The following is an 84,435-nucleotide window of genomic DNA, read 5'->3' on the forward strand; positions in this document are numbered from 1 at the left end:
GTGCGCCAGCCCGCAGCCGCAGTGCGCCAGCCCGCAGCCGCAGTGCGCCAGCCCGCAGCCGCAGTGCGCCAGCCCGCAGCCGCACTGCGCCAGCCCGACGGCGGCAGCTCCGGACAGCCCGCCGGCGGGAGCGCCCCGCCCCGGACCGGAACCGACCGCGAGCGGCCGGTCGACGGGGCGAGCGATCGTCCGGTCACGGTCCAGCCCGAGCGGCCGGGCGCAGCGGGCGGCGAGCACCTGCGACAGCGCAGCCGGGTCGAGGTGACCGGGTCGGGCGGCGGAACCGATGCCTGGCGGATCGTCCGCTCGGCCCGGCATGCCGGGCGGCCGACCACGCTGGACTATCTGGCCACCGCCTTCGACGGTTTCGTCGAACTGCACGGCGACCGTCTGGGCCTCGACTGCGCGGCGATAGTCGCCGGCCTGGCCCGGCTCGGCGACCGGTACGTGGCCGTGATCGGACACCAGAAGGGCCACCTGCCCCGGGAACTGCGAGCCCGCAACTTCGGCATGGCCAGCCCGGCCGGCTACCGCAAAGCACTGCGGGTCATGCGGCTGGCCGCCGGGCTGGGCCTCCCGGTGGTCACCCTGATCGACACACCGGGCGCGTACCCGGGAGTCGAGGCCGAGCAGCAGGGCCAGGCCGGTGCCATCGCCGAGAGCATCCTGGCGATGACCGGTCTGCGTACTCCGGTTGTGGCGGTGATCATCGGTGAGGGCGGCAGCGGTGGCGCACTCGCGCTGGCCGTGGCCGACCGGGTACTGATGCTGCGGAACGCCGTCTACTCGGTGATCAGCCCCGAGGGCTGCGCCGCGATCCTCTGGCAGGACCGGGCCGCCGTGCCCCGGGCCGCCGACGCGCTCCGGCTCACCGCACCGGATCTGCTCCGGCTCGGTGTCGCGGACGCGGTGATCGCCGAGCCGCCCGGCGGTGCGCACCGGGACCCGGCCGCGGCGGCCGTGCTGCTCCGCCGAGCCCTGGTGGACAACCTGACACCGCTGCTCGACGTGCCCACCGAGGAACTGATCCGGCGACGGCGCCAACGCTTCCGCCGGTACGGGGCGGCGGCCAGCGTCAGCCCGGTCGGAACGGGGTCCCGATGACCAGGGCGTCGGTCGCCGGGAATCCGGAGTTGGTGGTGCCGGTCGGTGGGCCGGCGGACCTTGCGGGGGAGCCGGAGTTGGTGGTGCCGGTCGGTGGGCCGGCGGACCTTGCGGGAAACTCGGAGCCGAAGCCGGCGGGGGTTCCGGCGTCGGATTCGGACCCGGATTCGAGCCCGGATTCGGAGTCGGAACCGGAGCCGGCGCCGGTCGGCGGGACGGCGGAACTCGCCGAACTGTGCCGGCAGGCGGGCCGGCTGGTGACGGAGACCGCCGGGCCACTGCGCCGGATCCGCCTGCGCAGCGGCGAAGCCGTGCTGGAGATCGAGTGGCATGGCGGCGAGGCCGTTGTGGGCCCGGGTACCGGTGCCGCCGCGCTGGCGGGCAGCGCGGCCAATTCCGCTCCGTCCGCCGTACCGGCGGTCACCGGAGCGGCCATCGGCAGCGACGGCCGCCGGACCGTCCTCGCGCCGATGGTCGGCACCTACTACCAGGCGGCCGAGCCCGGTGGCCCACCGTTCGTCGAGGTCGGCGACAAGGTGGAGCCCGGCCAGGTGGTCTGCATCGTCGAGGCGATGAAGCTGATGAACGAGGTGGTCGCCGACCAGGTCGGCAGGGTCGTCGAGGTACTCGTGCACGACGGCGAACCGGTCGAGTTCGGACAACCGCTGATCGCTCTGGTGTCCGCATGAGCGCAAGGACGGTGCGGCCGTGTTCGAGAAGATCCTGATCGCGAATCGAGGCGAGATAGCGCTCAGGGTGGCGCGGGCCTGCCGCGAACTGGGCGTACGCTCCGTCGCGGTGTACTCGGTCGCGGACCGGGATTCCGCCGTCGTACGCCTGGCCGACGAGGCGGTCTGCATCGGGCCGGCGGACGCCCGGCAGAGCTACCTGAACGCCGCCGCCATCATCGAGGCGGCCCGGAAGACCGGGGCCGAGGCCATCCATCCGGGCTACGGCTTCCTGTCCGAGGACGCCGACTTCGCCGAGATCTGCGCAGACAACGGGTTTGTCTTCATCGGGCCCCGGCCCGAGGTGATGGCGGCGCTGGGCGACAAGTCGAAGGCGCGGGCGTTGATGGGCGACGCCGGTCTTCCGCTTCCGCCGGGCAGCCTGGCAACCCTCGACACGGTGGCCCAGGCCAGAGCGGTGGCCGAGGAGATCGGCTACCCGGTGATCATCAAATGCGCCGCCGGTGGTGGCGGCCGGGGCATGTCGGTCGTGCACTCCGCCGAAGACCTCGCCTCGGCGTACGACCGGACCCGGGTCGTCGCGCAGGCCGCGTTCGGCGACGACCGGGTCTACGTCGAGCGCTATCTCAACCCGGCCCGGCACGTCGAGGTGCAGGTGCTCTGTGACGGGTACGGCAACGGCGTGCACCTCGGGACCCGGGACTGTTCGGTGCAGCGGCGGCATCAGAAGCTGATCGAGGAGGGTCCGGCGCCGGCGTTGTCGGGAGTAACCCTCGACGCGATCGCCGAGACCGCCCTGCGTGGCGCGCTCCGGGCCGGCTACACCGGGGCCGGGACCTTCGAGTTCCTGGTCGACGAGGCGGAGCGCTTCCAGTTCATCGAGATCAACTGTCGGATCCAGGTCGAGCATCCGGTGACGGAGATGATCACCGGTGTCGACCTGGTGCACGAGCAGTTGCACATCGCCGGGGGCGTACCGCTGCGGCTGCGCCAGGAGGACGTACGACTCCAGGGTGTCGCCATCGAGTGCCGGGTCAACACCGAGGACCCGGACCGCAACTTCCTCCCCACTCCCGGCCGGCTCACCAGGTTCACCCCGCCGAGCGGGCCCGGCACGCGGACCGACACCCACGGCTATCCGGGCTACCTGGTCGGCCCGTACTACGACTCGCTGCTCGCCAAGGTTGTGGTCTGGGCGCCGGACCGGGACCTGGCGCTCGGCCGGATGGAACGGGCGCTGCACGAGTTCGAGGTCGACGGCCCCGGCGTACACACCACCATCCCGTTCATCCGACGGGTCCTCGACGACGCGGGATTCCGCAAGGGGCGGTACTCGACCGGACTGGTCGACCGACTGCTCGGCGCGCCCGATTCGGCGAAGGAATCCGTTCCGGCCAGTTCGGCGCATCTTTCGAGGAGGACCAGATGACCGTGAGACACGAGGACCCGGCGTTGGCCGAGCCGTTCCGACCCGGAGGGGAGCCGGTCCGCAGTGTGGCGGAGCCCGGCGGGCCGGCGCAGGCGACCGAGGCGGAGATTATCGCGATCCTGGTCCGGCACTGCGGCCTGGACGCCGGGGCCGCGACGGCGGCGCCGACGGCCTCGCTGGAGCAGCTCGGCATGGACTCGTTGGCGCTGCTCGAACTGCAGGCGGTGGTCGCGGACCGTTACCGGGTCCAGCTTCCGGAGGAGGCCGGGCAGTTCAGCATCGAGGAGATCTCCGACCTCGTCGTGCGGCAGTCCGCTGCGGAGGCGGGAGCGGCCGGCCCGCAGGACGGACGACCCGCCGGGGGCGACGGTCGACCCGCCGGTGGCGACGGTCGGCCCGGTCACACCGAGAACAGCGTGGTGATCGCGGCCCCGCCGCAACTGGTCTGGGAACGGACCAACGACGTCGCGAGCTGGACGGGGCTGTTCACCGAGTACCAGTCGGTGCAGATTCTCGAACAACAGGGCGACACCGTCCGATTCCGGTTGACCATGTATCCGGACGAGAACGGTGTGACCTGGAGCTGGGTCAGTGAGCGCACCGCCGATCCGGCCCGGCGCGAGGTGCACGCGCACCGGGTGGAGACCGGGCCCTTCGAGCACATGCGGATCCACTGGCGGTACGACGAGGTGCCGGGCGGTACCCGGATGACCTGGACCCAGGACTTCGAGATGCGCCCGACCGCCCCGGTGACCACCGCCCAGATGACCGACCGGATCAATACCAACAGTCGGGTGCAACTGGACCTCATCCGGGACAAGCTCGAGCGGATCGCCGCCGAACTCGCGGCCGGCGCCCTGCCGGAGCAGTCGGTCGGCATGTCCGCCGGATCGCCGGCCGCCGGACCCGTCGGCACGGCGGCCGTGACGGTCGGGAGCGGCGATGAGTGAGCACGATCGCCGGCTGATGGCCGCCCGGGACGTCGCGCCGGACCGCCGCCGGGGCGGCGAGATCCGCGTGCTGCTCGGCCCGCGCACGGTCGGCAGCACCTCCGGCTTCATGGGCGTGGCGAACCTCGCCCCGGGCGAGCGCATCGCCGAGCACTACCACCCCTACAGCGAGGAGTTCCTGTACGTCGCCCGTGGTGAACTGATCGTCGATCTCGACGACGAGCCGGTGCCGGTACGTACCGGAGAGGCCCTCTACATACCGGTCAATGTCCGGCACCGGCTGCGCAACGTGGCGGACGGGCCCGCCGAGGTGGTATTCCAGCTCGGGCCGCTCGCGCCTCGGCCGGAACTCGGGCACGTCGACACCGAGTCGGCTGCCTCTGCGGCGGAGGCTGCGTCTGCGGCGGAGGCTGCGTCTGGGGCGGAGGCTGCGTCTGGGGTAGCGGCAGCGTCTGGGGCAGAGGCAGTGAATGCGGCGGGGGCGGAGGCGGCGACCCTTGGCGGCCGGCGGGAGGCCGGGGTTCTCAGCGGCCGGTCCGAGGCCGCGCCGTGACCGGGCGGCGGGCCGTGGTGACCGGAATCGGAGTGGTCGCCCCGGGTGGAGTCACCCGGGGCAGCTTCTGGGACACCATCACCGCCGGCCGGACGGCCACCCGGCGGATCACTTTCTTCGACCCGTCGCCGTTCCGCTCCCAGATCGCCGCCGAGTGCGACTTCGACCCGGTCCGGGCCGGCCTCACTGACGCGGAACAACAGCGGTCCGACCGGTACGTCCAGTTTGCCCTGGCGGCCTCGATCGAGGCACTGTCGGACAGCGGTCTGGAGTTGTCCGACCCGCTGCGGGAGCGCGCCGGGGTGGTGCTCGGCTCGGCGGTCGGCGGCACCACGCTGCTGGAACGGGAGTACGTGGCGGTCAGCGACTCCGGCGCGGACTGGCTGGTCGACCCGGACCGGGCCGGACCGTTCCTGTACCAGGCTCTGATGCCGAGCAGCCTCGCCGCCGACGTCGCCTGCCGGCACGGGCTGCACGGCCCGGCCCAGGTGATCTCCACCGGTTGCACCTCCGGAATCGACGCGATCGGGTACGGCCAGCAGTTGATCGAGGACGGCGAGGCCGACGTGATGCTGGCCGGCGCCTCGGACAGTCCGATCTCACCGGTCACCGTCGCCTCGTTCGACGCGATCAGGGCGACCACCCCGGACAACGACGATCCGGCGCACGCCTCCCGCCCGTTCGACCGGGACCGGCACGGGTTCGTGCTCGCCGAGGGTGCCGCCGTGCTCGTCCTGGAGGAGGCGGAACACGCCCGGCGGCGCGGCGCCCGGGTCTACTGCGAGGCCGCCGGGTACGCCAACCGGAGCAACGGTTACCACATGACCGGTCTCCGTCCGGACGGCGTCGAGATGGCGCTGGCGATCGACGACGCGATGGCGCAGGCCCGGTGTGATCCGGAGGACGTCTCGTACATCAGCGCACACGGCTCGGGCACCCGGCAGAACGACCGGCACGAGACGGCGGCATTCAAGCGGGCGCTGGGCGGCGCGGCGTACCAGGTCCCGATCAGTTCGATCAAGTCGATGGTCGGGCACTCGCTCGGTGCGATCGGCGCGATCGAGATGGCGGCCTGCGCGCTCGCCATCGAGTTCGGCGTGGTGCCGCCGACCGCGAACTGGGTCAACCGGGACGCGGAATGCGACCTGGACTACATCCCGAACGTGGCCCGGGAACTTCCGGTGCGGGTGGCGTTGTCGGTGGGCAGCGGGTTCGGCGGCTTCCAGTCGGCGATGGTCTTCACCCGGTTCGACGGGGCGGAACGGTGACCGCCCGGGCGGTGATCACCGGGATCGGCGTGGTCGCGCCGAGCGGAATCGGTGCGGACGCGCACTGGAAGTGCGTCCTCGCCGGTCAGAACCGGATCGGTCGGATCACGCTGTTCGATCCGGACCGGTACCCCGGCCAGTTGGCGGGGGAGGTGGCGGACTTCGACGCGCTGCACTACGCCGACAACCGGCAGGTGGTGCAGACGGACCGGTGGACGCATCTCGGGTTCGCCGCCACCCGGCTCGCGCTCGCCGACGCGGCCCTGCCGGAGGTGGCCGACGATCCGTACGGCTACGCGGTGACCCTGGCCAGTTCGTCCGGCGGCAACCTGTTCGGTCAGCGCGAACTCCAGCGGCTCTGGCGCGGCCCGGCCCGGACGGTGGGGGCGTACCAGTCGATCGCCTGGTTCTACGCGGCGAGCGTCGGTCAGATCTCCATCCGGCACCAGTTCAAGGGCCCGTGCGGGGTGCTCGCCGCAGAGGCCGCCGGTGGGCTGGACAGCCTGGCGCACGCCGCCCGCATGATCCGTCGGGGTACTCCGGTGGTGCTCGCGGGCGGCACCGAGTGTCCACTGAGCCCGTACGCGCTGACCTGCCAGCTCCGCAGTGGGCTGCTGAGCGCGTGCCCCGAACCGGACCGGGCGTACCGGCCGTTCGACGTGGCGGCCAGCGGGTACGTTCCGGGCGAGGGCGGTGCGGTCTTCGTGGTCGAGGATCTGGACCACGCCCTGGCCCGGGGCGCGGACACCATCTACGCCGAGGTCGCCGGTTGGGGCGCGAGCCACGACGCCCGGCACACCGACCAGCCCGCCGGCGCCGGCCCGCTCGACGGTGGCGATGTCGACGGTACCCAGTACGCGCGGGCGATCCGACTCGCCCTGACCCGTGCCCAGATCGACCCGGCCGAGGTGGACGTCGTCTTCCCGGACGCGCTCGGCGTGCCCCGGTACGACCGGAGCGAGGCGGCGGCGCTGCGCACGGTGTTCGGGCAGCAGCCGCCGCCGGTGACCACGCAGAAGCCGTTGACGGGCCGTGCCCACCAGGGCGGGTCAGCGCTGGACGTCGCCACCGCCCTGTTGGCGATGCGGCACGGCACACTGCCGCCGACCGCTGGCCCGGACCGCCCGGCGCCCGGCTGCGAGCTGGACTTCGTCCGGGAGTCCGGGCCACGGCGGGTGGACGTCGCGCTGGTCTGTGCCCGTGGATTCGATGGTTTCAACAGTGCCGTGGCGCTGCGGCGCGGCCCGGTGGAGGTGTCCAGATGGCGGAGAGTATGACCGAGACGGCCAAGGGACGGGTGGTGTTCCTGATCCGGGTGCCGCAGGATCGCACCGCGGCGTTCCTGGATGCCTACCAGCGGATTCGTTACCAGGTCGCCGAGGGGGTGGACGGACACCTGGTGGACCAGGTGTGCGCGTCCCCGACCGATCCGGAACAGTGGCTGATCACCAGCGAGTGGGTCTCGCTGGGCCACTTCGAGGCGTGGGAGCGCAGTCCCGAGCACCGGAAGCTGGTCGGTCCGATGCGGGCCTGCATGACCGAGGCGAAGTCGATCCGGTTCGAGGTCCGGGAGCAGACCTCGGCCCGCCGTTCCTGACCCCGGCCGGGGCCGCTACGCCGCCGCGGTGCCGAACGGGTTGTCGATGACGTACCGCCAGCGGCCGTCGGGGCCACGTCGTGCCACGTCGGTCGCGGTGCCCTCCAGGTGCACCCGCTGGCCGTCGGTGCCTGTGCCGTCGATCTTCCAGTCGACGAGAAGCAGGGCGACGTCGTCGGCCACGTAGACGTGTCGTGGGCGGACCTCGATCGGCAGGCCCAGGGCCAGGAAACGTTGGTTGGCCGCCGCCCGGGCCGGCCCTGTCACGGGTCGACCCGGCGTGGGGACCAGGACCGCACCCGGTTCATAGACCCGCTCGACGGCGGCGGCGTCCCCGGTGTTGAAGGCACGAGCGAAGATCCGGGGATGTTCGCCTGGGTCGTCGGTCAGGCCGACACTGTCCGGGTGGATGTTGAACTCGAACGTCATGCGCTCAGCCAAGCCGACGCTGTCGCAGGTAACCAAGCGGTTAGTAGCGGCTGGGATCGGGATCTGGTCCCGGACGGTCGAGGCGAGACACGGCGTCCGGAGCCGACGTGCCCGGTGGAGGTCGCGCTCGCCGCCGTGAGCGGTCGGTGGACGACGCTCATCCTGCGCGAACTGATGCACGGGCCCCGCTCGTTCGGTCAGCTACGGGTCGCGTTGCCGACGCTGAGCGCCAAGGTCCTGAGCGAGAGACTGACCAAACTGGTGCGGCACGACCTGGTCGAGTGCCGCCGCCAGAAGGGTTTCCCGTCGCAGGTCGTCTACCGCCTCACCACCGCCGGCCAGCTGCTCAGGCCGTTGCTCATCGAGCTCTACCGGACCGGGGACGCACTGCTGCGTCAGTCCCGGCGACTTCCAGATTGACGGATGTGGATGTAAATTGAATCCGTTCATCTGGCGGCGCCCGTACCACCGGGGGCGCCACGCGCGAGGGAGAACCTCATGTCCGCCCCGTCGTCCCGCCGGACCGCGCTGACCGCATCCGTCGTGCTCGGTCTCGTCGCCGGAATCCTGGTCCTGCCCGACCGGGCGGTGGCGGCGGCGCCGGTGATCACCCGGCTCGGCGACACCCAGCTCGACGCGACGGCGCTCTACTTCGTCTCCTACGACGGACTGGTGAACAACAACTCGTTCGCCGACGGCATCGTCAGTCACGCCGGATACCAGTACGCGGCCTGGTACACCTCGACCCGGCACGCCGTCCTCGCCCGTCGCCAACTGCCCTCCGGAGCCTGGCAGACCCTCCGGCTGCCGCACCAGTTGACGGCGAACGACTCGCACAACTCCATCTCCCTGGGCATCTCCCCGGGCGACGGACGGCTGCACATCGCGATGGACACCCACGACACCGACATCCACTACCTCAGGTCCGAGGCCGGGCTCGTCTCCGCGCCGGGCTCCCGAAGCTGGGAGGCCGGCCGGTTCGGCGCGGTGCAGCGTAGCCTCGACGGCCTCGGACTCGGCGCCATGACGTACCCGCAGTTCCGCCTCGCCCCCGGCAACCGGCTACAGCTCAGCTACCGCACCGGCCGATCCGGCAACGGCACCAACGAACTGGCCGAGTACGACGGCTCCACCTGGCGCCGGTTCGGCCGTTGGCAGTCGGCGTCCGGGTCGTACTCCGCCAACGGGGCGACCAGCACCACCCGGAACATGTATCTGCACGGGCTCAGCTACGGCCCCGGTGGCCGGCTGCACGCCGCGTTCACCTGGCGGGAGGGCAACTCGGCGGTCACCTGCAACAGCGGTGGCCTCACCAACCACGACACCGGATACGTCTACAGCGACGACCAGGGGCGGACCTGGCGCAACAATGCCGGGACCCTCGTCGGCACCACCGGCGGAAGCGGTCTGGTGTCGATCTCCAGCCCGGGACTCGTGGTCGATCCGCTGCCGCCGAACTACGGGCTGATCAACCAGGAGAGCCAGGACGTCGACTCGGCCGGCAACCCGCACGTCATCATCAGCTACGTGCCAGGCCGGTTCACCTCGTGCGTCACCTCGTACGCGTCCGCGCGCCGCGCCAACGGCCGGGCCTTCCACCTGCTCCGCAACTCCTCAGGGGGCTGGCGCAAGGTCGAGATCCCGGTCGCGCTGAACGCCACGGGCCGGTCCCAGCTCGTGCTCGACGCCGCCGACAACGCGTACGTCGTGCTGCCGTACGGCCGGATCGTCACCGCCAGCAAGGCCAGTGGCTACACCGACTGGACCGTACGCTTCGACGGCGCCGGCCTGAGCGCCTTCGGCGAGATCGTGGTGGACCGGACCCGGGTGAAGAGCGACGGCATCCTGTCGATCATGTACCAGCGGACGTCCAGCGGTAGCACCCCGTCCCCGATCCGGGTCGTCGACTTCCGGCTCGGCTGATTTCCCCTGGGGTATGACCGGAGGTCAGGGCCCGACGTCGGGCGGCCTCAGAGTTCCCTCAGGTGATACTCCCCGTCCGGATTCACGACCTCGTAGAGCAGGTCGAACCCGTCGGCCCGGCGGGGTCGCCGGGTCAGCTGGCTGTACTCCGGTTGGAGTTCGAGGATCCAGGGCATGCCGATCTTCGGCGGCCGGGCCCAGTACCCGACCACCCGGGCGCCACGATCCGCCGCGACGAGCAGAACGGCGCGTCGGCTGCTCTGCGACGGGGCGTCGACGATCGCGTCCCGACCGGTCCCGAGAATCCGTTCGACCTGTTCGGCCAGTTGCCGGTCACGGTGCCGTTTCACTGTCGGATCGGGGCTGACGCGTACCGCCCCGGCGGGCAGTTCGCGTTCCAGGAAGGCGTCTCCCAGCGACAGTGCCATGAGGACGACGACGGTCTGCACCCCTTCTTTGTAACCACCGATGGCAACGGTCAATCGGATCGACCAGGGTCCGTACGGTGTCGACGTTCCCCGTCAGAGCATGTGGATAGGTTCGTGCTGCCGGTCCCGTCGGCCCCGCCGGCCCTACGGTCTCGGTGTCATCCCAGCGAGAAGGACCTTGAGTACGCGCTCGACGTACTCGTGTGTCAGTGGCTCCTGAGTGATCAGCAGCCTGAAGTACAGCGGGCCGGACAGGATGGCCATGGCCACGTCCAGGTCGAACTCGGATGAGAGCTGCCCCTGCTCCTGGGCTCTCCGCAGCCGGGCGACGGTCCGGTCGGCCTGGGGGCGGATGAAGCGTTCGTTGAGCGCGGCGGCGACCATGGGATTGTGCTGGGCCTCGCCCACCAGGGCCCGGTAGAGGGGGCCCAGTGGCGGTTGGCCCAGGAGGTCAACGGCCGCGTGGATCTGTTGGCGCAGGTCGGCCACGATGTCGCCGGTGTCGGCGTAGTGGAGTCCGGGCTCGTTGGGTGTGAGCACCGCGTCGAGGAACAGGGCGCCCTTGGATGGCCAGCGACGGTAGATCGTGTGCTTGCCGACGCCGGTGCGGGCCGCTACCGCCTCGATGCTGAGTTTGGCGTAGCCGACTTCCTGTGCCAGTTCCAGCGTGGTGCGCATGATCGCCTGGGTCCGGTCGGCGGCTCTGGTGAGGCGGTCGTCACTCATCCCGCCACTCTAACGGCACGGCACGTGCCGTTGACAATCCTCGGCCGCTTGTCCAGACTGAGCCCGATTCATAACGGCACGGCACGTGCCGTGCCGCACTGAATGTCGTTCGCAAGGAGCCTCGATGACGATGAAACGCGCGCACCGCTGGTTGATCCTCATCGTGCTGTGTCTGAGCACCGTGGTGCTGGTCATCGACAACATGGCGCTCACAGTCGCGGTGCCGTCGCTGGCCGCGGAGCTGGGCGCGAGTCCGCAGGACACGCAATGGATCCTGGACTCCTACATCCTGGTCTTCGCCGGTCTGCTGCTGACCGCGGGCAGTCTGTCGGACCGGTACGGCCGCCGCCGTGTCATGGTCATCGGCCTGACACTGTTCGGGGCGGCCTCCCTCGCGGCCGCCATCGCCGCCGATCCGGTCCAACTGATCGCCGCCCGCAGCGTGATGGGCGCCGGAGGCGCGCTGATCATGCCCAGCACACTGTCGATCCTGATCACCGTCTTCGACGCCGCCGAACGGCGCCGGGCCATGGCATGTTGGAGCGCGGTCGCCATGCTCGGCCTGGTCGGCGGGCCGGTGCTGGGCGGTGCGCTGATCGCCCACTTCCACTGGGGCGCGGTCTTCCTGATCAACGTCCCCATCGCCGCCCTGGCCATCGTCGCCGCGTTCGTCCTGATGCCCGAGTCCAAGGGCCCGGCAAGCAGGCTGGACCCGCTGGGCGCGGTGCTGTCGACGGTCGGCATGACCGCGCTGATCTGGACGGTCATCGAGCTGGTGCACGGCGTCTCCCGGCCGGCGCTGACGACGGCGGTTCTCGCACTGGGCGCCTTCGTGGCGTGGGAGTTGCGCACACCGCATCCGATGGTGCCGCTCGGCCTTTTCCGCCACCGCGCGTTCAGCGGGGGCAGTCTCTCGCTGGCCCTGGTGCAGATCGGCAACGGCGGGTTGCTGCTCATCCTCACCCAGTACCTGCAGTACGTCCTCGGCTTCACGCCCACCCAGGCCGGCCTGGCCTTCATCCCGATGGCGGTCGCCTCGCTCGCCTTCAACACCCTCGGCGCCACGGTCGCCTCCGGGATCGGCCAACGGACGCTGATCGCCTCCGGACTGACCTCCATGGCCGCGGGGTTCGGCGTGCTGGCCACCCTGTCGCCCGGCACGGGGTTCGTCCAGCCGGCCGTCGGCCTGTTCCTGCTCGGCGCGGGCGGCGGACTCGCCATGCCGGCGGCCGTCTCCGCCCTCATGAGCACCATCCCTGCCGAGCACGCCGGCGTCGGTTCGGCCCTGAACGACACCGTCCAGCAGGCGGGCGCCGCGCTCGGCGTGGCCGTCCTGGGCAGCATCGTGTCCGGCGCCTTCACCCACACCATGTCCACGTCGGCGCCCGCCCATGCCGCCCGGTCCATCGGTGACGCACTGGCGGTGGCCGAACGTACCGGCGACACCGTCCTCGCGGACGCCGCACGCCACGCCTTCACCGCAGCCATGTCGTCCGCCTTCGTGATCAGCGCCGCGGGGGTGCTGACCGCTGCCGCCGTGGCCCTGATCGTCCTGCGCGAGCGGAACGGCGCGCCCCGCCCGGCACCCCGGCCAGCGGCGGCGCGGGAGCTCACGACGGCCGCCCGCCCCCGCTGACCTGTCCATCTCTCCATATCTCCGATCACCTGATCGATCGAAAGGAAGTGCGATGTCCGAGACAACGAGCGGGAACGCCGACGGCGACTGCAAGACCCAGGGCGCCCGGGGTGTACGGGACTCGGCCGGCCGGCGATTCGACGTCGACCGCTGGCAGCGGCGGCTCGACGAGCTGCGTGCCGCCCATCATGTCCCCGGTGCGAGCCTGGCCGTGGTGGTCGACGCGCAGGTCCACGAGTTGGCCAGCGGGGTGCTGCACCGCGGCACCGGCGTGGCGGTGACCCCGGACTCGGTGTTCCTGTCCGGCTCGATCGCCAAGGTCTACACCGCCACCCTCATCCTGCGGCTGGCCGACGAGGGGAGGCTCGACCTGCACGCGCCGGTCGTGGACGTGTTGCCCGAGTTCGCCACCCCCGACCCCGAGGCCACCAGGACGATCACCATCCGGCAGCTGTTGTCGCACACCGGTGGCGTGACCAACGACTTCAACTTCGACGGCGGCCGGGGCGACGACTGCCTCGCCCGGTACGTCGAGGCCGCCCGTCGGGTCGCGCTGGACTGCCCGCCCGGCACGGCCATCTCGTACGGCGGCCTCGGCTACGTCGTACTGGGCCGGATCATCGAGAGGCTCACCGGCCTGACCTGGGACCAGGCCCTGAAGAACCTCTTGTTCGAGCCGCTCGGCCTGGAACGCTCGATGACGCTGCCGGAGGAGGCTCTGCGCTTCCGCGTCGCCATGAGCCACCTGGGTGAGGCTGGTGCCTGTCCCGACCCGGCGCCGTTCTGGGACCCGATGCCCCGCTCCGTCGGCCCGGCGGGCAGGGTCATCGTCTCCGCCGGCGACATGGCCCGCTTCGCCCGGATGCACCTCGACGGCGGCCTCGCGCCCGACGGCACCCGCGTCCTCTCCGCCGGCGCCGTCGCCGCCATGCGACACCGCGAGGTCGACGTGCCCGACAAGTGGACGGTCAGCGCCGACGGGTGGGGTCTGGGCTGGACGCTCTACGACTGGGACGGCATCACCGGTTACGGCCACGACGGCGCCGCCATCGGCCAGTACGCCTACCTGCGCGTCGTCCCGCACGCGGGCGTCGCCCTGGTACTGATGACCAACGGTGGCGCGGCCCGCCTGCTGTACGCCGACCTGTTCCGCGAACTGCTCGCCGAACTCGCCGGCGTCACCATGCCGGCACCGTTCGCCCCGGCGTCCGTACCGCCCGTGATCGACCTCGCGCCGCTGCTCGGCACGTACCGGCGCGAGGGCGTCGTTCTCACCGTCTCCCGCAAGGACGACGGCTCGCCCCACCTGCGGTACGAGTTCGTCGACGACATGAAGGACCTGTCACCGCCCCTGGAGATGGACCTGGAGCCGGTCACCGACACGGTCTTCGCCGCCTCCGGCGCGGGCCCGTCGTTCAGCGAGGACTACATGCCGGTGGTCTTCTCGACCCTCACCAACGGCACTCAGGTCTGCTACGTGGGGATGCGCGCCGCCCCCAGGACCGCCTGACGGGACGGCCGGTGAGGTGGGGGTGCGTCGTACCCCCGGAAGGACCGACCGCGGTCCGGCCCGGCCGCTCGTGGCGGCCGGGCCGGTGGCGGGCACCTGGATCAGGCGGGTAGCCGCCAGACCTGGTTGGCGCCGCCGAAGCAGTCCCAGATCTGCAGCCGGGTGCCGTCGGCAGAACTGTTGTCGGTGGCGTCCAGGCACTTGTTCGAGGCCGGGTTTCGCAGCGTGCCATTGCCCTGGGCCTGCCACACCTGTGCTCCGGTGCCGTTGCAGTCGTAGAGCTGCACCTTCGCGCCGTTGGTCGTCGCGGCCGCGGTGATGTCGGCGCACTTGCCGAGCGCCCGCAGCGTGCTGTCGGTACCGACCGTCCAGCGCTGGGCGTTGCTGCCGTTGCAGGCGAAGAGCTGGACCGCGGCGCCGTTGGCGGTGGACGCTCCGGCCACGTCGACGCACTTGCCGCCGATGCCGGTGATCTGTCCGGTCGGGCCGCCGGTGGGCGGCGTCGTGCCGCCCATCACCGTGTCGTAGATGGCGCTGACCAGCGAGGTGGCGTTGTTGGTGTCCTGGGAGAGTTCCCAGTTCATCATGCCGCCGGCATTGGCCAGGGCCCACTGTGTCTTACGCTTCACGGTCGGGATGCCGTTGTAGCACTGCTGCGCCCCACCGGCGGTGGTGCAGTCCCGGTTGGCGTTCGCCGGGTCCATCGCGACCAGGGCGGAGTAGGTGTGGTACCCGGGTCGGCTGTAGAACGGCACGCCCAGTACGGCCTTGCTGGCCGGCAGGCCACGGGACTTCCAGATGTTGACGCTGTTGATCGACCAGTCGTAGTTGGCGTGCGGGCTGCCGCCGTCGTACGCCATGATGTTGAGCCAGTCGACGTAGCCGAAGACGGCCGGCTGCACCCCGTTCACGCTGCCGCCCTCGGAGACGACGGCTGCGGTCAGCAGCTTGCCGCGACTGCGCAACTGGTCGCTCAACTGCTGCATCAGCGCGGTGTAGTTGTTGGCCGAGGTACCCGGGTCCGGATACTCCCAGTCCATGTCGACGCCGTCCAGGTTGTACTGGGTGACGAAGCTGATCACGCTGTTCACGAACGTGGTCCGGCTGGACGCGTTGCCGGCCAGTGCCTCGAAGGCCGAGTCGTCACCGTCGTTCCAGCCGCCGATCGCGATCGACACCTTGACGTTGCTGCCATGGGCCCGTGACACCAGCGTGGAGAGCTTGCTCGGGTTCTCCACCGCCCGCAGCGTCCCGTTCGCGTTCGGTAGGACGAAGGCGTAGTTGATGTGGGTCAGCTTGCCGTACTGGATGGTGTTGACGTCGCCGGCCCAGCTCGGCATGTAGCCGACGCTCTTGAAGCTGTTGGGCAGGACGACGGCCTCGGCGGGGGAGTCCGGGGCGATGGCGAGGGTGGTTCCGGCCGCTGCGGTGGCGAGCGCGAGCGCCCCGGTGGACAGGATGGAGCGGGCGGCGTGGCGACGTCCCGGCCGGTGGGCCCGCTCGGCGCTCATGGTGGATGACATCAACGATCCCTTCTGTCGCTGGCGCCTCAGTGGATCGGTCCGACCCGTGCGCCGCCGCCCGCCCTCGGCGCGGGCGCACGGACCGGTGGTGGAGGGTGCTGCAGAGGCCGCCGGTGCTGGGGGTGAGCAGGTTCCGGCGCCTCTGCCGGGGGCGGGTCGGGATCGATGTGGCTGAGTGGCTGAAACATTAGGAAAGTTAACTAATAATGTCAATGCATCGTTGTCCTGCAGTTTCGCCCGCCTCCGGCGGCGGGTTTCCGAGGCGGTTCGGCGTGGGCGGGGCCGTCGGGCACCGCCGGGCGGACCGGCGCCGAACCCGCCCGATTAGCCCTGGCCATGCGGGGTAGGAGAAATTCGGACCGGAGGAACCGGATCGGAAGCGACGAGCGAGGAGGGACCGGGATGAAGACCACCTGGAAGCCCATCGACCAGCACGGCGCGATCTCCAGCAAGCAGTCCCGGGAGCTGCCGGACAGTGCGTTCGCCTTCCCCGACAAACGCAAGGAACCGCTCACCGACGCCTCGCACGTGCGGAACGCCCTGGCTCGGTTCGACCAGACGCACGGCGTCAGCGACACCGAGCGCGACCAGGCGTTCGCGAACATCCTCGCGGCGGCGAAGCACTACGACATCCAGGTCGCCGAGTCCGACTGGCGGCAACTGGGCAAGCGGCCGCACACGCCGAACCCGGCGCACTGAGACCCGCCGGCGTGGTTCGCCGTCTTCTCCACACCATCGCTCCGGCCGCGCTGTAGACAGGTACGCGGCCCGCTCGGCGGACAGGTGCTCGGCCTGCTCGGCCCGCCACTCCCCGGCGTTGCCCGAGCACGTCGGTGTGATCGAATCCAGCAGTGGATACCGAGCGGTGCTGGGCGATCATCGAGGCGGCGCGGGCCGAGGCCGGCACGGAGTGGGACGAGCTGGACGAGCGGCTCGAGCAGGCGTTGGTCGGCCGGTTGGTGCGGTTGCCGTTGAGCGACATCGTCGCGTTCGAGGTCCGCTTCGAACAGTTGCGGTCGCGTGTCGACCGCGAGGACCTGTTCATGGCGGCCTTCCTGATTCACCACGGCTGTGGCGACGACTCGTTCACCGACTTCTGCGCCGGAGTCGTCGGGCTCGGCCGTGACTGGTACGGCCGGGCGCTGGCCGATCCCGACAACCTCGCCGGACATCCAGCCGTCCAGGGCGTCGCCGCCGGCACGGTAAACACCAGCGTCCTGCTGACCACGGGCTTTCAGTTCGCGCCGCTGCACGCGTACGAGCAACTCTCCGAGGGAGATGACGGCGCGTACTACCAGGCCCTGGACGCTGCCGAGAAGTCGGCGTCCGGCGACGACGTCCCGCCCAGCCCGTTTCCTCCGCTGCCGCGGCGGCTGGAACGGCTCGCGGCGATGTTCCCGCAGCAGCAGGTTCTACTCGAGCAGTTCTACCCGGACCTCACCGGGGCTCCCGATCGCCCGACGGGATCTGGGAGGCCCGACGGGGAAGACGCAGCCGACTGGCTGTGAACATGGTGGGTTCGGCACGGAGGAAACCGGCTGGCGCGGCTCGTGTGGTGAGGACGCCGACGGAAGCGAGGGGGACGACGTGAGCTCGCCGAGATCGTGGTGATCGCGGCCGTCGGGTTCGCCGCAGGCACGATCAACGCCGTCGCCGGTGGTGGCTCGCTGCTCTCCTTCCCCGCCTTGCTGTGGCTGGGCCTGCCACCGCTGGCCGCCAACGTCACCAACACGGTCGGGCTGCTACCCGGCTACCTCGGCACCGCGCTGGCGTACCGCCGGGAGTTGGCGGGTCAGCGTCGGCTCGCCGTGGTCAGCGGCCTGATCGCGCTGGCGGGGGCCGGGCTTGGGGCGGCGCTGCTGCTTCTGTTGCCGCCCGACGTGTTCACCCGGGCCGTCCCGTTCCTACTGGTCGGGGGCTGCGTTCTGATCATCGTCCAGCCGAGGCTGTCCCGACTGCTGCGGGCGCGTACCGGCGCCGGAGACATCGGCACCGGCCGACAGGGCGCCGTCACCGGTGCGCATCCGATCTGGGCGTACGGCGGCATCCTCGTCGCCGGGGTGTACGGCGCCTACTTCGGCGCGGGCCTCGGCGTCATGCTGTTCGCGGTTCTCGCCACCGTGCTCAACCTGGCCCTGCAGGAGGTCAACGCGATCAAGGGCTGGCTTTCCCTGTTGATCAACGCGTTGGCGGGCATCGCGTTCACGGTCTTCGGACCGGTGCACTGGGTGGCGGTGCTGGTGCTCGCCACCACCAGCCTTGCCGGCGGGCATCTCGGCGGTCGGCTGGCCCGGCGCCTCTCCGACCGGATGCTCCGGCTCTGTGTCCTGGCGGTCGGCATCGCCGCCGCCGGCTGGCTCGTCGCCACGAGCTGAACCGCGACGTGGCCCAATGGAGTCGGTGGCCCGGCGGAGTCGGGCAACCCGCTGGGAGTCGGGCAACTCGGTGGGAGTCAGGCGGCCCGGCGGTGACTGCGGGCCTGCGCGGTCCGTGGCCCGCTGCGGACCAGCCGCAGCCGTGGCGGCGCTGCGACCTGGTCCTCTTCGAAGGTGGCCCGCCACGCCGACCCACGCCGCCGTTCGTGCCGGGTGGGCGGCCCGTCCGACTCGAAGGTCGGTCGGGACAGCCCGAGGATGATGAGATAGCCGGCCACGATGAGCCCGTGGCTCAGGATCCGGCCGAGGTCGACCCGCCCGGCTATCGCGTCGTTGACGGAGAGCAGAGTGAGGACCGCGACGAACGCCGTGAGCGTCGGCACCAGGCCCAGTGGCCGGGTCCGGCGGATCGCGATCCAGGCGAATCCGGCACCGAGCGCGACGTTCCAGGCTGCCGACTCGTGCCACAGATGGTTGGGGCCGCCGCCGAGGACGACATCGAGACCGTGCGGATGGCCGGCATCGCCGATTCCGGCGATCTGTGCCGCGCCGAGCAGGAACTGGGCGACGCCGACGACGCCGAGTGCGATCCGGAGCGTACCGGCGAGGCGGGCCCGGCCCGGACCCGGCGCGGCCGCGAGGAGGTCCTCGTCGACCGCCATCGGCGGCCGGACGACACTGGTCCGGGCGAGCCGGTTGAGTGCCGTCGCGCGGTCCAGCCAGATCCGGCACTCCGCGCAGCCGGCGAGATGGCGATCTGCCGCAGCCCGCTCCGCCGGCTGGTCCTCGCCGTCCAGCCGGGCCGACAAGGCTTCCCGGTATTGTTCGCAGCCCACACTGACATAGTCGGCTCCCGGCCGGCCCTGGTTCCCGGCGGGGTACCGGTTCCTTCGACATTTTTGCATGCCCACCGGGGGTATCCGAGGCAGCGGCTGGTCCGGGTAGCTTTGGGACATGTCTTCCCCCGCCGTCGACAACGACGAGATCACCAGATGGGCGCTGGCCGCCAAGGCCGGCGACCGCTCGGCGGCGGCGGCCTTCATCCGGGCGACCCAGCACGACGTGCACCGGTTCGTCTCGCACCTCGTCGGAGCGGGGGAGGCCGAGGATCTGACCCAGGAGACATACCTGCGTGCGATGCGTGGCCTGCCCGGCTTCGCCGCCAGGTCGGCCGCGAAGACCTGGCTGCTGGCGATCGCCCGGCGGGCCTGCGCGGATCACATCCGGATGTCCATGCGGCGACCACGCGTGGCGTCGTTGCCGGACTGGCAACTGGCCGCCGACGCCGAACTCGCCAGGGAGAGCACCGGGTTCGAGGGCGCGGTCGAGCTGGCCCGACTGCTGGCGGACCTGCCACGGGATCGCCGGGAGGCGTTCGTCGCGACCCAGGTGGCGGGCCTCAGCTACGCCGAGGCGGCCGAGGTCTGCGACTGCCCGGTCGGCACCATCCGGTCCAGGGTGGCCCGCGCCCGCGAGGATCTTGTCGCGGCGATGAGCTCGGACGGCACCGGCCGGCGACTCCGCTCGACCAGCTGACCGCCCAGCGTCGCCCGGACTCCGGACCCCCGGATCCCGGAAGCCGGCAACGGAATCCCGTAACCGGAACCCCGCGACCGGAACCCCGCAACCGGAACTCAGGCCTCCGTACCGTCCGGGGTTCCGGGCTGAGGCCCGGCGATCGGCAGGCTGACCCGGAAGCTGGTACGTCCCGGTTCGGAGTCGACCCGGATGTCCCCGTGATGCTTGTTGACCACGATCCGGTACGAGATGTCCAGCCCGAGCCCCGTGCCGTCGCCGATCGGCTTCGTCGTGAAGAACGGCTCGAAGATCCGGGAGCGGACGTCGGCAGGAATCCCGGGGCCGGTGTCGGCGACCTCCACCACGACCCGATCGTCCTTCCGCCCGGTGCGTACGGTCAGCACGCCGCTCTCGCCGATCGCGTAGAGCGCGTTGTCGACCAGGTTGGTCCACACCTGGTTGAGTTCGGCGGCGTAGACCGGGATCGCCGGCAGGCTGCGGTCGTACTCCCGGACCACCCGGACCCCGGGCTTGATCTTCGAGTTGAACATCGCCAGCGTGGCATCCAGCAGGTCGTGCACGTCGACCGTCTGGTTCGGGGCCCGGTCGAGCTGGGAGTACTGCTTCGCCGCCCCGACCAGGCCGGTGATCCGGCCCAGGGCGTCGTCGATCTCGCCCAGCAGCAGCTCGGTCTCGACGGTGTACGTCAGCCACCGGATCGCCGGCTCCAGGTCGTCCGGCCGGACCGCCGCCGTCACCTGCTCCAACCACGGTACGTCGATCCCACCGGCGGTCAGCGTGGGCGCCAGGTCCCAGCCGGACGTGACGTCGTGCTCGTCCAACCAGTCGGTCAGGGTGTCCTCGGCGTCGCTGGTCTCCAGGGGCGAGAGGGTGGGTGCCGAGGCGGCCTTCTTGACGGCCGTCTCCTGGAGTTCCACCAGGCGTTGCAGGCGTGCGCCGTCGAGCCGGCCGTCGGCGATCATCGCGAGCTTGTGCCGCATCCCGGCCACCCGGTCCCGGAGCACCGACGTGGCCCGGACGGCGGCCGCCGCCGGATTGTTCAGTTCGTGGGTCAGTCCGGCCGACAGCGAGCCGAGCGCCTGCAGGCGTTCCCGCTCGCCGACCACGGTCTGCGTGGTCCGCATGCCGAGGAACAGTCCGTCCAGCAGGTGCATCGCCATCGGGAACCAGCGCCGCATCGCGGTGCTGATCACCTCCGCCGGCAGGGTGAAGAGCGTGACGTCGGTGATCGCCCGCATGCCCTGCAGGTAGGTCTGCACCCGCTCGTCGTTCAGGTACGGCTGGGTCGCCCCACCGTAGGCGCCGCGTTGGCTGCTCCGGCTGATCTCGACCCGGTCCCCGCGCACCAGCCGGGTCAGTGACACCGTGCCGTCGAGCAGCACGTAGAAACACTGTGCCGGCTCACCCTCGACGAAGATGTCGGTGGCGGCCGGCAGCCGCTTGACCCGCCCGTGTTCGTGGATGTACGCCAGCTTCTCGTCGTCCAACGACTCGAACAGGAACAGCGTCCGTAGCTCGTCGGCCGCCAGCCGTTCGCCCGCCTCGGTCATCCCGGTCATCCCGTCATCCGATCCGGAACCCGTGGCCGCATCCTCGGGCAGCTTCCTGCTACTGGGGGTGGTCACTGCGCCGCCAGGTACTGGTGAGCCAGTGAGACGACCATCGCACCCTCGCCCACGGCCGAGGCGACCCGTTTGATGGAGTCGGCCCGTACGTCGCCGGCCGCGAAAACCCCGGGCAGACTCGACTCCAGCAGGTACGGCTCGCGGGGCAGCGCCCAGCCAGCCGGTCGACGACCGTCGCTGGCCAGGTCCGGGCCGGTGAGCACGTACCCCCGGGCGTCCCGGGCCACCACGTCGGCGAGCCAGTCCGTTCGGGGCTCCGCGCCGATGAAGACGAACAACCAGGATGCCTTGACGCTGCGCTGCTCACCGACCCGGTTGTCACAGACGGTGATCTGCTCCAGGTGGTCCGTGCCCTCGCCACCGACCACCTCCGAGTGCGGATGCACCTCGATGTTGTCGATCCGCTCGATCTGCTCGATCAGGTAGTGGGACATCGAGCGGCGCAGGTCGGGGCCGCGTACCAGTAGGTGTACCCGGCGGGCATGCCGGGCGAAGTAGACCGCCGCCTGCCCCGCCGAGTTCGCCCCGCCGACGATGTAGACGTCCTGCCCCGCGCAGCTCGGCGCCTCGGTCGAGGCGGAGCCGTAGAAGACCCCGCGCCCGGTCAGTTCCGCCAGACCGGGAGCGGTCAACTGGCGGTAGGAGACGCCGGTGGCGAGCACCACCGTGTGGGCGGCGATCGACGTGCCGTCGCTGAACCGGAGCAGCCGGGTGGCGCCGGCCGCCTCCAGCCCGACGACGTCCCGGGCGGTCAGCAGTTCGGCGCCGAACCTCAGCGCCTGCCGACGCGCCCGGTCCGCGAGTTGCGCGCCGGACACCCCGTCGGGAAAGCCCAGGTAGTTCTCGATCCGGCTGCTCTGACCGGCCTGCCCACCGGTCGCCTGCCGCTCGACCAGCACCGTGCGGAGCCCCTCGGAGGCGCCGTAGACCGCCGCACCCAGCCCGGCCGGGCCGGCGCCGACGACCACCAGGTCGTAGAACTCGGCGGCCGGCGTGGTGGAGAAGCCGACGTGCCTGGCCAGCTCGGCCTCGGTCGGCTTGACCAGCGTGGTGCCGTCGGGAGTGACCACCACCGGCACGTCCTCGGCACTGGCCTCGGCGGCGGCCAGCAGGCGTCCGCCCTCGGGCTCGTCGGCCAGCAACCACCGGTACGAGACGAGGTTGCGGGCCAGGAAGTCGCGGACGGCGAACGACGGCGCGGACCACCGGTGCCCGATGACCCGGACCTCGTTCGTCGTGGTCTCCGGGGTCGCCACCCAGGCGTCGAGCAGGGCGTCGAGCACCGGATAGAGCTTCTCCTCCGGCGGGTGCCACGGCTTGAGCAGGTAGTGGTCGAGGTCCACGACGTTGATCGCGTCGATCGCCGCGTCGGTGTCGGCGTAGGCGGTGAGCAGCACGCGACGGGCCATCGGAAAGAGGTCCATCGCCGCTTCCAGGAACTGGATGCCGTTCATCTGCGGCATCCGGTAGTCGGCCAGCAGCACCGCGACCTGGTCGCCGCGAAGTTTGATCTCCCGCAGCGCGGTCAGCGCCTCCTCGCCGGAGGAGGCCCGGACCACCCGGTACCGGTCGCCGTACCGCCGCCGCACGTCACGCGCCACCGCACGCGACACCGCGGGGTCGTCGTCGACGGTCAAGATCACCGGGTTTGCCATGTCCTCAATAAAAGCACCTCGCCCCGCCCACGACGAACCCCAGGGGAGGAAGGAAGGGCCCCTTCTTATCGTTTTCTGTAGAAGAAGGGCCCCTTCCTAACTCGGATGGTCCGGCTCAACCCGGGTGGCCCGGCTGGATGAGACGGATTCCGGCGACCGGCGGCTGATCCAGCCCGATCAGCGCCATCGGTGCCTGGGCAAGCCCGATCGTCTGGGTGATCAGGTCCGCCGGGCGGAGGACGCCGGTGCCGACCAGCGCCAGCATCTCCGGGTACGCGTGTGCGGCCATCCCGTGGCTGCCGCGCAGCTCCAACTCGTACGCGATGATCCGGTCCATCGGCAGAGCGGTCCGGCCGCCTGCGGCGGGCAGCAGGCCGACCTGGACGTGCCGGCCCCGGCGCCGAAGGCTCTCGATCGACCCGACACAGGTCGGCTCGCTGCCCAGGGCGTCGATGGACAGGTGGGCACCCCCGCTGGTGACCTCCCGCACGGCGGCCGCCACCGCGCCGGGGCCGGGACGCGCGGTGCCGTCCAGGGCGACCGTGGCGCCGAAGCGGCGGGCCAGGTCCAGCGCGGCCGGTGTGACGTCCACCGCCACCACCCGGGCGCCGCAGGCGACCGCGATCATCACGGCGGAGAGCCCGACGCCGCCGCAGCCGTGCACCGCCACCCACTCGCCGGGGGACAGCCGACCCTGGGTGACGACGGCCCGGAACGCGGTGGCGAAGCGGCAGCCGAGGGCGGCTGCGCCGGCGAAGCTCAGTTCCTCCCGCAGCCGGACCAGGTTGACGTCCGCGTGATCGACGGCGACGAGATCGGCGTACGAGCCCCAGTGGGTGAAGCCCGGCTGGGTCTGCCGTTCGCAGACCTGCTGCGCTCCGGCGAGGCAGGACGGACAGCTGCCGCAGGCGCAGACGAAGGGCGCGGTCACCCGGTCACCGGCCCGCCAGCCCCGTACCGCGGATCCGACCGCCGCCACCTCACCGGCGAACTCGTGGCCGGGCACGTGCGGCAGCCGGATGTCGGGATCGTGGCCCTGCCAGCCGTGCCAGTCGCTGCGGCACAGCCCGGTCGACGCCACCTGGACGACCACCCCGGTCGGTGTGGGGACCGGATCCGGCACCTCACGTACCTCCGGCTGGCCGCCGAACTCCTCGAACACCACCGCCCGCACGCGAGACATCCTCACACGCGCCGCCGGGGTGTTAGGAAGGGCCCCTTGTTATACAAAAAGCGATAACAAGGGGCCCTTCCTTACACCTCAAGCCTTACACCTCAGCCTTACGCCTCAGCTGGCGTTGGCGTGGTCCCTGGCGACGCGGAGCAGTTCGACCAGGCCGGCGGCGTACTCCTGGGACTCGGCGTGCGCCTCGTCGAACGGCGGCTGGAAGCCGACGCCCTCCCACTCGCCGGTGGCGTCGTTCCACCGGTCGTTGCCGACCTCGAAGTCCCAGGCGAGGATGCCCAGCTCGTAGTAGAGCTGGTCGGCGGAGTTCCCGGCGGCCGAGTAGAGCACGTCGGCGACCGGGCCGGTCTGGGACGGCCAGGTCACCGTGCCCCGCTCGGTGGCGATCGCCCCGACGATCCGGCGGGCACTGTCGAGGAACATCTTCGACTCGTCGATCGTCGGCCGGGGCAGGGTGATCCGTCCGTCCGCCTGGTACGCACCCGGAGGCCACATGAAGTAACCGCCGTAGCTGTGCACGTTCATCGCGAACTTCACGTTTGTGTGCGCCTTCGCCAGCGCGACGACGTTGCGGCTCTCCGCCTCCGACAGCTCCGCCGTGCCGGCGTAGGTGCCGGAGAGGCAGTTGGTGCTCGCTCCGGTGTAGCCGTCGAAGAGCGATCCGACGGTGTAGTTGCGGTTGACGTCGACGCCCCACGAGTCCCGGTTGGCCGGGTCGCGCTGCGCTCCCGTGCAGTGGTTGACCAGGTTCTTGCGTTGGAAGTTGGCGTCGTGGAACGAGTAGTTCGCCCCGTCCGGGTTGACGGTCGGGATGACGAAGACGTCGACGGAGTCGAGCAGGTCCCGGGTCGCCGGATCGGTGTCGGCGTTGGCCAGCAGCCGCTCCGCGAACTCCAGGGTGACCAGCGGGGTGGCCCACTCCCGGGCATGCTCCTGCGAATAGGCGAGTACGCCGATCCGGGAGCCGTCCCGGTGGGTGCCGATCCGCAGCGCCTGCACCGTCCAGGGCCGCTTCGGCACCTCGCTGCCCTGCAATCCGTCGTCGAGGCGTACCGGTCCGGCGATCGGCATCGGCAGCCCGGCGGAGCCGTTCTCCACGAACGCCTGGAACTGTTGCGGGTAGCGGGCGGAGATGAACGCGGCCACCTGGTCGGTGGTGCTGATGGTCTTCCCGGCGCCGTCGGTGGCGAGCAAGACGGTGAGTACCCGGTCCCGGTAGGTGGCGGACAGCGGCCGGTCCGTCCGGCCCGGGTCGACGGTCCGGACCTGTACGCCGTTCATGTTCTGTGCGCCGAACTTCACCGACTCGACCACGACGGCGGCGGCCGCCGGGTCGCCGAGGTAGCCGGCGGCGGTGCGCCGGTAGCCCTGCGTCTGGTGCGGCAGGTCGATCACGTCGACCAGGTCCGGGTACTGCCGCGCCAGCCGGCGGATCCGGGACTGTACGTCGACCGGCGTCAGGTACGCGTCGATGAAGTCCTTCTGGTAGCCCGCCGGCAGTGCCGGCGGTGTGGCGTTCGGCCACTTCGCCGGGGTGCTCGGCCGGGCGGTGCCGCCGAGGCTGGAGGTCGCGGTGACCTGCGTCGGCCGGGCAGGGACCGCCTGCGGCACGGCGAAGTGGTACTGGTACTCGCCGGCGTCGGAGAACCGGGCCAGTGCGTAGGAGCCGGTCGTACCGTCGGCGGTCCGCCAGGTCACCGTGATCTCGACGTCCGGGTCCTCGGCGGCGGTGGTAGCCACCTGGGTCTGCAGGAAGGTCTTTCCGTTGGAGGTCCACCAGTAGGCCTGGAGGAAGTGCAGCGTGTCGACGGCGGCCACGCCGACGCCGCGACCCTCCGCCGGAGCGCGCAGCCCGGTCCTGGTCCGCGCCTGAGCGGCGCGCACGCTGTCGGCGTACCTCCGGGCGGCGTCGCCCTCCCGCTGTACGACCTGACGGGCCACCGCGCCCCGAGCGGTGAGGGCGGCCAGTTGCCGGCCGGTCAGCACCAGGTCGGCGAGGACCCGGCCGTTCTGCTGCCGTGGCCGGTTCGCGATGTCGGCTCCCTCGGCGAGGAGCTCCCGGAAGTGCGCCTCGTCGCGGAGTTCGACGCGGATCAGCGCGGTCTCGTCGGCGGCGAGCGTCACCGGGGCGGTCGCCCGGGCGGGTACGGTGTCGGGCGCGGCCGTCGCGGTACCGGGGTGTACGAGCGCCGCCGCGGTCAGTACCAGCGTGGCGGCGGTGGCCGTCCAGCTTCGTCTGGTCAACGTGGACCTCCTGGGTCGTCGAGGTGCGTGGGTACCAGAGCAGTCTCTTGATCGACATATGTCAAGGCGTCGGCGATCCGTACGTCGTGGCTCGTCCCCGGTCCGGGGGATGACCACTATGGATCGATTGCGTTTCCGTGGAACGTCGGATCGGTGCCTCCGGAGTCCGATTCGCATTGTCGTTGATCTACGAATCGCCCTGCCGGAGCGGTGCGAGTTACCTGGGCTTATCCGTTTCCGTCAGCGGGGACGCCGACGGGCGGAGTGCCGGCCGACGCCCGGGCGGCGACCAGTCCGCAGTGTACGGTGTGCGGGGCCGCTCGGCGGCGCTGGCAGCGGTGTGACCAGGAAGCAAATGCATGAGGCAACTTGCAGCGGGGCCCGGGAGGCGCGGCCGGCCGCACCGTACCGAACGCTCACCAGGCGTCCAATACAATGGCACAATCCAATGGCTTGACTTACCGTCGGGCGCAGCGCATCGTGGGATTCCCAGATGTCGTGGAAGTTGCGGGGCGACACATTCTCGATGGGGTGAAGTATTGCCCGCATCTTCTGCGACACCGCGCCATAGCGTGGGCCAGGAGGCGGCCATGGAACTCAGCCCGTTCGCTGGTACCTATCTCACCGATCCGGCCGCCGTCTGGCGGGACCTCCTGCACCGCCCCGAGGAGGTGCACTACGCCGATGACCTCGGGATGTGGCTGATCACCCGGCACGAGCACGTCCGGCAGGCGTTCGGCGACCCGGAAAGCTTCGGCAACGCGTTGACCCTGGCCCCGGTGTACGAGATGTGTCCGGAGGCGCTGGCGGTGGTGATGCGGCTCGACGTACCGGCCACCACGGCCGCGGCGGACTCGCCGGTGCACACCCGGACCCGTCAGGCGTTGCGGGCCACCTTCGCCAACACCGCGCCCCGGGTCTCGGCCCAGTACGGCCCGATCGTGCGTCGCCGGGTCGACGAACTGGTCGCCGGGCTGGTCGACCGCCGGGGCGAGGTGGTCGACCTGATCCCCGAGTTCGCGGCGTTGCTGCCGCTGCTGGTGGTGGTCGACATCCTCGGCGTGCCGGACCGGGACGTGGCCCGGATCAGGGGCTGGGCGGATGGTCAGATCGCGCTGATCTGGGGCCGGCCCGAGCCGGCGGAGCAGGTACGGCTGGCCCAGGGTCTGCTGGAGTTCTGGCACTACTGCCAGGACCTGGTGGCGCGGCGGATGAACGGCGACCTGACCGGTGACGACTTCGTCAGCCGGGCGTTGCGCTATCGCGACGGTGACGACAGCGTGCTGACCGCCGCGGAGGTGGCCAGCATGGCGTTCAACCTGCTGGTGGCCGGGCACGAGACCACGGCCGGCTTGCTGGCCCACGGTCTGGAGCAGGCGCTCTCGGTGCCCGGCCGGTGGCGCCGGATGGCCGAGGAGCCGGAGAGTGTGCCGGCGTTCCTGGAGGAGGCGTTGCGGTTCGGTCCGGCCATCGACGGTTGGCTGCGGGTGACGCTGCGGCCGGTGACGATCGGGGGAGTGACCATTCCGGCGGGCGCGCGTTGCCTGCTGGTCATCGGCGCCGCCAATCGTGATCCGGCGATGTTCGCCCACCCCGACCGCTTCGATCCGGACCGGGCGGACGCCAAGGATCATCTGTCCTTTGGTTACGGTCCGCATTTTTGCATCGGAGCGGCATTGGCCCGGCTGGAGGCGCGGATCGCGCTCGCCCGGCTCGCGGAGACAATTCCCGGGCTCCGTCTGGTGCCTGGCCACGCGAGCATCTACAAGCCCAATGTCGCGTTCCGGGCGCATCAGGCGCTGCCTGCCGTCGTCGATGTCGCGACCGTCCACAAAGAACGGCGTGACGATCCGCCGGAGACGGTACGAGCCCGCGCCGCGTAACCAATCCCGTGTCGGGTAACCAATTCGGATGCCGGTGCGCCGGGTGAGTGTCCCGGCGACATCCCGAGCGGGTGTCCGAGCGCTCCGAGTGGTCGTCGGCCGTCCACTCCGGTTCTGATCTCCGCAGGTGGGGCCGGCGCGTCGCGCTGACGTTCCGGTGTCCGGTCCTGTCGATGGGTCACCGGGGGGCCGGACGGCGTCGGCCGGTCGCCGGCCGGCCCAGGTTCTCGATCTTCGTCGACCATTGCGGAGTGTCGCCATTCGCCGGTCGCGGCGGAAGGGACGAATCCGGGTGCCACGTGGCGATGTCGGGCTCCGCCCCGAGATCATTTTCGTGCGTCAAGTGGATCGGCATGTGAGGTTTTTCAGTTGCCGGCAACGATAGGTCGCGCGTATGTCTTCACACCCGTGCTCCAGGCGGTAAGAATTGGCCCCGGCAAATGCCGGCTCATGATCTATGCCGCACCCGTCATGATCTGGCTCGACTGTTCGAATCGCTGACCAACGAAGGTGAGCAAATGGACGCTGCGTCCCCGTCAGGTATCGCGGACTCGATGGCCACCCGACAGTTTCAACGGGAACTGCGCCGCTGGCGTACCCGCAAGGGACTGACCCAGCGCGCCCTTGCCGACCGGGTCCGGTTCAGCCGGGAGACGGTGGCGGCCGTGGAGGCGGGCCGCCGGTACGGCAGTCAGGAACTGGCAGTCCGCTGTGACGAGGCGCTCGGTACCGGAGGTCTGCTCACCGCGCTCTGGCCCCGGGTGGCGTTGGAGCAGCTCGCCGCCGACGGGCGCCGCGGACCGCGCGGCACCGACGCCGGGAGGCCGGCGGCGGAGCGTGGCCCTGACCCTCGCCACGATCCACAGTCGGTGGTGGAGGCGATCGACGAACTGCGGGAGCTGATCGACCACATGCTGCGGATCCATGCCCCTGCCGAGCAGCATCGGCATCCGGAGGCGGATCACGACCAGCCGTCGCCGGCCGGCGATCCGGCCGTCGAGTCCCGGCCGCAGCCGGCGGAGCCGCGCCGGCCGGCCGGAGAGTCGCATCGGCCGTTCACCGAGTCTCATCGGCGTGGCCGGGTCGGTGCGCTGGGTCGTCGCCCCTGAGTTCGCGAGGGCGGCACGACAGTCGATGGGAGCCGGTGCGACCGACGGTCCGGGGACCGGGTGGGCCCCGCTGGCTGCGAATGTAACTGCCTGTTCACCCGGGGGTACAGATAGTGGTACGACCTGTTTGTACCACGCCTAACCCTGTTATCCGTCGTTCCTGTCCGGCGCAATGGGATTTGCTAACTGCAAGATGCAGATCCCCTCGATGACGAGCCGTGGGAGTCAGCCTTGGCCTCGACCACCAGATCCCACGCGGCCCGGCCCCAGCCCGTTCGTCGACGGGGTTGGAAGATCGCCTCTCGGATGCGCATCATCGTGGCCGCGCCACTGGTGGCGGTCGTCGGCTTCGCCGGACTGGCCCTCGCGGACAGTGTCCGGCAGGCCGGGCAGGCCAGCGATCTCGGCGTGCTCGCCCAGTTGGGCGCGGAGGCGGGCCGGCTCGCCTACCAGCTGCAACGGGAACGGGCCGCCGCCGCCGACCTGCTGACCTCGGCCAGCCCGCGACAGCAGGACACCTATGCCCGGCAGTCCGGCGACACGGACGAGATAGTCGCGCGCTACCACCGGCAGCGGGCGCTCACCCCCGACGCGTCGTCCGGCCCGGCGGTGGTGCTCGGCCGGATCGACAACGCGCTCGCCGCGCTGCCGCCACTGCGTACCCAGGTACGCACCGCGGCCCACGCCGCCGTCTCCGCCACCACCTTCAGCTACCGCATCATCATCGCGGATCTGCTCGCATACCGGGAGTCCATCGCCCAGGGCGTCGTCTCGGCCGAGGTGGCCGACGGGATCCGGGCCGCCGCCGCGTTGTCGAAGACCGCGGAGGCGCTCGGCCAGCAGCAGGTCGCGGTGCTCCGGGCAATTGCCGCCGGGCAGCTGACCCCGGCGATGCAGCAGGACATCACCGCCGCCCGGACCGGGTTCACCGAGTCCAGCCTCTCCTTCCTCAGCCTCGCACCCCTGAACTGGAAGGTGTGGTGGGAGCAGGCGGGCAGCGGCAAGGAGGCCCTGGCCCTGCAACGCCTCCAGGACCAGGTCTCCCGTGCGGAGATCGGTGCCCCGCTCGACGTCACCACCAACGCCTGGATCGGTGCCACCCAGGGCTGGTCCACCCGCCTCTTCGAGGTCCAGCAGCGGGTCGACTCCGCCGTGCTGACCGACGTCGACGCGGCCCGGGTCGAACAGCGCTGGCGGGCGTTCGCCGAGGGCGCGGCGATGGCTGTGGCACTCGGGTTGACCGTACTGGTGACCTGGGCGGTCGCCCGGCAGATCACCCGCCGGCTGCGGCGGCTGCGGGACGCGGCGCACGTCGTCGCCTTCACCGAACTGCCGGCGATGGTCGCGGACCTGCGCAACATCGACAGCGCCGGGATCCAACCCGAGGCGCTCGCCCGGCAGTCGTCCTCGGCGCTGGAGGCGTCCAGCGGAGACGAGATCGGCGAAGTCGGACAGGCGTTCAGCGCCGTGCACCAGGCGGCCGTACGCACCGCCGCCGAGCAGGCGGTCATGCGGGCCAACACGGCCGACATCTTCGTTCACCTCAGCCGCCGGGAGCAGCGGCTCGTGGACGCCGTGCTCGCCCAGGTGGACCGGGTCGAGCGGGACGAGACCGACCCGGAGCGGCTGCAACAGCTCTACACCCTCGACAGCCTGGCGACCCGGATGGGACGGATCAACGCCAGCCTTCTGGTGCTCGGCGGGGTGGGCGTCGGGCGGGTACGGCACGAGGACGTGCCGATGCAGAAGGTCGTGCAGGCGGCGCTGTCCCAGATCGAGCACTACACCCGGGTCCGGATCGGGGTCGTCGACCCGGACGTGGCGGTGGCCGCCGACAAGGTGGACGAGGTGGTGCACCTGCTCGCCGAGCTGATGGACAACTCGACCGCCTACTCGCCGCCGGAGACCGAGGCCTGGGTGACCGCCCGCAGCCTGGGCGACCGGGTGATCGTCCAGGTGAGCGACGAAGGCGTCGGACTGTCGTTGCAGCGGCTGGCCCAGCTCAACGACCTGCTGGCCAGGCCACCGGCGACCGACGTCGCGGCGGTCCGGGCGATGGGCCTGGTCGTGGTCGGCCAGCTCGCCGGCCGCCTCGGGGTCGCGGTCGAACTCCGTCCCGGCCCCAAACTCGGGACGATCGCCGAGGTGGCGCTGCCCGCGTCGCTGATCCGGCCCATACCACCCGAGACCCAACTGCTGGCACCCGGACGCCTGGCCACCAATCCGGAGAGCCGGGCCCGGGGCACCGCCACGCTCGCCCCACCCGCTCCGGCCGCGAACGGTCCGGCGCGGAAGCCGGCGACCGACCGCGCCCTGCCGGTCGGATCGGTCTTCCGGCCGACCCCCACCCATCCGGGCAGGGGAGACGACCCGACCCAGGAACTCGTCATCTTCGAGCAGGTCAACAACTGGTTCCGGACCGACCGGCCAGGGGCCCCCGCCACCCCGGGCCCTCTCAACGGGGCAGGCACCCCGGTCGGGGCGGGCACCCCGGGCGGAGCGGGCACGCCGACCCCGGCGGCCGGTGGCGGTGGTCCCAACGGGACGGGCACCTCCAACGGGGCCGGCGGATACGCCGCGACGGGTTGGCAGACCCGCGCCGACGAGGGCTGGCGGGCCGCCACCGAACTGGTCAACCCCGACATCGTCGGGACCACCTCGTCAGGTCTCCCGATCCGTCAACCGCAGCGCCATCTCGTGCCCGGCGGTGTCGCTCCGCCGCCGCGGGAGCAGCAGCCGGTCTCGGAGCACCGCGACCCGGCCGAGGTGGCCAACGCGATGGCCGCCTACGCCCGTGGCGTGGCCGCCCGCCGTCCCAAGCTGGTGAACGCCTCGGCGACAAGCGACGCGACAGGGAGTGCTACGTGACCAACCAACGAGATCTCGGCTGGATGCTGGACAGCTTCGTCGAGCGGGCTCCGGAGGTCAGCCATGCCATCGCGATCTCCAGCGACGGTCTGATGGTGGCGTCCACCCGGAACCTGCCACCGGATCGGGCCGACCAGCTCGCGGCGACCGGCAGCGGCCTGGTCAGCCTGCTCCGTGGCGCGGCCGGCTTCTTCGAGGCGGGTGCGGTGATTTCCAACGTCACCCAGCTCGAGGGCGGCTTCATGTTCTCGATGGCGTTCAACGACGGAGCCTCGCTGCTGGTTCTCGCGGCCCCCTCCTGTGACGTCGGCAAAGTCTCCTACGAGATGACGGAACTGGCGAATCGGATTGGAGACGTACTGACCCCCGCGGCCCGAGCCGTGGTGGCGCAGCGGCGCTGACCCTCGGTGCCGGGTCCGCTGCCGTGGGCCCGACCGAGCTTCCCCCACTTCCCTTCCTCACCCCCCTCTACTGGAGAAGTCATGCCTTTCCCCACCGGTACCAGCCGGCGTCGTGTCCTGACCGCCGCGCTGCTCGCCCTCGGGTTGACCGTGGCCGGCAGCGGCTGCAACAGCGGCAGTGACCCGGGCGGCACACCGGGCACGATAAAGATCGGCCTGCTCGCCTCACTGTCCGGCACCTACGAGGCCGTCGGCACCGAGATCCGCGACGGCTTCGAGTTGTACCTGCGGACCCACGACAACAAACTCGGCGGCCACAAGATCGACCTGGTCGTCGCCGACGAGGGCAACGGTGCTCCCACCGCCGTACCCGCCGCGACCAAGCTGCTCAAGCAGGACCGGGTGCACGCCCTGACCGGCATTGTCGGCGGCGGTTCGGTGGCGGCGGTCGCGCCGGTGCTCGCCGAGGCGAAGATTCCGTTCGTCGGCTCGAACGGTCGCCCCGAACTCAAGGACGTGGCCCGGATCTGGACCACCTCCTACCTCTCCGACGAGACCGGCGCGGCGATCGCCGAGTACGTCCGGGACAACGTCAAGGGCGAGGTCTTCACCATCGGCCCGAACTACCAGGGCGGCTACGACCAGTTGCGCGGGTTCACCGACACCTTCAAGGAGATCGGCGGCAAGCTCGCCAACGAGGACGGCAAGACGCTCTGGACCCCGTTCCCGCAGACCACCAACTTCCTGCCGTACTTCGCGCAGATCAAGGCCTCCGGGGCCGAGGCGGTCTACACGTTCTACGCCGGCGGTGCCGCGGTCGACTTCGTCAAGCAATACGCCCAGTCCGAGATCAAGGACCTGCCGTTGTATGCGGCCGGCTTCCTGACCGAGGGCGGGGTGCTGAACGCCCAGGGCGAGGCGGCCCGGAACATCTACTCCGTACTCAACTACTCGCCCGACCTCGACAACGCGGAGAACCGGTCGTTCGTCGCAGCCTGGAAGGAGGACCACGACGGTTCACCGACCACCTACGCGATGGCCTCGTACGACGCCGCGGCGGTGCTGGACAAGGCGATCGGCGCGGCCGGGAACAACCCGACGCCGGAGCAGATCAACAAGGCGATCTCGGAACTCGGGCAGATCAACAGCCCGCGTGGTACCTGGCAGTTCTCGAAGGACACGCACTCGCCGGTGCAGAAGTGGTACCTGCGACAGGTCCGGCAGGACGGTCGGGCGCTCTCCAACACCGTTGTCGGTGACCTGGCGACCGTGGGCGGATGATGGCCAGTGCGGCGCCGGTGCTCGGTCCGGTCGACCCGTACCTGATCCCGGCTCTGGACGGAGTCGCCTACGGGCTGCTGCTCTTCGTGGCGGCCTCCGGGTTGGTGTTCTGCTTCGGCGTGGCGAACATCCTCAACCTGGCACACGGCACGTTGTACGCGATCGGCGCGTACACGGCGGCGGCGCTGCTGGACGGTGGCTGGGCGATGCTGCTGGTCGCGCTCGGCGTCGGAGTGGTCGCGTCGGCCGGTGCGGGAGGCCTGCTCGCGGGACTGCTCGCACCGGTCGCCCGGCGGGACCATCTCACCCAGGCGCTGCTGACCTTCGGGGTCGCGCTGGCCGGCGGGAGCCTGCTGGTCACCGCGTTCGGCCCGGACAGCCTTCCGGTGCGGATTCCCGCCGCGCTGGACGGCACGGTGGTGCTGGCCGGGCACCGGTACGCCGCGTACCGGCTGGTGTTCATCGGCGTGGCGGCCCTGCTCGCGCTGCTGCTCTACCTGGCGGTGGCCCGGACCCGGGCCGGCATGCTGGTCCGGGCCGCCGTCGACGACGCCGACATGGTGGCCTGCCTCGGGGTGAATCCGGCCCGGATCCGACTCGGCGTGCTCACCGTGGCCGGCGCGCTCGCCGGTGCCGCCGGGGTACTCGGTGCACCGATCATCGGACCCGCGCCCAGCACCGCCGACAACGTCCTGCTGCTCTCCCTCGTGGTGGTGGTGCTCGGCGGTCTCGGCTCGGTCCGGGGAACCCTGCTGGCCGCCCTCGCCGTCGGCGAGATCCAGAGCCTCGGCGTCGCGCTCGCCCCGACCGCCGCGCCGTTCCTGCTGTTCGCGGCCATGGCCGTGGTGCTCGCCGTTCGGGCCCGGGGTCTGTCCGGCCGATGGCTCCGGCTCCGGCCCCGGCTCGGAGGCACGGCGTGACCCCGGCCGGCCGGCGCTGGCTGTTCCGGGCCGGGGGCGCCGGGCTGCTCGGCTACGCGGTGGCGGTGCCCTGGCTGGTGGACACCTACACCACCTCGGTCTTCGCCCGCACCCTGGTGCTCGCGCTGGTAGGGGTGAGCGTGGCGCTGCTCACCGGGCTCGCCGGGCTGCCCACCCTCGGCCAGACCGGCCCGTTCGCGGCCGGTGCCTACGGCAGCGCGCTCGTCGCCATGCACGTGTCGTCGGTCGGGGTGGTGCAGGTGCTGACCGGGGCGCTGGTCGGCGGACTGTTCGCCCTCCTCACGGTGCCGCTGGTGGTGTACGCCCGAGGCGTCGTCGTCCTGATGATTACCCTGGCCATCGGCGAACTGACGGTGACCGCCGCCAGTCGGTGGAGCTCCGTCACCGGAGGGACCGACGGCCTCGCCGGGATTCCGCCGATCCAGCCCGTCTGGGGCATGGCCGCACTCGACGGCGACCGGGCACGCTATCTGTACACGCTGGTCGTGGTCGGGGTGGTGATAGCGGCCGTGGTGATGGTGTTGCGTACGCCCGCGGGTCTGCTGCTGCGGGCCAGTCGGGACGACGAGGGGCGGATGCGCGCCTCCGGGCACCGGGTCACCGGTTACCTGGCGGTGGCGTTCACCGCCGCCGGAGCGGTGGCGGGGGTCGCCGGATCGTTGCTGGTCACCGCCCAGCAGTACGTCTCGCCGGCCGACTTCGGGTTCGACGTCTCCGCCCTGCTGCTCCTCGGCGTGGTGATCGGCGGCGCGACGTCGATCGGCGGCGCGGTTGCCGGCACCGCCCTGGTCATCGCGGTCCGGGACTGGCTCTCCGGGCTGCTGCCCGGACACGCGCCACTGCTGCTCGGCGGACTGTTCGTGCTGACCGCGTACCTGTTCCCCCGTGGCGTGGCCGGTTTCTCCACCGACGTGGCCAGGCTGCTCCGGTCCCGTTCGGGGGAGCGGACCGGACGCGCGCTCCGGGGCGGGGACCGGGCCGGGTACGGCCACCGGGACCGGCCGCTTCCGGCGGAGGTCGGCGCCACCACCGGACGGCCAACCGGCGGATCGGGGGCCGACTCGTGACCGTGCTGCTGACCGCCGAGGCGGTGACCCGGCGCTACGGTTCGCTGGTCGCGGTGAACCGGGTGGATCTCCGGGTCGGGGAAGGGGAGCGGCACGCCCTGATCGGACCCAACGGGGCCGGCAAGACCACCCTGCTCGACCTGATCGGTGGGGCGAGCCGGGCGGACGAGGGACGGATCGTCTTCGCGGGACAGGACGTCACCCGACTCGGCCCGGCCCGCCGGGCCCGCAACGGCATCGGCCGGATCCACCAGCGGCCGGCGGTCTGGCCGTCCCTGACCGTGCTGGAGAATGTCGTGGTGGCCGGCTGGCGGCAGGCCGGCGGTTTCCGTGGCGTGGGCACCCGGGCGCGGTTCCGAAGTCGGCTGCGGAAACCGGCGGCCGAACTGCTGGACCGGGTCGGGCTCGGCGGCTCGGGACCGACGACGGCCGCGCACCTGTCGCACGGCGAACGCCGGCAACTGGAGATCGCGATGGCCCTGGCCGGTCGTCCCCGGCTGCTGCTGCTCGACGAGCCGGCCGCCGGACTCTCCGGCGTGGAGGTGCACCGGCTGGTCGAGCTGCTGGCGGCGCTGCCGAGGGAGATGTCGGTGCTGCTGGTCGAACACCGACTGGATCTGGTGTACGCGCTGGCCGACACCGTCACCGTGCTGCACGACGGTCGCCTGGTCGCCAGCGGCGTACCGGACGAGATCCGTAACGCGCCGGACGTCCGGCGGGCGTACGCCGAGGCGGTGCGGTGATGTTGCGGGTGAGCGGCCTCTTCGCCGGGTACGACGGCGGCACCGTACTGCACGACATCGACCTCGAGGTCGCGGCCGGTCGGGTGCACGCACTGGTCGGGCGGAACGGCGCCGGAAAGAGCACGCTGGTGCACGCGATCGCGGGGCTGTTGCGCCCGTACCGGGGCGTGGTGTCGGTCGACGGGCGGGACCTGGCCGGTCGGCCCGCGCACCGGGTGGCCCGGGCCGGGGTCGGCCTGGTGCCGCAGGGACGCCGGGTGTTCCCCCGGCTGACCGTGGCCGAGCACCTGAGCCTCGCCGCGTCGGTCCGGCGGCGGAACCCGACCGGGTCCGGTCCGAACTGGACGGTGCCGGGAGTGCTGGAACTGCTGCCCCGACTGGCCGAGCGGCTGCGGCACCGTGGCAACCAGCTCTCCGGCGGCGAACAGCAGATGCTCGCGATCGCCCGGGCGTTGCTGACCCAGCCCCGGGTGCTGCTCCTCGACGAACCGGGCGAGGGACTCGCGCCGGAGCTGGCGGCCCGGGTTCGTGAGGTAATCACCGGGCTGGCCACGGCGGGGCTGAGTGTCCTGCTCGTCGAACAACAACTGCAGCACGCGGTCGAGGTCGCCGACCGGATCGCCGTGCTGGATTACGGCCGACTGGTCTTCGCCGACTCGACGGCCGCCGTGCGCGCCAACCCCGCCCCGGTGGAGGCGGTACTCAGTGTGGCGGGCGCGGCCATCCCGGATCGGACCGGATCGGTTCCGTCCGGCCAGGAGTCGACCCCGATCGGGTCCGACTCCGCCCGCTCCGTACCAACGGGAGGTACGGGGCGGCTCGCCCTTTTCCCCGACCCTTCGGACGATCTGCCCTCCTCATCACCCTCATCCGCATCCCCTTCCTCATCCGCACCCTGACGTTTCCGTCGCGGTCTGATCCTCGCGTCGCACCAGTGGCCCCCGCGTTTGCGCCCGGTGTGCCGACGCGCGATGACGCGTGGCCGGATCGTCGTCACCGATCCCCGTCAAGGAGGTAACCGAACGTGACTACCACCCCTGTCAAGTCCGGCTACGCGTTCGACAACCGTTCGCCGGAGGCCGAGGCGCAGATGCGTGCGCTGGAGGCGTTCCTCGATCCGATAACAGCGGACCGGCTGGCGCCGATCCTGACGCCCGGTGCGACCTGTTGGGAGTTGGGTGCCGGCGGCGGCTCGATCGCCCGGCTGATGTCCCGGGTGGTCGGCCCCGGTGGCCGGGTCATCGCCACCGACATCGAACCGTCGCGCCTGAACCCGGCGGGCAACCTCGACGTCCGCCAGCACGACGTTCGGACCGGGGCGCCGGAGGGCGGCCCGTTCGACGTGATCCACGCCCGGCTGGTCCTGCTGCACCTGCCCGAGCGTCGGCGGGTACTGGCCGAGTTGATCGGCGCGCTGGCGCCCGGTGGCTGGCTGGTCGTCGAGGAGTTCGACTGTACGGCCGGGCTGCGGGTACTGGCCGCGCCGACCGACGACGCGGCGAAGCTCTTCCAGCAGGTGATGGAGGCGACGCTGGGCATCCTGCAGGACCGTGGTGCCGATCTGGCGTGGGCGCAGGACGTACACACCGAGATGGTGCTGGCCGGACTGACCGATGTGGACACCATCACGCACTCGCAGAGCTGGCCGGGCGGATCGGCGGGAGCGTCGCTGCACGAGACGAACTCCCGTCAGCTCGAACCACGACTGCTCGCCACCGGGCTCTCGCCGAACCAGTTGGCGGGCTTCCGTGAGTTGGCCAACGACCCGTCCTTCGCGTCGCTGTCGTACCAGTTCGTCTCGACCCGGGGCCGCCGGCCCGGCCGAGGCTCCGTGAACTGAACATCCCGGGCCGGCGGACCCTCGGTCGCCCGACCCGGTACGACTTCCTACCCCTGCCGTACGCACGATCCGGGGGTGTTGTCGCCGGGTCGGGTGGCGTCGGGGCGGACCGTTGACCGGGACCGGGCCCACCGGGCTGCTGTCTACTTTCGGGTGACGCGTGCAACGCCGCGCTCACCGCAGGCTAGAGCGGTCGCGATCCCGTCAGCTCCCGCGAGGCAACGATGATCGAGGGCACCAAGTGTTCCGGCGCTGCCTGATCCGGTCAGAGCCATCGTGCCACCGCGTTGCTCGACGGCAGGGCTGAGGAGGAGATCGAATGAGTACACGACCACGACCACGTCGACGGCGACGCTGGCCATGGCTGGTGGCTGGCCTGGCCGTCCTGGTGCTGGCCGCGGGCGCGGCGCTGGTCGTGGCATATCCTTCGGTTGCCGCGACTACCTGCCCCCGCTGCTACCGGCTGGTGCCGGTGCAGGACGGACTCTATGCCGACAGCGGCCTGTCCGATGCCGATCGGCAACGGCTCATCGAGGTGTACCGCGACGCGAATCGGCGAGTCGATGGCTTCTACGAGGGGCGCAGGAGCGCACCGACGGTGCTCGCATGCTTCACAACCAGCTGTTACCAGCGGGTCGGTGGCGGAGGCGAACGGGGGATCGCGGTACGCAACCAGGCGGTGATGCTCTCGCCCCGCGGCCTCGACCCGGTGATCGCCGCACACGAACTCTCGCATGTCGAGTTCCATGTACGCCTCGGTTCCCGGCGCGACCAGATCCCCCAGTGGTTCGACGAGGGACTTGCCGTCCTGGTCTCGAACGACAGCCGGTATCTGTTGCCGCCGACCGCCCCGGACCGCTGCCGCAACACCTCACCCGAGCCGCTGCCCGAGACGCTGAACGCCTGGCTGCGCGCCGCCAGCTCGGATGTTCAGATTTACGCCAAGGCCGCTTGCCGGGTATACCGGTGGACCGACGCACACGGCGGACAACGGGCCGTGCTCGACCTCATCGACCGACTCCACCGCGGCGAACGCTTTGCCGCGCTCGTCCACGGCTGAATCGTCACCCCGTCGCTCGGCGGCGCGCAGTTCCGTCAGGTGTCGCGGTGCACGATCAGGGCCCAGGCGATGCCGACGAGCAGCACCGCCCAGCCGGTGAGCACGAGCAGCCCGGCTCCCCGGCCCAGGGCGGTCGCCGGGTCGGCGGCCCGGCCGAGGAGGCTGAGCGTCGCCTCGTGCGGCAGCAACCTGACCACCTGCGGGAACAGGCCGATGAGCGTTGTCGACACCAGCACCGGCAGGATGAGCAGGACGGTCAGCGGCGTGACGGGGCCGCGGGTGAGGAAGGCGAAGCCGAAACCGAGCAGGCTCAGCAGCGGATAGGCGGCCAGCAGCGCCAGCAGGTCCGTCGCGGTGCGACCGGAGGCGAGATCACCTGCGGCGCCGTGCTGGACGAGCAGGCCGGGCAGCACGGCGGGGATCGCGGCGAGCAGGGCCACCGCGGCGGCCACGGTCAGCTTCGCGCCGAACCATCGGGTACGGTCCGGCGCGGCGGCCAGGCTGACCCGCAGTTGGCCGCCGTGGTATTCGGTGCCGGCCGCGTGGACCGCGATCGCGACGAAGATGTACGCCGGGGCGAGCATCAGCGTGCCGACCTGGTCGACGGCCACCTCGCCGTTCGCGGTGGTGATCCGGACGGTGTCGATGGCGGCGAGGGCGCCGAGCACCGTGTTCGTGACCACCGTGAGCGTCAGCGCGATCCAGGTGGCCGGCAGCGTACGGATCTTGGTCAGCTCGGCGCTCAGCAGTGCCCTCACCGGGCGTCCCTGCGACTGAGCAGCAGTCCGGCGATCGCGGTCGTGAGGCTCGGCCACGACACCAGCACCACCAGGGCGTGCACCGGGCCGGCGGTGAGCCGACTGTCCGCGGGGTTGAGCAGCAGGTTGCGCCCGGCGCTGAGCGGGAACAGCGCGTCCAGCGCGGGCGCGGACCCGGCGAGCGCCTGGGTCATGGTGACCGCGATGAGCGCCACGGAGGCGACGATGCCGATCAGCGTGCTGCGCGAGAGAAGCGTGAGGGCGTACCCGACCAGGGCCGACAGCACGGCGAAGATCAGGAACCGGCCCTGTCCCCGCAGGGCGCCGCCGCTGGTGACGACCGCCGGATCCCAGCCCCTGACGGCGGCGTACATGAAGGCGGTGCTGATGGCCGCGATCACCAGCGACACGGTCAGCAGGTACGCGGCGACCGCGACGGTCTTCGTGGTGACCAGCACGCCCCGGCCCGGGACCGCCAGCACCGACTGCCCGAGCTGGTGTGCCCGGAACTCCTGTCCCGCCAGCACCGCCGCCAGGACGGACAGAAACAGACCCATCTGGAACGACGAGGAGACCAGGAAGTCGACGATCGCCTGGTACGCCGGACGCGGCTGGCCGGCGAACAGCTCGATCAGGCCGTCCGGGGTGATGGTGGCGACCGCCTCGGTGTTCTGCCGTAGGTTCGCCATGCAGATCAACAGGTGCAGGGCGAGGACGGCGGCGGTGACGATCCACGTGCTGCGCAGGGTAACAATCTTGGTCAGTTCGGCGCGGATGCCGGCGAGCACGACGGTCACCATCCCGGTCCCTGGTCGCCGGTGAGCGCGAAGAAGGCGCTCTCCAGCGACGGGTGCCCTGCGGTGATCTCGTCGAGCGGGCCGTGCGCGGCGATGCGCCCCCGGGCGATCACGATCACCTCGTCGGCGGTGTCGGCCATCTCGGTCATCAGGTGGCTGGACAGCAGCACCGTACGGCCGCGGGCGGCGTGGTCGCGCAGGAAGGTCCGCACCCAGCGGATCCCGTCGGGGTCCAGGCCGTTGACCGGCTCGTCGAGCACGAGGATCTCCGGATCACCGAGCAGTGCCGCGGCCAGTCCGAGCCGCTGGCCCATTCCCAGCGAGTACTTCTTGACCCGCTGCCTGGCGACGGCGCCGAGCCCGACGGCGTCGAGCACCTCGTGCACGCGCCGGCGCGGAATCCGGTTGGACTGGGCGATCCAGGTCAGGTGGTCGATCGCCCGCCGTTCGGGCACCGGGCCGGCGCCGTCGAGCAGGGCACCGACCCTGCGCAGCGGGAAACGAAGTTCCCGGTACGGCCTGCCGTCGATCAGTGCGGTTCCCGCGTCGGGCCGGTCCAGGCCCAGCAGGATGCGCAGGGTGGTGGACTTGCCCGCGCCGTTCGGCCCCAGGAAACCGGTCACCCGTCCCGGCGGTACGGTGAAGCTGATGTCGTCCACGGCGGCTTTGGCACCGTAGCGCTTGGTGAGATGGGCTACCTCGATCATCCGCCCAGGATCGCGTCCGCGGCCGGAACGTCGCGTCCCCCGGAAGTAGACAGCGTGGTTCAGCGCTGCTCGTGCAGCAGGCCCGCCTGGTAGGCCAGCACGGCCAGTTGGGTGCGGTCCCGCACGTCCAGTTTGGCGAAGGTACGGCGCAGGTAGGTGCGGACCGTCTCCAGGCTCAGGAACAGCTCGTCGGCGATCTGCTGGTTCGAGTAGCCGCGTGCGACGTACCGGATGACCTGCACCTCCCGCTCGGAGAGCACCTGCCCGGCGAACCGGTGCCGGCGCTGCGGCCGGCCGGGTGCCAAGGTGTGCAGCAGCCGCGCGGTGACCTCCGGCGCGAGCATCGCGTGCCCGGCGTGCACGGTCCGGACGGCCTGCAGCACCTCCTGCGGGGCGGCATTCTTGAGCAGGAAACCGGAGGCGCCCAGGGTCAGCGCCTCGTGCACGTACTCGTCCAGGTCGAACGTGGTCAGCATGATCACCCGGGTGCCGGTGGCCGGCAGGATCCGCCGCACCGCCTCCAGACCGTCGGCGCCGGGCATCTGGACGTCCAGCAGCGCCACGTCCGGCTTCAGGGCGACACACAGCCGGGCGGCCTCCGCGCCGTCGGCAGCCTCCCCGGCGGTACGGAAGTCCTCGGTGCGGTCGAACAGCTTGCGGTAGATCCCACGGAAGCGCGCGTCGTCGTCCGCGAGCAGGACAGAGATCGCCATCGTCAGCTCCTTCGCGCCGGTAGCCTCGCCTCGACCTCGAACCCACCCTCCACGGTGCCGCCCCACGCCACCGCACCACCCAGGGCGGCGGCGCGTTCCCGCATGCCGTGCAGGCCGTATCCCGTACCGGGGGAGACCGGCGTCGTCCCAGGCGCACCGCTGTCGCGTACCCGTAAGGCGATCGTGTCCCCGGTCTCCCACAGCTCGACCGTGCAGCGCGCCCGCGGAGCGTGCCGCACCACATTGCTCAGCGCCTCCTGCGCGATCCGCACCACCGCCGCGCCGACCTCGGCGTCGACCGGGCCGTGCGGTTGCAACCGGGCGTGCACGGCGATCCCGGCGGCCTGGGTGGTCGCGATGATCGCGGGCAGTCCGTCCAGCGTGGGTCCGGGATGTCGCAGGCTACGCACCAGGCCCTGCATCTCCCCGAGGGCGTCTCTGGCATGCGACTCGATGTCGGCGAGTGTCCCGCGCAGCTCGGGCTCGGAGGCGTCCGCAAGGCCCCGGGTCACGCCGGCCTCGGCGGCGATCACTCCCAGCGTGTGCCCGACGACGTCGTGTACGTCACGAGCGACGTCCAGCTGCACCCGCACCCGCTCCGCCTCCCGGGCGGACGCGATCTGCCGACCGACGGCGGTGCCGACCAGCCATGCCGTGCACAGGGCGGCCGTGGCCACCACCACGCGGGTGCCAAGGCCGGGCGAGACCCCGGTGACCGCGGCGAGTCCGGCGAGCACACCGACCAGCGTGATCCCCAGCCTCCGGGTGTGCGGGCCGCGTGCCACGGCCACCGGGTAGAGGCACCAGGCGGTGGCCAGCATCGGATCCTGGCAGACGGCGGCGGCCGTACCCACCAGGGTCGTGGCCGCGACCACCGCGGTCGTCGCGACGGGCGCTCGGTTGTTGAGTACGAGCGCGGCGCCGGTCAGGACGGCCAGCACGATCCCGGCGCAGGTCCGGGCCCAGTCACCGGCTGCGACGATGGGCGGCGCCCAGAGCACGGCGAGCACCAGGGCTGCGGCCAGGAGGTTTTTGCGCGGCATCGTCACCCGCTCATCCTGCCAGCGCACCAGATCGCCTGAATCCCGTCGCCACAACCCCGAGCTGCGGTCGCTGTCACCCGATGAACCCGTGATGGGCTGAACCCCAGTCTCGGGTCAGGCGAGCGGCGACCGTGGCAGAGCACGATCTTCCTTCCGCCGTGGTCGCCCTCTTCAGCGATTTCAGGGACGGCGGCAACACGATTACCGGCGACGTCGGCTCAGGATTCCGGTCTGGGTGAGATACTCAAGCGTAGGACCGCAATTCCGGCTGATGCGAGCGGCGTACTCACCGTGGGGCGGATCAGTTGATCGTGACGGCGGAGGTTTGGCCGGGGTCATGGAACGATCACCACGCCGCCGCGGACGCCCCCCTTGGCCAGCCGGTCGTGAGCGGCCGCGGCGTCGGCGAAGGGGTACACGCCGGCGACCCGGAGCGGGATGTCGCCGCTGGTGACGAGTTTGACCAGTTCACTCAGGCGAGATCCGTCCGGTAGCACCTCCAGCGCGAAGGTCCGGATTTCCCGCACCGGTTCCGGGCGAAGCGGAGGCGACGCGGCCACGTAGCCGCCGCCGTCGCGGATGAGGCCCAGCAGCGAGGGGCCGATCACCGCCAGGTCGATGACCGCGTCGAACGTCCCCGTCGGGTCGTCGGAGCGCGGCAGGAATGCCGCGCCCAGCGACTCCACGAACGCGCGGTCGTCGGTTCCGGCGAGTCCCGTGGCGTGCAGGCCGGTCGCGCGGGCCAGCGCCAGGACGAATCCGCCGACCTGCCCGGCGGCGCCGGTGACGAGCACGGTCGAACCCGCCGGGATCGCGAGCAGGTCGAGGGCCTGGGCGGCGGCGAGGCCGTTGGTCGGCAGGGTCGCCGCCTCGGTGGCGGGGACGCCGGCGGGCGCGGGGGTCAGCCAGGCGGCGTCGAGCACCACGTACTCCGCGTGGGCACCGACCGTGGTTTGCAGCCATGGCGAGAAGCCGATGACCTCGTCGCCGATCGTGAAACGCTCGACCGCCGGGTCGACCGCCGGGTCGACCGCGTCGACGGTGCCGGCCACGTCCCAGCCGGGCGTGTACGGCAGACCGACCGGCAGCGGGGCCGGGAACCGACCGGAGCGGACCATCAGGTCGACCGGGTGGACGACGGAGGCGGCGACCTTCACCCGTACCTGCCCCGGACCCGGCTCGGGCACCGGCACCTCGGCCACGTGCAGGACCTCCGGCCCGCCGAACTGTGCATAGCTGACTGCGCGCATCGCTGTCTCCTTGGTGGGTTCTCGTGATCACCAAGACCGTAGGATCAGCGGGCACTGGCAGAAAGTAGGTACCGTGAAGTGCCTAGGGCACCGGCGGAGGGCACGATGGCGACGACGACCGCAGAACAACGCCGTGAACAGGCCAAACGCGACTACGACGCATTCCTGGAACGGTGCCCGACCCGCGAGCTGTTGAGCAGGCTTACTGACAAGTGGGTCGCACTGGTGATCCCAGCCCTCGCCGACGGCCCGCAGCGGCACAGCGAACTCGCCGGCCGCATCGCCGGCGTCAGCCAGAAGATGCTCACTCAGACCCTGCGCACGCTGGAGCGCGACGGCCTGGTCACCCGCACGGTCACCGCCTCGGTACCGGTCCGCGTCGACTACGAACTCACTCCGCTCGGCCATGAACTGTTTCCGGTCATGATCGCGATCAAGAACTGGGCGGAGCTGCACATGGACCGGGTCTTCGAAGCCCGCGCCCAGTTCGACGCACGCCCCTGAACCTCCTCGGGGACGGCGCGTCGTGTCTGCTCGTCGGACGAGCGTGCGTCCGACACCTCGAGCGGCGTCGGTATGCGACACGTGACCTTGGCAAGTTCGCACGGCGGCGGTGGCAACAGCCGTGACGGTGACATGTGGTTCCAGTGAGATACCCGACACCCTCGATCCAGATGCGGCCGTGCGAGGTGGGCGCACATCGCCAGGTCCGCTCGTGTGGCGGTCATCGTCAACTGCGCGACGGCGGCCTCTCAGGCGGCGACGAGGTCGCCCGGACCGGCGGCCAGTGCTCACGCGATCAGGCCAAGATGACGACGGTCAGCGGTCCGTCGGACCCTGGGGCGACGACGGGTCGTGGCTCCATCGGACGTGCCGCTGGTCGAAGGCGAACCGGCGGTCGACGACAAGTGGGTCGTCTAGTTCGAGGATGGTGACGGTCTTGCCGAAGACGTTGGAGCCCGAGCCGATCCGGTAGCTGGTGTCCAGTGACTCGTCCAAGGTGTGGTCGTCGAGCAGTGTCGGGGGCACACCGGTTTGCGGCGCGGCCTTGCCCACGAAACGGTAGCGGGTGAAGCGGAAGTTCAGTAGTCCAGGCGCCGGTACTTGCCAGGTGAACTGCTTGATCCCCGAGCCTGAGGCGTTGGCCAACTCGTACCAGCCGCTGCTGGCGATTGCATCCTCGCGGGTCGTGTCGGTGACCGCCGTACTTTGGTTGGGCCCGCTCGAAGGTACCGGATCAGTTTGACGCTGTTCGGGGTTAGTCCCTGTCGCTCCGCTGCGCGAAGCGGCCCTAATCGGGAGGAAGTAGGTCTATTTCCGAGTTAGGCGGGTGGTTCGGCGATGGCGTGCCTGTTGGATGTGTGGCCGGGGCGCTGTCCCGCGAGCCATTCGTCGAAGGTGGTTGGCGTGATGCGGGCCCCCTGGCCGGGCAGCAGTACGGTGCCGGCCATTGCCGAGTCGAAGATGGCCGACCACGTCGGCACGAGCTTCACCGTGTGGCCGCGCGTCTCGTTGGTGCGTCGTGCCATGTCGACGAGGTCCTGCGGTTCGGGGCCGGCAATGTCGGCGTAGCGGCCCTGTGGCTCGCCCGCCGCGATCTCGGCGAGGACGTCGGCGACGTCCTCGGGCGCGATCGGCTGCACGAGCAGGGGCGCGATCGTCGCGACGCCGTCGCGCTCGGTCCAACGCGTGACCATCGCGGCGAAGTCGTGGAACTGCGTGGCTGGAACGATCGTCCACGGCAGTGGACCGGCGGCCACGAGGCGCTCCTGCTCGCGTTTGCCGGCGTAGTGTGCGGTGCCCTCGACGCGATCGATCCCGACGATCGAGAGCAGAACGTGGTGGCGGACGCCGGCTCGCTTCCCGGCCGCGAGTAGGTTCCGGGTGGTGGTGTCGAAGTACGCCACCGTCTCCGCGTGGCCGGCAGCCGGCCCGTTGGTGACATCGATGACCGCATCGACGCCCGCGAGGGCGTGGTCGAGTCCGTCGCCGGTCGACAGGTCCACGCCCAGCGAACGGCTGATCCGCACGACGTCGTGGCCGTCCCGTTCGAGGGCGGCGACGGTGAGGGCGCCGATGTTCCCGGTCGCCCCGGCGACTGCGATTCGCATAACGATCTTTTCCTCTCGCTCGTTACCGAGCCGACACTATCTCGGACTTCGCGGGTCCGCAATATCTGCGATAGGCTGATGCTGTGAAGCTGCCTGTGAGCACCGAATGGTTGCTGCACTGCGCCGCGACGCTGGCGCAGCTCGATCCGGGAGCCACCGCGTCGGCGGCGCAGCTCGCGCAGTACTACGACCTCCCGGCGGCCTATCTGGCCAAGCAGCTGCAAGGGCTCGTCAAGGCTGGCGTGCTGATCGCGACGACAGGGCCCCGCGGCGGGTTCCGTCTCGCGCAACCGGCGTCCGAGATCACGCTGCTGCGGATCGTCGAGGCCGTCGACGGCACCTCCCGGCCCTACGAGTGCCGCGAGATCCGCCAACAAGGACGGGGAGCGCTCCCTCCCGAGGAGTGCCAGAACCTCTGCATCCTCGCCCAGAAGATGGCCGAGGCGCACGATGCGTGGCGGCGCAGCCTCGGCGGCGTCTCACTCGCCGACATCATTGCCACGCTGCCTCCGACAGCACCGGCCCGCACCCGATCCCGCCTCACGCCGACGACGGGCTCGACGCCGTCGCGCCGATCGTCGGGATCAGATGCCGCCGACCCGCCGCCTCGGTCAAACCGATGAACGTCCCCGCCCTCCGCGTAGATCGCCCGCACTACGAACCCGACGACCATCCCGGCCGGTTCCCGGAGGTGTCCTACTGAACCGGCACCGCCCCGGGCCCCGACCCGGCCGCGTAGCCGAGGCCGCGAGGCGATCCGCCTCCCGCTCAACGTCCGACGCCCAGCACCAGGCTCGGCGGGAGCGGCAGTCAGGTACCGCGCCCGTGTTGTGCGGTCGTTGCCACGAAACGCAGTGGCTGAGCCTGCTAGCTCTGGCGAAAGCAAATACACCGCCCGGCTGTTCCTGGGTCACAATCCAAATTGTTCCATTGTCCGGCGGATCGTCGGTTGGACACTCTGATGGCGTAGCATCTGCCCTTGACTAAGTCGGCGCTGATGATGGATCCATCAACGATCTGCCATCGGAATTTATCTATAACCCCCGTCGAGCCTTCGATTGCAACGCCCGCAATCGCGCCGACAACGATTTGAAGGGAAGCTAGCAGGAAGCTTCGCCCCTTTCGCGACCTTACTCTGTGGCCCTCCGAGTTTTCCGCAGGCCGATCCCTCACGTCAACCAATTTGGTACCCCAATCTCGCAAAATCATCACCGATAATCCACTTGAGGTTGGCCTTCAAGTTCACGTTGCCCGGCCGCTCGGCCTACCTAAAGGCGGCAACCCGAGACTCCATGGCCTCGCCGATGTGGGTCAGCAACAACCGAAAGATTCGAATCGTTGACAGATAATGCTTCTGGCATATCCCGACGATGCATTACCAATGCGCTTATCTCGGCAAAGTAGTTGGGGGTGCCGGTCGAGGTTCTTGCGGGCCCGGTCATGGCACATCGCGGTTCGCGGGTCGGCGTGGTGGGCGGCGATCTGCATGTCGCGCGGGCTGATGCCGGCATCGGCCATCGTGGTCACGAACGTGCTGCGAAGCATGTGGGGATGCACCTCGGCATCCGGATCCCGCCGTGTCGGCCAGATGCTTGAGCCGGAGGGTGGCGCGTCGTGCCGATCCGTCCGCGCGCCATGGGTGTTGCGCAGGACCGGCCCGCTGGTGCGCTCGTCGACGGCCCGGGTCGACAGTTCGGGCGACCGCCGGTGGCGGCGGGACGAGCACGACTTTGCCGCCCTTGCTGCGATCGCAGGACCCGGTGGCAGTGCTCCTCGCCAAGGTCGGCGATGTTCGACCGCTGGGCTCGAAGATTCGCAGGCCGAGCAGGCCGAGCAGGCCGGAAAGGGCGACCTTTGTGTTCTCGCCGGGATGTCTGGCAAGATCTGCGGATGGAGCCGATACGGGTGGCAGAGATCAAGCCTGGCGAGTATTCCTTGTGCCTGGTAGCGGGGGCCACCGACGTGGACGACTTGATCGTCGAACTCGGTCACGAGCCCAACGGTGAATTCTGGGCGGGGATCGCGGAGTTACTCGTGATGACGGAGGCGTCTGCGCTTGCAGGAGCCTTCTCGCCTGATCCCGAGGGTGGCGCGTTCTATGCGTACAGCGACGATCGAGGGGTGCTCAACGACTTGGCGAACAGGCTTCGCCTGGTCGCGACCGACGGCAATCGGCTGCGACAGCTGATGGATTTCGCCGACGCCAACGGATTCGAGTTCGATGATTGATTCGGCGCTACCAGACGCACTCCGTCGGACACGAGCGTGTGTCGGGCAAGTTGTACCATGGCCGACGGAGAGTGAAGAGGCGTCGGTGGGCGACACACACGGTCGGCGGCATGAGTGGCTGTCAGCAATGATGGGGCGTTCGGTCGGAAGCGGGTGATGATGAGGCGACCAACGCTGTTCCTGACTGTGGGACTCCCATGCACAGGGAAGACCGCTGCTGCTCGGCGCATCGAGAGCGAGCAGAAAGCACTTCGTCTGACGAAGGACGAATGGGTGAAGGCTCTCTACGGGCACGAGAATCCGCCATCGGCTCAGGACGTGATCGAAGGACGGCTCATCCAGATCGGGCTGCGCGCCCTCGAACTCGGCAACAACGTCGTGATCGACTACGGCCTCTGGAGTCGAGACGAGCGCTCCGCGCTGCGGCAGGCAGCAGCAGACCTCGGCGCGGCGGTGGAGCTGCGCTACTTCGAACTCACCCCAGCCGAGCAGCGCAGACGCCTCGATCAGCGCCAAGCCGAAGCGCCACACACGACTTGGCCCATGTCCGACGAGGAACTCGCCGAGTGGGCTGCCAACATCGACATCCCAACGCCGGCCGAACTTGACGGCAGCGAACCCATTGACGACCCACCGGCTGGATTCGCGACATGGAACGAGTGGCGCACGCACCGCTGGCCGCCGTCGGTCTTTTGACGCCTGCTCCTCGCAGCGCTGTCACGACCGCTCATCGGCTGCTTGTTCCGTTGCGGGACCGCGTTCGGCAGCTGGACGATGGCCTACGGAGAGTAATGGGCGCCGAGTCCAACGCGCCCGCTCGGCGGCGGTTGCGTACAGGTGATCACGGTTGGAGTGTTGTCGCGCGAAATGGCGGGACTGGGTCAGCGCCCGGCCAGTCGGTGCCGGTGAGAGTCGCGGTTAAGCGCCCGTCGGCAAGAGCTACGCCGACATCCATACCAGTTGCTGCCGGCTCGGCGAAGGCAACGGGTGTCGTCTCCGCGAGGAGAAAGACGAAGTGTAGGGCGAACGGCGACCAAGGCTCGTGAGGGCAGCCGTCAGCGTCGAGTTGAAGGTTCGCGTGCCACGCCGCTTGGCAGAGCACCGAGATGAAGAGACCCAGGAAATCCGCCCCAGCCAGCTCGTCGGCTCTATCGATCAGCACTGCTAGGTTCCTCGTGTCGGCTCCGTGGCCGTGCCAGTCGCGCAGGCAATCCACGAGCGCGTTCCAGTTGTGGCCGAAGTAGCCGGGGAACGACAGCTCACGAGCGAAGGTGGCGAACAGCGATGCCGGCTCTCCCAGCTGCCGGCCATCCAGCCGTACCACGCTTCCACCCTGCTTCCGCAACTCGACCACCTCGGCGCTCACCCACGGGTCGTCCGCTCGTGTGACGACCACCCATGGCGACTGGTACCCGGTAAGGGTGAGAGCGCTCATGGCCGCGATCCTCTCAGGTGCGCGGACGCACGCCGCGTGAGGACCACGCATGGCGCATGGCGTGCGACCCGGCGGCAGATCCACATGGGCCAGAATGTGCCGATGACGATCTCCGCTGACGACTCCGGCCCGGTCCGGATCGTTACGGCCGTTCTCCGCGACGGCGATCGGGTGTTGCTGTGTCATCGAAGCGCCGGACGCCGTTGGTATCCCGACGTGTGGGACCTGCCGGGCGGTCATGTTGACGAGGGCGAGGATCCGAAGGAGGGCCTTGTCCGCGAGCTTCGGGAGGAGTTGGGGATCACGGCGTCGAAGCCGTCCAGCCCGCCGATGCACGAGATCCGGACCGCGACGTTCCACATGGAGATCTGGTTGGTCGACAGGTGGACCGGAACACCCGTCAACGCCGCACCGGACGAACACGACGCTGTGGCGTGGTTCGTGACGTCCGACCTTGACAGCCTGCGTCTCGCCCACGAGTCGTACCTCTCGATGCTCACCGCCGTGCTCGCCGGGTGACGTCGCGCCGGAGGCCAGGGGCGCGCACCCATCGGCACGACCCGCACGAGGCGTGATCCAGAATGGGTCGTGCGCCGGGGTTGGAACGACGTGGCCGCCCGGCTCGTCCGCGACGGGCTCCCGGTCATCGCACCGGCGAACCCGCTGCGCAGCGGGTCGGCCGACTCGGCCTGCCTGGCGAGCATCCTCGCCACCATCAGCGGGCCGGTGGTTCTCGCCGTGCACCCGTACGGCGGAATCGTCATCACCAACGCGGCGATCGGCAACGCGAACGTCAGGGCCCTGGTCTACGTGGCCGCTCTGGTGGAGGCGGTGTACGACGATATTCCACTACAGCAGGGGTTCGCTGCCTTCGTCCCCGTACATCCGGGGCGTGGGCCCATGTTCGGCTCGGCCGCGCGGGTCGGGCGTCCGGAGGACACGATCGCACCGGTCGCGAGCGAGGACGAGCTTTATACGCCGGACTCCGGCCGCTGATCAGGTGTGGGGGGCCAGCAGATTCAAGTCCGACGGATGGCGTACCGGTGCAGGGTGACGCCCTCGTCGAAGGACCCTTGCTCGAGGAGGGCCAGTTCTGCCGGCCCGTCGTGTGCGTCGAACAGCGGCCGGCCCGCGCCGAGGATGACGGGGTGTGTGAAGAGCAGGAGTTCATCGAGTAGCCCCGCGCGGAGCAGGCGCGTGGCGAGAGTGGCGCCGCCGACGCCGATGTCACCGTCGCTCTCGGTCCGGAGCTTCGCGAGCGCCTCGATCGCGTCGCCGTCCGGGCCGACGACCCGGGTGTTGTACCCGGCCTCGGTGCGGGTGCGGGACACGAGAACCTTCGGCGTCGACGTCCAGATTTCGCCGTACTCGCGAACGTAGTCGGGCAGCGTGTCGTCGTTGCGCGCGGCCGGCCAGAACGCCTCCATCGTCTCGTAGATCGTGCGTCCCTGGATCATGAGTGTCAGGGCCCGGGCCCGCGCGTTGAACTCCCGATGCAGTGGTTCTCCGATTCGCAGCCAGTCTCCGCTGCCCTCTTCGCCCGCAGCGTGCTCGATCTTGAGGTCGACGGAGACGTTCATCCAGTACACGAACCGGGCCGTCATGTCCGCTCCTAGCGATGCCGATCTGCGACTACTCGCGCTGACGCTAGGACAGGTGGTTGTAGTTTGCAATCACTATCGAAGGGTCGCCGACAAATGCACTCGGTTCCTGGTGCTCCGCGACGGTGGCCCCGAACTCGTCGACCAGCTCATGGACGAGCTACGCCACCTTCATCTCGGCCTCCCGGACCCGGGTCCACACGCTCCACGAGCCAGTGACAGGCTTCCGGCGGCGTACGAGGCCGCGATGCGCGACACGTCCGATCCCGGTCACACCACAACCCCCGAATCCCGAGGCAAGCGGGGAGTGAACCTCACCATCGGATTGAATGGACCGTAGCGCCGTGCCACAGCGGCAACTCGCCGGCCGCGCCTGCCGGACGCAGATGGTGGAGATTGGCGCGGCGGTGCGCCGGCGGGTCGATGCATACGCACCCGGCATGGGTCGTCTTCAATCAACCGGCCAGCTGCTCGGTCGTGGAGGTCTCGGGGACGTTCACTACCAGGTCGTAGGCGTCGAGCAGTTGCACCTCCTGGTAGGTGTCCATGACCCGAATGTGGTCGGGACCGGTCAGCCGTCCCCGCGCCCCGCGCAGGTCGACCGCCCGCAGCCCCGGCACGGCGGCGAACGCCGCCTCCACGCTGCCCTCACGCGCCGGATCGAGGTCGACTCCGACGATCTCCACACCGCCGGGCCGGTCCGGGTTCGCCCGGCGGGTCACCGTACGGCCGGCGGTGCCGGTCACCGCCATCGACACGTAGTCGCCGCCCAGCCGGTTTGCCAGGTGGTGCCCCATCGCGGACAGCGAAAACGCCGGCGTGACAACCGGTGTCCGCTGGATGTGACTGTTGTGCGCCGCAATGACGATCCTCGCGTCCGGCCCGAACCGGTCGAGCAGCCAGAACACCGTCTCGGCCATGCCACGGTCGCGCGCAGCCACCTTCGGGTGCGACGTGTCACCGGCCATTCGCGCGGCGACGCTCCTGGTCGACTGGTCCAGTAGGCACGCCAGCCGCAGCTCGTGCCGGGCGACTTCGTACGACTCGACGCCACCGGCTGACACGTACTCCGGTCCCAGTGCGTCGAACCGGGTCGCCAATTCGGCGAACAACGCCGTGATCCCGTCCCGCTCGGCTGCGGCGAGTTGGCCGTACGCTGCGTACGCCGGCAGCGGGTGCTCGCCCGCGAACTTCTCCAGCAGCGTGACGAGCCGATCGACCACGGCTGCCCCATCGCCGTCGACCGCGCTCAGGTAACGCCTGATGTTGTGCATCGCAGGCAGCGGGGACGCTGTGGAACCCGGTACGTCGATTCCGAAGAACCGTACCTGTTTCGTACCGGCCGCATTGGTCTTCCGCATCCACTCCAGGTGCGCGCGCATCTCTGCGCAGCGCCCGAACGTGTACGTGATCCCGACGTCGGCGATCGTCCGCAGGTCGCCGGGACCGCCGCGTACCCAGTCGTCCACGGTCAGCCCCTCGCTGAACCCTGACTCCAAGCCGTACAGCGTGAATCCCAGGCGCTCGACCAGGAACCGTGTCAACCGGTGCCGCAGCAGGCCGAACTCGCGTACGAGGTGGGAGTTCTCGCCAATGGCCACCACCTTGGCACCGGCCAGCCGCGCGGCCAACGGCTCCAGGTCGTCGAGCGGAGCTCCCGGATCCAACGTCGCCAAGGTCATTGCCTCTTCAGCAACGAAGTCATGAAACGCGTCAGGCATCCGGCCAGGCTACCGACCCGTTGCCCCCCGGGCCCGATGAGTGCTCAGGGGTGTGGCCGCTGTACCTGCTCGAAGTGGAACTCGCGGATGAAGCAGTCTCGTGGTTTGCCGACCGCGAAAGGCACGCACTCGATGACCGGCACGGCGTCGCCGTCAGCGGAAGTCGTCGGCGTGGTCTATCGCCCAATCCGCGAACGTTCGTGCCGGCCGTCCGAGGATCTGCGGGATCAGCGACGAAATCTCGACCGGCCGGTCGCCCGCGGCGGCCCAGGTACGCAGGATCGCGGTGACAGCGAAGTCCGGCATGCTCTGCGCCATCTCCGCCTGTGCCACCTGCTCGGGTACCACCTCGACGGCGATTGGCCGACCCAGGGCTGCCGCGATCGCGGCCACCTGCTCGCGCAGGGCGATCGACTCCGGTCCCCAAAGGGTGTACGCCTTCCCGCCGTGGCCCTCTGCGGTGAGGGCGGTCACGGCGAGCGCGGCGAGGTCGGCCTCGTGCACGGGTGCAGAGTGCGCGTCGGGGTACGGCAGCCGCACCTTGCCCTCGGTACGGATGGACCGCGACCACAGGCCGATGGTGTTACGGGCGAACATGCCGCCGCGCACGAACGTCCAGTCCAGGTCCGACCGCCCCAGCGCCTCCTCCACCGTCCGGTGGCGGCGAGCGATGGGACTGTGTTCGGCGCCGGGACGAGTGACCAGGGCCGAGGAGAGCAGCGCCACCCGACCGACGCCGGCTCTCCGCGCCGTGGCCACGAAGCTGTCGATACCGGCCGGGTGGGCGTACAGGAAGGCGCCGGTGGCCCCGGTCAGTGCGCGGTCCAGCGTCTCGGGTCGTTCGAGGTCGGCGACAACCGTCTCGACCTCGGACCCGAAAGCCCCGGACGGCTGGCGGCTGGCGGCTCGGACCGGCTTTCCCGCCGCCTGTAGCCCACTGAGCACCTGCCGACCCACACTGCCGCGGGCCCCGAAAACGACGATGGTCATGACTTCGATCCTGCAACCTCAACCCGGCTTGAGGTCAAGATCGCGGACAGGCTCTTCGGCATTCTCCGAACGTCGACCGACGCGGAACGGCCTGGACGACGACTCGCGTCTACCCGACACCTCAACCCGCATCGGGTCCCTGCCGGCTCGCCGCCGACCCGGTGATACCCGAGAGCGGCGGACGACGAACTCCATCGGAACACCTCCGGTGGCAGGCCGCCCGGCCCACCGACCCGGCCGGCCCAGCCCTTCAGGAGTGCGGGCCGGTCGGGTGACGAGGCGGTCAGCGGCGGCGCGGCACCCAGTAGAGGATCTGTCCCGCGAGCAGTGCGGGATGCGTGTCAGGCAGTGCTTGCAGCGCACGGGCGAGGTGCGCGCCGAGGTACACCATCAGCCCCGTCCGGTCGTCGCGGTACGCGGTAGCCAGCGCCAGTCGGGCGGAACGGCAGGGCCAGGGGTCGGTGCACCCCCGGCAGCGATACGACGGGTACGCCGGAAGGTGCTTACGCCAACGTTCCTGCGGGCCGATCACCGGTCACATCCGTGCACCGGGCCGGGTGCGGTACTCCCGCGCGGGCGTCAGCGCGCCCAGCCCGCCCGCACGGCCGTTCACCAGATGCGAGCGGGTGGGCAGGTCCCATTCGGGCCCACGGTTGTTCACCCGCACCCGGGTCGACGGCGGCGGAGGCGGGTCCGGGGTGACGGATGGTTGCGTGGCCGACAGGGCCCGGATCTCGGCCCGTTCCGTCTCCGTCAACCGGGGTGGGGGCGGTGGCCGGTAGGGCGCTGGCACCAGCTCGATGGAATCCGGGCAACGCCAGCGCCAGCCGCAGCGGCAGTACCGCCAGAGCTGGCGCCAGTTCCGGCGGTGGTAGGGCCGTGGTCCGGTCAGACGCCGGAGCAGCCTCGTCATCACAACCTCCTCGGGGAGTTGAAGGGGAGCCGGTCTCGGTGGGGGATCGCGACCGGCTCCCGAGGCAGGTTCCACCCGGGCGCTTGACGGTCACCGAGCAGTTCCGCTGTGTGACACTCTGATCTGGACGGCACCGGGATCGGAAGGCGATCGAGCAGGTCGGGGCGCTGGTCTGGTGGGCCGTCGGTGGCGACTGGTAACACCTGGTGATCTAGACAAACTTCTGGAGGCCCGATGGGACACGAGGACGAATTCGGCTTCATCCGGGACCAACTGCGCAGGCAGCGAGCACTGCGCGGCATGTCGCAGGAGGAGTTCGGCAAGCGGGCGAACTACTCGGCCTCCACCGTGTCCGCAGTGGAGACCGGCACCCGGCCGATGGACATGCCGTACGCCAAGCGAGCCGACGAGATCCTGGAGACCGGCGGCCTGTTCGTGCGGTTGCTGAAGGCGGCGCAGCGGGAGATGCAGCCCACCTGGTTCAAGCGTTGGCTGGACGCCGAGCGGGCCGCGACGCAGCTCCGGAATTACCACCCGACCCTGATCCCCGGGCTGCTCCAGACCGAGAACTACGCCCGCGCGGTGCTGCGCTTCGACGCCACCCGCCGCGAGGAGGAGGTCGAGAAGTTGGTGGCCTCCCGACTCCAACGGCAGGAGATCCTGACCCGGGACCAGCCGCCGCTGGCGATATTCGTCCTCGACGAGTCGGCGCTGCGCCGCCGGGACGCCATCATGGCCGAGCAGTTCAGACACCTCCTGCGGATGGCCGAGCTGCCCTACGTCCAGTTGCACGTCATCCCCGCCGACGCCGGCCTGTACGTCGGTCTCTCCGGGCAGCTCGCCCTGGCCAGGTCCGCCGACGGCAACTGGGTGGGGACCCTGGAGAACCAGCTTGCCGACTTTGTCGTCGGTGATGAGGATGGGATCGCCACGCTGCTCGGGCGGTGGGAGGGTGTGCGCGGCGTAGCCTTGCCGCAGAACCTCTCGCTCGCCCTGCTGAAGGAAGTGGAGAGCCAGCATGCACCTCAGTAACGCCCGGTGGCGGAAGTCGACCCGCAGCGGCACCAACGGCGGCAACTGCGTCGAGGTGGCCGACAACCTGCCCGGCCTGATTGCCGTACGCGACAGCAAGGACCCGACCGGCCCGGTACTGAGCTTCGGGCCGGAAGCGTGGCGAGCCTTTGTCGGCCTCGCTGCCGGCCAGGGCTAAGAAGCTGTTCGGCCTGCATCTGAGTTCACCCGGCAGCACTGTGTCGATCTGCTTGAGCACGGGCTGCGGACCTGTCGCAGCAATTAGTGACCTTGTTCCCGGCGGAGGAAGCACGACAGGAGTCGCCTGAAGTCGTGCGGGTGCTCGAGAGCCGGCACGTGCCCGCATCGGCCGAGCACATGCAGACGGACATCGGCCAGGTGCTCGAGCAGGGGCAGGGCTGCCGTCCCGAGCGGGGTGACGCGGTCCTCGGCGCCGTGGACGAGCAGCACGGGCGCGCTGACCCCTGCCAGCGTTTGCGCCGAGAGGGTGAGGTCGTCGGCCCAGCGTGTCCTAGGTGGAGGGAACAACGACGCGAATGCGGTCGCCCCCGCTCGCATCGAAGCTGCACGGGCAGCGACGGCCGACTCGGTCACGAGCGATTGGTCGAGGACGAGGCGACTCAACATGTCTCGTGCCCCGAGCGGGCCGGCGGGGGCGGCCCAGACCGCGTCGAGCTCGGCGGACAGCGGCGCCCCGGGGGCGCCCATCGTCGAGACCGCCACGACACGGGTGACCTGCTGGGGACGCGCGGCCGCCAACGCCAGCGCCACGGCACCGCCCATGGAGTGGCCCACCACGGCGTAGTGCTCGACACCGAGAGCATCCATCAGGCCCGCGGCCTGCTCCGTCCACAGCCGGAGCCCACCCCTGGAGCGCGCCGGGATTGGTGTACGGCCGAACCCCGCCTGGTCAGGAGCCACCAGGTGCCAGGACGTGCCCAGCGCCTGTGCCGTCGTTGCCCAGGCGCCGGATCCGGTCGTGCCGGGTCCGGAGCCGTGCAGCATCAGCACCGCGGGCCCGGTGCCGCTCTCCAGGACGTGGACGGGGGAGCCGTCGACTGTGACGGTCCGAAGTGCCGTCACCGGAACAGGTCGGGTGTGCTCATGCCGATGCGGAGGTGATGGACTTCGAGAAGAGCTCCATCATCGCCTTGCCGAATTGCGGCATGTCGGGCCAGCCCCGGCAGGAGACGAGGTTGCCGTCCACGACGTCGGGAGCGTCGATGACCGTCGCGCCCGCGTTCTCCATGTCACCGGTGATGGGGGGGAAGCACGCCGTCTTTCGACCCTTCAGCAGCCCGTACACGGCTGGCACCTGCGCGCCGTGGCACACCAGCGCGATCGGGAGGTCGCGCGCGAAGAAGTGCTCGGTGATGCGCCTGACGTCGGCGTCGACCCGGATCCACTCGGGGGCACGCCCTCCAGGGATGATGAGGGCGTCATAGCGCTCGACGTCGACATCGGCCCAGGGCACGTCGACCGGCAACTTTCGGCCGTTCTTCTCCACGTAGGCGTCGGAGTTGGGGTCGAACTCGTGGATGACCAGTTGAACGTCACGCATCGTCCGTGACGAGACGTCGACGTCCCAGCCGCCCTCCTGCACGCGATAGTAGGGATACATGGTGTCGAGTTCCTCGGCGGCGTCGCCGGTCAGGAGCAGCGCTCTGGGCACCTGCTTCTCCTCGCATCTGGGGACGGGTGGGGTGGATCAATCCAATCCGATCCGATCGAGTTAGCATTCCTCGGCCCAGCCCGCCCGTCAAGCCTCTACCGCCATTCCGTCCGCGTCCTTGGCCTCGTCGAACAATCGTCGGAAACGCTCGCCGGACCGCAGGATGTGCCGACGCATGGCGTAGGCGGCGGCGTCGGGGTCACGCGCGGCGATCGCGGCCACGACTTCCTCGTGCTCGGCCATAGCCAGGTGAGTGACCTGGGTGTCGTGGAGAAGCCGGAAGAGGTGCACGTGGCTGTGCAGGCGAGCGAGCGCTTCACGGATGACCTGGTTCTCCGCGCTCAGGGCGACGAGATCGTGAAAGGCGGCGTCGCGTAGCCCGAAGGCGCCGTAGGCCATCGGCCCGTTGCCCCCCTCCAGCTCCGCCATCTCCTCCAGCATTCGTCGCAGACCGGCCACCTGTTCCGAGGATGCGCGTTCGGCGGACCTGCGCGCCGCCGCCGGCTCGAGGAGCAGGCGGACCTCGAGCATGTCCTCGAATCGGTGACGGGTGATCTGGGGGGGAATCCGGTAGCCGGCATGGGGCACACGTACGACCAGGCCCTCGGCCTCCATGCGGTTCAGAGCGTCTCGGATCGGCGTCTGCGAGACCCCCAGCTCTCGCGCCAGGACGTCGATCGTGACGCGGGAGCCAGGCTCGATCCGTAGCGACATCAACTGTCCGAGCAGCGTGTCGTACACCTCGTCGGCAAGCCGGCCGCGAGATCTTCCCGGCGGCATTCCGCCCGTCATGCCCCCACGGCCCGGCGCGATCATCGCTTCGTCGTCCATCGTGACGGATGGTCCTTTCTTGCGTCTTCGCGAACCTGTTGACATCGGTCGCAACGCTGCGGGATGCTGACGCCCCCAACTCGAATCGTATAGGAAAGGTGACGGATGCCAGCCATCCTGCACCCATCGCGGAACCGCCCGCCATCGCTCCACCTCGATCAGTTGGAGCTCCCAGGGGCATGCTCGACGTCCTACTCGGTTCGCCACCGGGCCGCACAAGGGCCGAAAGACTTCTCGACTGCCTGAAGCCCCATCACTTCGCGGTGTACGCGTGACGCCGGTCTGCGGGTCGACCCTCGCGACAGCCCGGCAACACGCCTGAACAACCCAGCAACTGCTCGGCGAGGCACGTAGCGAGGCTCTAGAAGTCCCCATCCAGAAAGCAGGCAAGAAGATGCGGTATCCAAAGCGAATAGGACGACTGTCCGTTCCCGGTCGAAGGGTGCAGCTGGCGACGGCGGCCATGCTGCTGGTGGCCACGACCGTGGCGGCTTGCGGCGATGGCAAGGACGAGGGCGCGGAGGCGAGCGCCCCCAAGGCGCCGGCGACCATCCCGGAGCTCACCAAGGACCCGCTGACCCTCAGCTTCATCTGGTTCGACTGGCCCCCCGCACACGCGCTGGAGGACTTCGCGAACGCGGAGTACAAGAAGGAGCGGCCGAACGCGACCATCAAGGTCAACACCGTGCCGAACGCGAACTGGCACGACGCGATGTTCACCCAGTTCGCCGCGCACAAGACCGACTTCGACATCGCGATCCTGGACTCGCAACACATCGGCGAGGCCGTGACGAACGGCAACATCCTCGACATCACCGACTTCGTCAAGAAGAACATCGACGTCGCGGCCTACAACCCGTACCTCCTGGCGGCCTACGGCCAGTTCCCCCAGGCGGAGACCGGCAAGCGCGACGAAAACGCCAGCCTGTACGGACTGCCGCTGCTCGGCGACACCTGGACGATGATCTACCGCAAGGACCTGATCGGCGACAAGCCACCGCAGACCTGGGACCAGATGATCTCAGCCGCCGAGAAGTGCCAGGCGGACAACCCTGGCGTCAGCGGGCTGGCTTTCCACCAGGCCAACGGCTCCGACGCCGCGGCCGTAACCTACAACACGGTCAACGGCGTCTACGGCGGCAACCTCTGGGACTCCAAGACGCGCAAGATCGAGGGCGTCATCAACGACGCCGCGGGCCAGGAGGCGATGGACGTCCTGGTCAACAAGATGAAGCCGCTGACGGCGAAGGGCTCCGGCAACTGGTTCATCGACGAGGTGAACGCGGCGGTCGCCCAGGGCAAGGCATGCATCGCGTTCAACTGGATCGCCGCGAGCGGCGGCCTGCTCGACCCGAAGCAGTCGACGCTCGGCACCACGCGGGAGCAGATTCTCGACAAACTGGGTTTTGCCACCCTGCCGAGCCAGAAGACGAACCTGGTCCCTCTCGGCGGTATGGGGATGCACGTCTCGGCCTACTCCTCCGAGGCAAACCAGGCGGAGGCCCTGAACTTCATGGAGTGGTTCGAGCGGGCTGATATCCAGAAGAAGTGGGCCGCGGCCGGTGGCGTGCCGTCGCGTACGGACGCCCTGCAGTCGCCCGAGTTCCTCAATGCCGGGCCGTTCAACCAGGTGTACACCGACTCGGTTCCGCGGATGCGGGACATGTGGAACGTGCCCGAGTACGCGCGCCTCGTCAACATTGAGAACACCAACGTGAACGCGGCTCTCAACGGCGCGAAGAAGCCGAAGGAAGCGCTCGACGACATCGCCAAGGAGCAGCAGAGCGTGCTCGACTCCAGCGGCCGTAGGGGCGGCGGCGGACTGTGAGTGACCCCGTCCCTCTGACGACCGACCACCCCGGGCAGGTGGCGTCCGCGACGCCACCTGCACGGGGTCGGTCCCGCCGGCTGAGCGACCGCGGGCTCGCGGTGGCCTTCATCTCCCCCGCGCTGCTGCTGTTGCTCGCAATGTCGGTGTTCCCGTTGCTGTGGGCGTTGTACCTGTCTTTCACCGACTACTCGGCCACCCGCGGGGGGCCCGCCCATTTCATCTGGTTCGGGAACTACACCGCCATCCTGACGTCGGCGCAGGTCCACCAGAGGGCCTTGACGACGTTGATCTACGTGATCGGCGCGGTCGGCCTGCAGACCGTGCTCGGTTTCGCCATCGCCTACCTGATCTCACGGCGCACACACGGGCGAGGACTGCTGACCACTCTGTTCCTGGTTCCGATGATGCTGTCGCCGGTCGTGGTCGGGCTTTTCTGGCGGTTCATGCTCGACGCGCAGTTCGGCGTGGTCAACAGCATGCTCGGCTCGCTCGGCCTGGGGCAGGTGGAGTGGCTCACCCGGCAGCGAACGGCATTGGTTTCCCTGATCGTTGTCGACACCTGGCAATGGACGCCGTTCATCATGCTCATCGCACTTGCGGGCCTTACCGCGGTTCCCAAGTACCTGTACGAGGCCGCCTCGATCGACCGGGCGTCCGAGTGGTTCCGGTTCCGCAACATCACTCTTCCGCTGGTGTGGCCGCTGCTCCTCATCGCCGTGTTGTTCAGGGCCATCGAGGCCTTCCGACTGTTCGACCTCGTCTACATCCTCACCAGCGGAGGTCCGGGTGTCTCCACCGAGACGTTGTCGTTCCACGTCTACAAGGTCGCGTTCCTGGGCTTCAACACCGGAACCGCCTCGGCGTACGGGATCCTCATGGTCCTCGTCGTCATCGTCCTCACGCAGCTCTACCTGCGCTACTTGAACAAGCTCAAGGAGGGCTGATGGGCGTCTCCATCGACGAGGCCGTGTCCACAGGTCCCGCCCGGGATCACACGCCCTCCGCGCGCCGCCTTGGCGGCCGGGGCCGCTCCGTGCTGGAGGTCGCGCTGCTGACCGTACTGGCCGTCGTGATGCTCTTTCCGGTGCTGTGGATGATCGAGACGTCCATCAAGGAGAACCGGGACGTCTACGCCATCCCGGCCAAGTTCTTCGGCTTCACGGTCACCATGGACCATTTCAAGGACGTGTTCGTCGCCCCGGGCGGCGGTCGCTCGGCCTTGTCCGTCTCGTTCCTCAACTCCGTCGTGGTCGCCGGGGTCTCCACGGTGCTGTCCACCGTGCTGGGGGTCCCGGCGGCCTGGGCCTACTCACGCTTCGCCGTGAAGGCCAAGAAGGACCAACTGTTCTTCATCCTGTCCACCCGTTTCATGCCGCCCGTGGTGGTCGTGGTCCCGATCTTCCTCATGTACCGCCAGGTCGGACTCATCGACACCAAGCTCGGCCTGATCCTCATCTACGCCGCGTTCAACGTCCCGTTCACGATCTGGATGATGAAGGGATTCGTCGACGAGGTGCCCGCGGAGTACGAGGAGGCCGCGATGCTCGACGGCTACACCCGTTTGCAAGCGTTCTGGCGATATACCCTGCCCCTGCTCGTGCCCGGCATCGCCGCGACGGCGGTCTTCGCACTCATCTTCTCGTGGAACGAGTTCGTGTTCGCCATCTTCCTCACCTCCAGCGACACCGTGCGGACGGCCCCACCCGCCATCGCCGGCCTCATCGGGGGCACCACCGTGGACTGGGGTCTCGTGGCCGCTGCCTCCGTGGTGTTCGCCCTACCGGTGCTCGTCTTCGCCTACCTGGTGCGCAAGCACCTCGTCGCCGGTGTGACGCTCGGGGCGGTGCGACGCTGATGGCCGGCATCGAGGTGACCGCCCTGCACAAGCGCTACCCGGACGGGACGGTCGCAGTTGATCACGTGGACCTGTCCATCGGCGACGGCGAGCTGTTCGTGATGCTCGGCCCTTCGGGTTGCGGCAAGACGACCACGCTGCGGGCCATAGCCGGTCTGGAGAGGCAGACGACGGGCGACATCCGCATCGGCGACACGCTGGTCAACGACCTGCCGCCCGCCGAGCGGGACATCGCCATGGTGTTCCAGTTCTATGCCCTCTACCCGCATCTGAAAACCCGCGACAACCTGGCGTTCCCACTACGGGCCGAGGGGCTGCCCAAGCCGGAGGTACGCGAGCGGGTCAACGAAGCCGCCCGGCTGATGCGGCTTGGTCCGCTCCTGGACCGGCGACCGCGCCAGCTGTCCGGCGGGGAGCAGCAGCGCGTCGCGCTTGCTCGCGCCCTGGTGCGACGACCGCGCGCATTCCTCATGGACGAACCCCTCACCAATCTGGACGCGGAGTTGAGGGCGGACATGCGCACGGAGATCAAGCACCTGCAGGGGGAACTGGGGGCGACGATGGTCTACGTCACCCACGACCAGGTCGAGGCGATGTCGCTCGGTCACCGAATCGCCATCCTCAACAAGGGCCGCGTCGAGCAGATCGGCACGCCGCTGGAGGTCTACGACCGTCCGGCGAGTCTTTTCTGCGCCGCGTTCATCGGCTCCCCGCCGATGAACCTCATCGAGGTGGAGGTGGCCGACGGGAACCTGCGCAGTCAGGGCGGACTGGTCCTTCCGCCACCGCCAGGCCTGCCGCGCGACCGTCGCCTGGTCGCAGGCGTCCGGCCGGAGGCGCTGGAAGTCACCGAACCAGGGGTGGAACGGTCGGTCCCGGCCCGCGTGGTCTCGGCGGAGTGGCTGGGCGACGAGATCATCTACGTGGTCGACCACAGCGGCCAGCGCGACGTACGGGTTCGGATGCCACCGACTGTCCGTTTCGCCGCTGACGCACCGGTCGGACTACGGCACACCGGCGGGACCCCGGCGGTCTACGACGTGAGCACGGAAGAGCTGGTGGCCTGATGGGAACCGTGGCAGCGCACGGGCTGTGCAAGTCCTTCGGTAAAGTCCAGGCCCTGGACGGGGTGACGCTGGACGTGCCGGACGGCTCGTTCTTCGTCGTGCTCGGGCCGTCGGGGGCAGGCAAGACGACGACCCTGCGAGCGATCGCCGGCCTGGAGAAGCTTGACGCCGGGTCGGTGCATCTGGACGGAAGGGACGCGACCGGTGACGCCCCGGCCGCACGCGACCTGGCCATGGTCTTCCAGAGCTACGCCCTCTACCCGCGACACACGGTGTACGAGAACATCGCTTCGCCGCTGCGGGCACGCCGCTGTTCCTCGAGTGAGATCGCCGCTGCCGTCGAGCAGATGTCGAGCCTGCTGCACATCGAACGTCTGCTGCAGCGTCGTCCCGCGCAGTTGTCGGGCGGTGAGATGCAGCGTGTCGCCCTGGCCCGGGCGCTGGTCCGTAGCCCGCGCGCGTTTCTCATGGACGAGCCGCTGACGAACCTCGACCTCAAGCTCCGCGTCGAGATGCGAACCGAGCTCACCCGCATCCACCGGAGCCTCGGGGCAACCTTCGTCTACGTGACCAACGACCAGGTCGAGGCCCTGTCCATGGCCGACCAGGTCGCGGTCCTCAGGGAGGGGAAGGTGCAACAGGTCGGAACGCCACTCGAGGTGTACGAGCGTCCAGCCAACCAGTGGGTCGCAGGCTTCGTCGGGAGCCCGCCGATCAGCCTGCTCGCCTGCCACGCCGAGGGAGATCGCCTGGTCGGGGCGGATGGCTGGACGCTGCCGCGGCCCCGCTGGACCACGGCGCAGGACGGTCGTCCGCTGGTGCTGGGCCTGCGCGCCGAGGACCTGTCCGTCGAGCAGCGTGGGAACGCGTCGTTGTCGGGTGAGCTCTACGGGCTTGAGCCGCTCGGTGACCGAACGGTGGTCGACGTCCGAGTGGGGACGGAGATCCTCAAGGTCAAGGCACGACCCACCGTCACCGGTACGCCGGGCGAGCGGCTGCTTGTCACGGTCGACCTGGACCGTGCGCACCTGTTCGATGCGGACACCGGGCTGGCGCTGTCCGAGGCCGGGAGGTAACCGCGCGGGGCGGCGACGGCAACATGCGCCCGCACGTGGCAATCGAGCCTCGGCGGACCGTCAACGGTGAGCACGGCCTGACGACGCTGAGACGGCCATGGCCCGAGAAGGCGATCGGTGGCGCGGGACGTCGCCCTTGGGCCAGGGCCAAGGCCACGTTCGACCCGCTCGGCAACCTCGACCCCGACGAGGTCGGGAGACCCGTTCGTCAACGCGCGTGGCGCGATCGCCGAGGTCGCGCTGGACATCACCAGAACATCAGAGGAGGCGACGCAATGAGTGACCCGATGAACGTCCTGGCTCCCGAGCACCGGCGGCTCCGGATTGGCGACGCCTGGCGCGACGCCGCCGGCGGAGCCACCTTTGCCGTCGAGGACCCGGCCACCGGCAAGACCATCGCCGAGGTGGCGGACGCCGGCGTCGTTGACGGGCTCGCCGCTCTGGACGTGGCGAGCAAGGCAATGGCGGAGTGGGCGGCGACCCCGCCGCGAAAACGGTCAGAGTTGTTGACCGCGACGTACCGGGCACTGACCGAGCGATCCGAGGAGGTCGCCCGGCTGATAACGCTCGAGATGGGCAAGCCGCTCGCCGAGGCTCGGGCAGAGGTGGCCTACGGTGCCGAGTTCTTCCGTTGGTTCGCCGAGGAGGCGGTACGCGTCGAGGGGCGCTACAACACCGCTCCCGCTGGTGGATATCGCATCCTCACCGTGCCGAAGCCGGTCGGACCGTGCGTCTTCGTGACGCCCTGGAACTTTCCGTTGGCCATGGGTGCCCGCAAGATCGCTCCTGCGCTGGCGGCGGGCTGCACGACGATCACCAAGCCAGCGGCCCAGACGCCACTCACCATGCTGTTCCTGGCCCGCATCATGGAGGAGGCCGGCGTTCCCCCGGGCGTCGTCAACGTGGTGACGACCAAGCGTTCCGGCGAGGTGGTCTCAGCACTGCTAGCCGACCGTCGGACCCGCAAGCTTTCGTTCACCGGGTCGACCGAGGTCGGGCGCGTGCTGCTACGACAGGCGGCGGACAACGTGCTGCGCACCTCCATGGAACTGGGCGGCAACGCGGCCTTGATCGTGTGTGCCGACGCTGACCTGGACGTCGCGCTCGACGGTGCCATGGTGGCCAAGATGCGCAACATCGGGGAGTCCTGCATCGCGGCCAACCGAATCTACGTCGAGGAGCCGGTGCGCGAGGAGTTCACGGCGCGCTTCGCCGAGCGGATGGGCGCGCTCTCGGTGGGCCATGGTCTCGACGACGGCGTGGACGTCGGGGCGTTGATCGACGAGGCCTCGGTCACCAGGATCGACGAGCTCGTCGCCGACGCGGTCAATCGCGGCGCCCGTGTCCTGGTGGGCGGCGAGCGTCCGGATGGGCCGGGCCACTTCTACCCGCCTACGGTCCTCGTCGACGTGCCCGAAGACGCGCGGATGCTGGAGGCGGAGATCTTCGGCCCGGTGGCGCCGATCATCTCGTTCACGTCCGACGACGAGGTAATGGCGAAGGCCAACGACACCGAGCACGGCCTGGTCGGATACGTCTTCACCCGTGACCTCCAGCGGGCGCTCCGGTTCACCGAGGGGCTGGAGACGGGGATGCTCGGCATCAACCGTGGTCTGATCTCGGACCCGTCGGCTCCGTTCGGAGGCGTGAAGCAGTCCGGGATCGGCAAGGAGGGGTCGCACGAGGGCATCCTTGAGTACCTCGACGTCACCTACGCGGCGATCGACCTACCGTGACCGGCCTGCTGCTCAGGGTGCCCGCCGAGGATCACCGCGCCCGGTGCACACATGACCTGACCGGCCTCCACCCGTGGGGCGGAAACCGGCCATGGTCGGCACGAACCCGCGATGGACCCGAGGACGCCCGGGCACGACCGAGTCTGGGAGCCGGGCGTGCGTGCCTGCGCCACCCGGCAGCCAACCTTGCCGACGCCGTCCCGGTTTCGCAGGTGACCTGGACGTCCGCCCGGCACATCACCGCCGACGTTCCAGAGAGGTACTGACATGCTTGAGACCGTCCGCGGACCACGCCAGCTGATAGTGGGCGAAGGGGTCGCGCAGAACATCCCACGAGTGGTGGCCGAGTGTGGCTCGCGAGTCCTCATCGTGACCGACCGGGTTCTTCTGGGGCAGCCGGGCGTGGCCGAGATCGTGGCCGCCGTGCGGGAGAAGGTCGAAGTCGTCGGGGTGTTCGCCGACGCGACTCCGGACGTGCCACTCGCCGATGTCGCCCTGGCCGTCTCGGTCGCCGCAGAGGTGGACGCCGACGTGATCCTCGCCATCGGGGGTGGCACGGTGATCGACCTCGCCAAAATCGTCGGCGTCATCCGGCGCCACGGTGGGACGCCGCGCGACTTCTACGGCGAGTCGAAGGTGCCGGGGCCGACGATTCCTCTCGTCGCGGTGCCGACGACGTCAGGCACCGGCTCCGAGCTCACGCCCGTCTCGGTGCTGACCGACCCGGACCGGGAGCTGAAGGTGGGGGTCTCCAGCGTCCACATCGTGCCCGACTTCGCCATCGTCGACCCCGAACTCACCTACACCTGCCCGGCGACCGTCACTGCCCACTCCGGCATCGACGCGTTCTGTCACGCGGTGGAGAGCTACACCGCGCGACCCCGGGCCCACGGACCGCGCGACCCGGTGGAGCAGGTCTTCCTCGGCCGCAACCCGATCACCGATCACTACGCGCTCCTGGCCGCGGAGCGGATCGCCCGCAGCTTGCCCCAGGTCGTCAGGGACGGAGGCGACAAGGACGCGCGAGCGGACATGTCCTACGGGTCGATGCTCGCCGGGCTCGCGTTTTCCCACGCCGGCAACGCGGCTCCGCACGCCCTCCAGTACCCCATCGGCGCAGCCACCCACACGCCGCACGGCCTGGGCGTCGGGCTGCTGCTGCCCTACGCGCTGGACGCGGCCAGGGATGCCATCGGCGACCGGTTGGCCATCCTCGCCGGGGTGTGCGGGCTCGACGTGACCGACGCCTCGGATGCCGAGGCCGCGGATACGTTCCTCACCTGGCTCGACGGGCTCCTTGCCGACATCGGCATCCCTACCACCTTGGCGGACATCGGCGTGGCGCGCGCCGACCTTCCGCGCTTCGCGGAGATGGCCGGTGGCGTCACCCGTTTGATCCAGAACCATCCGGGCCCGACCGACACCGCCAGCCTGACCGCGATCCTCGAAGCGGCCTGGATCGGGGACCGGACCTGACACGTCCTGACTCCGGAGCAGAGACAGCGACGGGCCTTTCACGTTTCGACGAGTTCCCTGCCTCACCCTGGGTATCGGAATTTGTTCGCTAGCTGGCGGACTCCATGTGGCCATCAGTGCGCGTTGGTGACCCGGAACCGACCGGGGCTCTGGCCCGTCTGATTGGCATGAGAACGTGGCGAGGTGTCCGGATAATCTGTGTCGGCGTGGTGCTTCTGCTGGCTGCGGCCTGTGCCCGGGACGGCAGTGGGTCGGGCGACGACGGGCCCGGCGGCTCGGGCGGCGATTCCGGCCCGGCCGACCCGAACGGCGTGATGCTCCGGGTGGAGCACGTCGGCGGGTTCGTGGCGTCGGCCGCCCGGCTGACCCGGGTGCCGATCGTGACGATCTACGCCGACGGGCGGGTCATCACGGAGGGTCCGCAGATCGCCATCTATCCCGGCCCGGCACTGCCGAACCTCCAGCAGCAGCGCATTCCGCTCGACGAGGTCGACCGGCTGATCGGGCAGGCCAGGGCCGCCGGTGTCGGCTCCGCCGTCGATCTCGGCCGGCCGTCCGTCACTGACATGCCGTCGACCCGGATCACCGTGTCGTCCGCGACCGGTACGGAGGTCCTGGAGGCGTACGCGCTGTCCGAGGGCGGCCAGGGCGCGGGCGGGCTGACCGAGGCGCAGCGTAACGCGCGGACGGAGCTACAGAAGCTGATCACCGTACTCACCGACCTGGCCGGGACGCTGGGGCCGGACGTGGTCGAAGCGGCGAAGCCGTACCAGGCTGAGGCGGTGGCCGCAGTGGCGATCCCGTGGCAGGCCGACGACAACGGGATCGCCGCTCCGCCCGAGGTCGCCTGGCCCGGCCCGGCCCTGCCGGGGTCGCCGCCGTCGACCGGCCTCGACCAGGGCTGTGTCGACGTACGCGGTGCCGAGGCGACGGCGCTGCTCGGTGCGGCGGCCAAGGCGAACGCCCGTACGCCGTGGACCTCCGGCGGCAAGCGTTGGCTGGTCAGCCTGCGTCCGCTGCTGCCGGACGAGGCGGGCTGCGCCGACCTGTCGGTCGACTGATTTCCGGCCCGGTGGCGATCCGCGTCCTGTCGTGAATGCGTCTCGGTTCGATCGACGGATCGGACCCGGAGGATTGCCCCGGGAGCGCACAATGGGTGACGCGGCGGCCTCGACGCGGAGCGGCCCGCCCCCGACCCGTGCGGGCGGTGCGGGGGCGGGCCGCTCCGGGCCTGGCGTGGGTTATGACCCGCGACGGCCGCCTCCCACCCCGCCCGCGAGGGCCCGGTCGAAGGCGAGTAGATGGAGCAGGACAGACGTTTCGCGGTGGATCCGCCGGAGACGAGCGCGAACGAGGCACCCGGTCCGCAGTTGCTCGGCCGGCTGTACCAGCCGGACGCGCGGGACTGGGACATTCCACGTCTGCTGGAGATCGCGGAGCCGCCCGAGTCGATCCGTCAGATGACGATCGAACAGGTGCTGACCGACACGTCGTACTTCTCGGACTGGCGGTCGTACCTGGTCTTCTGGCGGTGGCTGCGGACCCAGCGCGAGCCCGTCACGACGAGCGACACGGCACCGGCCTGGGAGCTGACCACCCAGCTCGACCAGGGACAGACCGGGCACTGCGTGGGGTTCGGCTGGGCGGGCTGGGTCGACGCCATGCCGGTCGCGGGCACCTACCAGAACGCCGACGGGCACGCGCTCTACTACGAGTGCAAGGTGATCGACGGCGAGCCGGGCGCGGAGAACGGCTCGTTCGTCCGGTCCGGGGCGTTGGCGGTGCGGGAGCGGGGCCGGCTCGCCGCCTTCGCGTTCGCGCACACGCTCGCCGAAATCGACGAATGGATCGACAGTCAGGGGTCGATCGTGGTGGGCACCCAGTGGACGAACGACATGTTCGACCCGGACGAGAATGGATTCGTCAGACCAACCGGGGCGGGCGCCGGCGGACACTGCTATTTGATGCTCGACCGGATTGCGGATGAGGACGCCTATCTCTTCCAGAATTCCTGGGGTTCGGGCTGGGGTCAGGGCGGCCGATTCAAGATGAAGCGCAGCGACTTCGACGGCCTGCTTCAGGATCAGGGCGAGGCGTGCTGCGCGGTCGAGTTGCCGCATTGATCGGATCAATCGCTTTCTGTCGTAGGACTCCGAGGTGGGCCGGGGAATGGCGAATCTCGAGTTGACCGAGTCCGACGGCGGGCGGTCGTACTGCCCGTCGCCCGGTGACCTCGTGGTCGTCCTGCTTCCCGAGACGCCGAGTTCGGGTTTCCGCTGGCACCTCGATGCGGTCGATTCCGAGGTGCTGGCGCCGGCCGGGGACAGCTTCCGGCCGGACCGGGCGGGGTTGGGTGGAGGCGGGACCAGGCAGTTGCGGTTCACCGTCGTCGGGCCGGGGCGTACCAACGTACGCCTCGGGCTGCGACGGGGCTGGGAAGCGGATGGGCCCGCCTCCCGGCGATTCGAGGTGGCGATCCAGGTCGCCGGAGATTAGTCGATTCGGTCGGTAGGGAGGCACCTGTCTGGCAGGAATGGAATGCTATTGACATCCGTCAATGTCACTGGATAACGTGGCGTTGCCGTGGGACCCAATAGTCAGCCCTGCCAGTCGCAAGGAGTGTCCCATGACCAATGCCAAACTCGCCGACCTCGTCACGACGCTGTTCCGAGTGGTGCTCGGCCTGTTGTTCGCGCTGCACGGTGCCGCCTCCCTGTTCGGAGTCTTCGGCGGCAATCGCGGCAGCGGTGAGGCGATCCCGCTCGGCACCTGGCCAGGATGGTACGCCGCCGTCATCCAGTTCGTGGGCGGGCTGCTCGTGCTGGTCGGCCTGAGCACCCGGATCGCGGCCGTGATCTGCTCCGGCTCGATGGCGTACGCCTACTTCGTCGTGCACCAACCGGACGGGCTGTTGCCGCTGAACAACGGCGGCGAAACGGCCGCACTGTTCTGCTGGTCCTTCCTGCTGGTCGCCGTGCTCGGCGCCGGACGCTGGTCGCTCGACGGCACGCTCAACCGCCGCCGGGACCGTGCCGTGGCCGAGACCACCGACCGGGTGGCCGCGCCCGCGAGTTAACCCCTCCGCCCACCGGTACGCACCGGGTCCCGTCCACTGATCGGCGCAGAACGGACGGGACCCGGTGTGCGCCGTCGGGCTCACACCTCGGCGAGCCCGACGTAGTTCTCCGCCAGGCTGGTGGCGTACGCCCGGGACGAGGTGAGGTAGTGCAGGGTGGAGATCTGTAGCTTCGCCTCGTACGGGTCCTGGGTCTCCAACCGGTGCAGCAGTGAGGTCATCCACCAGGAGAAGTGCTGGGCCCGCCAGACCCGGCGGAGCGCGGTGTCGGAGTAACCCGTCAGCAGATCGTCCCGGCCCTCCTGGTACCAGGCGGCGAACGCGTCGCCGAGCAGCGCGACGTCGGCCAGCGCCAGGTTCATCCCCTTCGCGCCCGTCGGCGGCACGATGTGCACCGCGTCGCCGGCCAGGAACAACCGCTCCCAGCGCATCGGCTCCACCACGAGACTCCGCATCCCGGTGACGCTCTTCTCCAGGATCGGCCCGGTGTTCAGTGACCAGCCCGGCACCGTCTCCAGCCGGGTCCGCAGCTCCGACCAGATCCGGTCGTCCGGCCAGTCGGCGATGTCGGTGTCCGGTTCGACCTGTAGGTAGAGCCGGGATATCTCCGGCGAGCGCATGCTGTGCAGCGCGAACCCCCGGTCGTGGTGCGCATAGATGAGTTCCTCGGCCGCCGGTGCGGCGGCAGCGAGTACGCCCAGCCAGGCGAACGGGTACTGCCGCTCGTACTCGGTCAGGACACCGGGCGGCACCGCGCTCCGGCTCACCCCGTGCGAACCGTCGCAGCCGGCGACGAAATCGCAGTGCAACTCCTCCTCGCGCCCCTGGTGCCGGTACCGGATCACCGGCGAGGCCCGGTCGAGCCCGGCAAGGCGTACGTCCTCGACCTCGAACCGGAGTTCACCACCGGCCGCCGTACGGGCCGCGATCAGGTCCTTCACCACCTCCTGCTGCCCGTAGACGGTGATCGCCCGCCCGGTCAGTTCGGTCATCGCGACCCGGTGCGCCGTCCCGCCGAAGCGCAACTCGATGCCCTCGTGCCGCAGTCCCTCGCGGTCCAGCCGATCCCCGAGACCGGTACGCCGGAGCAGGTCGACAGAACCCTGCTCCAGTACACCGGCCCGGACCCGGTGCTCCACGTACTCCCGGCTGCGCCGTTCCAGCACCACCGAGTCGATGCCGCTGCGGTGCAGCAGGTGCGACAGCAGAAGGCCGGCCGGCCCCGCCCCGACGATCCCGACCTGGGTACGCATCGCTTCCTCCCTGAGATGCCGACTTTCCGAATCATCACCGCCGCTCCCGGCCCATCACACCTGCCGGTTCCGGCCCGCGCCGAGCGCGCTCAGCGCCATTGCCAGCGTCACCACCGTCAGCGCGGCGAGCGGTACGCCCCAGCCGGTGGACAGGTCACGCAGCCAACCGACCAGCACCGGACCGGTGGCACCCAGCAGGTAGCCGACCGACTGCACGGCGCCGGACAGCTCCCGTGCCGACCCGGGCGTCCGGGCCCGCAGCACGAGCAGGGTCAGGGTCAGGCTGATCGCGGCACCCTGGGCGAGCCCGGCGACCGAGGTCCAGAGCGGATAGAGCGACGGCAGGGTGAGCAGCCCGAGCAGGCCGACAATCCACCCCGCGCAGACCACCAGCGCCAGCCCGCGCTGGTCGCCGCGCCGCACCGCGAGCGTGGGAACCAGCAGCGCGGTGCCGATGCCGAGCAGGTTGAACAGCGCCAGTGCCCCACCCGCGCGGGTCGGGTCGACGCCCTGGTCCCGCAGCAGGCTGGGCAGCCAGGTCAGCATCGCGTAGTAGAGCATCGACTGGGTGCCCATGAAGACGGCCAACTGCCAGGTCACGGGGGAGCGCATGATGCTGCCGTGCCGGTCGCCGCCCATGGTCGGTGCAAGGGCACGGTGCCGGCGGCGTAGTTGGGGAAGCCAGCCGAGCACCGCGACGATGGCGAGGCCGCCCAGGGCGAGCAGCGACCCCCGCCAGCCCAGCCCCGCGCCGTACGCCAGGGGCGCGCTGACCGCCGCGGCCAGGGTCGCCCCGGTGGTCAGCGAGGCGGTGCTGAGCCCGGTGGCCAGCCCGGGTCGGCCGGGGAAGTGCTGCTTGACCGCGCTGGGCACGAGCACGTTGCCGACGGTGATCCCGGCTCCGATGATCGCCGTCCCGGCGAACAGCCATCCGGCGTGCGGCAGGGTCCGGGTCAGACTTCCTGCGACGATTCCGAGCATCGCGCCGAGCAGCGCCAGTTCGATGCCGATCCGGCGGCCGAGGAGCGCGGCCAGCGGGGAGAGCAGGCCGAAGCAGAGGACCGGCAGGGTGGTGAGCAGTCCGGCCGCGCCACGGCCGAGATCGAGGTCGACCTGGAGATCGGGTAGCAGTGGCGGTACGGCGGCGATCGCCGCGCGCAGGTTCAGCGCCAGCAGGACGATGCCGAGCAGCGTCAGCCAACCGCCCCGGGACAGTCCTGGCCGACCGCCCGGTGCGACGTCGGCCGGGGCGACCACGGGGGTACGGCCGGCCGGCGTCGCACCGGAACTGCGGGTTTCGGGGTTCAGAACGGGTACCTCGTGATGTCGCCCTGCACGGTGACCCACTGGGTCTCGGTGAACGCGGCGAGGTTGGCCGCCGGACCGCCGAGCCGGGGTCCGTTGCCGGAGCCGGCGACCCCGCCGAACGGGGCGACGGCCTCGTCGCTGACCGTCTGGTCGTTGATGTGCACGATGCCGCTCGGCACCCGTTCGGCGAACGCCATCGCCTTCATCACGTCGCGGCTGAGGATGCCCAGCGACAGGCCGTACTCGCTGTCGGCGGCCAGCTTCGCCGCCTCGTCGAGGTCGCCGAAGCTGAGCACCGGCGCGACCGGGCCGAAGACCTCGTGCGCGTACGCCGGGGTGGCCGGGGTGATCCCGGAGAGCACCGTCGGCCGGTAGAACAGATCCTCGTACGTCCCACCGGCGACCAGCGTCGCTCCGGCGTCGACGCTGCCGGTGACCAGAGAGTGGATCTTGTCCCGCTGCCGTTCGTCGATGATCGGGCCGAGTGCCACGTGTTCCCGGGCCGGGTTGCCGACCGGCAGGTGGTCCGCCTTCTCGGCCAGCCGGCCGATGTACTCCTCGGCCAGCGACTCGTGCACCAGGTGCCGGCCGGTGGTCATGCAGATCTGGCCCTGGTGCAGGAACGAGCCCCACGCGCCGGCCGAGACGGCCAGGTCCAGGTCGGCGTCGTCGAGGACGACCAGCGCCGAGTTGCCGCCGAGTTCCAGCAGCACCCGCTTGAGATGGCGGGCGGCGGCCTGCCCGACCTGCCGTCCGGCGGCGGTCGAACCGGTGAAGCTGATCAGGCGCACGTGCGGGTCGGCGACCAGCGCCTCTCCCGCGTCGGGTCCGCCGGGCAGCACGTGCAGCACGCCCGGTGGCAGCCCGGCCTCCTCGAAGATCCGGGCGATCGCGACCCCGCCGGTCACGGCGGTACGCGGATCGGGCTTGAGCACCACCGCGTTGCCCAGGGCGAGGGCCGGGGCGACCGAGCGGATGCCGAGGATGATCGGCACGTTGAACGGGGAGATCACCCCGACCACCCCGACCGGCAGCCGGCGGGCCAGGCTGAGCCGGGGCTGCGCGCTCTGGATGATCTCGCCGAGCGGGTGCGAGGCGAGCGCGGCCGCCTCGTAGCACTCCTGGGCGGCCGTATCCGTCTCCAGCGTCGCCTTGGGCGGCACCGAGCCGGTCTCCCGGACGATCCAGTCGCCGATCTCGGCGGCGTGCTCCTCCCACAGCCGCCCGGCCCGGCGCAGCACCGCGGCCCGCTTGTCGTAGCTGGTGGCGGCCCAGTCGCGCTGCGCCTGAGCGGCGTGGGCCGCGGCCCGGGTGATGTCGGCGGCATTGGCGATCCCGGTGCGGCCGATCTCCTCGCCGGTGGCCGGCTCGAGTACGGCCGCGTCGCCACCATCGGCCCGGACCCAGCCGTCGCTGTAGACCCTGCCGTGCCAGGTGGTCGAATCGAGAAAAGTCACGCAATCCTCCTTGGGGTGGTGGTGCGCCGCGGCGGCGACGCCGAGCGGGGTCAGGTCTTGGCGTGCCGAACGGAACTCACCGGCACGTCGAGCAGCAGCGGTTCGGTCCGGTCGGCGAGGGTCGGAACCACCTCGTCCAGCACGGCGACCAGTTCGGCGTGGGTCCGGATCCGGCGGGACGGGCAGCCGAACGACCGGGCCAGCCCGTGCACGTCGACCTCCTCGAACGCCGGCCAGGGCGGAGTGCCGCCGAACCGCTCGGTGAGCTGGTCCATGACCGCGTAACGGCCGTTGGACAACACCACGTACAGCACGCCGCAGGCGTACCGGGCCGCGCTCCACAGTCCCTGGATCGCGTACAGCGAGGAACCGTCGCCGAGTACCGCGACCACCGGCCGGCTGGGGTCGCCGAGGCGCAGCCCGGCCGCGGCGGGCAGGCCGAAGCCGAGGCCGCCCATTGCCGCGGAGACGAAACCGCGTGGCGCGCGGGCCGGCAGCAGCCGTTGCAGGTCGGGCCGCGACGAGGGGGTCTCCTCGACCAGTACGACGTCGGCGGGTAGCCGCTCCGCGAGTGCGGCGAAGACCTGCGTCGCCCGCATCGGCTCGCCGCCTCCGGGCGGCGGTTCCGCCACCGGCGCGGCACGCCGGGGCAGCACCGGCCGGTCCCGTGGCGCCACCCGGCCCGCGAGTGCGGCGCAGAAAGTCGCCGGATCGGCCCGTACCGCGAGTGCGGCGCGGCTGCGGTGCAACTCGTCCGGGTCGGCCGAGACGACCACCACGGCCAGGCCGTCCGGCAGCAGCGGGCCGGACTCGTAGACGTACTGCCGGAAGGCGGCGGTCCCGACGACCAGGGCCAGGTCGTGCCCGGCCAGCACCGAGCGCAGTCGGGTCCGGTTCGCCGGCAGGTGACCCGCGAACCGGGGATGGTCCTGCGGAAAACCGGCCCGGGCCCCGAACGCCTCCTGCCAGACCGGTGCCCCGATCCGGTCCACCAGGTCGACCAGCGCGTCCCAACTGGCCCGGTCGTCCGCCCCGGCCCCGACGACCAGCACCGGGGAGGTGGCCGCGTCGAGCAGCCCGGCCACCTCGTCGACGGCCGGGCCGGGCGCGTACCCCGCCGGCCGTACCGTGACCGGCGCGGCCAGGCCGAGACCGGGGTCGACCTCGACGGTCCAGTCGTCCATCGGCACCACCACGATCGCCGGGCCACGGTGCGCGGCGGCCTCGTGCCAGGCCCGCCGTACCGCAGCCGGCACGTCCTGGGCCCGCACCGGCTGGTCCAGCCAGACCGGGTACGGGCCGGCGAGCTGGTCCAGCCGGCCGGCGAGGAACGGCTCCTCGGCCAGATGTCGGCGATCCTGCTGCCCGACCAGGACGACCAGCGGTGCACGGCTGACCCGCGCGGTGGCCAGGGCCCCGACCGCGTTGCCGAGCCCCGCCGTGGTGTGCAGGTTGACCACCGCCGGCACTCCGGTGGCGAGCGCGTACCCGGTGGCCATCCCGACCACGGATCCCTCGTGCAGGCCGAGGACGAACGTCAGGTCGTCGGGCAGGTCGGCGAGGAACGGTATCTCGGTCGACCCGGGATTGCCGAACACCCGGTCCACCCCGCACTGCCGCAGTACGCCCAGCGTGGCGGCCCGGACCGTGGTCATCGGCTTCCCGCGTCGGTCGGCTGCCGATCCTCCGTCGTCTCCGGCCCGGTACCGGTGTCCGCCGGCCGGGATCCGGCCGGCTGCCCCTGCGCGCCGGACTGGTGGTCCGGTGCGCCGGACTGGTGCTTGGCGCGCTGGACCTGCCCGAACACCTGAGCCCGCAGCTCCGCGAACCGCGCCGAGGACCGGGTACCGAGCTGGTCACGCTCGGCCGGCAGGTCGATCGCGACGTCGTCCAGCACCACGGTCGGCGAGGAGGAGAGCACCAGCACCCGCTGGCCGAGGTAGACCGCCTCGTCGATGTCGTGGGTGACGAACAGGATCGTCACGCCGAGCCGCTGCCACAACGACCGGACCAGGTCCTCGAGGTCCGCCCGCGTCTGCGCGTCTACCGCGGCGAACGGCTCGTCCATCAACAGGATGTGCGGCTCGTACGCCACCGCGCGGGCCAGCGCCACCCGCTGCTGCATGCCACCGGAGAGCTGCCAGGGGTAGGCCGCCGGCACGTCGCCGAGACCGACCGCGTCCAGCGAGTTCCGGACCAGCTCCAGGCGGCGGGCGCGGGGCAGCTTCTTCTGCTTCAGCGGCAGCTCCACGTTCTGCTGCACGGTCATCCACGGGAACAGGCTGCGGCCGTACTCCTGGAAGACCACGGCCATGCCCGGTGGCGGCCCCTGCACGGCGGCGCCCTCCAGCACGACTTCACCGGAGGTCGGTGCGAGCAGCCCGGCGATGCACCGGAGCAGGGTGGTCTTGCCGGCGCCGGACGGGCCGACCACACAGACGAGGTCACCGGCGCCGACGGAGAAGGTGAGGTCCCGGACCGCCTCGACCGACCGGTTGCGTCCGGTGTACACCTTGCGGAGCGCGCGGACGTCGAGCAGCGGCCCGGCGCCGTCCGGGGAGATACCTGTCGCGTTCATCGGTGCCCATCGTTTCGTTGGAACTGCCGTAGGCCGGAGTACCAGTGCAGGGCCCGCCGCTCGAAGAGCCGCAGCAGTACGGCGAGCAGGAAACCGAGCAGGCCCAGCAGCAGGATGCCGGTCCACATGTTGGTGACCGCGAAGGTCCGCTGGAACTGGATGATGCTGAAGCCCAGCCCGTTGTTCGCGGCGAACATCTCGCTGATCACCATCAGGATGATGCCCACCGACAGGGCCTGCCGGAGGCCGGTGACGATCTGCGGCGAGGCGGACCGGACGACCAGGTGCCAGAGCCGGGCCGGGCCGCGGATGCCGTAACAGCGGCAGGTGTCGGTCAGCACCTCGTCGACCGCCCGCACCCCCTCGACCGTGTTGAGCAGGATCGGCCAGACACAGCCGGAGAGGACCACCAGCACCTTCATCGTGTTGCCGAACCCGGCGAAGAGCATCAGCACCGGTACCAGCACCGGCGGCGGGACCGCCCGGAGGAACTCCAGCACCGGTTCGCAGAACGCCCGGACCCGCCGGAACGATCCGATCAGTACGCCCAGTCCGACGCCGAGAACGACCGCGAGTCCGAACCCGGCCGAGAGCCGGAGCAGGCTCGGCAGTACGTCGGCCCGGAGTCGGTCGCTGCGCAGCCAGACGTCGTCGAAGGCGGCCAGGATCTCGGCGAGCGGCGGCAGGTAGAACGTCTCGCTGTCGGCGGAGAGCACCCACCAGAGGGCGAGCAGGGCGACCGGCAGGCCGAGGACGGCGGCGATCCACCGGAGTACCCGTGCCACGGTGCCGACGGCCGCGCCGGGGGAGCGGCGTCCGGGCCGTACCGTCGAATGCGCACTCATGGGTCATCCTTCGTTCGTGACTGCGGGGCTCGCAGACCCGGCTCACTCCTCGCACTCACGGCGTCTCCTCGCCGCGTACGGACGGATGCCAGGAGAGCACCGCGCGTTCCAGGCGGCGGGCGAGCCCGTTGACCGCGACTCCGAGCAGCCCGGTGACGATGATCAGGGCGTACATCGAGTCGACGGCGCCGCCGGACTGCGCGCGATTGATCTCGTTGCCCAGCCCGGGTGCGCCGATGATCAGTTCAGCGGTGATGGCCAGGATCAGGGCCACCGCGGCGGCCAGCCGGATCCCGGTGAGCAGGTACGGCAGGGCCGTCGGCCAGAGCAGGTGCCGGATCCGGGTCCAGCGGCTCAACCCGAAGGTGTACGCGGTGTCCCGGGCGACCGGATCGACGTCCCGTACGCCGTACAGCACCTGGACGAGGACCTGCCAGAACGCGGCGTAGACCACCAGGAGCAGCACGGAACCCAGCTCGCTGCCGAACAGCAGTACGGCGAGCGGGATCAGTGCCACCGAGGGGATCGGCCGGAGGAACTCGATCGTCGAGGCGGTGAACTCGCGCAGCACGGGCACGGTGCCGAGGACGAACCCCACCACGACGCCGAGGGCGACCGCGATCGCCAGGCCCAGGAACCAGCCTCGCAGCGTGTCGGCGACGGCGGTCCAGAACCGGCCCTCGCCCAGCAGTTCGGCCAGGGCTCCGGCGATCCGGCTGGTCGGCGGAAGGTAGTTCGCCGAGACGAGCCCGCTGCGCGGTACCACCTCGAGCACCGCCAGGAAGGTGGCGAAGCCGAGCAGCCCGAGCAGCGCGTTGCCGCCGCGCGGCCCGGTCCCGCCGGACCGACCGGCGGGTACCGGTGCGGTCGCGGCGGGCGGCGGTACGGTGGCCGCTGGCGTCACGGGAGGATGTCCGCCACGTCAACCTTCTCTTTGATCAGCCCGTCGCTCACCATCAGGTCGGCCAGGGTCTGCACCGACTCGCGGTTGATCTCGGCGGGCCAGGCCGGCAGGACGATCTTCGCGGCCACGGCAGGGTCGATCTTCGTGTACGTCTGGAGTACCTGCCGGGCCTCGTCCGGGTGCTCCTGCGCGTACTTCAGCGACTTGTCCATCGCGGTCTTGAACCGGCCGGTGAGGTCGGCCTTCTGGGAGATGGTCTGCTCGGTGGCGAAGTACGCGGCCACCGTCATGTTGGGGATGGCCTCGGCGAAGTTGTAGGCGACGACCCGGGCGCCCTGGTTCTGCGCGATGGTGAAGAACGGTTCGACGACCATCGCGGCGTCGACCCGCTTGCTCATCACCGCCGCCGGCATCTCCGGGAAGGGCAGTTCGGTCCACTTGATGTTCGAGGCGTCGCCGCCGGCCTTGCGGATCGACGCCCGGGTGGTGGTGTCGGTGATGTTGTTCAGGTTGTTGATCGCGATGTTCTTGCCGGCCAGGCCGGCCGCGTCCTTGATCGGGCTGTCCGGTGGCACCACGACGCCGCCGAAGTCCTCGCCGGGCTTGCCGGTGGAGGCGTTGCCGACGGTGACCGCCTTGACCGGGATGTTCTGCGAGTGGGCCTGGATCAGTGACACGACGTTGCCGAAGGCGAAGTCGAACTGGCCGCTGACCACGCCGGTGACGGCGACGGAGCCACCGGTCGTGTTGATTACCTCGATCTCGATGTTCTGTTCCCGGAAGAAGCCCTTCGCCTTGCCGAGGTGCAGTGGGGCGACGTCGATGATGGGGATCGCGCCGACCTTGACCTTGTCCAGGCCGCCGGATCCGCCCGAAGGCGTGTCGTCGGATGAGGAGCCGCAGGCGGCGACGGCGAAGAGGGTGACGAGGGCGGTGGTGGTGGCGGCGAGACGGCGCATGGGGTCTCCCGGCGTCCGGCGGTCCTGTCGGGACCGGGCTGGGTGGCTCCGCTGGAGCCTTGAGGGGTGTTGGTGGTCGCTAGCCGAACGAATGTTCTCATTTGGAACGTTGGCACAGTGAGCGAGTTCACGTCAACAAGGGCCCCGCAACTTCTCGGCAACGCCCTGGGGGCGCCGGGACGCGCGGGCCGGGGCCTCCGTTGACGGATCAGGGGGCCGGGGATTACGTTCGACATAAGCACGGTAGTCCGCATATCGAACGGGTCGCGGTCGGCGGACCGGGCGCGACGAGGGGGCGGATGGTCCTGGCAGTAAGCAGTAAGGAGAAGTGGTGACCAACGACGTCTACGTCCTCGACGCCGTCCGAACCCCGATGGGGCGGTACGGCGGCGGCCTGTCCGGGGTCCGTCCCGACGACCTCGCCGCACACGTGCTCCGGGAGGTGGTCCGGCGCAGCCCCGACCTCGACCCGGCCCGGATCGACGACGTACTGCTCGGCAACGCCAACGGCGCCGGGGAGGAGAACCGGGACGTGGCGCGGATGGCCGTACTCCTCGCCGGCCTGCCGCCGTCGGTGCCCGGCGCGACCGTGAACCGGCTCTGCGGCTCCGGCCTGGAGGCGGTGATCGGCGCCGCCCGGGCGGTCGCGCTCGGGGACGCCTCGATCTGTGTCGCCGGTGGCGTCGAGTCGATGAGCCGGGCTCCGTGGGTGCTGCCGAAGCCGGAGGCGGGCTTTCCGCGCGGGCCCGAGACGTTGCACTCCACCACCCTCGGCTGGCGGATGGTCAACCCGACGATGCCGGCCGAGTGGACCGTACCGCTCGGCGAGTGCGCGGAGATCCTGGTGGACCGGTACGGGATCTCCCGGGCCGAACAGGACGCGTTCGCGGCCCGCAGTCAGCGGCGCGCGGCCCGGGCCTGGGCCGACGGGGTGTACGCCGACGAGGTCAGCGTCGTTCCCGGCACCGACCTGGAGTCCGACGAGAGCATGCGGCCGACCACCACCGTCGAGGCGCTCGCCCGGCTCAAGCCGGTGTTCCGCCCGGACGGCACGGTGACCGCCGGCAACTCCTCGCCGCTGAGCGACGGAGCGAGCGCCCTACTGCTCGCCGACGAGGCCGGTGCCGAGGCCGCCGGCCGGATCCCGTTGGCCCGGATCGTCTCCCGGGCGGTCGTCGGGATCGAGCCGCAGCTGTTCGGGATCGGACCGGTACGGGCCGCCGAGGAGGCACTGCGCCGCGCCGGTGTCGGCTGGTCGGACCTTGCCGTGGTCGAACTCAACGAGGCGTTCGCGGCCCAGTCGCTGGCCTGCCTCGCCGAGTGGAAAGATCTTGATCCGGAGATCGTGAATCCGCGCGGCGGTGCGATCGCCCTCGGCCACCCGCTCGGCTCGTCCGGATCGCGCATCCTCGGCTCGCTGGCCTGGCAACTGCACCGCCGAGGCGGTGGGCTGGGTCTCGCCGCGATCTGCATCGGCGTCGGCCAGGGCCTGGCCGTCGTCCTGGAAGCAGCCTGACGGGAAGGACGGCCATGACCACCGACCATCTCCGATCCACCGGGTCCGGAAGCGGTCCCGGCGATCCGGTCCGGCCCGGCGGACTCGTGCTGCCCCGGTACCGGCACGACGATCCGGACACGCACCCGCCGATGCTGCACCCCGACTACGGGTCGACGAACCTGCGCGCGCCACGGCAGCCGTTGGCCCTGCTGCCACACCGGCTGACCGAGATCACCGGACCGCTGCTCGGCACCGGCCGGCTCGGCGAACTGGACCACGACCTGACCCGGCAGCACGACGGGGAGCCGCTCGGACAGCGGATCATCGTGCACGGCCGGGTCCTCGACGGGAACGGCCGACCGGTGCCGGACACGCTGGTGGAGATCTGGCAACCGAATGCCGCCGGCCGGTACCGGCACGCGGGCGACAACTGGCCGGCACCGCTGGACCCCAACTTCACCGGGGTCGGGCGGGCGATGACCGACGGCGACGGCCACTACCGCTTCGTCACCGTGCAGCCGGGTGCGTACCCCTGGCGGAACCACCCCAACGCCTGGCGGCCGGCGCACATCCACTTCTCCCTCTTCGGCCGGGCGTTCACCCAGCGGCTGGTGACCCAGATGTACTTCCCCGGTGACCCGCTCTTCTTCCAGGACCCGATCTTCAACTCCGTCCGCGACCCGCTCGCCCGGGAGCGGCTCGTCTCCCGCTACGACCACGCGGTGACCGAGCCGGAGTGGGCGCTCGGCTTCGAGTTCGACATTGTGCTGCGCGGCCGGGAGGCCACCCCGTTCGAGGATGGCGACGACGATGACTGAACGGTCCGACCCGACGCCGGCTCTCGGCACGACGCCGACGCTCGGCTCCACGCCCGCCCAGACGGTCGGGCCGTACCTGCACATCGGGCTGCTCTGGCCAGACGGACCGGAGGTCGTGCCGGACGGCACCCCCGGGGCGATCTGGATCCGTGGCCAGATCTTCGACGGTGCCGGTGCGCCGGTGCCGGACGCGCTGGTGGAAACCTGGCAGGCGGACCCGGACGGCCGGTTCGACCATCCCGACGATCCGCGCGGCGCCCGCCCGTCGGACGTACCCGGCTTCCGGGGCTTCGGCCGCAGCGCCACCGACGTCGACGGTCGGTACGGGATCCGTACCGTGAAGCCCGGTTCCCTGCCCGGTCCGGACGGCGTTCCCGAGGCGCCGCACCTCAACCTGTCCATCTTCGCCCGTGGCCTGCTGCACCGGCTGGTGACCCGGCTCTACTTTCCCGACGAGGAGGCGGCCAACGCGGCCGACCCGGTGCTCGGGAGCGTCGACCCGGCCCGCCGGGCCACCCTCGTGGCGAGCCCGGCACCCGACGGGTGCCGGCTCGACATCCACCTGCAGGGTACGGATGAAACCGTCTTCTTCGCGGTCTGACGACGTGCCGCGGTCTGACGACGTGCCGCGCTCTGACGACGTGTCACGGTCGGCGGACACGCCGCCGGGCACCTCGACGGGGGCGCCGGCCGGCGGGCTCCTCTCCGGACTGTTCGGCACCGCCGAGGTGGACGCGGAACTCGCCGACCCGGCGCTGCTGCGGGCGATGCTCGACATGGAGCGCGCCCTCGCCGAGGCCGAGGCCGAGTGCGGCGTGCTGCCGGTGTCCGCCGCCGAGGCGATCGCGGCGCAGTGCCGGGTCGAGCGATTCGACCTCGCGGCGCTCGGCGCGGCGGCCGACGCCGCCGGCAACCCGGTGGTTCCGCTGGTCCGCCAGCTCACCGCCGCGGTGCCGGCCGACGCCCGGCCCTGGGTGCACCACGGCGCGACCAGCCAGGACGTGCTGGACACCGGGCTCGTGCTGGTGGCTGTCCGGGCCATCGGTCCGATGCTGCGCCAGCTCGACGCCGCGATCGCCGCCGCAGCCGGGCACGCCGGCGGGCACCGGGACACCGTTCTGCTGGCCCGCACGCTCGGCCAGGCGGCCGCACCGACCACGTTCGGGCTCAAGGCCGCCGGCTGGCTGGTCGGCCTCCTCGATGCCCGGGACCGACTGGTGGCGGCCCGGACGGCGCTGCCGGCACAGCTCGGCGGAGCGGTCGGCACGCTGGCCGCGCTCGGCCCGGCCGGACCGGAGGTCGCCGACCGGCTG

Annotated in this window: 84 protein-coding genes and 2 pseudogenes; 50 read left to right on the forward strand and 36 right to left on the reverse strand. The window is 70.4% G+C overall.

The genetic code is table 11. From position 1 onward, the window contains the following. The 8 genes and pseudogenes from I0C86_RS29195 to I0C86_RS29230 all read left to right on the forward strand — a co-directional run. The coding region (locus I0C86_RS29195) for an acetyl-CoA carboxylase carboxyltransferase subunit alpha (protein WP_196204527.1) at positions 1–1,104 on the forward strand (1,104 nt) is incomplete at its 5' end. Then, the gene (gene accB / locus I0C86_RS44780) at positions 1,101–1,793 is read left to right on the forward strand and encodes an acetyl-CoA carboxylase biotin carboxyl carrier protein (RefSeq protein WP_196204528.1); all 693 of its coding nucleotides are present in this window, start codon (positions 1,101–1,103) and stop codon (positions 1,791–1,793) included. The genes I0C86_RS29195 and accB, both read left to right, overlap by 4 nt. A 19-nt stretch (positions 1,794–1,812) precedes the next feature. Next, positions 1,813–3,222: an acetyl-CoA carboxylase biotin carboxylase subunit gene (locus I0C86_RS29205; RefSeq protein ID WP_196204529.1), complete on the forward strand. Its 1,410-nt coding sequence runs from the start codon at positions 1,813–1,815 to the stop codon at positions 3,220–3,222. Continuing rightward, a complete protein-coding gene (locus tag I0C86_RS29210; RefSeq protein ID WP_196204530.1) occupies positions 3,219–4,172 on the forward strand; it encodes an SRPBCC family protein in 954 nt (317 codons plus the stop codon). The genes I0C86_RS29205 and I0C86_RS29210 overlap by 4 nt, the downstream gene beginning before the upstream one ends. Then, a pseudogene (locus I0C86_RS29215) lies at positions 4,165–4,566 on the forward strand (cupin domain-containing protein); the annotation flags it as partial. The gene I0C86_RS29210 and the pseudogene I0C86_RS29215, both read left to right, overlap by 8 nt. Positions 4,567–4,721: 155 nt before the next feature. Beyond that, positions 4,722–5,993, forward strand: coding sequence for a beta-ketoacyl-[acyl-carrier-protein] synthase family protein (locus tag I0C86_RS29220; RefSeq protein ID WP_196204532.1), 1,272 nt, complete (start codon positions 4,722–4,724; stop codon positions 5,991–5,993). Next, entirely contained in the window at positions 5,990–7,270 is a 1,281-nt protein-coding gene (locus I0C86_RS29225; RefSeq protein WP_196204533.1) for a beta-ketoacyl synthase N-terminal-like domain-containing protein, read from the forward strand. The genes I0C86_RS29220 and I0C86_RS29225 overlap by 4 nt, the downstream gene beginning before the upstream one ends. Further along, a complete protein-coding gene (locus tag I0C86_RS29230) occupies positions 7,255–7,590 on the forward strand; it encodes an antibiotic biosynthesis monooxygenase family protein (protein ID WP_230394974.1) in 336 nt (111 codons plus the stop codon). Before I0C86_RS29225 ends, I0C86_RS29230 begins: the two co-directional genes overlap by 16 nt. 15 nt (positions 7,591–7,605) lie before the next feature. Here I0C86_RS29230 and I0C86_RS29235 read toward each other — a convergent pair whose 3' ends face one another. Continuing rightward, positions 7,606–8,019, reverse strand: coding sequence for a YybH family protein (locus I0C86_RS29235; RefSeq protein ID WP_196204534.1), 414 nt, complete (start codon positions 8,017–8,019; stop codon positions 7,606–7,608). Between the two features lie 114 nt (positions 8,020–8,133). On the opposite strand from I0C86_RS29235, the gene I0C86_RS29240 reads away from it, so the two are divergent. Both I0C86_RS29240 and I0C86_RS29245 read left to right on the forward strand, forming a co-directional pair. Continuing rightward, positions 8,134–8,439 carry a winged helix-turn-helix transcriptional regulator gene (locus I0C86_RS29240; RefSeq protein WP_196204535.1) on the forward strand — a complete coding sequence of 102 codons (306 nt, stop codon included), beginning with the start codon at positions 8,134–8,136 and terminating at the stop codon, positions 8,437–8,439. A 78-nt stretch (positions 8,440–8,517) separates the two neighbouring features. Then, complete coding sequence (locus tag I0C86_RS29245) at positions 8,518–9,942, forward strand: BNR repeat-containing protein (RefSeq protein ID WP_196204536.1); 1,425 nt, start codon at positions 8,518–8,520, stop codon at positions 9,940–9,942. Positions 9,943–9,989: 47 nt separating this feature from the next. Here I0C86_RS29245 and I0C86_RS29250 read toward each other — a convergent pair whose 3' ends face one another. Both I0C86_RS29250 and I0C86_RS29255 read right to left on the reverse strand, forming a co-directional pair. After that, positions 9,990–10,391: a hypothetical protein gene (locus tag I0C86_RS29250; protein WP_196204537.1), complete on the reverse strand. Its 402-nt coding sequence runs from the start codon at positions 10,389–10,391 to the stop codon at positions 9,990–9,992. Positions 10,392–10,514: 123 nt separating this feature from the next. After that, positions 10,515–11,096 carry a TetR/AcrR family transcriptional regulator gene (locus I0C86_RS29255; RefSeq protein WP_196204538.1) on the reverse strand — a complete coding sequence of 194 codons (582 nt, stop codon included), beginning with the start codon at positions 11,094–11,096 and terminating at the stop codon, positions 10,515–10,517. A 124-nt stretch (positions 11,097–11,220) separates the two neighbouring features. Here I0C86_RS29255 and I0C86_RS29260 point away from each other — a divergent pair, with 124 nt between their 5' ends. Next, positions 11,221–12,732 carry a DHA2 family efflux MFS transporter permease subunit gene (locus tag I0C86_RS29260; RefSeq protein WP_196204539.1) on the forward strand — a complete coding sequence of 504 codons (1,512 nt, stop codon included), beginning with the start codon at positions 11,221–11,223 and terminating at the stop codon, positions 12,730–12,732. Positions 12,733–12,784: 52 nt separating this feature from the next. Beyond that, positions 12,785–14,242 (forward strand): serine hydrolase domain-containing protein, encoded by a 1,458-nt coding sequence (locus I0C86_RS29265; RefSeq protein WP_196204540.1) that lies wholly within the window; start codon positions 12,785–12,787, stop codon positions 14,240–14,242. Between the two features lie 101 nt (positions 14,243–14,343). On the opposite strand, the gene I0C86_RS29270 is transcribed toward I0C86_RS29265, so the two are convergent. Further along, complete coding sequence (locus I0C86_RS29270; protein ID WP_407676365.1) at positions 14,344–15,765, reverse strand: glycosyl hydrolase family 18 protein; 1,422 nt, start codon at positions 15,763–15,765, stop codon at positions 14,344–14,346. 402 nt (positions 15,766–16,167) lie between these two features. Between I0C86_RS29270 and I0C86_RS29275 the strand changes: the two genes are divergently transcribed. From I0C86_RS29275 to I0C86_RS29285, 3 genes are all read left to right on the forward strand, one after another. Beyond that, the gene (locus I0C86_RS29275) at positions 16,168–16,464 is read left to right on the forward strand and encodes a DUF6582 domain-containing protein (protein ID WP_196204541.1); all 297 of its coding nucleotides are present in this window, start codon (positions 16,168–16,170) and stop codon (positions 16,462–16,464) included. A 152-nt stretch (positions 16,465–16,616) separates the two neighbouring features. Then, positions 16,617–17,273, forward strand: coding sequence for a DUF4240 domain-containing protein (locus tag I0C86_RS29280; protein WP_196204542.1), 657 nt, complete (start codon positions 16,617–16,619; stop codon positions 17,271–17,273). A gap of 99 nt (positions 17,274–17,372) precedes the next feature. Further along, on the forward strand, positions 17,373–18,140 hold the full coding sequence (locus tag I0C86_RS29285; RefSeq protein WP_323373905.1) for a sulfite exporter TauE/SafE family protein: 768 nt from the start codon (positions 17,373–17,375) through the stop codon (positions 18,138–18,140). Between the two features lie 77 nt (positions 18,141–18,217). On the opposite strand, the gene I0C86_RS29290 is transcribed toward I0C86_RS29285, so the two are convergent. Next, positions 18,218–18,976 carry a zf-HC2 domain-containing protein gene (locus tag I0C86_RS29290; RefSeq protein WP_196204543.1) on the reverse strand — a complete coding sequence of 253 codons (759 nt, stop codon included), beginning with the start codon at positions 18,974–18,976 and terminating at the stop codon, positions 18,218–18,220. 118 nt (positions 18,977–19,094) lie between these two features. On the opposite strand from I0C86_RS29290, the gene I0C86_RS29295 reads away from it, so the two are divergent. After that, positions 19,095–19,676: a sigma-70 family RNA polymerase sigma factor gene (locus I0C86_RS29295; RefSeq protein ID WP_196204544.1), complete on the forward strand. Its 582-nt coding sequence runs from the start codon at positions 19,095–19,097 to the stop codon at positions 19,674–19,676. 98 nt (positions 19,677–19,774) lie between these two features. Here I0C86_RS29295 and I0C86_RS45210 read toward each other — a convergent pair whose 3' ends face one another. From I0C86_RS45210 to I0C86_RS29315, 4 genes are all read right to left on the reverse strand, one after another. Then, entirely contained in the window at positions 19,775–21,238 is a 1,464-nt protein-coding gene (locus tag I0C86_RS45210; protein ID WP_323373906.1) for an ATP-binding protein, read from the reverse strand. 62 nt (positions 21,239–21,300) lie between these two features. Then, a complete protein-coding gene (locus tag I0C86_RS29305; RefSeq protein ID WP_196204545.1) occupies positions 21,301–22,959 on the reverse strand; it encodes an FAD-dependent oxidoreductase in 1,659 nt (552 codons plus the stop codon). 115 nt (positions 22,960–23,074) lie between these two features. Next, complete coding sequence (locus I0C86_RS29310; protein WP_230394976.1) at positions 23,075–24,142, reverse strand: zinc-dependent alcohol dehydrogenase family protein; 1,068 nt, start codon at positions 24,140–24,142, stop codon at positions 23,075–23,077. A 105-nt stretch (positions 24,143–24,247) separates the two neighbouring features. Beyond that, complete coding sequence (locus I0C86_RS29315) at positions 24,248–26,389, reverse strand: M14 family zinc carboxypeptidase (protein WP_230394977.1); 2,142 nt, start codon at positions 26,387–26,389, stop codon at positions 24,248–24,250. 590 nt (positions 26,390–26,979) lie between these two features. Here I0C86_RS29315 and I0C86_RS29320 point away from each other — a divergent pair. The 11 genes from I0C86_RS29320 to I0C86_RS29370 all read left to right on the forward strand — a co-directional run bounded on the left by I0C86_RS29320 (position 26,980) and on the right by I0C86_RS29370 (position 39,582). Beyond that, complete coding sequence (locus I0C86_RS29320) at positions 26,980–28,272, forward strand: cytochrome P450 (protein ID WP_196204548.1); 1,293 nt, start codon at positions 26,980–26,982, stop codon at positions 28,270–28,272. Positions 28,273–28,790: 518 nt separating this feature from the next. Continuing rightward, the gene (locus tag I0C86_RS29325; RefSeq protein WP_196204549.1) at positions 28,791–29,381 is read left to right on the forward strand and encodes a helix-turn-helix transcriptional regulator; all 591 of its coding nucleotides are present in this window, start codon (positions 28,791–28,793) and stop codon (positions 29,379–29,381) included. A 306-nt stretch (positions 29,382–29,687) separates the two neighbouring features. Next, positions 29,688–32,249, forward strand: coding sequence for a sensor histidine kinase (locus I0C86_RS29330; protein ID WP_196204550.1), 2,562 nt, complete (start codon positions 29,688–29,690; stop codon positions 32,247–32,249). Beyond that, positions 32,246–32,650, forward strand: coding sequence for a roadblock/LC7 domain-containing protein (locus I0C86_RS29335; RefSeq protein ID WP_192770305.1), 405 nt, complete (start codon positions 32,246–32,248; stop codon positions 32,648–32,650). The genes I0C86_RS29330 and I0C86_RS29335 overlap by 4 nt, the downstream gene beginning before the upstream one ends. An 81-nt stretch (positions 32,651–32,731) precedes the next feature. Continuing rightward, on the forward strand, positions 32,732–33,931 hold the full coding sequence (locus I0C86_RS29340) for an ABC transporter substrate-binding protein (protein ID WP_196204551.1): 1,200 nt from the start codon (positions 32,732–32,734) through the stop codon (positions 33,929–33,931). Beyond that, the gene (locus I0C86_RS29345) at positions 33,928–34,851 is read left to right on the forward strand and encodes a branched-chain amino acid ABC transporter permease (RefSeq protein ID WP_196204552.1); all 924 of its coding nucleotides are present in this window, start codon (positions 33,928–33,930) and stop codon (positions 34,849–34,851) included. Before I0C86_RS29340 ends, I0C86_RS29345 begins: the two co-directional genes overlap by 4 nt. Continuing rightward, positions 34,848–35,939 (forward strand): branched-chain amino acid ABC transporter permease, encoded by a 1,092-nt coding sequence (locus I0C86_RS29350; RefSeq protein WP_196204553.1) that lies wholly within the window; start codon positions 34,848–34,850, stop codon positions 35,937–35,939. Before I0C86_RS29345 ends, I0C86_RS29350 begins: the two co-directional genes overlap by 4 nt. Continuing rightward, the gene (locus I0C86_RS29355; protein WP_323373907.1) at positions 35,936–36,682 is read left to right on the forward strand and encodes an ABC transporter ATP-binding protein; all 747 of its coding nucleotides are present in this window, start codon (positions 35,936–35,938) and stop codon (positions 36,680–36,682) included. The genes I0C86_RS29350 and I0C86_RS29355 overlap by 4 nt, the downstream gene beginning before the upstream one ends. After that, positions 36,682–37,581 (forward strand): ABC transporter ATP-binding protein, encoded by a 900-nt coding sequence (locus I0C86_RS29360; RefSeq protein ID WP_196204554.1) that lies wholly within the window; start codon positions 36,682–36,684, stop codon positions 37,579–37,581. The genes I0C86_RS29355 and I0C86_RS29360 overlap by 1 nt, the downstream gene beginning before the upstream one ends. 125 nt (positions 37,582–37,706) lie before the next feature. Continuing rightward, a complete protein-coding gene (locus I0C86_RS29365) occupies positions 37,707–38,522 on the forward strand; it encodes a class I SAM-dependent methyltransferase (RefSeq protein ID WP_196204555.1) in 816 nt (271 codons plus the stop codon). A 466-nt stretch (positions 38,523–38,988) separates the two neighbouring features. Next, positions 38,989–39,582, forward strand: coding sequence for a hypothetical protein (locus I0C86_RS29370; protein WP_230394979.1), 594 nt, complete (start codon positions 38,989–38,991; stop codon positions 39,580–39,582). A gap of 35 nt (positions 39,583–39,617) precedes the next feature. Here I0C86_RS29370 and I0C86_RS29375 read toward each other — a convergent pair whose 3' ends face one another. From I0C86_RS29375 to I0C86_RS29400, 6 genes are all read right to left on the reverse strand, one after another. Beyond that, a complete protein-coding gene (locus tag I0C86_RS29375) occupies positions 39,618–40,340 on the reverse strand; it encodes a hypothetical protein (protein ID WP_196204557.1) in 723 nt (240 codons plus the stop codon). After that, positions 40,337–41,140: an ABC transporter permease gene (locus I0C86_RS29380; protein WP_196204558.1), complete on the reverse strand. Its 804-nt coding sequence runs from the start codon at positions 41,138–41,140 to the stop codon at positions 40,337–40,339. Before I0C86_RS29380 ends, I0C86_RS29375 begins: the two co-directional genes overlap by 4 nt. Next, positions 41,134–41,844 (reverse strand): ABC transporter ATP-binding protein, encoded by a 711-nt coding sequence (locus I0C86_RS29385; RefSeq protein WP_196204559.1) that lies wholly within the window; start codon positions 41,842–41,844, stop codon positions 41,134–41,136. The genes I0C86_RS29380 and I0C86_RS29385 overlap by 7 nt, the downstream gene beginning before the upstream one ends. Before the next feature lie 59 nt (positions 41,845–41,903). Beyond that, the gene (locus I0C86_RS29390; protein ID WP_196204560.1) at positions 41,904–42,557 is read right to left on the reverse strand and encodes a response regulator; all 654 of its coding nucleotides are present in this window, start codon (positions 42,555–42,557) and stop codon (positions 41,904–41,906) included. A 2-nt stretch (positions 42,558–42,559) separates the two neighbouring features. Continuing rightward, complete coding sequence (locus I0C86_RS29395) at positions 42,560–43,600, reverse strand: sensor histidine kinase (protein WP_230394990.1); 1,041 nt, start codon at positions 43,598–43,600, stop codon at positions 42,560–42,562. Positions 43,601–43,935: 335 nt separating this feature from the next. Beyond that, a complete protein-coding gene (locus tag I0C86_RS29400) occupies positions 43,936–44,850 on the reverse strand; it encodes an NADP-dependent oxidoreductase (protein ID WP_196204562.1) in 915 nt (304 codons plus the stop codon). Positions 44,851–44,955: 105 nt separating this feature from the next. On the opposite strand from I0C86_RS29400, the gene I0C86_RS29405 reads away from it, so the two are divergent. Next, positions 44,956–45,354, forward strand: a complete 399-nt coding sequence (locus I0C86_RS29405; protein ID WP_196204563.1) for a winged helix-turn-helix transcriptional regulator — start codon at positions 44,956–44,958, stop codon at positions 45,352–45,354. 315 nt (positions 45,355–45,669) lie between these two features. Here I0C86_RS29405 and I0C86_RS29410 read toward each other — a convergent pair whose 3' ends face one another. Together I0C86_RS29410 and I0C86_RS29415 are read right to left on the reverse strand one after the other, a co-directional pair. Beyond that, positions 45,670–45,999 carry a hypothetical protein gene (locus I0C86_RS29410; RefSeq protein ID WP_196204564.1) on the reverse strand — a complete coding sequence of 110 codons (330 nt, stop codon included), beginning with the start codon at positions 45,997–45,999 and terminating at the stop codon, positions 45,670–45,672. 173 nt (positions 46,000–46,172) lie between these two features. Beyond that, complete coding sequence (locus tag I0C86_RS29415) at positions 46,173–46,961, reverse strand: SDR family oxidoreductase (protein ID WP_196204565.1); 789 nt, start codon at positions 46,959–46,961, stop codon at positions 46,173–46,175. Between the two features lie 83 nt (positions 46,962–47,044). Here I0C86_RS29415 and I0C86_RS29420 point away from each other — a divergent pair, with 83 nt between their 5' ends. After that, positions 47,045–47,584 (forward strand): RrF2 family transcriptional regulator, encoded by a 540-nt coding sequence (locus I0C86_RS29420; protein ID WP_196204566.1) that lies wholly within the window; start codon positions 47,045–47,047, stop codon positions 47,582–47,584. A 688-nt stretch (positions 47,585–48,272) separates the two neighbouring features. On the opposite strand, the gene I0C86_RS29425 is transcribed toward I0C86_RS29420, so the two are convergent. Beyond that, a complete protein-coding gene (locus I0C86_RS29425) occupies positions 48,273–48,506 on the reverse strand; it encodes a hypothetical protein (RefSeq protein WP_196204567.1) in 234 nt (77 codons plus the stop codon). A gap of 360 nt (positions 48,507–48,866) precedes the next feature. Between I0C86_RS29425 and I0C86_RS29430 the strand changes: the two genes are divergently transcribed. Together I0C86_RS29430 and I0C86_RS29435 are read left to right on the forward strand one after the other, a co-directional pair. Continuing rightward, positions 48,867–49,190, forward strand: coding sequence for an Imm51 family immunity protein (locus I0C86_RS29430; RefSeq protein WP_323373908.1), 324 nt, complete (start codon positions 48,867–48,869; stop codon positions 49,188–49,190). 159 nt (positions 49,191–49,349) lie between these two features. Further along, a complete protein-coding gene (locus I0C86_RS29435; protein ID WP_230394992.1) occupies positions 49,350–49,886 on the forward strand; it encodes an AAA family ATPase in 537 nt (178 codons plus the stop codon). Positions 49,887–50,031: 145 nt separating this feature from the next. Here the strand turns inward: I0C86_RS29435 and I0C86_RS29440 are convergent, their stop codons facing one another. After that, a complete protein-coding gene (locus I0C86_RS29440) occupies positions 50,032–50,625 on the reverse strand; it encodes a barstar family protein (protein ID WP_196204569.1) in 594 nt (197 codons plus the stop codon). Positions 50,626–50,727: 102 nt separating this feature from the next. On the opposite strand from I0C86_RS29440, the gene I0C86_RS29445 reads away from it, so the two are divergent. Continuing rightward, positions 50,728–51,144 carry an NUDIX domain-containing protein gene (locus tag I0C86_RS29445; protein ID WP_196204570.1) on the forward strand — a complete coding sequence of 139 codons (417 nt, stop codon included), beginning with the start codon at positions 50,728–50,730 and terminating at the stop codon, positions 51,142–51,144. A 69-nt stretch (positions 51,145–51,213) separates the two neighbouring features. Beyond that, positions 51,214–51,621, forward strand: coding sequence for a hypothetical protein (locus tag I0C86_RS43915; protein WP_230394980.1), 408 nt, complete (start codon positions 51,214–51,216; stop codon positions 51,619–51,621). Between the two features lie 23 nt (positions 51,622–51,644). Here the strand turns inward: I0C86_RS43915 and I0C86_RS29455 are convergent, their stop codons facing one another. The 6 genes and pseudogenes from I0C86_RS29455 to I0C86_RS29475 all read right to left on the reverse strand — a co-directional run bounded on the left by I0C86_RS29455 (position 51,645) and on the right by I0C86_RS29475 (position 55,850). Further along, the gene (locus I0C86_RS29455) at positions 51,645–52,229 is read right to left on the reverse strand and encodes a dihydrofolate reductase family protein (protein WP_196204571.1); all 585 of its coding nucleotides are present in this window, start codon (positions 52,227–52,229) and stop codon (positions 51,645–51,647) included. Positions 52,230–52,681: 452 nt separating this feature from the next. Continuing rightward, complete coding sequence (locus tag I0C86_RS29460; RefSeq protein WP_196204572.1) at positions 52,682–53,947, reverse strand: erythromycin esterase family protein; 1,266 nt, start codon at positions 53,945–53,947, stop codon at positions 52,682–52,684. Positions 53,948–53,991: 44 nt separating this feature from the next. Then, positions 53,992–54,093: pseudogene (locus tag I0C86_RS45755) on the reverse strand (SDR family NAD(P)-dependent oxidoreductase); the annotation flags it as partial. 7 nt (positions 54,094–54,100) lie between these two features. Continuing rightward, positions 54,101–54,937, reverse strand: coding sequence for an NAD(P)H-binding protein (locus I0C86_RS29465; RefSeq protein ID WP_196204573.1), 837 nt, complete (start codon positions 54,935–54,937; stop codon positions 54,101–54,103). A 283-nt stretch (positions 54,938–55,220) separates the two neighbouring features. After that, a complete protein-coding gene (locus tag I0C86_RS29470) occupies positions 55,221–55,469 on the reverse strand; it encodes a flavin reductase (protein ID WP_230394981.1) in 249 nt (82 codons plus the stop codon). Between the two features lie 3 nt (positions 55,470–55,472). After that, positions 55,473–55,850, reverse strand: a complete 378-nt coding sequence (locus I0C86_RS29475; protein WP_196204574.1) for a hypothetical protein — start codon at positions 55,848–55,850, stop codon at positions 55,473–55,475. A 234-nt stretch (positions 55,851–56,084) separates the two neighbouring features. Here I0C86_RS29475 and I0C86_RS29480 point away from each other — a divergent pair, with 234 nt between their 5' ends. Both I0C86_RS29480 and I0C86_RS29485 read left to right on the forward strand, forming a co-directional pair. Further along, positions 56,085–56,882, forward strand: coding sequence for a helix-turn-helix domain-containing protein (locus I0C86_RS29480; protein WP_196204575.1), 798 nt, complete (start codon positions 56,085–56,087; stop codon positions 56,880–56,882). After that, positions 56,869–57,060: a DUF397 domain-containing protein gene (locus I0C86_RS29485; RefSeq protein ID WP_196204576.1), complete on the forward strand. Its 192-nt coding sequence runs from the start codon at positions 56,869–56,871 to the stop codon at positions 57,058–57,060. Before I0C86_RS29480 ends, I0C86_RS29485 begins: the two co-directional genes overlap by 14 nt. An 83-nt stretch (positions 57,061–57,143) precedes the next feature. On the opposite strand, the gene I0C86_RS29490 is transcribed toward I0C86_RS29485, so the two are convergent. From I0C86_RS29490 to I0C86_RS29500, 3 genes are all read right to left on the reverse strand, one after another. Further along, positions 57,144–57,965 carry an alpha/beta fold hydrolase gene (locus I0C86_RS29490; RefSeq protein ID WP_196204577.1) on the reverse strand — a complete coding sequence of 274 codons (822 nt, stop codon included), beginning with the start codon at positions 57,963–57,965 and terminating at the stop codon, positions 57,144–57,146. A 19-nt stretch (positions 57,966–57,984) separates the two neighbouring features. Further along, positions 57,985–58,554, reverse strand: a complete 570-nt coding sequence (locus I0C86_RS29495; RefSeq protein ID WP_196204578.1) for a DJ-1/PfpI family protein — start codon at positions 58,552–58,554, stop codon at positions 57,985–57,987. A gap of 87 nt (positions 58,555–58,641) precedes the next feature. Continuing rightward, entirely contained in the window at positions 58,642–59,385 is a 744-nt protein-coding gene (locus I0C86_RS29500; protein WP_196204579.1) for a GntR family transcriptional regulator, read from the reverse strand. Between the two features lie 442 nt (positions 59,386–59,827). On the opposite strand from I0C86_RS29500, the gene I0C86_RS29505 reads away from it, so the two are divergent. The 11 genes from I0C86_RS29505 to I0C86_RS29555 all read left to right on the forward strand — a co-directional run bounded on the left by I0C86_RS29505 (position 59,828) and on the right by I0C86_RS29555 (position 71,502). Beyond that, positions 59,828–61,213 carry an extracellular solute-binding protein gene (locus I0C86_RS29505; protein WP_323373910.1) on the forward strand — a complete coding sequence of 462 codons (1,386 nt, stop codon included), beginning with the start codon at positions 59,828–59,830 and terminating at the stop codon, positions 61,211–61,213. Positions 61,214–61,314: 101 nt separating this feature from the next. Next, the gene (locus I0C86_RS29510) at positions 61,315–62,160 is read left to right on the forward strand and encodes a carbohydrate ABC transporter permease (RefSeq protein ID WP_323373911.1); all 846 of its coding nucleotides are present in this window, start codon (positions 61,315–61,317) and stop codon (positions 62,158–62,160) included. Further along, complete coding sequence (locus I0C86_RS29515) at positions 62,160–63,071, forward strand: carbohydrate ABC transporter permease (protein WP_196204582.1); 912 nt, start codon at positions 62,160–62,162, stop codon at positions 63,069–63,071. The genes I0C86_RS29510 and I0C86_RS29515 overlap by 1 nt, the downstream gene beginning before the upstream one ends. Then, entirely contained in the window at positions 63,071–64,138 is a 1,068-nt protein-coding gene (locus tag I0C86_RS29520) for an ABC transporter ATP-binding protein (RefSeq protein ID WP_196204583.1), read from the forward strand. Before I0C86_RS29515 ends, I0C86_RS29520 begins: the two co-directional genes overlap by 1 nt. After that, positions 64,138–65,214: an ABC transporter ATP-binding protein gene (locus I0C86_RS29525; RefSeq protein WP_196204584.1), complete on the forward strand. Its 1,077-nt coding sequence runs from the start codon at positions 64,138–64,140 to the stop codon at positions 65,212–65,214. The genes I0C86_RS29520 and I0C86_RS29525 overlap by 1 nt, the downstream gene beginning before the upstream one ends. A 275-nt stretch (positions 65,215–65,489) precedes the next feature. Beyond that, positions 65,490–66,950 (forward strand): NAD-dependent succinate-semialdehyde dehydrogenase, encoded by a 1,461-nt coding sequence (locus I0C86_RS29530; protein ID WP_196204585.1) that lies wholly within the window; start codon positions 65,490–65,492, stop codon positions 66,948–66,950. Positions 66,951–67,217: 267 nt separating this feature from the next. After that, the gene (locus tag I0C86_RS29535; protein ID WP_196204586.1) at positions 67,218–68,426 is read left to right on the forward strand and encodes an iron-containing alcohol dehydrogenase; all 1,209 of its coding nucleotides are present in this window, start codon (positions 67,218–67,220) and stop codon (positions 68,424–68,426) included. 206 nt (positions 68,427–68,632) lie between these two features. Beyond that, entirely contained in the window at positions 68,633–69,487 is an 855-nt protein-coding gene (locus I0C86_RS29540) for a hypothetical protein (RefSeq protein WP_323373912.1), read from the forward strand. Positions 69,488–69,727: 240 nt separating this feature from the next. Continuing rightward, the gene (locus I0C86_RS29545; protein WP_196204587.1) at positions 69,728–70,549 is read left to right on the forward strand and encodes a hypothetical protein; all 822 of its coding nucleotides are present in this window, start codon (positions 69,728–69,730) and stop codon (positions 70,547–70,549) included. 46 nt (positions 70,550–70,595) lie between these two features. Beyond that, a complete protein-coding gene (locus I0C86_RS29550; protein WP_196204588.1) occupies positions 70,596–70,922 on the forward strand; it encodes a protease inhibitor I42 family protein in 327 nt (108 codons plus the stop codon). Positions 70,923–71,052: 130 nt separating this feature from the next. After that, entirely contained in the window at positions 71,053–71,502 is a 450-nt protein-coding gene (locus I0C86_RS29555) for a DoxX family protein (protein ID WP_196204589.1), read from the forward strand. An 80-nt stretch (positions 71,503–71,582) separates the two neighbouring features. Here I0C86_RS29555 and I0C86_RS29560 read toward each other — a convergent pair whose 3' ends face one another. Genes I0C86_RS29560 through I0C86_RS29595 form a run of 8 tightly spaced genes read right to left on the reverse strand, consistent with a single transcriptional unit; the run spans position 71,583 to position 80,806 of the window. After that, entirely contained in the window at positions 71,583–72,755 is a 1,173-nt protein-coding gene (locus tag I0C86_RS29560; RefSeq protein WP_196204590.1) for a 4-hydroxybenzoate 3-monooxygenase, read from the reverse strand. Between the two features lie 54 nt (positions 72,756–72,809). Then, the gene (locus I0C86_RS29565; RefSeq protein WP_196204591.1) at positions 72,810–74,012 is read right to left on the reverse strand and encodes a CynX/NimT family MFS transporter; all 1,203 of its coding nucleotides are present in this window, start codon (positions 74,010–74,012) and stop codon (positions 72,810–72,812) included. Positions 74,013–74,059: 47 nt separating this feature from the next. Further along, positions 74,060–75,520 carry a benzaldehyde dehydrogenase gene (locus I0C86_RS29570; RefSeq protein ID WP_196204592.1) on the reverse strand — a complete coding sequence of 487 codons (1,461 nt, stop codon included), beginning with the start codon at positions 75,518–75,520 and terminating at the stop codon, positions 74,060–74,062. Between the two features lie 50 nt (positions 75,521–75,570). Then, on the reverse strand, positions 75,571–77,175 hold the full coding sequence (locus I0C86_RS29575; RefSeq protein WP_196204593.1) for a thiamine pyrophosphate-binding protein: 1,605 nt from the start codon (positions 77,173–77,175) through the stop codon (positions 75,571–75,573). After that, on the reverse strand, positions 77,172–78,098 hold the full coding sequence (locus I0C86_RS29580; RefSeq protein ID WP_196204594.1) for an ABC transporter ATP-binding protein: 927 nt from the start codon (positions 78,096–78,098) through the stop codon (positions 77,172–77,174). The genes I0C86_RS29575 and I0C86_RS29580 overlap by 4 nt, the downstream gene beginning before the upstream one ends. Then, positions 78,095–78,943, reverse strand: a complete 849-nt coding sequence (locus I0C86_RS29585; RefSeq protein WP_196204595.1) for an ABC transporter permease — start codon at positions 78,941–78,943, stop codon at positions 78,095–78,097. The genes I0C86_RS29580 and I0C86_RS29585 overlap by 4 nt, the downstream gene beginning before the upstream one ends. A gap of 55 nt (positions 78,944–78,998) precedes the next feature. After that, positions 78,999–79,847 carry an ABC transporter permease gene (locus I0C86_RS29590; protein ID WP_196204596.1) on the reverse strand — a complete coding sequence of 283 codons (849 nt, stop codon included), beginning with the start codon at positions 79,845–79,847 and terminating at the stop codon, positions 78,999–79,001. Then, a complete protein-coding gene (locus I0C86_RS29595; RefSeq protein ID WP_196204597.1) occupies positions 79,844–80,806 on the reverse strand; it encodes an ABC transporter substrate-binding protein in 963 nt (320 codons plus the stop codon). Before I0C86_RS29595 ends, I0C86_RS29590 begins: the two co-directional genes overlap by 4 nt. Before the next feature lie 331 nt (positions 80,807–81,137). Here I0C86_RS29595 and I0C86_RS29600 point away from each other — a divergent pair, with 331 nt between their 5' ends. From I0C86_RS29600 to I0C86_RS29615, 4 genes are all read left to right on the forward strand, one after another. Beyond that, entirely contained in the window at positions 81,138–82,322 is a 1,185-nt protein-coding gene (locus tag I0C86_RS29600) for a thiolase family protein (protein ID WP_323373913.1), read from the forward strand. Positions 82,323–82,336: 14 nt separating this feature from the next. After that, positions 82,337–83,122 (forward strand): protocatechuate 3,4-dioxygenase subunit beta, encoded by a 786-nt coding sequence (gene pcaH / locus I0C86_RS29605; RefSeq protein ID WP_196204599.1) that lies wholly within the window; start codon positions 82,337–82,339, stop codon positions 83,120–83,122. Continuing rightward, on the forward strand, positions 83,115–83,723 hold the full coding sequence (pcaG, locus tag I0C86_RS29610; RefSeq protein WP_196204600.1) for a protocatechuate 3,4-dioxygenase subunit alpha: 609 nt from the start codon (positions 83,115–83,117) through the stop codon (positions 83,721–83,723). Before pcaH ends, pcaG begins: the two co-directional genes overlap by 8 nt. Before the next feature lie 22 nt (positions 83,724–83,745). After that, positions 83,746–84,435, forward strand: a 690-nt coding sequence (locus I0C86_RS29615; RefSeq protein WP_323373914.1) for a lyase family protein, incomplete at its 3' end; no start/stop codon positions are given.

The sequence above is a fragment of the Plantactinospora alkalitolerans genome, assembly GCF_015690345.1.
Classification (GTDB): Bacteria; Actinomycetota; Actinomycetes; order Mycobacteriales; family Micromonosporaceae; genus Plantactinospora; species Plantactinospora alkalitolerans.

Bases quoted from the DNA above. Each gene is read 5' to 3' on its own strand.
- accB (WP_196204528.1), top strand. From the start codon at position 1,101: ATGACCAGGGCGTCGGTCGCCGGGAATCCGGAGTTGGTGGTGCCGGTC.
- I0C86_RS29210 (WP_196204530.1), top strand. From the start codon at position 3,219: ATGACCGTGAGACACGAGGACCCGGCGTTGGCCGAGCCGTTCCGACCC.
- I0C86_RS29230 (WP_230394974.1), top strand. From the start codon at position 7,255: ATGGCGGAGAGTATGACCGAGACGGCCAAGGGACGGGTGGTGTTCCTG.
- I0C86_RS29235 (WP_196204534.1), bottom strand. From the start codon at position 8,019: ATGACGTTCGAGTTCAACATCCACCCGGACAGTGTCGGCCTGACCGAC.
- I0C86_RS29245 (WP_196204536.1), top strand. From the start codon at position 8,518: ATGTCCGCCCCGTCGTCCCGCCGGACCGCGCTGACCGCATCCGTCGTG.
- I0C86_RS29255 (WP_196204538.1), bottom strand. From the start codon at position 11,096: ATGAGTGACGACCGCCTCACCAGAGCCGCCGACCGGACCCAGGCGATC.
- I0C86_RS29260 (WP_196204539.1), top strand. From the start codon at position 11,221: ATGACGATGAAACGCGCGCACCGCTGGTTGATCCTCATCGTGCTGTGT.
- I0C86_RS29265 (WP_196204540.1), top strand. From the start codon at position 12,785: ATGTCCGAGACAACGAGCGGGAACGCCGACGGCGACTGCAAGACCCAG.
- I0C86_RS29270 (WP_407676365.1), bottom strand. From the start codon at position 15,765: ATGTCATCCACCATGAGCGCCGAGCGGGCCCACCGGCCGGGACGTCGC.
- I0C86_RS29275 (WP_196204541.1), top strand. From the start codon at position 16,168: ATGAAGACCACCTGGAAGCCCATCGACCAGCACGGCGCGATCTCCAGC.
- I0C86_RS29295 (WP_196204544.1), top strand. From the start codon at position 19,095: ATGTCTTCCCCCGCCGTCGACAACGACGAGATCACCAGATGGGCGCTG.
- I0C86_RS45210 (WP_323373906.1), bottom strand. From the start codon at position 21,238: ATGACCGGGATGACCGAGGCGGGCGAACGGCTGGCGGCCGACGAGCTA.
- I0C86_RS29305 (WP_196204545.1), bottom strand. From the start codon at position 22,959: ATGGCAAACCCGGTGATCTTGACCGTCGACGACGACCCCGCGGTGTCG.
- I0C86_RS29310 (WP_230394976.1), bottom strand. From the start codon at position 24,142: ATGTCTCGCGTGCGGGCGGTGGTGTTCGAGGAGTTCGGCGGCCAGCCG.
- I0C86_RS29320 (WP_196204548.1), top strand. From the start codon at position 26,980: ATGGAACTCAGCCCGTTCGCTGGTACCTATCTCACCGATCCGGCCGCC.
- I0C86_RS29325 (WP_196204549.1), top strand. From the start codon at position 28,791: ATGGACGCTGCGTCCCCGTCAGGTATCGCGGACTCGATGGCCACCCGA.
- I0C86_RS29330 (WP_196204550.1), top strand. From the start codon at position 29,688: ATGCGCATCATCGTGGCCGCGCCACTGGTGGCGGTCGTCGGCTTCGCC.
- I0C86_RS29340 (WP_196204551.1), top strand. From the start codon at position 32,732: ATGCCTTTCCCCACCGGTACCAGCCGGCGTCGTGTCCTGACCGCCGCG.
- I0C86_RS29345 (WP_196204552.1), top strand. From the start codon at position 33,928: ATGATGGCCAGTGCGGCGCCGGTGCTCGGTCCGGTCGACCCGTACCTG.
- I0C86_RS29360 (WP_196204554.1), top strand. From the start codon at position 36,682: ATGTTGCGGGTGAGCGGCCTCTTCGCCGGGTACGACGGCGGCACCGTA.
- I0C86_RS29380 (WP_196204558.1), bottom strand. From the start codon at position 41,140: ATGGTGACCGTCGTGCTCGCCGGCATCCGCGCCGAACTGACCAAGATT.
- I0C86_RS29385 (WP_196204559.1), bottom strand. From the start codon at position 41,844: ATGATCGAGGTAGCCCATCTCACCAAGCGCTACGGTGCCAAAGCCGCC.
- I0C86_RS29390 (WP_196204560.1), bottom strand. From the start codon at position 42,557: ATGGCGATCTCTGTCCTGCTCGCGGACGACGACGCGCGCTTCCGTGGG.
- I0C86_RS29395 (WP_230394990.1), bottom strand. From the start codon at position 43,600: ATGCCGCGCAAAAACCTCCTGGCCGCAGCCCTGGTGCTCGCCGTGCTC.
- I0C86_RS29400 (WP_196204562.1), bottom strand. From the start codon at position 44,850: ATGCGCGCAGTCAGCTATGCACAGTTCGGCGGGCCGGAGGTCCTGCAC.
- I0C86_RS29405 (WP_196204563.1), top strand. From the start codon at position 44,956: ATGGCGACGACGACCGCAGAACAACGCCGTGAACAGGCCAAACGCGAC.
- I0C86_RS29415 (WP_196204565.1), bottom strand. From the start codon at position 46,961: ATGCGAATCGCAGTCGCCGGGGCGACCGGGAACATCGGCGCCCTCACC.
- I0C86_RS29425 (WP_196204567.1), bottom strand. From the start codon at position 48,506: ATGCTTCGCAGCACGTTCGTGACCACGATGGCCGATGCCGGCATCAGC.
- I0C86_RS29435 (WP_230394992.1), top strand. From the start codon at position 49,350: ATGAGGCGACCAACGCTGTTCCTGACTGTGGGACTCCCATGCACAGGG.
- I0C86_RS29440 (WP_196204569.1), bottom strand. From the start codon at position 50,625: ATGAGCGCTCTCACCCTTACCGGGTACCAGTCGCCATGGGTGGTCGTC.
- I0C86_RS29445 (WP_196204570.1), top strand. From the start codon at position 50,728: ATGACGATCTCCGCTGACGACTCCGGCCCGGTCCGGATCGTTACGGCC.
- I0C86_RS29455 (WP_196204571.1), bottom strand. From the start codon at position 52,229: ATGACGGCCCGGTTCGTGTACTGGATGAACGTCTCCGTCGACCTCAAG.
- I0C86_RS29460 (WP_196204572.1), bottom strand. From the start codon at position 53,947: ATGCCTGACGCGTTTCATGACTTCGTTGCTGAAGAGGCAATGACCTTG.
- I0C86_RS29465 (WP_196204573.1), bottom strand. From the start codon at position 54,937: ATGACCATCGTCGTTTTCGGGGCCCGCGGCAGTGTGGGTCGGCAGGTG.
- I0C86_RS29475 (WP_196204574.1), bottom strand. From the start codon at position 55,850: ATGACGAGGCTGCTCCGGCGTCTGACCGGACCACGGCCCTACCACCGC.
- I0C86_RS29480 (WP_196204575.1), top strand. From the start codon at position 56,085: ATGGGACACGAGGACGAATTCGGCTTCATCCGGGACCAACTGCGCAGG.
- I0C86_RS29485 (WP_196204576.1), top strand. From the start codon at position 56,869: ATGCACCTCAGTAACGCCCGGTGGCGGAAGTCGACCCGCAGCGGCACC.
- I0C86_RS29500 (WP_196204579.1), bottom strand. From the start codon at position 59,385: ATGGACGACGAAGCGATGATCGCGCCGGGCCGTGGGGGCATGACGGGC.
- I0C86_RS29515 (WP_196204582.1), top strand. From the start codon at position 62,160: ATGGGCGTCTCCATCGACGAGGCCGTGTCCACAGGTCCCGCCCGGGAT.
- I0C86_RS29520 (WP_196204583.1), top strand. From the start codon at position 63,071: ATGGCCGGCATCGAGGTGACCGCCCTGCACAAGCGCTACCCGGACGGG.
- I0C86_RS29525 (WP_196204584.1), top strand. From the start codon at position 64,138: ATGGGAACCGTGGCAGCGCACGGGCTGTGCAAGTCCTTCGGTAAAGTC.
- I0C86_RS29530 (WP_196204585.1), top strand. From the start codon at position 65,490: ATGAGTGACCCGATGAACGTCCTGGCTCCCGAGCACCGGCGGCTCCGG.
- I0C86_RS29535 (WP_196204586.1), top strand. From the start codon at position 67,218: ATGCTTGAGACCGTCCGCGGACCACGCCAGCTGATAGTGGGCGAAGGG.
- I0C86_RS29545 (WP_196204587.1), top strand. From the start codon at position 69,728: ATGGAGCAGGACAGACGTTTCGCGGTGGATCCGCCGGAGACGAGCGCG.
- I0C86_RS29550 (WP_196204588.1), top strand. From the start codon at position 70,596: ATGGCGAATCTCGAGTTGACCGAGTCCGACGGCGGGCGGTCGTACTGC.
- I0C86_RS29555 (WP_196204589.1), top strand. From the start codon at position 71,053: ATGACCAATGCCAAACTCGCCGACCTCGTCACGACGCTGTTCCGAGTG.
- I0C86_RS29560 (WP_196204590.1), bottom strand. From the start codon at position 72,755: ATGCGTACCCAGGTCGGGATCGTCGGGGCGGGGCCGGCCGGCCTTCTG.
- I0C86_RS29575 (WP_196204593.1), bottom strand. From the start codon at position 77,175: ATGACCACGGTCCGGGCCGCCACGCTGGGCGTACTGCGGCAGTGCGGG.
- I0C86_RS29580 (WP_196204594.1), bottom strand. From the start codon at position 78,098: ATGAACGCGACAGGTATCTCCCCGGACGGCGCCGGGCCGCTGCTCGAC.
- I0C86_RS29585 (WP_196204595.1), bottom strand. From the start codon at position 78,943: ATGAGTGCGCATTCGACGGTACGGCCCGGACGCCGCTCCCCCGGCGCG.
- I0C86_RS29595 (WP_196204597.1), bottom strand. From the start codon at position 80,806: ATGCGCCGTCTCGCCGCCACCACCACCGCCCTCGTCACCCTCTTCGCC.
- pcaH (WP_196204599.1), top strand. From the start codon at position 82,337: ATGACCACCGACCATCTCCGATCCACCGGGTCCGGAAGCGGTCCCGGC.
- pcaG (WP_196204600.1), top strand. From the start codon at position 83,115: ATGACTGAACGGTCCGACCCGACGCCGGCTCTCGGCACGACGCCGACG.